Origin of the sequence: Hominimerdicola alba 8, assembly GCF_000178155.2 — a bacterium.
GTDB classification, from domain to species: Bacteria; Bacillota; Clostridia; order Oscillospirales; family Ruminococcaceae; genus Hominimerdicola; species Hominimerdicola alba_C.
Window position 1 is genome coordinate 57,672 of the sequence record NZ_ADKM02000018.1, and the last position, 115,343, is coordinate 173,014.

The 115,343-nt window shown below is 49.7% G+C and carries 98 protein-coding genes, 1 other RNA gene and 1 pseudogene (2 of these 100 cut by a window edge); 49 read left to right on the forward strand and 51 right to left on the reverse strand.

Going from position 1 to position 115,343, the window contains the following annotated elements; translation table 11 throughout:
• Positions 1–1,899, forward strand: partial view of a CotH kinase family protein gene (locus CUS_RS01040; RefSeq protein WP_002846990.1) — the 3' portion only. Its footprint begins 123 nt before the window's first position; the window shows 1,899 of its 2,022 coding nt (coding positions 124–2,022); the start codon falls outside the window, past its left edge; the stop codon is at positions 1,897–1,899.
• Between the two features lie 109 nt (positions 1,900–2,008).
• Here CUS_RS01040 and CUS_RS01045 read toward each other — a convergent pair whose 3' ends face one another.
• The 3 genes from CUS_RS01045 to CUS_RS01055 form a co-directional block, all read right to left on the reverse strand.
• Positions 2,009–3,001 carry a hypothetical protein gene (locus CUS_RS01045; protein ID WP_002847116.1) on the reverse strand — a complete coding sequence of 331 codons (993 nt, stop codon included), beginning with the start codon at positions 2,999–3,001 and terminating at the stop codon, positions 2,009–2,011.
• Positions 3,002–3,076: 75 nt separating this feature from the next.
• On the reverse strand, positions 3,077–3,358 hold the full coding sequence (locus tag CUS_RS01050) for a zinc-ribbon domain containing protein (RefSeq protein WP_002847168.1): 282 nt from the start codon (positions 3,356–3,358) through the stop codon (positions 3,077–3,079).
• A 104-nt stretch (positions 3,359–3,462) separates the two neighbouring features.
• Entirely contained in the window at positions 3,463–4,047 is a 585-nt protein-coding gene (locus CUS_RS01055) for a sigma-70 family RNA polymerase sigma factor (RefSeq protein WP_002847097.1), read from the reverse strand.
• Positions 4,048–4,399: 352 nt separating this feature from the next.
• Here CUS_RS01055 and CUS_RS01060 point away from each other — a divergent pair, with 352 nt between their 5' ends.
• Positions 4,400–6,328 (forward strand): substrate-binding and GGDEF domain-containing protein, encoded by a 1,929-nt coding sequence (locus CUS_RS01060; protein ID WP_002846978.1) that lies wholly within the window; start codon positions 4,400–4,402, stop codon positions 6,326–6,328.
• Positions 6,329–6,402: 74 nt separating this feature from the next.
• Here the strand turns inward: CUS_RS01060 and CUS_RS01065 are convergent, their stop codons facing one another.
• The 6 genes from CUS_RS01065 to CUS_RS01090 all read right to left on the reverse strand — a co-directional run bounded on the left by CUS_RS01065 (position 6,403) and on the right by CUS_RS01090 (position 14,505).
• Complete coding sequence (locus tag CUS_RS01065) at positions 6,403–7,602, reverse strand: DHHW family protein (RefSeq protein WP_002847105.1); 1,200 nt, start codon at positions 7,600–7,602, stop codon at positions 6,403–6,405.
• 2 nt (positions 7,603–7,604) lie between these two features.
• On the reverse strand, positions 7,605–8,147 hold the full coding sequence (locus CUS_RS01070) for an NUDIX domain-containing protein (protein WP_002846987.1): 543 nt from the start codon (positions 8,145–8,147) through the stop codon (positions 7,605–7,607).
• Positions 8,148–8,162: 15 nt separating this feature from the next.
• Positions 8,163–10,604 carry a YfhO family protein gene (locus tag CUS_RS01075; RefSeq protein WP_100084503.1) on the reverse strand — a complete coding sequence of 814 codons (2,442 nt, stop codon included), beginning with the start codon at positions 10,602–10,604 and terminating at the stop codon, positions 8,163–8,165.
• A 227-nt stretch (positions 10,605–10,831) separates the two neighbouring features.
• A complete protein-coding gene (locus CUS_RS20135) occupies positions 10,832–12,022 on the reverse strand; it encodes a proline-rich domain-containing protein (protein ID WP_002847078.1) in 1,191 nt (396 codons plus the stop codon).
• A gap of 90 nt (positions 12,023–12,112) precedes the next feature.
• The gene (locus tag CUS_RS01085; RefSeq protein ID WP_002846946.1) at positions 12,113–13,477 is read right to left on the reverse strand and encodes a serine/threonine protein kinase; all 1,365 of its coding nucleotides are present in this window, start codon (positions 13,475–13,477) and stop codon (positions 12,113–12,115) included.
• A gap of 2 nt (positions 13,478–13,479) precedes the next feature.
• Positions 13,480–14,505 carry a leucine-rich repeat domain-containing protein gene (locus tag CUS_RS01090; protein WP_002847014.1) on the reverse strand — a complete coding sequence of 342 codons (1,026 nt, stop codon included), beginning with the start codon at positions 14,503–14,505 and terminating at the stop codon, positions 13,480–13,482.
• Between the two features lie 418 nt (positions 14,506–14,923).
• Between CUS_RS01090 and CUS_RS01095 the strand changes: the two genes are divergently transcribed.
• Both CUS_RS01095 and CUS_RS01100 read left to right on the forward strand, forming a co-directional pair.
• Positions 14,924–15,976: a substrate-binding domain-containing protein gene (locus CUS_RS01095; protein ID WP_002847166.1), complete on the forward strand. Its 1,053-nt coding sequence runs from the start codon at positions 14,924–14,926 to the stop codon at positions 15,974–15,976.
• Positions 15,977–15,991: 15 nt separating this feature from the next.
• Positions 15,992–17,221, forward strand: a complete 1,230-nt coding sequence (locus CUS_RS01100) for a GGDEF domain-containing protein (RefSeq protein WP_002847079.1) — start codon at positions 15,992–15,994, stop codon at positions 17,219–17,221.
• A gap of 253 nt (positions 17,222–17,474) precedes the next feature.
• Here the strand turns inward: CUS_RS01100 and CUS_RS01105 are convergent, their stop codons facing one another.
• From CUS_RS01105 to CUS_RS01130, 6 genes are all read right to left on the reverse strand, one after another.
• Positions 17,475–18,380: a magnesium transporter CorA family protein gene (locus tag CUS_RS01105; RefSeq protein ID WP_002847179.1), complete on the reverse strand. Its 906-nt coding sequence runs from the start codon at positions 18,378–18,380 to the stop codon at positions 17,475–17,477.
• 12 nt (positions 18,381–18,392) lie between these two features.
• Complete coding sequence (locus tag CUS_RS01110) at positions 18,393–18,758, reverse strand: hypothetical protein (protein ID WP_002846945.1); 366 nt, start codon at positions 18,756–18,758, stop codon at positions 18,393–18,395.
• A gap of 25 nt (positions 18,759–18,783) precedes the next feature.
• Entirely contained in the window at positions 18,784–19,473 is a 690-nt protein-coding gene (locus CUS_RS01115) for a JAB domain-containing protein (RefSeq protein WP_002847102.1), read from the reverse strand.
• Positions 19,474–19,706: 233 nt separating this feature from the next.
• Positions 19,707–20,906 carry a trans-sulfuration enzyme family protein gene (locus CUS_RS01120; RefSeq protein WP_002847020.1) on the reverse strand — a complete coding sequence of 400 codons (1,200 nt, stop codon included), beginning with the start codon at positions 20,904–20,906 and terminating at the stop codon, positions 19,707–19,709.
• Between the two features lie 242 nt (positions 20,907–21,148).
• Positions 21,149–22,072: a LysR family transcriptional regulator gene (locus CUS_RS01125; RefSeq protein WP_002846964.1), complete on the reverse strand. Its 924-nt coding sequence runs from the start codon at positions 22,070–22,072 to the stop codon at positions 21,149–21,151.
• A 58-nt stretch (positions 22,073–22,130) separates the two neighbouring features.
• On the reverse strand, positions 22,131–24,791 hold the full coding sequence (locus CUS_RS01130; RefSeq protein ID WP_002847081.1) for a YfhO family protein: 2,661 nt from the start codon (positions 24,789–24,791) through the stop codon (positions 22,131–22,133).
• A 468-nt stretch (positions 24,792–25,259) separates the two neighbouring features.
• Between CUS_RS01130 and CUS_RS20750 the strand changes: the two are divergent.
• The 3 genes and pseudogenes from CUS_RS20750 to CUS_RS01140 form a co-directional block, all read left to right on the forward strand.
• A pseudogene (locus CUS_RS20750) lies at positions 25,260–25,802 on the forward strand (peptidylprolyl isomerase); the annotation flags it as partial.
• 63 nt (positions 25,803–25,865) lie between these two features.
• Positions 25,866–26,453 carry a peptidylprolyl isomerase gene (locus tag CUS_RS20755; protein WP_415753086.1) on the forward strand — a complete coding sequence of 196 codons (588 nt, stop codon included), beginning with the start codon at positions 25,866–25,868 and terminating at the stop codon, positions 26,451–26,453.
• Positions 26,454–26,686: 233 nt separating this feature from the next.
• Positions 26,687–27,445, forward strand: a complete 759-nt coding sequence (locus CUS_RS01140) for a helix-turn-helix domain-containing protein (protein ID WP_002847015.1) — start codon at positions 26,687–26,689, stop codon at positions 27,443–27,445.
• Between the two features lie 67 nt (positions 27,446–27,512).
• On the opposite strand, the gene CUS_RS01145 is transcribed toward CUS_RS01140, so the two are convergent.
• Complete coding sequence (locus CUS_RS01145; protein ID WP_002847133.1) at positions 27,513–27,917, reverse strand: bis(5'-nucleosyl)-tetraphosphatase; 405 nt, start codon at positions 27,915–27,917, stop codon at positions 27,513–27,515.
• A gap of 422 nt (positions 27,918–28,339) precedes the next feature.
• Between CUS_RS01145 and CUS_RS01150 the strand changes: the two genes are divergently transcribed.
• The 5 genes from CUS_RS01150 (at position 28,340) to CUS_RS01175 (ending at position 34,554) form a co-directional block, all read left to right on the forward strand.
• The gene (locus CUS_RS01150; protein WP_037275971.1) at positions 28,340–30,286 is read left to right on the forward strand and encodes an aconitate hydratase; all 1,947 of its coding nucleotides are present in this window, start codon (positions 28,340–28,342) and stop codon (positions 30,284–30,286) included.
• A 362-nt stretch (positions 30,287–30,648) separates the two neighbouring features.
• Positions 30,649–30,828 carry a hypothetical protein gene (locus CUS_RS01155; RefSeq protein ID WP_002847001.1) on the forward strand — a complete coding sequence of 60 codons (180 nt, stop codon included), beginning with the start codon at positions 30,649–30,651 and terminating at the stop codon, positions 30,826–30,828.
• Positions 30,829–31,130: 302 nt separating this feature from the next.
• The gene (locus tag CUS_RS01165) at positions 31,131–32,186 is read left to right on the forward strand and encodes a hypothetical protein (protein WP_002847008.1); all 1,056 of its coding nucleotides are present in this window, start codon (positions 31,131–31,133) and stop codon (positions 32,184–32,186) included.
• Positions 32,187–32,299: 113 nt separating this feature from the next.
• Positions 32,300–33,514, forward strand: coding sequence for an NADP-dependent isocitrate dehydrogenase (locus CUS_RS01170; protein WP_002847026.1), 1,215 nt, complete (start codon positions 32,300–32,302; stop codon positions 33,512–33,514).
• Positions 33,515–33,831: 317 nt separating this feature from the next.
• Positions 33,832–34,554, forward strand: a complete 723-nt coding sequence (locus CUS_RS01175; protein ID WP_002847088.1) for a hypothetical protein — start codon at positions 33,832–33,834, stop codon at positions 34,552–34,554.
• Between the two features lie 210 nt (positions 34,555–34,764).
• Here the strand turns inward: CUS_RS01175 and CUS_RS01180 are convergent, their stop codons facing one another.
• Both CUS_RS01180 and hisA read right to left on the reverse strand, forming a co-directional pair.
• A complete protein-coding gene (locus CUS_RS01180; RefSeq protein WP_157769479.1) occupies positions 34,765–35,286 on the reverse strand; it encodes a hypothetical protein in 522 nt (173 codons plus the stop codon).
• Between the two features lie 31 nt (positions 35,287–35,317).
• Positions 35,318–36,094 (reverse strand): phosphoribosylformimino-5-aminoimidazole carboxamide ribotide isomerase, encoded by a 777-nt coding sequence (hisA, locus tag CUS_RS01185; protein WP_002847066.1) that lies wholly within the window; start codon positions 36,092–36,094, stop codon positions 35,318–35,320.
• Positions 36,095–36,468: 374 nt separating this feature from the next.
• On the opposite strand from hisA, the gene CUS_RS01190 reads away from it, so the two are divergent.
• From CUS_RS01190 to CUS_RS01205, 4 genes are all read left to right on the forward strand, one after another.
• Positions 36,469–36,900 carry an acyl-CoA thioesterase gene (locus CUS_RS01190; protein WP_002846960.1) on the forward strand — a complete coding sequence of 144 codons (432 nt, stop codon included), beginning with the start codon at positions 36,469–36,471 and terminating at the stop codon, positions 36,898–36,900.
• A complete protein-coding gene (locus CUS_RS01195) occupies positions 36,897–38,240 on the forward strand; it encodes a GH25 family lysozyme (protein WP_002846963.1) in 1,344 nt (447 codons plus the stop codon). Before CUS_RS01190 ends, CUS_RS01195 begins: the two co-directional genes overlap by 4 nt.
• Entirely contained in the window at positions 38,237–39,208 is a 972-nt protein-coding gene (locus tag CUS_RS01200) for a biotin--[acetyl-CoA-carboxylase] ligase (protein ID WP_002847052.1), read from the forward strand. Before CUS_RS01195 ends, CUS_RS01200 begins: the two co-directional genes overlap by 4 nt.
• A gap of 296 nt (positions 39,209–39,504) precedes the next feature.
• A complete protein-coding gene (locus tag CUS_RS01205; protein WP_002847049.1) occupies positions 39,505–40,080 on the forward strand; it encodes a hypothetical protein in 576 nt (191 codons plus the stop codon).
• Between the two features lie 213 nt (positions 40,081–40,293).
• Here the strand turns inward: CUS_RS01205 and ispF are convergent, their stop codons facing one another.
• The 8 genes from ispF to CUS_RS01245 all read right to left on the reverse strand — a co-directional run bounded on the left by ispF (position 40,294) and on the right by CUS_RS01245 (position 46,933).
• On the reverse strand, positions 40,294–40,767 hold the full coding sequence (gene ispF / locus CUS_RS01210) for a 2-C-methyl-D-erythritol 2,4-cyclodiphosphate synthase (protein WP_002847004.1): 474 nt from the start codon (positions 40,765–40,767) through the stop codon (positions 40,294–40,296).
• Between the two features lie 3 nt (positions 40,768–40,770).
• Complete coding sequence (locus CUS_RS01215; protein WP_002847115.1) at positions 40,771–41,883, reverse strand: bifunctional chorismate mutase/prephenate dehydratase; 1,113 nt, start codon at positions 41,881–41,883, stop codon at positions 40,771–40,773.
• A 290-nt stretch (positions 41,884–42,173) separates the two neighbouring features.
• Positions 42,174–42,848, reverse strand: a complete 675-nt coding sequence (locus tag CUS_RS01220; protein WP_002846982.1) for a DNA alkylation repair protein — start codon at positions 42,846–42,848, stop codon at positions 42,174–42,176.
• 160 nt (positions 42,849–43,008) lie between these two features.
• Positions 43,009–44,031 (reverse strand): leucine-rich repeat domain-containing protein, encoded by a 1,023-nt coding sequence (locus CUS_RS01225; RefSeq protein ID WP_002847101.1) that lies wholly within the window; start codon positions 44,029–44,031, stop codon positions 43,009–43,011.
• 1 nt (position 44,032) lies between these two features.
• Positions 44,033–44,515, reverse strand: coding sequence for a hypothetical protein (locus CUS_RS01230; protein WP_002846947.1), 483 nt, complete (start codon positions 44,513–44,515; stop codon positions 44,033–44,035).
• Between the two features lie 11 nt (positions 44,516–44,526).
• Positions 44,527–45,471 (reverse strand): uridine kinase family protein, encoded by a 945-nt coding sequence (locus CUS_RS01235; protein ID WP_002847044.1) that lies wholly within the window; start codon positions 45,469–45,471, stop codon positions 44,527–44,529.
• Between the two features lie 17 nt (positions 45,472–45,488).
• A complete protein-coding gene (locus CUS_RS01240; RefSeq protein WP_002847046.1) occupies positions 45,489–45,758 on the reverse strand; it encodes an acylphosphatase in 270 nt (89 codons plus the stop codon).
• 209 nt (positions 45,759–45,967) lie between these two features.
• Entirely contained in the window at positions 45,968–46,933 is a 966-nt protein-coding gene (locus CUS_RS01245) for an RluA family pseudouridine synthase (RefSeq protein ID WP_002847131.1), read from the reverse strand.
• Between the two features lie 338 nt (positions 46,934–47,271).
• Here CUS_RS01245 and metF point away from each other — a divergent pair, with 338 nt between their 5' ends.
• A complete protein-coding gene (gene metF, locus CUS_RS01250) occupies positions 47,272–48,129 on the forward strand; it encodes a methylenetetrahydrofolate reductase [NAD(P)H] (RefSeq protein ID WP_002846996.1) in 858 nt (285 codons plus the stop codon).
• Between the two features lie 99 nt (positions 48,130–48,228).
• Here metF and CUS_RS01255 read toward each other — a convergent pair whose 3' ends face one another.
• The gene (locus tag CUS_RS01255; protein ID WP_002847010.1) at positions 48,229–49,092 is read right to left on the reverse strand and encodes a hypothetical protein; all 864 of its coding nucleotides are present in this window, start codon (positions 49,090–49,092) and stop codon (positions 48,229–48,231) included.
• Between the two features lie 491 nt (positions 49,093–49,583).
• On the opposite strand from CUS_RS01255, the gene fucO reads away from it, so the two are divergent.
• The 5 genes from fucO to CUS_RS01280 all read left to right on the forward strand — a co-directional run bounded on the left by fucO (position 49,584) and on the right by CUS_RS01280 (position 58,371).
• Complete coding sequence (gene fucO / locus CUS_RS01260; RefSeq protein WP_002847032.1) at positions 49,584–50,732, forward strand: lactaldehyde reductase; 1,149 nt, start codon at positions 49,584–49,586, stop codon at positions 50,730–50,732.
• Positions 50,733–51,048: 316 nt separating this feature from the next.
• The gene (locus CUS_RS01265) at positions 51,049–54,510 is read left to right on the forward strand and encodes a glycoside hydrolase family 2 TIM barrel-domain containing protein (RefSeq protein ID WP_002846977.1); all 3,462 of its coding nucleotides are present in this window, start codon (positions 51,049–51,051) and stop codon (positions 54,508–54,510) included.
• Positions 54,511–54,553: 43 nt separating this feature from the next.
• Positions 54,554–55,561, forward strand: a complete 1,008-nt coding sequence (locus CUS_RS01270) for a hypothetical protein (RefSeq protein WP_002847048.1) — start codon at positions 54,554–54,556, stop codon at positions 55,559–55,561.
• 359 nt (positions 55,562–55,920) lie between these two features.
• The gene (locus CUS_RS01275; protein WP_002846988.1) at positions 55,921–57,552 is read left to right on the forward strand and encodes a TerD family protein; all 1,632 of its coding nucleotides are present in this window, start codon (positions 55,921–55,923) and stop codon (positions 57,550–57,552) included.
• Between the two features lie 75 nt (positions 57,553–57,627).
• Positions 57,628–58,371, forward strand: a complete 744-nt coding sequence (locus tag CUS_RS01280) for an AIM24 family protein (protein WP_002847006.1) — start codon at positions 57,628–57,630, stop codon at positions 58,369–58,371.
• A gap of 116 nt (positions 58,372–58,487) precedes the next feature.
• Here CUS_RS01280 and CUS_RS01285 read toward each other — a convergent pair whose 3' ends face one another.
• The 4 genes from CUS_RS01285 to CUS_RS01300 form a co-directional block, all read right to left on the reverse strand.
• Entirely contained in the window at positions 58,488–60,002 is a 1,515-nt protein-coding gene (locus CUS_RS01285) for a SpaA isopeptide-forming pilin-related protein (RefSeq protein ID WP_431767926.1), read from the reverse strand.
• A gap of 3 nt (positions 60,003–60,005) precedes the next feature.
• Positions 60,006–64,010 carry an MSCRAMM family protein gene (locus CUS_RS01290; RefSeq protein WP_002846979.1) on the reverse strand — a complete coding sequence of 1,335 codons (4,005 nt, stop codon included), beginning with the start codon at positions 64,008–64,010 and terminating at the stop codon, positions 60,006–60,008.
• Positions 64,011–64,563: 553 nt separating this feature from the next.
• Positions 64,564–64,791 carry a hypothetical protein gene (locus CUS_RS01295; protein ID WP_002847103.1) on the reverse strand — a complete coding sequence of 76 codons (228 nt, stop codon included), beginning with the start codon at positions 64,789–64,791 and terminating at the stop codon, positions 64,564–64,566.
• Between the two features lie 11 nt (positions 64,792–64,802).
• Complete coding sequence (locus CUS_RS01300; protein ID WP_002847016.1) at positions 64,803–64,991, reverse strand: hypothetical protein; 189 nt, start codon at positions 64,989–64,991, stop codon at positions 64,803–64,805.
• 634 nt (positions 64,992–65,625) lie between these two features.
• Between CUS_RS01300 and smpB the strand changes: the two genes are divergently transcribed.
• The 8 genes from smpB to CUS_RS01335 all read left to right on the forward strand — a co-directional run bounded on the left by smpB (position 65,626) and on the right by CUS_RS01335 (position 71,744).
• Positions 65,626–66,099 carry an SsrA-binding protein SmpB gene (gene smpB / locus CUS_RS01305; RefSeq protein ID WP_002847121.1) on the forward strand — a complete coding sequence of 158 codons (474 nt, stop codon included), beginning with the start codon at positions 65,626–65,628 and terminating at the stop codon, positions 66,097–66,099.
• A gap of 9 nt (positions 66,100–66,108) precedes the next feature.
• A complete protein-coding gene (locus CUS_RS01310; RefSeq protein ID WP_002847037.1) occupies positions 66,109–66,612 on the forward strand; it encodes a hypothetical protein in 504 nt (167 codons plus the stop codon).
• A 66-nt stretch (positions 66,613–66,678) separates the two neighbouring features.
• Positions 66,679–67,033: a transfer-messenger RNA gene (gene ssrA, locus CUS_RS18960) on the forward strand.
• Positions 67,034–67,623: 590 nt separating this feature from the next.
• Positions 67,624–67,821, forward strand: coding sequence for a hypothetical protein (locus CUS_RS01315; RefSeq protein ID WP_002847106.1), 198 nt, complete (start codon positions 67,624–67,626; stop codon positions 67,819–67,821).
• Positions 67,822–68,296: 475 nt separating this feature from the next.
• Entirely contained in the window at positions 68,297–69,640 is a 1,344-nt protein-coding gene (locus CUS_RS01320) for a sensor histidine kinase (RefSeq protein WP_080559486.1), read from the forward strand.
• On the forward strand, positions 69,618–70,211 hold the full coding sequence (locus tag CUS_RS01325) for a response regulator (RefSeq protein ID WP_002846958.1): 594 nt from the start codon (positions 69,618–69,620) through the stop codon (positions 70,209–70,211). The genes CUS_RS01320 and CUS_RS01325 overlap by 23 nt, the downstream gene beginning before the upstream one ends.
• Positions 70,212–70,677: 466 nt before the next feature.
• Positions 70,678–71,157: a hypothetical protein gene (locus CUS_RS01330; RefSeq protein WP_037275982.1), complete on the forward strand. Its 480-nt coding sequence runs from the start codon at positions 70,678–70,680 to the stop codon at positions 71,155–71,157.
• Positions 71,154–71,744: a response regulator gene (locus CUS_RS01335; protein WP_002847127.1), complete on the forward strand. Its 591-nt coding sequence runs from the start codon at positions 71,154–71,156 to the stop codon at positions 71,742–71,744. The genes CUS_RS01330 and CUS_RS01335 overlap by 4 nt, the downstream gene beginning before the upstream one ends.
• Before the next feature lie 180 nt (positions 71,745–71,924).
• Here CUS_RS01335 and CUS_RS01340 read toward each other — a convergent pair whose 3' ends face one another.
• Entirely contained in the window at positions 71,925–73,109 is a 1,185-nt protein-coding gene (locus CUS_RS01340) for an MFS transporter (RefSeq protein ID WP_037275985.1), read from the reverse strand.
• Positions 73,110–73,232: 123 nt separating this feature from the next.
• On the reverse strand, positions 73,233–74,168 hold the full coding sequence (locus tag CUS_RS01345) for an NAD-dependent epimerase/dehydratase family protein (RefSeq protein WP_037275987.1): 936 nt from the start codon (positions 74,166–74,168) through the stop codon (positions 73,233–73,235).
• Positions 74,169–74,655: 487 nt separating this feature from the next.
• Here CUS_RS01345 and CUS_RS01350 point away from each other — a divergent pair, with 487 nt between their 5' ends.
• From CUS_RS01350 to CUS_RS01360, 3 genes are read left to right on the forward strand one after another with little or no spacing between them, the layout of a single operon-like run.
• Entirely contained in the window at positions 74,656–76,032 is a 1,377-nt protein-coding gene (locus CUS_RS01350; RefSeq protein WP_002846973.1) for a hypothetical protein, read from the forward strand.
• A gap of 34 nt (positions 76,033–76,066) precedes the next feature.
• Entirely contained in the window at positions 76,067–76,918 is an 852-nt protein-coding gene (locus tag CUS_RS01355; RefSeq protein ID WP_002847110.1) for a hypothetical protein, read from the forward strand.
• The gene (locus CUS_RS01360) at positions 76,915–77,862 is read left to right on the forward strand and encodes a TIGR01212 family radical SAM protein (protein WP_037275990.1); all 948 of its coding nucleotides are present in this window, start codon (positions 76,915–76,917) and stop codon (positions 77,860–77,862) included. Before CUS_RS01355 ends, CUS_RS01360 begins: the two co-directional genes overlap by 4 nt.
• 142 nt (positions 77,863–78,004) lie before the next feature.
• Here the strand turns inward: CUS_RS01360 and yabQ are convergent, their stop codons facing one another.
• Positions 78,005–78,292, reverse strand: a complete 288-nt coding sequence (gene yabQ, locus CUS_RS01365; protein ID WP_002847167.1) for a spore cortex biosynthesis protein YabQ — start codon at positions 78,290–78,292, stop codon at positions 78,005–78,007.
• On the reverse strand, positions 78,289–78,561 hold the full coding sequence (yabP, locus tag CUS_RS01370) for a sporulation protein YabP (protein ID WP_002846965.1): 273 nt from the start codon (positions 78,559–78,561) through the stop codon (positions 78,289–78,291). Before yabP ends, yabQ begins: the two co-directional genes overlap by 4 nt.
• 204 nt (positions 78,562–78,765) lie before the next feature.
• On the opposite strand from yabP, the gene CUS_RS01375 reads away from it, so the two are divergent.
• Together CUS_RS01375 and CUS_RS18405 are read left to right on the forward strand one after the other, a co-directional pair.
• The gene (locus CUS_RS01375) at positions 78,766–82,317 is read left to right on the forward strand and encodes a leucine-rich repeat protein (RefSeq protein WP_002847083.1); all 3,552 of its coding nucleotides are present in this window, start codon (positions 78,766–78,768) and stop codon (positions 82,315–82,317) included.
• A 278-nt stretch (positions 82,318–82,595) separates the two neighbouring features.
• Positions 82,596–84,887, forward strand: a complete 2,292-nt coding sequence (locus CUS_RS18405; protein ID WP_002846972.1) for a dockerin type I repeat-containing protein — start codon at positions 82,596–82,598, stop codon at positions 84,885–84,887.
• Positions 84,888–85,041: 154 nt separating this feature from the next.
• Here CUS_RS18405 and CUS_RS01385 read toward each other — a convergent pair whose 3' ends face one another.
• The 3 genes from CUS_RS01385 to spoVG form a co-directional block, all read right to left on the reverse strand.
• Entirely contained in the window at positions 85,042–86,811 is a 1,770-nt protein-coding gene (locus CUS_RS01385; RefSeq protein WP_002847082.1) for an ABC transporter ATP-binding protein, read from the reverse strand.
• The gene (locus CUS_RS01390) at positions 86,811–88,589 is read right to left on the reverse strand and encodes an ABC transporter ATP-binding protein (RefSeq protein WP_002846951.1); all 1,779 of its coding nucleotides are present in this window, start codon (positions 88,587–88,589) and stop codon (positions 86,811–86,813) included. The genes CUS_RS01385 and CUS_RS01390 overlap by 1 nt, the downstream gene beginning before the upstream one ends.
• A 421-nt stretch (positions 88,590–89,010) precedes the next feature.
• Positions 89,011–89,286 (reverse strand): septation regulator SpoVG, encoded by a 276-nt coding sequence (spoVG, locus tag CUS_RS01395; protein WP_002847114.1) that lies wholly within the window; start codon positions 89,284–89,286, stop codon positions 89,011–89,013.
• 243 nt (positions 89,287–89,529) lie between these two features.
• On the opposite strand from spoVG, the gene murC reads away from it, so the two are divergent.
• The 4 genes from murC to cbiB all read left to right on the forward strand — a co-directional run bounded on the left by murC (position 89,530) and on the right by cbiB (position 93,595).
• A complete protein-coding gene (gene murC, locus CUS_RS01400; protein WP_002847140.1) occupies positions 89,530–90,963 on the forward strand; it encodes a UDP-N-acetylmuramate--L-alanine ligase in 1,434 nt (477 codons plus the stop codon).
• A 12-nt stretch (positions 90,964–90,975) separates the two neighbouring features.
• Complete coding sequence (gene lexA, locus CUS_RS01405) at positions 90,976–91,560, forward strand: transcriptional repressor LexA (RefSeq protein ID WP_002847041.1); 585 nt, start codon at positions 90,976–90,978, stop codon at positions 91,558–91,560.
• 34 nt (positions 91,561–91,594) lie between these two features.
• Entirely contained in the window at positions 91,595–92,380 is a 786-nt protein-coding gene (locus tag CUS_RS01410; RefSeq protein ID WP_002846959.1) for a zinc ribbon domain-containing protein, read from the forward strand.
• Between the two features lie 225 nt (positions 92,381–92,605).
• Positions 92,606–93,595, forward strand: a complete 990-nt coding sequence (gene cbiB, locus CUS_RS01415; protein ID WP_002846974.1) for an adenosylcobinamide-phosphate synthase CbiB — start codon at positions 92,606–92,608, stop codon at positions 93,593–93,595.
• 263 nt (positions 93,596–93,858) lie between these two features.
• Here the strand turns inward: cbiB and CUS_RS01420 are convergent, their stop codons facing one another.
• From CUS_RS01420 to CUS_RS20600, 3 genes are all read right to left on the reverse strand, one after another.
• Positions 93,859–94,665 (reverse strand): putative ABC transporter permease, encoded by an 807-nt coding sequence (locus tag CUS_RS01420; protein ID WP_002847000.1) that lies wholly within the window; start codon positions 94,663–94,665, stop codon positions 93,859–93,861.
• Positions 94,666–94,811: 146 nt separating this feature from the next.
• The gene (gene guaB, locus CUS_RS01425; RefSeq protein WP_002847092.1) at positions 94,812–96,293 is read right to left on the reverse strand and encodes an IMP dehydrogenase; all 1,482 of its coding nucleotides are present in this window, start codon (positions 96,291–96,293) and stop codon (positions 94,812–94,814) included.
• A 173-nt stretch (positions 96,294–96,466) separates the two neighbouring features.
• Positions 96,467–96,598, reverse strand: coding sequence for a hypothetical protein (locus CUS_RS20600; protein WP_002847056.1), 132 nt, complete (start codon positions 96,596–96,598; stop codon positions 96,467–96,469).
• A 299-nt stretch (positions 96,599–96,897) separates the two neighbouring features.
• Here CUS_RS20600 and CUS_RS01430 point away from each other — a divergent pair, with 299 nt between their 5' ends.
• Positions 96,898–97,872, forward strand: coding sequence for a dockerin type I repeat-containing protein (locus tag CUS_RS01430; RefSeq protein WP_002847045.1), 975 nt, complete (start codon positions 96,898–96,900; stop codon positions 97,870–97,872).
• A 15-nt stretch (positions 97,873–97,887) separates the two neighbouring features.
• Positions 97,888–98,772 (forward strand): dockerin type I repeat-containing protein, encoded by an 885-nt coding sequence (locus CUS_RS01435; protein WP_002847170.1) that lies wholly within the window; start codon positions 97,888–97,890, stop codon positions 98,770–98,772.
• A gap of 48 nt (positions 98,773–98,820) precedes the next feature.
• Here CUS_RS01435 and atpC read toward each other — a convergent pair whose 3' ends face one another.
• From atpC to CUS_RS01485, 10 genes are all read right to left on the reverse strand, one after another.
• Positions 98,821–99,225, reverse strand: a complete 405-nt coding sequence (gene atpC, locus CUS_RS01440) for an ATP synthase F1 subunit epsilon (protein WP_002847120.1) — start codon at positions 99,223–99,225, stop codon at positions 98,821–98,823.
• Between the two features lie 15 nt (positions 99,226–99,240).
• A complete protein-coding gene (gene atpD / locus CUS_RS01445; protein WP_002846986.1) occupies positions 99,241–100,647 on the reverse strand; it encodes a F0F1 ATP synthase subunit beta in 1,407 nt (468 codons plus the stop codon).
• A gap of 233 nt (positions 100,648–100,880) precedes the next feature.
• Positions 100,881–101,741: an ATP synthase F1 subunit gamma gene (atpG, locus tag CUS_RS01450; RefSeq protein WP_002847034.1), complete on the reverse strand. Its 861-nt coding sequence runs from the start codon at positions 101,739–101,741 to the stop codon at positions 100,881–100,883.
• A 12-nt stretch (positions 101,742–101,753) separates the two neighbouring features.
• Entirely contained in the window at positions 101,754–103,268 is a 1,515-nt protein-coding gene (gene atpA, locus CUS_RS01455; RefSeq protein ID WP_002847162.1) for a F0F1 ATP synthase subunit alpha, read from the reverse strand.
• A gap of 39 nt (positions 103,269–103,307) precedes the next feature.
• Positions 103,308–103,856 carry an ATP synthase F1 subunit delta gene (gene atpH, locus CUS_RS01460; protein WP_002847062.1) on the reverse strand — a complete coding sequence of 183 codons (549 nt, stop codon included), beginning with the start codon at positions 103,854–103,856 and terminating at the stop codon, positions 103,308–103,310.
• Positions 103,856–104,371 (reverse strand): F0F1 ATP synthase subunit B, encoded by a 516-nt coding sequence (gene atpF / locus CUS_RS01465; protein ID WP_002846950.1) that lies wholly within the window; start codon positions 104,369–104,371, stop codon positions 103,856–103,858. Before atpF ends, atpH begins: the two co-directional genes overlap by 1 nt.
• 55 nt (positions 104,372–104,426) lie before the next feature.
• On the reverse strand, positions 104,427–104,687 hold the full coding sequence (gene atpE, locus CUS_RS01470; protein WP_002847058.1) for an ATP synthase F0 subunit C: 261 nt from the start codon (positions 104,685–104,687) through the stop codon (positions 104,427–104,429).
• A 62-nt stretch (positions 104,688–104,749) separates the two neighbouring features.
• The gene (locus tag CUS_RS01475; protein WP_157769480.1) at positions 104,750–104,968 is read right to left on the reverse strand and encodes a hypothetical protein; all 219 of its coding nucleotides are present in this window, start codon (positions 104,966–104,968) and stop codon (positions 104,750–104,752) included.
• Between the two features lie 57 nt (positions 104,969–105,025).
• Entirely contained in the window at positions 105,026–105,751 is a 726-nt protein-coding gene (locus CUS_RS01480; protein WP_002847117.1) for a F0F1 ATP synthase subunit A, read from the reverse strand.
• 6 nt (positions 105,752–105,757) lie between these two features.
• Positions 105,758–106,162, reverse strand: coding sequence for a hypothetical protein (locus tag CUS_RS01485; RefSeq protein ID WP_002847013.1), 405 nt, complete (start codon positions 106,160–106,162; stop codon positions 105,758–105,760).
• A gap of 804 nt (positions 106,163–106,966) precedes the next feature.
• Between CUS_RS01485 and CUS_RS01490 the strand changes: the two genes are divergently transcribed.
• The 8 genes from CUS_RS01490 to CUS_RS01530 all read left to right on the forward strand — a co-directional run.
• On the forward strand, positions 106,967–107,872 hold the full coding sequence (locus CUS_RS01490; RefSeq protein ID WP_002847055.1) for a glycosyltransferase: 906 nt from the start codon (positions 106,967–106,969) through the stop codon (positions 107,870–107,872).
• A gap of 210 nt (positions 107,873–108,082) precedes the next feature.
• Positions 108,083–109,759 (forward strand): glycosyl hydrolase, encoded by a 1,677-nt coding sequence (locus tag CUS_RS01495; RefSeq protein WP_002846949.1) that lies wholly within the window; start codon positions 108,083–108,085, stop codon positions 109,757–109,759.
• Between the two features lie 528 nt (positions 109,760–110,287).
• Positions 110,288–112,717: a leucine--tRNA ligase gene (gene leuS / locus CUS_RS01505; protein ID WP_002847031.1), complete on the forward strand. Its 2,430-nt coding sequence runs from the start codon at positions 110,288–110,290 to the stop codon at positions 112,715–112,717.
• 311 nt (positions 112,718–113,028) lie between these two features.
• Positions 113,029–113,202 (forward strand): 30S ribosomal protein S21, encoded by a 174-nt coding sequence (gene rpsU / locus CUS_RS01510; RefSeq protein ID WP_002847085.1) that lies wholly within the window; start codon positions 113,029–113,031, stop codon positions 113,200–113,202.
• A gap of 297 nt (positions 113,203–113,499) precedes the next feature.
• Entirely contained in the window at positions 113,500–113,991 is a 492-nt protein-coding gene (locus CUS_RS01515; RefSeq protein ID WP_002846994.1) for a YqeG family HAD IIIA-type phosphatase, read from the forward strand.
• Between the two features lie 39 nt (positions 113,992–114,030).
• The gene (locus tag CUS_RS01520; RefSeq protein ID WP_002847065.1) at positions 114,031–114,225 is read left to right on the forward strand and encodes a DUF2642 domain-containing protein; all 195 of its coding nucleotides are present in this window, start codon (positions 114,031–114,033) and stop codon (positions 114,223–114,225) included.
• Entirely contained in the window at positions 114,225–115,085 is an 861-nt protein-coding gene (locus CUS_RS01525) for a TIM barrel protein (RefSeq protein WP_002847021.1), read from the forward strand. Before CUS_RS01520 ends, CUS_RS01525 begins: the two co-directional genes overlap by 1 nt.
• Positions 115,086–115,105: 20 nt before the next feature.
• Positions 115,106–115,343, forward strand: partial view of a hypothetical protein gene (locus CUS_RS01530; RefSeq protein WP_002847108.1) — the 5' end (the start) only. The gene runs 665 nt beyond the window's last position; only the first 238 of its 903 coding nucleotides appear in the window; it begins with the start codon at positions 115,106–115,108; its stop codon lies beyond the right edge, outside the window.

A 115,343-nucleotide genomic window follows, 5' to 3' on the forward strand; every position in this document is an offset into this window, starting at 1 on the left:
AGCAGTGAGGGCGGTGAAACTTCAAACGAGGAAGAAAAGCCCGATACAGATGAAAAGCCGTCGGAAATATCAGATGAAAAGTCCGAAAAAGACGAAAAAGAGATCATACCCCCATCGGTGGAGTTCTCACAGGCAAGCGGTGTCTACCCCGCAGGTCTTGAAATTAGCCTTACAGCGGCGGAAGAGGGCGATATCTATTACACCACAGACGGCAGTGACCCCACCACCTCAGAAACGGCAGTGAAGTACGAAAACGCCATAGCCGTCAGCGACAGAAAAAACGACCCGAACGTGGTGTCGGCTGTTGACCCTCTGCTTATAGCAGGCAATTTCAACGAACCCAACAGCGAAAAGAACGGCTTTGTCAGCACTGTTTCCGCCCCCGCTGACAGCGCGGTGGATAAGTGTACTTCCATAAGGGCGGCGGTAAAGCGCGCCGACGGCAGTTTCGGCGGCATTGCGAACGCAAGCTATTTCATCGGCACGCCCGAAGAACATATCAAGGGGCTTGCCGAAAGCTGTAAAGCCGCAGGTCATGACCTTGCAGTTATCAGCCTTTCAATGGAATATGACGACCTCTTTGACAGCACCAAAGGCATCTATGTCAAGGGCGACCTCTTTGATGCTGATATGGAGAAATTCCTCAGCAGCAAGCGCAGCCGCATAAAAGATGCCGAACAAGCCCGCCAGATGGACGCAAACTACAAACAGCGCGGCAAAGAATGGGAAAGACGCGCATCTGTCAGCTTTATGGAGTTTGGCACTGACGGCGCAGAAGAAAAATTCTCGCAGGACTGCGGCATTCGCATACAGGGCAACTACTCCCGTTCAGACCTGCAAAAAGGTCTGAGGCTTTACGCCCGCAAGGAATACGGCGGCAGTAACTTCCGCTATGCAGTGTTCGGTGAGGACTACCTGAACGATGCGGGCGAGGTCATGGATAAGTTCGATACGCTGGTGCTTCGCGCAGGCGGCAACTGCGCATTCACTGCGAAGTTCAACGACACCTACTGGCAGTCGCTGGTGCATGAGTCTGCCTGCGACACAAAGCATTCCCGCCCCTGCGTGGTCTACCTCAACGGCGAATACTGGGGACTCTATGTGCTGGAAGAGGACTACTCCAACGACTTTTTTGAAGATGTACACGGCGTTGACAAATCGCAGGTGGTGGTCTACAAGGGCGATGCCGAAACTTACAAGTCGGGCTACAAGCTGGACGAGGGCGAAGTCCCCGATGGCAAGCCCGAAAACTACTATCTTGCAGACCTGAATTCATTCTTTGCCATGCACAAGGACGCTTCTTCCGATGAAGACTATGCGGCACTGTGCGAACTGGCAGACCCTCAGTCGGTGATGGATTATTTCGCCATCGAGTGCTGGATAAACAACAAGTGGGACTGGCCAGGCAAAAACTGGTCGATGTGGCGCACCATCGAAAAAGACCCTGATAACCCTTATGCAGACGGTCGTTTCCGCTTTATGCTGTACGATGTTGAGTTCGGCGGGGTCAGCGGCAAAAGCGATGCCTCCACCAATACCATCAGGGAAGACAATTACAAGCCGAAAGGTCTGCTGGACATGGGCACAAATAACCCCGCAGTGCTGTGTTTCGCCTACATGATGACCAACGAGGGCTTCAGGAACGAGTTCTATGACAGGATACAGGGACTCAGCGAGAACGAGTTTGAGAAAACGGCGGCGCTTGCAAAGTTACAGGCGTTCGAGGACGAATATTCGCCGCTGTACGACCAGTTCTTTGAAAGATACCCCGACACGGGAAGCACCGAAAATGCTGTCAGCGGCGGCTATGCCAGCATACAGTGCATCCGCGATTTCCTTGAAGAACGCGCAGACAATATCGACCGTCTGGTAAAATACTGCGAAAAGAATTTATCCTGATTTTTCCAATATTCCCAAAAACGCACCTGCGGTATCATTCGCGGGTGCGTTTGACTTTTTCGGGGAACAAAAAAGCACCCGCATCATCTGCGGGTGCGCATATTCGTTTTTACTGACCGCCGTTCGGGTCGATGGGCTTGCCCGTCATAGGGTCAAACTTGTTCTGCTGTGGCTGAACATTTATCGGCTGACCTGTCATCGGGTCAAAGTTGTTCTGCTGTGGCTGAACGTTTATCGGCTGACCTGTCATGGGGTCAAAATTGTTCTGCTGTGGCTGAACGTTTATCGGCTGACCTGTCATCGGGTCAAAGTTGTTCTGCTGCATCGGCTGAGCATACTGTACAGGTGCAGAAGCGCCTGTCAGCGCACCGAAGTCAAGCATGAGCGACTGACCTTCATTCGGAACGATTCTGTCATATACCAGCAGAGGCATAGCCATGACCAGAACGAAATTCGTATAACCGAAGAAGCCGGGCAGATAAACGTAGAAAAGTCCCAGCAGACCGCTGATTACGATGTATACCATGTAGTAAGCAGTACCTATCATACCGCCGTAAACGAACATAGCCTGATTGCCCTGACCTCTTGTTTCCTGATAACCGTACAGCACCATCACAGCGCAAAGTCCGAAGATACCTACCGATATGCTGCCGATGGGGAATATCCAGAAGATAGCCGCGATGCCCATTATGCCGTAAACAACTATCAGGTGGTTCTTCCTGCCTGCGGGTCTTATAACACCCAGATAGTAAGCGGCGATAGCAACGGTAAGTATGAACTGTACAAAATTAGAAAGCACCGAAGTCACCGGAGGATTGCCCGATGCGATGATCCTTATGAGCATTATCAGCCTTGTGACTACCAGTGAACCCGCAAACGACAGCTTGAATATCTTGTCGTGATGCTTGTTCAGCAGCAGTATCAGACCCGCGAGAACGGGCACTGTCTGATAGATGATGGTGAATATGCTGAAAAGATCGCTCCCCCACCTTATCATGTTGATGAACATTTTCAGTATGCTTGCGCCCGCATCAAAAAACAGCACGTATGCAAGCAGCTTTGCTATCAGGTTATGATCCCTGTACTTTTCCAGAACTTCCATGTTTATGACCTCCTAAAATAAACCATGAAAAGCGCCGTTGCGTTGGCAGCGGCGCATCATTTAACGTTAGTTTTATCAGAACTGCTCTTCCTTCATCTTAGCGAAGCACTCACTGCAATATACAGGTCTGTCCTCACGGGGCTTGAAAGGGATAGTAGCCTCGCCGCCGCAAGCTGCGCAAACTGCGGTGTAGGTCTGTCTTTCAGCTCTGCCCGAAGATTTTCTCGCATCTCTGCAAGCCTTGCATCTCTGAGGCTCATTGGTGAAGCCTTTCTCTGCATAGAACTCCTGCTCGCCTGCGGTGAATACGAACTCGTTACCGCATTCCTTACATACTAATGTCTTGTCCTCGTACATTTTCTCTTACCTCGATCTTAAAAATAGAATAATGGTTGTTCCGCCGCTGACGGTATCGCACCGCCCGCCTATCGGCTGCCCCTGACGGGCTTACGGCGTTATTGTCATATGAATATGCCCCGCAGCTTCCGCCTTACCCTCTGCATGGTGTTGTTTACAGATTTCTCGGTAGTGCCCAGCGCCTCAGCCGTCTGCCGATGTGACAGCCCCGCAAGGAACCTGCGCAATACCTGCCACTCCTTTTCCGAAAGCTCCTCCGCTATCCTCTTGAAAAGTTCATCATACTCCTCACGGTCAATGACCAGCCTTTCAGGGTCGGACTCAATGCTTCGGTCGGTGAGTTTCACCAGTTCCTCCTCAGGAAGTGTGCTGCCGCTGTACCTGCTGTCGTGCATAATGTATGACAGCATGCTGTGCCTTATACAGACCCCCGCATAAGTGGCAAAACCTGCCCCCCTGTCAGGACGGTAACTGTTCACCGCCTTCAAAAGAGCCATCATGCCCTCCTGCACAAGATCCTTTATCATCTGTTCACGCCCTGCCTTTGGTGCAAGACCTGCCGCGATATATTCCGTCAGACTGACATATCTCAGCAAAAGTGCAGTGAGCGCAGCCTTGTCATCGACAGCCAGCCTGACCAGCTCTTCATCACTGAGCTGTTCATGATCTCTCAAAAAACCGCTATCCACTGTACACCGCCTTAATCACTGATACACTCCAACGTAAACTTATCATAACATTTTCCAAACAATAAGTCAAGAGATTGAATTAAATTATTTGTCAATTTTTAATTTTTTGTAACAACACACATATTCACCCTGTATTTATTGGCAATTATGATTATGACTGACCCTTTGTTACCCCACCCCGACAAGCCTGCTTCTGCCGTTCAGCCGTATAACAGACAGTACATTAATTGATTTAAATTATACAACATAATTTCAGTTGACTATTTGGTAAATTTATGGTATAATGTACAGAAGGAAAGCTATAATAAGACATAATTAATTACTGACTATATAAAATTAAGGTGGTAAGTCTATGTCCAGACGAAAAACTATAGCACTGCTCAATCTTATGCCTGAAACTACTCACAGCAACAACATTGCAAGAGGTATCTTCGGTCAATGTCAGAAATACGGCTACAATGTGGCTTCCTTTGCTTCGATGACCCCGCTCTCTTTCTATTATCAGGATTATGCCGATGGCGAGCGGGCGATATACGACCTGCCGGATTACAGCGGTTTTGACGGTATCGTGATAGATGCCATCCCGCTGACCGACCAGAGCGTACCCGAATTTCCGCCGCATCTGGCAGAATTATTAAAAGACGCAAAATGCCCCGTCGTATGTATGGGTGTCGGCATCGGTGACTACAAGGTCATAACCAGCAGCAACGATTTCAATCTGCGTGAGATCGTCAGGCATGTGGTATGTTATCACGGCAAGCGCGATATCATCGTGCTGACAGGTCCGAAAGGCAAACATGAAGCTGAGGACAGACTGACGATATTCCTTGATGAACTTGAAAAGCTGGGCGTTGATGTCCCCGAAGAGAATATCGTATACGGCAATTTCTGGTATGACTGCGGCACTGCCCTTGCTGATGAGATACTTTCAGGCAAGCGCAAACTGCCCGAAGCTGTCATATCCGCCAGTGACCATATGGCACTGGGTCTGGTGGACAGACTGTCAAAAAAAGGCATAAAGATACCCGAACAAATGATAGCTGTGGGATTTGAGGCTACGCAGGAGGCTCTGCTGGGCGAAGTGTCGCTGTCCTCTTTCGAGTCTAACTTCACCAAAACTGCCGCCAATGCGGTTGACTACATACATTCGATAATAGACCCCGATGTGCCTTTACAGCCCTACGAACCGCAGGCAGATAAGATATTCCACCCCGCCATGAGCTGCGGGTGCGAACCCGATCTGCGCAGAGCGGCGCACGCTTTCAAAGATGCGCTTTATTACAGGAGCCGTAATTACACTGAGGAAGAACTTATGGACAATATAGACATCGGTCTGCTGATGGAGAACTATGTGCCTGAGATACTTACTTCTTCCGAAACGCCCGATGCCTGCATGGAAAACATCTACCATAACAGCTACCTTACACTGCCTTTTCTTAACTTCGGTCTGTGTCTGCGCGAAGACTGGCTCACTGCAAGCCAGTCCGACCTTAACGGCTTCACCGATAAGATGATACTGGCAGTTGCAAACTCAAAGGTGGGCGACCTCAATTACCACGAAGCCGAAAAACGTGTGGTATTCGACCGCAGGATAATGCACCCCGCCTTGCAGAATTACACCGAAGAACCCTGTGTTTTCTACTTTTCGGCAGTACATTACAGCAACAGGGTGCTGGGCTACACCATGCTTCAGCGTAAGCTGACCGACCGCCATATACTCAATGTTGTGTTCCGCAACTGGCTGAGGAACGTAAACAGCGCCTTGCAGATGGTGCGTACCCGCAACAGGTATGTAATGCTATCCATAAGAGACAATATGACAGGACTGTACAACAGGCGCGGCATGTACGAGCGCTTTGAGAAGATGCGTGCGGCGGCAAAGCCCGAAGACAGGCTGTTCACAGCAGTCATAGACATGGACGGTCTTAAGTATGTCAACGACACTTTCGGTCATAACGAAGGTGACTACGGCATAAATGCCGTCAGCAGAGCGGCACAGCAGTCGGCGCGGACGGAAGAATTCTGTGTGCGTGCAGGCGGTGACGAATTCTATGTGATAGGTATAGGCAGTTACGCTGATGACGAGTGCGAATACAGATGCGCCGCATATCTGGCGGCACTGGCTGATATATCCGCAAACAGCGGCAAGCCCTACCCCATAAGCGCAAGTATAGGCTGTGCGCTGGGCGATGCGGGCGACTTCGACCTTGAAGAACTCCTGCGGACGGCTGATGAAGAGATGTACCGCTTCAAAGTCATGCGCAAAAAACACCGCCAATAACACGGCAAAAACATACAAATGAAAAGACACCTCTGTTTTTTGGGAACGCAGAGGTGTCTTTTTTTATCATGCCGTCATTCAAGCCAGACAAAGTTGTTGTCTGAGTTTATGAAATCCACATTGTAAATATATATCACGCGGTCGATGCCGTGTGACTTCACATATTCCGATACCGTTTCATCTTCCATGTGGTAGTATCGCAGGTCTATCAGGCTGATGTGCTTAAACTGCGCACAGAGTTCGGGCAGTACAGCGTTCGCATAGCTGTCTTTCAGCACCAGCACCCTCTCGTCTGACGGTGCATTCGTTTCTATCTCGCACAGCGCGAAATTGCCGCCCATTATCGCCGCATACTTGTCTTTGGAAGATTTTGGTGCTTCTGCGTAAAGTCCCTGTTTCACAGGCACTCCGTCTATCTCAGCACATTCGTCGGGCGGCGTGTGATCGCCGTTTTGAGAAACATACTTCACCGTTATGTCATTCTCTTCATAGGTCACCAGCGAAACAGTATCGCTCTTCGCCAGAGCAGACGGCGCTTTCGAATACAGCGTCCCATAAAAATCGTGCAGTTCCTCGACAGTGCGCGTAAGCCCCGTCACCGCAGGCAGACCCATCGTCTGCCTCAGCTGTGAGTAGCCCAGCTGTGCGCCGTGTGCCGTCCAGTGGTGGTCGGTGCGGTAATAGCAGTCCTCCGCCTCAGCTTTAAGGGCTTCGGCAGGGAACGCAAGTTTTATCCTGTCCGATAGCATCTGCTTTATCCGCTCCACAGTTGCCATCTGGTCGCCGCATATGTTTGCAGAGGGCAGATGATCCCGCAAAACGCAGGAAGCATTCGGCACCAGCAGAAAGCTGACAGGTATGCCCTCATCAAGCGACTCCGCAAAGCTGTTAAGACAGCCGATGTTCGTATCCACCTGCGCGGTATTCTCACTGTAATTCTGTATATAGAAACCGTTCTTCGCGAAGTACACACCGTTCAGATAATTCTTTCCCAGCAGTCGGTCAGCCCCCGTCTTAAGGGTCACCAGATCGTCTTTCATGAATATCTGGTCGGACATATACTGTTCGATATCCCCCGTAAAACTGCCGTCTTTCAGCCTTTCAGCCGAAAATTCGGGTATCTGCTGAAGTGTGCGGTTCTCCATCTCCGAGAACTGACGGTCGGGGCTTATGATACCCGCCAGCGAAAAGCCGAATATCAGCGCCGCAAACACCGCCGTCGTCACGATATGCCCTGTTTTCGGGGGAGTGGGTTCTTTTCCTTTATTTGCCATATTCAGACCTCACCATGCAGTTTCAGATATGTCTTCAAGACCGCCATCTGTGTTTTGGCATCATTCAGTTCGTTCGCCATCACCATTCTGTAGACTTCTTTCAGAGGTATCTTCTTTACATCAAGGAACTCGCCGTCATCAAGGTGCTGTTCACCGAAATGCAGTCCCCTCGCCAGAAACATGTGTATTATCTCGGTGTCGTAAGCCACTGTCGGGTAAATACAGCCGAGATACTCAAAGCTGTCAGCGACAGCCCCGACCTCTTCTTTAAGTTCGCGCCTGCCGCACTGTTCGGGGTCTTCACCGAATTCCAGCTTGCCTGCGGGAACTTCCGTCAGCGCCTTGCCGAAAGGATAGCGGAACTGCTCGACCATATAGATGTTCTCGTCATCATCTACCGCCGCCACACACACACCGCCCGGATGCCTGATATATTCGCGCACAGCCCTTTCGCCGTTTTCAAGTTCTATCTCATCGCGGTAGAGTTTTACCACCACGCCGTCAAATATCTGCTCGCTCGTGAGCGCCTTTTCTTTCTGGTACATCGTCAGTCCTCCGTTTCAGACCTCTTTGCGGCTCTCGGCATTTTTCTTCTTGTTCTCCTCTTTGGTTTCCTTATCGAAGAACTTGTAGTAAGCGAGGTATACCGCCAGTCCCACAAAGCCGATGACTGTCAGCGCGATGCCCTTAGTCTGTCCTTCAGCCGAGTAGGTGAACTTTATCTCGCAGTCGCCCGCAGGCACAGGCACAGCCATCATGCCGTAGTTTACCTTTTCGACCTTAGTTTCAACACCGTTGACCGTTGCAGACCAGCCCTTTTCGTAAGGCACGCTGAAATATACCAGCTTCGGGCTTGAAAGATTTATCCTGCCTGTAAAGCCGTTGGTATCATGGCGGAAGTAATAGCAGCTCTCAGCCTTGCGGTCAGCGCAGTTCTGCACATAAGCATCGTAGGAGAAGTCCTCATCGAGGAAGCTGTAGTACCTGATATAGTCAGAATATGTTGCCGCCTGATTGTCGTTGATGACCAGCGCTTTCTCCAGCATCAGCGACCTGTTCAGTTCGCTCTCGTTCTTGATGTCGTTATCGGTGACATAGTAGTCAAAAGCGAAGCCCATCGGTATATAGTTGTTGTTCTCGTAGATGTTGAAGCCGTTCATCGTATCGAGGTAGGTGAAGCCCTGCAGCTTCGGCACCAGTTCGGGGTGAGTGACCTCTTCCTCGCCCTTGCGCTGTTTTTCGGGCAGTTCGTTGAAGTAATATCTCACCGAGTTCAGCGACCTCAGCGCATAGTAATCGGTGTCGATACGTGTAGCTACATCACGCTGCTGACCTATCTCCGCATAGAAATCCATGATAGACGGGTCAACACAGCTGTGGAAGCATCTCATACAGGGCATATCCCAGAACATTACCCAGTTGTCGATGCTGTCAGAAACATCTATGCGGTAGAAGTCCGAATCTTCGCCGCCGTAGCTGAATGCGGCATCAAGTGCGGCTGCATCAATGTTCTTGCCGCCGTTTATGCCGTGTTCGATATAATTTGCATTGTCACTTCCCTGCTTAACACCGTACCACACCTCAGATGTGTTGCAGACTATGCAGGATATCATCGTCATCACAAGCGCTGTCTTGTGGAAATCCAGCTTCTTTTTGGCGATAAAGTATATCAGTACGCCCAGCGCTATTATCATTGCAAGGGTAACGCCCACCTGTATATAGTAGAGTTCGGGGTACTGCGCCAGCTTGCCGTATACGATATCCTCGCCCTCATACTTCGGCAGAAGTCCCACAGCCAGAAAACCGATGCCTGCGGCAGCGGTAGGTATAAAGCCCTTTTTCAGCTGAGTGTGGTCTTCTTCCAGCACCTTTGCGGTCATCAGTGCGAAGAGCAGTATCGGGTGGTAGTACCATCTCGCATAGTAAGATGCGTTGAAAAGTGTGAACGCAGAGTTCAGGAAAGGCACACAAGCCATTATAACAAACACTATAACAGACCAGCTCAGCCAGTCGCGCTTCTTCCTCGTGCGCATGTAAGCGATAACGCCGCACATCGAGAACAGCGGCAGATAGCCCGCCAGCGAAGCCCATCTCGCGCTGTCAACATCAAATATGTTCACGCGGGCAGGCATGTCCGACAGCGTGAAGAACGCCTGAAATATCCTTGCGACACGCGCCTTGTCGTTGTAGAGTATATAGTCAAGACCCACCATGCGCTCATTTACACGGTAGTTGTTCATGACCATCAGCACTGACGGCAGAAGTATGATGCAGGACATAGCCAGACCGATAACAGCCTCAATGCCCAGCGAAACGAATTTCTTCACATCTATCTCGAAATCCTTGTCGATACACCTCAGGAAGAAGTATATCACCGTGAATACCACAGCCGAAACAAAGAAGAAATAGCTTATCGTCGCAGTTATGGCGACAGCTATGGCAAACGCGCCCCGCTTCTTCTCCTGTACCAGCAGTTCAAAAGCCAGCAGCAGCAGCGGGAAGAATGCCGTAGCATCGTGGAAGTGGTTGAAAAATATGTTGTAGGTCTGGAAACCCGAAAATGCGTACAGCAGACCGCCTATCGCGGCACAGTCCCTATTGGTTATGAACCTCCTGATATAGGCATACGCGCACATTGCAGCAACGCCCGTCTTTATGGCGAGCAGCCAGGGCATCAGGTAGACCGTCGAACCCACAGGGAACAGCGTGGTCAGCCAGAAAAACGGTGAACCCAGCAGGTAGAACGAGTAAGTGCCGACAAAGCCCGAACCGAGATCGGTACCCCAGTCCCAGCCGAAGTTTCCCTCTTTCACCATCTGCTGTGCGTGCTTGTAGAACATCAGCTGCTGCGAGTTGAAATCGCCGTAATACATGAAAATGCCCTTGTTGTTTATCATGTTCGGCAAAAATGCTATCATCATGCCCACAAAGGCAACGATGAACAGCAGCAGGTATCTTTCCTTGCCCTTGCCCTCAGGCGGGCTTAGCTTGCTTTTGAACATCTGCATTTGTCCTTTCTTTTTACAGTTAACGACTCTCTGCATCTTCACACAGCCCGCATGAAGATACCTGTCGTTTCCTATAGTATTGCATACGTAGATTATTATACCACAAACACAGCACCAATGCAAGGCTTTTTCAGAAATTTTCACCCCCCGCGCAGACATGTTCCCCCAACCGCAAAAAAGCCCGCAGACATAAACCGCCTGCGGACTTGTGATGTGCTTTATTACTTCTTTGCGTTCATTCTCGCGATACGCTTTTTCTCGGCAGCTGCCTTCATTGCATCGCCCTTTGCATCGCCTGCTGTTTCCTTTTCGTATTCGCTTATGATGTCGTTTGCATCATCGTCGTCATCATCAAGGAAATTACCCAGACGCTTCTTGAAAGCCGTACCCGAACTTCCGTTCTTTGTAAGGTACTCGCTCTTAAGGAACTCGCTCGCCTGCGGTGTCATGACGCTCTGTGTCGTGGTGCTGTTGTATACAGATGTTGCGGCAGTAACGCCTGTAGCCGCCTGAGGCATCTGCATGTTCTGCATCTGCTGATATGGGTTGCTGAACTCCTGACCGCCCTGCATGCCGTAGCCCTGCTGGGGGTAGCCCTGTCCCATGTAACCGCCCTGCTGGGGGTAACCCTGATTCATATAGCCGCCCTGCTGAGGATAGCCCTGATTCATGTAGCCGCCCTGCTGAGGATAGCCCTGATTCATATAGCCGCCCTGCTGGGGATAGCCCTGATTCATATAACCGCCCTGCTGAGGGTAGCCCTGTCCCATATAGCCGCCCTGCTGGGGATAGCCTTGTCCCATATAGCCGCCCTGCTGGGGATAACCCTGTCCTGCACCCTGCTGAGGCTGCTGTGCCTGAGCGCCGTTGTTTTCAAGAGAATCAGCACTTACAGATGAGCCGCTGTCATCAAACAGGAAAGAAGATGCTGCCACAGGTTCAGACGGCGCAGCTTCCTCATAGAACGGATTGCTCTTGTCAACACTGAAACCGTCAACAAACTCCGAAGGTGCAAGCCCTTCATCGCTGCTGCCCGCCAGTTCACCGAGAGGTGTTTCCCTGTTGCCGTCACAGGCAGCCACACAACGGCTGTTCGAGCCGTTCATGTCAAGAAACTTCGCTGCTGTTTCAGCATCGGGTGTCACAGTCATCTCACTGCCTATATCGAATATCAACAGCTGTGCCGCGATGGTCTTGCCTGCCGCCTTCATCGCATTCAGTGCAAAATCAGCCGCGCTGCAAACGACTATATCATCGCCCGAAACGGTTATACCTGTTATGCCGCTGTAAATAGTGCCGTCCTCTGCCGCCACAAGACATAGCTCGCTGCCCATCGGCGCATAGCTGCTTTTCTCGGTACGAATTTTCTCTGACAGTGCTGTTGCTTTGTTCTTCAAAGTTGCAATATCCATATTACCCACCGGTTCCTTTCATTTTATCAGCATTTGCAGACATATAGCCCCCGCCAATGCTCAATATCTTAGTTTATGGATCAGATCCTATTATATATGGCGCACATCGGGCTGCATCACCCTTGCGCGCGTATTGCCTATCTCTATGTGCAGACCGCTCCACACAGGCATTCCCTTGCCCTGTACGACATCATACACCTTGCCGTCGGGAAGTCTTGCACGCCACACCAGCGGTGTGCAGTTCTTTATGCCGGGCATACCTCTGTCAAGACGGTTCTCCACCACCTCACCCACGACCGTTTCGGTGTTGCCGAAAAGCGGGTCAAGTTCGCAGACATGTATCTTGTAGCCACAGTATATCGGGGCTTTTATGCTGTTATTATTGTATTCCAGCACCGCATACTCTCTGCCGCATGCGGGACACCTGCACCTGCCCGCCGCCGTCAGGTCATTCACGCAGAAAGTTTCCGCGCCGCAGATACAGCCCAGTATCTCAGCCCGCAGCCTTATGAAAAGCTGCTGCCACTCACTCTCTATCAGCCGCTTCGAGGGATCGCCCATGCCCAGCGTGAAAGACCTTATAAATGCGTCCTTCACATACTGCGGATAGAACTCCCACAGCCTGACCACATGATCCTGCCTGCCCGCAACAGGGCGGTTTGAAGCATCGTTCGGGTCAAAGATGAACACGCCGTTGTTGCCGTAAGCCATGCGCCTTGCATTCTCGGTAAGCACACCTGCGCCCAGCACCCTCGAACCCTCCAGCGGGTCAGCCCTGAACAGCATGCGGAACAGAAGTACCGCCAGCGAATATTTGTCAGTCTGCACATCGGGCACAGCCATGCCCCTGACTATCTCAGGTGCCATGTAGCCGGGTTTGCCGCTTATGCCGAAGTTACAGCCCTCAGGCGCGATATTGTCACAGTCGCACACCAGCACATCGCCCGTGTCGGTGTCGATGAAATAACCGCCGTCATTAAGATCCTGATAACTCTTGCCCACCCGATGCAGTTCCCGCATGGCACTGACGATGTTTATCGCCGCCGTAAGGTTAGCGTACAGGCTCGAAAACAGCACAGGTCTGCTGTTCAGCCTGCCCGTCAGCGGGTCACTGACCTGCCTGAAATTTGATATAACATCGGTCAGCTGTACATACTTGTCGGGCATAAGTTCCATGAGATATCCGAACTCGCCGTCCTGATTGACCTCCGTCATGAACTGCGGCCACACGAACCGTCTGTCGGGCGGACCGTCATCTATATTGTTCTCAATATTCCGCCTGAATTCCTCAGGTGAAGATATCTTGCCTATATCATACCACTTCAGCGCCATGATCTTGCCGTGAAAATCGACCCTGTACACAGTACCCTGTCCGCCGCTTCCAAGAACGCCCAGCACCCTTGCACTGCCGCCGTACTGTATGCCTATATCCTGTCCGATACTCAGTCCGACCATCGCTATCTCCTCACAAGAACATGATCTATGTCATGTTCCTCACAAAACCTCTGCGCGTAACTGCCCGCCGCACAACTCACCGAGAGCATGCCGCAGTATGAGAACGCAGTCGGGTCGATATACCTTATCTCCTGCGGGAGATTTACCTTTTCCAGCTTCTCACAGCCCGAAAATGCGCCCGCGCCTATCATGCAGACCGATGATGGTATATCCACCTCGCTCAGCGTGACACAGCCGCCGAAAAGTTCATCGTCTATCTCGCACAGACCTCGCGGCAGTTTCACCGTCCTCAGCCTTTCACAGCCCGAAAACGCCCCCTGCTTTATTACCTTTACCGAGTCGGGCAGCTCAATGCTCGCAAGATGCACACACTCAGCAAAAGCATACCTGCCTATCACCAGCATGGTAGACGGCAGCTTTACCGTCTTAAGACGTAAATAACCGTGATATACCGAGTCGTTTATCTTCACATAGCCCTCAGGCACTATGATGTTGCGCGACAGCTTCGAGCGCACCGCATCTGCCGCAGTCAGCACCGCAGCACGTTCCGCGAAAGCAGGCGCTTCATCAGCCCCGTCATCATTCCTTATTATCCGACTTTCCTCATGCTCTTCCACCCTGTATGCCGACTGATACGGCAGACCCAGCAGATACGTGAAACACGCCAGCACAAAATCACAGGCGTTCTCAGCCAAAAAAGCCTCGCCCAGCAGATAGCGCTTCGCCTTCGTCACCGCTATCTCAGGTTCACCCCTGCCCTTTATAAGTGTACCGAGCACCCCCGCCCTGATGGCACGCACCAGCAGCCTGCGCTCTTTATCAAGGTCAGGCAGATGATCCATCACCAGCGATATGAAACGCCTGCTGCCTATGACCTCCGCACCGTAAAGTTCAGTCATGCTGTGCAGCCTGCGCTGTATCACAGCAGTGTTCGCAAAGCCCTTGATGTTCTGCAAAACGGGCGCCCCGCATTCGTCACACACGATGCTTCCCGCTCTTATCTCGCTCCGACATCGCTCGCAGCGCATTACACCAACTCCCGTTAAACTCTATGCGTCTATAAAATGCTGAAATAGACAAAATTTATAACAATTGCACTTAAATTTAGGATAAAGTAAATCAAAAATCTACATTCATATTTTAACACCTTTCAGTCAATTTGTCAAGAGATACTTTCCGTTCATTTGCTTAACAGTGCAAGTTGTACAGCAGGTTATATATAACTAATTATGCGGATATACGCGCAAAAGTTTAGCTAAAAATCCATAATTGTGAAAAGTAACTAAATTATTTTAAAAAAATTGTTAGATGTCATTGTCCAACAAACTTGAAATTTATAATGAAATATGATAGAATGTAAATGCGTAAAGATTTCATTTATCTCACAATTTAACGGACGGTCTGCCGACAGGCTGCCGACCGATCTTTAGAGGAGGTTAGGGGCAAATGAATAAAAATAAAAGGATATTCAGCCGCACAGCGATATGCGCTATGGCGTTCTCGCTGGTGTTCGCATCAGGCTGCGGCTCGAAAACGGAAGAAGCGGATAACGGCAAGATCACTGTTATCGTCAAGTCACAGGACCCTTACTGGGACGCTGTTAAAAACGGTGCTACCGAAGCTGCGTCCGAGTTGGGCTATACCATCGACTGGCAGGCACCCGAAAATGAGGACGTTGCACAGGGTTCTTTCGTTGAGGACGCTGTAAAGGGCGGTTCAAAGGCTATACTTATCGCACCGTCTGTTGCTGACGGTCTTGAAGACAGCTTCAAGGTCGCTGCTGACAAGGAGATACCTATACTCGCAGTCGATACAGATATAAAGTCTGATTATAAACTTAGCTGCCTTGCTACCAATCAGGACGCTGCGGGCGGCATCGCCGCAAGACAGACCGAAGCACTGGTACCTGAGGGCGGCGAGATAGCAGTCATGGGTCACATGCAGGATTCGCCTACAGCTATAGGACGTTTCGGCGGCTATTTCAAAAACCTGCCCCATACCACAGACTGCCGTATCCCCAATGGTTATGCCGATGACAATGAACTGGCTCCCAATACCATCAAGGCAAGGCAGACAGGCGGTCAGCCCGTCTTCACACTGGTAGATGTCAAGTTCTGCAACAATGATGCAGATCTGGCTTTAGAGGGCACTCTCGAACTGATAAACAACCACCCCGATCTTAAGGTCATCTACTGCACCAACCAGACTTCGACAATAGGTGTCGGCAGAGCGATCGATCAGCTGGGTCTTAAGGATCAGGTGCAGGTTGTCGGCTTCGACTCCTCAGATGAAGAGATAAAGTTCGTTAAAGAGGGCGTGCTGGACGGCATCGTTGTACAGAGCCCTTACAACATGGGCTATCTGGGCGTAAGATATGCGGTCAAGAGCATCAATGACTATTCCATACCTTCAGCTATCGATACAGGTGCGACATTCGTTACACAGGAAAATCTGAACAACGAAGAGGTCCAGATGCTCCTGCACCCTGAGAATTACTGATGGAGGTACTGAATAATGGCTGCTAATAATAAAAAAGAAAACGGCAAGTCCGCTAACGTGTTCCTTATCGCGGGCATTGCACTGGTAGTATTCGTTGCCTACAGTATGTTTCTGGGTTACAGACTGTATACCCAGCTGACAGGCACATATAACAACATTCAGCGTTCACTGGTCGATGTTTCGACCATCAAGGATAACCTGCTGATGGTAAACCGTGATGTTCTGCTGATAATCGCAGACCCCAACAGCAACGCGGTAGATAACGTTCACGAGATAACCAACTGCTTCAATGACATCGACAGATGTATGAAGGATTACGAGCAGGTCGAAGACCGTGAGGAAAAAGAGTTCAGGCGTTACAATCAGGCTAAGACCTTCATCAACGCCTACCACAAGAAGATACTGTCATTCCAGGAAATGTACATGAGCGGCGCAGAAAACAGCGAGTCGCTCAGACTCGATGCCGACCGCGCAAAGCTGCTCTACACTCAGGAGCTTCAGCCTTTGCAGGTAACCGCACTGGAAATGTTCGATGCGGCTAAGGATATCGGTCAGTCAAACTCCGAATCGCAGATAGCTATGGTATACAGAACTCTTGATATATTCATGGGTCTGATGCTGGTAGCACTGGTCGGCGGCGAGGCTGCTATAATCATCATCGCGAGAATGGCTAAGGCACAGAGCGCTAAGCTGGACAAGCGTGAGAAGGAGCTGGAGGCTTTCGACTCAAAGCTGAAGGTATCAAAGAGAAAGATGAACGAGATGGCGGTAATGAACATACTTACAGGTATGAAGAACCGCTATGCGCTCGATGAAGACATCAGTGGCAGACTGGAAACAGATAACATGTGCGTAACTCTGCTGGATATCGATAACTTCCGCCAGATAAACGACATCTACGGCTACGATTTCGGTGATGAGTTCTTAGGCATGGTTTCCGATAAGCTGAAAGAAGAATTCAGCGAACATGCCGAACTCTATAACATTCAGGGTAACCAGTTCTGTCTGGTATTCAAGGACAGCGTTGCAGGCTCGCAGGCTATGAGGCTCTCCGAGCAGGCTATACAGGTAATGAACAACGTTTATACCATTTCAAACATCGGCTTGCAGCTGAGTGCTACAGGCAGCTTCTACAACTACCACGCACGCGAGTGTGCAAACCTCAGTGCGCTGCTGGTAAAGATGATATCGGGCATTCGTCAGGGCAAGGCTCGCGGCGGCAATGTGCTGATAACTGTTATGTAAATAATAATTATCCCGCTGACGGCATATCGCTGTCAGCGGGATCTTTTTATTATATGGTTATCCCGCTGATACACCACAAAAAAACAGCGATCTAGCAGAACTTAAAGTGGTTGGCGGATATCTTTCCCCCGCCGCAGGCGGGGGAAAGATATCCTGCAATCAATTATCCTTTTGTTTACCACATTTTCAGCCGGTGTGCTAAAGGAATAGTCATATTTTATTATGACTGCATTTTTGTGACCGTTATATCCTCCTACAGCCACTTTTTCTTCTTGAAAAACCACAGACACCCCACCACTATCGCGGCACTTATAAGTATGACTATCGGGTAAGATGCCTTCCATGCCAGTTCGGGCATGTGTACAAAGTTCATGCCGTACCAGCCCGTTATCAGCGTCAGCGGAGTGAATACGGTGGTGACTATGGTCAGCACCGCCATTATGTGGTTCTGCCTTACATCAAGCTGTGACTGATAGAGGTCGCGCACCTGTATCGTGTAGTCGCGCAGCGATGCCGCAATGTCGTGCAGAAGTTCCATGCGCTGGTTGAAAAGATGGAAGTACCGCAGATTATCCTGCTTGAAGAAGTTGTTCTCGTTCTCTTCCAACTCCTGCCCCAGATCCATCAGCTGTTCATAGTGTATCCGCAGGTCACGCAGATCACTTCGTATCTCGTTGATGCGTCTGGGATAGCTGTCGTTCATGTCCGTCATTATGGCGTGTTCTATCTCGTCCAGTTCAGCCTCATACCGCTCCATCACCTGCTGGTCACTGTGGACTATCTGCTCTAAAAAGTCGTATATGAACCGCTCCAGACAAGGCACTTTCCAGCGCTTTGCGGCGGCTATGGCTTCGATAAGTTTCAGCACCGTACCGCTGTCATCTATGAAAACTATGCCCTTTTCGTCCAGCGCAAAGGCAAAACGCCCGTCAGGTGCCGCTATGTTGTCGCGGTCGGGTATCGAAAATGTCCCTGTCAGCGAGTCATAGTTGACCTCCGCTTTGGTGCTGTTGACATTGGCGGCGCTTACTTCCAGTTCTATGCCCATATCAAAACTCGCGCTCTCCTCTATCCACTCAGCACCCGTCAGCACCGCCACATACGGCGAAGCGGGGCGGCTGTCGGTCTTTTCGAGGGTGGTGGCTATCCTGTAGTACATCTGTGTGCCCTCCTATATTTCGTAAAGCAAATATCTGTCATATCCGCATATCTGCATTATGTATCTTCGGTCATCATCGCTCAGTTCCTTTTCGGGAAAGAATGCTGTCAGCGAACAAAGATATCGGTACTCAGGCGAATTTCGGTATGAAAATCTCTCTCTGCCATAAATGCCCTGCACCGCATCAAAATTCCGCTGTAACTCAGAAACGGTGCGACATTCGGCAAATCTCTCCGCCGCCGCAAGGTCAGCCTTGTCAGCGTTGTCTATCATCGCCCTCGCAGTGTTCACCACCACAAACAGCCATTCTTCAGTATCACTGAGCGTTTTCGGCTTGCCGACCAGCTTTGCCTTTATTCGTTCAAATGTTTCTGTCATGCCGCCCTCCCATGATACTTGCAGTTCAGTCGGCGGCTTTCAATATGCCCATCATGCGCATCGAACATACCTTGTCCGCACCAACTATGACATGATCCATCAGACTTATCCTGCCCGCCAGCATAGCCTGTATCTGCCTTGTCATCATGATGTCTTCATCTGACGGATCGCCGCGCCCGAAAGGGTGATTGTGCGACAGCACCAGCGCATCAGCATGATTGTAGAGCAAAAATCGCTCCAGTTCCTCCACATTGAAGCACACCTTGTCGGATATCCCCACCGACAGCACCGAACAGCCCGATATCCTGCCCGACTTGTTCACGCTGAAAGCGCAAAGCCTTTCTGTGCGGTCACCATAAAAGAAATTGCGCAGATAGACGCACAGTTCATTGTAATCGTCAGCCTGCACCGTCAGGAAACTCTCCCTCTCAGCACGCCTGAACACCTGTCCTAGAAAATTCAGCTGTTCCGCACATTTAACGCCCACACCCTGCACCTGACACAGGTCGGTCACAGGTGCCGTCAGGACAGTCCTTATATTGCCGAACTTTTTCAGCAGGCGGTGGGCTATCTCATTGGTGTTCACACGCGGGAGTATACCAAACAACAGCATCTCCAGCACCTCATGTTCAGCGAAACCTTCAAGGTCATTCTGCGTTCTCAGCCTTGCGCGCATGCGCTCACGGTGACCGCTGTGCAGACTGTTATCGGGCATTTGAGTTCCTCCTGTTCATCATTATAGCAATCCAACTTTTTAAATTCACAAAATCCAGTCGCAAAAGCTGGGATTTATGGGTTTTGTGACTGGATTTTGTCTGAATTTTAAGGCGGATTGCTATATCTCCGTCATCGTGTAATGACGCTTACAAAAAAGCCCCGCGAGTCACAGCAAGCGGCACATGATATCCATGCCGTTTGCTGTAAATGCTCATACGGGGCATCTTAGCATCAATCTACAGTTTCAAGACCCTCTGCCTTGAATGCCTGCCTCAGGTCGTTGATAAGGTCGTTCTTGTCCTCTATGCCGATGGCTACACGGTAGAAACCGCCGTGGAACTCTTCGGGGTACAGGTACATTCTCTCATCGTCCTCACCTAAGAATACGATAAGACTGCCTGTGTTGCCCAGCGATACGGCTGAGGTGAATATGTTCAGATGTGTTACAACTCTGTTGAACAGGTCGTGCTCGCCCTTCAGACCAAAGCTGAGTACGCCGCCGAAGCCGTTCTTCATCTGCTTCTTTGCCAGTTCATGACCCTTGAAACTCTTAAGACCCGGATAAGCCACAAAGCTGACACAAGGCTGCTTCTCCAGCCACTCAGCCACAGCGAGAGCGTTGTCGTTGTGTACCTGCATCCTCAGCGGGAATGTTGCCGCGCCGCGCTGTATCAGCCATGCGTTGAACGGGCTTATACAGCCGCCGATGTTTACCTGTGCCTGATAGCGTATAGCCTCACAGGTCTTGTGGTCAGCGATTATCGCGCCGCCCATCGAGTCACCGTGACCGTTGATGTATTTGGTCAGGCTCTCAACAACATAGTCAACGCCGTATTCAAGGGGTCTTGTGTTGTATGGCGAAGAGAATGTGTTGTCAACGGAAACTTCTATGTTATGCTCATGCGCCAGCTTTACGATAGCCTCAATGTCGCAGATACAGCAGGTGGGGTTGCCGGGAGTTTCAAAGTGTATCAGCTTTGTGTTGGGGCGTATAGCCGCCTTTATCTTCTCAACATCTGTGCAGTCAACGATGCTTGTTTCGATGCCCCACTTGTCGCACCAGAGTTCGTTGAATATGCGGTATGTAGCCACATATGTAACGGTCGAGAATATAACATGGTCGCCCTTTTTCAGCTTTGTGAAGAACAGACCCGACAGCGCCGCAACGCCGCTCGCCAGTACCACGCAGTCCTCGCCGCCGTGAAGATTTGCCACCTTTCTCTCCAGCATGCCCTGATTTACGCCGCCGTTTCTGGTGTAGATGTTAGCCTCAGATGCCGACCAGTTCATGGTAGAAGGGTCATAAGGCAGCTGGAAGCTGTTCGCCATATATATCGAAGGCTCGATAGCACCGCTGGCAGGGTCGGGGTCAGCGCCTACATGTATGGCGCGGGTAGTAAAACTCAGTTCATCGTAGTTCTTGTTGCTCATTATTATACTTCCTTTCAGAAAAACTACCGTTATCTATCGGTACGCCGCTGTCTTACCACACGCAGGCATATCTGCGTGAAAAAAGACAGCCGCATACTGACTTGACCTAATCAACAGCCGCTTCACAAACGGCTCGCTCTGCCCGCCGCCCCGTCATACAGGAAAAAATCATCGGGCAAAGAAAATACCAAAATCTATTATATCATATTAAAGCACTGAATTTGTAAATTTTATATGAATTTTCAGCTGATTATCTCAAATCCATAGCCCGCGACCACCTGTTCCAGCATGTCGATGTATCTCCGCGCCGCCGCCGAAAGACCTGTGCGGGTGTTCTCTATCCAGCCTATCAGCATGTCTTCATCGGTCACCAGCGGAACAGCCGTTATGCTCCCGCTGTTGATATCTCCCCCAAGCACACCGCTCGAAATGGTGTAACCGTTCAGCCCCTCCAGCAGGTTGAACAGCGTTGCGCGGTCGCTGACATGTATCTGCTTTTTGTAGCTGTAGGTACTGCATATCTCCTCCGAAAAATAGAAAGAGTTCAGCTGACCCTGTTCAAAGCAGACAAAAGGGTATTCCTCCAGCTGTTCCAGCTTGACCGACTTCTCCCCCGCCAGCGGATGGCTCCTGCTGAGAAAAACATGCGGTTCAGCCCGAAAAAGCGGGTGGAACACCAAACCGTTCTCTTTCAGCAGTTTAAGTATGACTTTGCGGTTGAAGTCGTTTATGTACAGCACCCCGACCTCGCTGTGCAGGTTGCGCACATCATCGATTATCTCGCCCGTCCTCGTTTCCCGCAGAGTGTATTCGTAGCTGTCGCGGTCAAGTTCACTCAGCATCTTCACGAAGGCTTCCACCGCAAAGGCGTAGTGCTGTGTCGATATCGAACATATCCGCTTCACCTTGCTTGACCCCGAATAATGCTCTTCCAGCAGGTCAGCCTGTTCGACGACCTGTCGGGCGTAGCTTAAAAACTCGCTTCCCTCCGCCGAAAGTGTTATACCTCTCGGCGTGCGGCGGAATATCTCTATGCCAAGTTCCTTTTCAAGTTCCTTTATGGCGTTTGAAAGACTCGGCTGTGAGATGAAAAGCTGTTTCGCGCCCTCGCTTATCGAGCCGTAGGTCACTACCGCTATCACATATTTAAGCTGTTGAAGTGTCATCGTGAGTACCTCTGTTTCTATATATCACATTCGGCAGGGTCGGACCGCCCGCACCGCATCATTCCTTGTAGGTGAGGTTCAGCCACACGGGCAGTACATACACCGCGATAAATACCGCGCCGCCTGCCGCAGTCACCGCCCACATCACTGCTTTTGCAGGCTTTTCGGCTATCTTCAGCTTCTTCCCGAATAAATGCCATGCCGCACAAAGCGCCAGCCCCGCAAGGCTTATCACCAGCCCCGCGCCAAAGCCCTTCGCTGTTGCCGTGACGGTGATGCTGTTCTCGCCGTCCTGCAATTCCACCGCCGTCAGACCGCCCAGCGCCATCTCACAGGGAACGTTCCTGCCGTTTATCTTAACTCTGATGTCATCGGTGTATGGCACGTTTATCAGGCATTTCTGCCCCGCCTTTGCACTGACCGTACCGCTGAGTTTCCCGCCTTTCTGCGCAAAGTCCACCGTCTGAGCGTTTTCAGCCGCCGCATACAGCTTGTCAAGGTCGATGGTCACCGCCCCCATCGAACGCAGTGTCAGGTCGCGCTTTGCATTCACTGTCACAGTTATCTTCTCGTTCTCGAACTCGCCCAGTTTCAGCAGACCGTTGAAGTCACCGTTGGGGTATTCGCTCTTTATCATATTTCCGTTGACCAGCACATCGAAACTCTTGTCGATGTCAGTACCCAGTGCGACAACAGGCTTGTCAAAGCCGTCAAAGTACACCGACTGTCTGCCTTTTATATCCAGTTCCAGCACATAGCTTTCGCCCGCTGTCACCTTGTAGCCGTCCGCATACTGCGTGCCGTCAAACTCGTAAAGTGCGACCGCATCAGCACCGCCGTACTGTGCCAGCGTGTGGTCATACAGGATCTTCTGCACCTCACCTCTTGTGACATCGCCCGGCTCACAGTAAGCAATGCTGTCAAGCACCAGTCCCGACGGCAGCCATTCTTCCATCGGCACTATCGAATAATCACCGTTTGAGTAGACCGCATCTTCCGCACTGCCGCGCACTATCCTGTATTTTATCGACATCAGCAGGTCGGTCAGTTCAGTGCCGCCGTAACTTCCAACGTCCATCCAGTTTGATGAATAGCCGTACCTCTTCATCATGAACATGTAGTCCTGACTGTTCAGTGAGGTATAGTGGCTTATCGAACCGTACCCCAGCGTTCCCACCAGATTTACATAGAACAGCTTTCCGTCAGTCTTTACGCGGAACATGTCCGTGTCGGGCAACCTGTCCGCCAGATCGTAGACCTTGTTCTGGTCAGCGGCGCGTTCGGGGTAACTGTATACAGGCATGGTCAGGTAGATGCGTGTGTTGTTGTAGGCTTCACAGGCTATCAGCGCGGCGCAAAGCACGCCCAGCATAAGTCTGCTGAGCAGACCTTTTTTATACAGCACTATCATCAGCGAAGACAGCGCCGCACCCACCGCAAAGAACATCACGCAAATTTGCAGTGAACCGCCGTTGCCCCAGAGTGTTTTGGCGTATTCGCCCGCCTTGTCGCGGTGTGCCGCGAGGTAGTCCATCATCTTCTGAGAGGCGATATAGATCACAAAAAGCAGTGCCGCCAGCAGGAAATAGTTGTCTGTGTGCTTGCATTCATCGGGCTTGCGGAAGCCTTCTTTATCTTCCAGAAATGCGGCGGTGCAGGTCACCAGCATGAATTCGGTGATAAAGCCGAACCTTGACGGGAAAGACATGTAGTTCCCTGTATGCCACATAAGGTTTATCGGCTCGACTATCAGCGGTATCAGCGTCAGCACAGTCAGCAGAAGATAGTTGTTCAGCCGCCTTGAACGCTTTCTGCCGTCAGATGAGAATACAGCCACAGCCGCAAGCACAAAAGCCGAACACAGCACTGTCGGCAGAACTGTTTCATAATTTGTCAGGAAGCCCGCAGTTTTTACCGAACTGAAAAATTCTTCCTTGACGCGCCCGCTTTTTGTGTACTGCAAAAGGCTCGGCAGCCACACAACGGCAGTCAGCATAGCCGCCATAGCCGACCCGATGACGAACCGCACCGCGATATCGCCGCCTGTTTTCTCTTTCCTCACCGACATCAGCGCAAGTGCGATGAACAGCATTATGAAGATTACGACCATGTAGCCGATGTAGTAGTTGACCGTCATCATAGCCGCCAGCACCGCCGTGTAAGGCAGTACACGCTTTTTATCGCAAAGCGCTTCCAGCGAGAGCAGCAGCAGCGGGAAGAGGTACATCATATCCAGCCAGATGATGTTCTGATAGTAGAGCATACCGTAGCCTGAAAGCCCGTACAGCGTGCCGAGAGCGCCTGCCCAGATGTTGTCGAGCGTCTTGTAGTTCTTTCTGAGGTAAAAAGCCGCTGTGCCGCCGCAGAGCATCAGTTTCAGCATTACGAGAATGTTCGCGAAATGCAGCATGTCGGTCTTTTCGACAAAAGCAGCGAGGAACGAGAACGGGCTTGCCATAAAGAAGAATATGACCGCCCACATATTCATGCCCGCCGCGTTGTGGAAGTTCAGAAAAACGCCGTCCTTGCCTGCTAAGATATCCTTGAAGTCGATAAGCAGCGGCACGACCTGCTGTACCATATCACACCACGCGACCGTCCCCTCCCCGAAAGGATAAGCGCCGTCCTGCTTATAAGCCAGCAGTATTATTATCATTACAGCGACAGGTGCAGAAAGCACCGTCAGCATCGGTACGAGGTATTTTTTAGCTTTGGTCATGGGATCTCCTTTTGTCTGTTGTTCTATGTTTGTCCATGCGGCAACGGTTACATGGGCGAGGGGGAAACGGCGGGGGCTTGCCCTCACCTTATCATGCTTGGGGGATTGTGGGCGATAGTTTGATGTGCTATCATGGGGGACTGTGCCGCGACCGCCGAAAACGCTTGGTTGGCGGCTTGGCTTGCGCTCCTTTTTGCTAAAACGGCATTCTCCAACGCATGCCAATAATTATGAATTATGAATTATGAATTTTATTATACCCCCCGTCAGGTCAAAAGTCAATCTCTCTAAGTCAAAATGATGAAATTTCGGTGAAATGTACAGCAGGTTATTGATTTTTAAGCAAATAGGTGCTATAATTTAAAGACTGAGTTGTTACGAACTCCGAAAAAATAACGAAAGGGAATGAAAATTTTGAGAATAACAAAATTCAGTAAACTCCTGAAAATGCTGGCGCTGACTACCGCTATGGCTATCACCTGCGGTTCTTTCGCCGCTTGCGGCAATAACCACGAAAAGTCGGAGAGTTCAGCAGAAAAAAATGAAACTGCCTCAACAGCTGCCCCCGCAGCCGAAACTTCTCCCGAAGAGGATATCGCCCAGACTAATGAGGATATCCCCGAAAACAGCTTCATAATCACCCTGCGTGAGGATAAAGCCCCCATCAGCTGTGAGAACTTTGAAAAGCTTGTAAGTTCGGGCTTCTATGACGGTCTGACTTTCCACCGCGTAGTCAAAGGCTTCATGGCACAGGGCGGTGACCCCGAAGGTACAGGCGCAGGCGGTTCGGACGAGAATATCAAGGGCGAATTCAGCGCCAACGGCGTTGAAAATGACCTCAGCCACCAGCGCGGTGTCGTTTCTATGGCAAGGTCACAGGATAATGACAGCGCTTCCAGCCAGTTCTTTATCTGCTATGATGACGCATCTTTCCTTGACGGCAACTATGCCGCTTTCGGTCAGGTCACTCAGGGCATGGAAGTAGTTGATAAGTTCCTCAACTGCGACAGAGAGCTTAATTCAAACTATGAGCTTGCTGTTCCCGTCAAGCCCATAACTATCACTAAGGCTTCAATGATGGACCCCGATGCTGACGGTCACAAGCGCGCACTGTTCACCGTTGAGTTCACCGAGCATGAGTTCAAGGAGGGTGAATTCACCATCACTCTCTACGCCGATAAAGCCCCCATCACCTGCGAGAATTTTGAAGAACTGGTTTCTTCGGGCTTCTATGACGGTCTTACCTTCCACCGCGTGATCGATGACTTCATGGCACAGGGCGGCGACCCCGAAGGTACAGGCATGGGCGGTTCTGAAAAGACCATCAAGGGCGAATTCAGTTCCAACGGTGTCGAGAACGACCTCAAGCACACTAAGGGCACAGTTTCTATGGCAAGGTCTAACGACCCCGACAGTGCTTCCAGCCAGTTCTTCATCTGCTATGATACCTGCGATTTCCTTGACGGCAATTACGCCGCATTCGGTGAAGTAACTGAGGGCATGGACGTTGTGGACGGCTTCACCACCGTTACCCGCGACTATACACAGTCCCAGAGCCCCGAACTTTCTGTACCCGGCACACCTATCACCATCGAAAAAGCCGAGATGATAGATGACGATGCCAACGGCAACCACAGGGCAAAGTTCACAGTTAAATACTAATGTGATAACGAAAAGAGCTGTCCCCGCAGGGCGGCTCTTTTTTCACGCACAAAGCGTTCGGCAACGTAAATAGTGAATAAAATTCTCCCCGAAAGCACTGAAAAATTCTGCGCACCATACATTGACAAGTCCGATGTAATGTGCTAAAATGTACATATAGAATAATTCAAGGCAAGGACGCTGTAATTTCATTATTACGGCGTCTTTGTCTTTTTTTGCGGAGGTGAGGGGAAATGAATGCCCCGATAAATGTTCTTATAGCCGAAAGTGACCCCAAAAAGCTGAAAAAATATGCTTCTCTTTCTCTCTGGAAAGAACTGGGTTTCAGCGTGATAAAGACCGTTTCAAATACCCGCGATGCCCTCTGTGCCATCGCAGAAAACAGCTGTAGTCTGCTCATCACCGTCAGCAGACCGCCCGAAGTCGATGCACGCGCTATACTCAAAGCACGCGGCGATGCGGCGGCAATAGTCATCGTCCCCCGAAAAGAGGGCGAGAGCGTTGGCAGATATTTCGCACTGGGCGCATGCGATGTCATAGCCGAACCACCCTCCCGCACAAGGCTTCGTCAGGCACTCATGAAAGCCCACCGCATCGTCAGCCGCGGTACTTCCAGCGATGAATACCGCCGCGCCGCCGAAAAAGCCTTAGCTTCTCTCAACGTCACCAGCGAGAGTTTCGCACTCAAACTACGCGACTTTATCGCCAAAAGCGAGGGTGAAACTGCCACCACAGGTTCAGCCGCCGAGTTTTTCAGCTTCAACCGCGATTACTTCGGCAAACTCTTCAAGCAGGAAACAGGCATGACCTTCAACAGCTTCTATAACGGCTTCCGCATCGAGTACGCCAAAGAACTCCTCAGCGCAGGCGGTCTGCGCGTCCGCGAGATAAGCGAGGTGCTGGGTTTCTCCTCCGTTGACCACTTCACAGCCCTCTTCCGCCGCCATACAGGCGTTACACCCTCCAAATACCGCACAGATGCCCCAAAATAAAGGGCGGCATAAGTTATATACAAAACCCAAAGCGGGACTGCCCACCAAAGCAGTCCCGCCCTTTTTGTCAGATAATGAATTTCTTCGCCTTGTTTACTATGCTTCGGTCGTTCTCGTAGGCAAGCACCTGACCGCATCGGTCTATCTCGACCCAGCGTATCTCCGCTATCTCGTCCTCCTGCGGACGGTAGTCGGTGTTCTTCGCCTTGCCGATGAAGTAGACAACTATCTTCTGTGTATCCTTGCGCGGCGAGTATGAAACTATCTCGCGGAAAGTGGTGTCAAGGTTGACCTCAATGCCCGTTTCTTCCAATATCTCGCGCTTGGCAGTTTCTTCTTCGGTCTCATCGCCCTCAACATGCCCCTTCGGAAAAGACCAGTGTCCGCTGTTGATGTGTTTTATCAGCAGTATTTCCGTATTGCCGTGATACTTGCGGTAAACAATAGCGCCGCAGGATTTTTCATGCAGCATCGTTATAAGCATCCTTCCTATTAGTAAGATATATCAAGTTTATTATAGCACATCTGTGCTGATTTGTCCAGTACTTTTTATTTCATAATGTGGTCATCCCGCTGACACACTGCAAAAAAAGCGGCTACACAGGACTTATAGCAATCCGCCTTAAAATTCAGACAAAATCCAGTCACAAAACCCATAGATCCCAGCTTTTGCGACTGGATTTTGTGAATTTAAATAGTTGGATTGCTATAGCACCATGATCTGTCATCGCTGCGCTTATGCGTATTTCTGAATCCACCCAAAATTGATTTCCGTGGAATTAACATTCTCACGCTTGACAGAAACGTGGTTTTAGTATATAATAGATGATGTATGATTATGTAAAAAACAGGGGCATTCCGCCCTGCATCAAAACAAGGAAGGAATTGATTTACATGGGACTTACACTGACTGAAAAGATCCTTAAAGCGCATCTGGTTGACGGCGAGTTCGTCAAGGGACAGGAGATCGGTATACGCATCGACCAGACCCTTACTCAGGACGCTACGGGCACTATGGCTTATCTCGAATATGAGGCTATGGGCGTGCCCAGAGTAAAGACTGAGAAGAGTGTGGCTTATATCGACCACAACACCCTCCAGTCGGGCTTTGAGAACGCTGATGACCACAGGTTCATCGGTTCGGTCTGCAAAAAACACGGCATCTATTTCTCGCGTCCCGGCAACGGTATCTGCCATCAGGTACATCTGGAGCGCTTCGGCATTCCCGGCAAGACCCTGATAGGTTCTGACAGCCATACCCCCACAGGCGGCGGCATCGGCATGATAGCTATCGGCGCGGGCGGACTTGATGTTGCAGTCGCTATGGGCGGCGGTGCTTACTACATAACCTACCCCAACATCGTAAAGGTGAACCTGACAGGCAAGCTGTCACCTTGGGTCTCCGCAAAGGATGTTATCCTCGAAGTTCTGAGAAGAATGTCCGTAAAGGGCGGTGTCGGCAAGGTCATAGAGTACTGCGGCGAGGGCGTAAAGACTCTGTCTGTACCTGAGAGAGCTACCATCACGAACATGGGCGCTGAGCTGGGTGCTACAACATCTATATTCCCCTCTGATGAGATAACACTTTCCTTCCTTAAGGCACAGGAAAGGGCTGAGGTATGGACTGAACTTAAGGCTGACGATGACGCAGTTTACGATGAGGTCATCGACATCGATCTCGGTGCGCTTGTACCGATGGCTGCATGTCCGCACAGCCCCGACAATATCAAGACTGTTGAAGAACTGGGCGGCATGAAGATCGATCAGGTCTGCATCGGTTCCTGCACAAACTCTTCTTATGTTGACATGATGAAAGTCGCTCACATACTTAAGGGCAAGACCGTTCACCCCGATGTTTCGCTGGCTATCGCTCCCGGTTCAAAGCAGGTGCTCAATATGATCGCTGAGAACGGCGCTCTGGCTGATATGATCGCGGCAGGCGCAAGAATACTGGAGAGCGCATGCGGTCCCTGCATCGGTATGGGTCAGGCTCCTAACTCAAAGGGTATCTCCCTGAGAACTTTCAACAGAAACTTCCTCGGCAGATCGGGAACTAAGGACGGTCAGATCTATCTGGTATCGCCCGAACTGGCTGCTGCATCGGCAGTTGCAGGCGTGCTGACCGACCCCAGAACTCTGGGTGAGATGCCTGAGATAAAAGTACCCGAACACTTCAAGATAAACGATAACATGGTAGTTCCTCCCGTTGCTGAGGCTGACATGGACAGCGTTGAGGTGCTGAGAGGTCCCAACATCAAGCCTTACCCCGAAACCGCTCCGCTGGTGGAGAACATCAGCTGTCAGGTATCGCTGAAAGTAGGCGACAACATCACTACCGACCACATCATGCCCGCAGGCGCTAAGATACTGCCTCTGAGATCGAATATCCCTGCTATCTCACAGCACTGCTTCACTGTATGCGATGAAGATTTCCCCAGAAGAGCAAAGAATATGGAGAAGTCCATCATCGTCGGCGGTTCCAACTACGGTCAGGGTTCTTCGAGAGAACATGCGGCGCTCGCACCTCTGTATCTGGGCATAAAGGCAGTTCTGGTGAAGAGTTTTGCGCGTATCCACAGGGCTAACCTGATAAACGCAGGCATTCTCCCGCTGACATTTGTTAACGAAGCTGACTACGAAAAGATAGGTCAGGGCGACGAGATCGAGATCGCAAATGTACGCGCTGATATCGAAGCAGGCAAGACTCAGCTGACTGTTGTAAACAAGTCCACAGGTGCCGAGATACCTGTTCTCTGTGAACTGACAGGCAGAACTAAGGATATTATCCTCGCAGGCGGTCTGCTTGACTACACACGCGAACAGCTTTCTGCTAATTCATAATTCATAATTCATAATTGTTGGCATAGTCGATGGTTCTGTGTATTTGAGGCGGGGGAGTTTCCTTGCTTGCGGAGTACACGATCATTGGCTTTGCTGATAGGGTTGTGTATTTACAGCGGGCGGGGAGTGTCCCCGTCCTGCTGTGATATCACGTTTTGTGGCGGGCGTTCGACCGTTTGAGCGCCTGTCAGAGTGCGTGAAGAGAAAGATAAAAAATATCCCAATTTGGTTTTGTATCATCAGCAACACACATCAAAATTGGGAGTAAAAAAAATATATCCCGTGCAGGGCGTGTACGGTGTTTTGTATCATCAGCTATACGTAATGCGGGCGGGAGAAAAATAAGGAGAAACAAAATTAGCATGAGATCAAGAAATCCCGTGACTATCATCGGGGCACTGGTGCTGTGCGGCGTGATATTCGTGGCGCTGAAATTATTATTTCCCGGCAGGAGCAGCAGGTGGTACATGAACAGGATAAAGCTGACAGCGGGAATAGTACTGTTTATCACGGCGCTGATACTGTTTTTCACGAGGCAGTGACATGCAGAAAGATAAACTTCCTTTGCCGCTTATTCTATAGCAATCCAACTTTTTAAATTCACAAAATCCAGTCGCAAAAGCTGGGATTTATGGGTTTTGTGACTGGATTTTGTCTGAATTTTAAGGCGGATTGCTATAGTCATATCCATCGCCTGCTGTGCGGTGTACTTCTTTTTGAGATACCTGTTCCCGAACAGGAGCAGGAGTTGGTATAACAACATGCTGAAAGTGGTCGGCATGTCAGTTATCATCATAGCCGTGATGATATATTTCGTTACAACACATCAATGAGGTGGTAATCTGTGGCTGATGACAAGAGAATAAACCGCCGTCAGAGCATGGACGCTCTTTTTGGCGCAGATGCGGGCGAACTCAGCGAGGAGTTTTTTGAGGAAAAACTCAAAGAGATGGGCGATGCCCCGAAAGTCACAAAAGGCATGGCGCTCAAACACCAAAAACTCACCGAAGACCCCGTTTCACTGGTGGAAAGCGCCGAAAAAGGCAGGGTGGTGCGCGATGATAAAATGTCCGCACTGTTCGGTGCTGATGATATCGTACCCGATGAGAACGAGTTTGAACAAAAGCTGAAAGCCCTCGAAGAAAAGCAGGAAACTGCTCCCGAAAAACAGCTGACCGAGTATGAGCGGTGGCTGGAAGAGGGTCTGAAAAATGATAAGGGCTACGGTGCGAAAGTCGCCTATACAGGCGAGGTGACCGAAGAGCCCGACAGCTACGCAGGCTCTACTCACGAAAGCTATGATAAGTGGCAGGCTGAGACACAGGAGCTTATCCGCAACCTTAAAAGACGCGATGCAAGGATAAAAGCCCGCGATGACAATATCCACGATGCGCTCTACCTCACATCAGTGATGAAAGGCGGCGCGGGCATGGAGCATTCGGGCGACGGCGCACGCTTTATGGATATCATAATATCACTGGCATGGTATGTGCTTTTCGCCTTTACGTTCGTGGGACTTTTCAAAGTAGCAGGCGGCGAGGGCATGGACCTCTGGGCAGGCGGAGGGATAGGCGGCGTTGTGGGCGCTGTCGTGCGCTACAACGGCAGGCAGGATTATCCTCTGTGGCAGGCTTTGCAGAAAGGCGCGGTGGAAGTCGCGCTGTGCATAGCATTCATACTTTGCTGGATATTGAACTGTTTTGCGAGTATGAATTTCGCGGCTGTCATGTTCATAGGCGGCGTATTCGCATGCTTCGGCTTGTACCTGCGCGAAAGGCTGTTTGAAGCCCGCCCCGCTAAGGAGGCGTTCTACAGGTGTCTGCCGATATTTATCGGGACAGTGGCGCTGATAGTGCTGGTGGTTTTGGTCGTGGTGATGTATCGCGAGGCCGGCTTATGACGGCGCATTCCACATGAAAGAACGTTTTTCGGTGTATGCCGATGAACATAGAACCAAATTACCGCAGGAATGTTTACTATAACGTTCCTGATAATAAGAAGGAGGAAACCCCAATGGCAAAGATCCAAATGAAAACACCATTAGTCGAGATGGACGGCGATGAGATGACCAGAATAATCTGGCAGGAGATAAAGGACATACTGATAACCCCATATGTCGATCTCAAAACAGATTATTATGATCTCGGACTTGTCCACAGAAACGAAACAAACGATCAGGTAACTGTTGACTCTGCCAATGCTACCAAGAAGTACGGCGTTGCTGTAAAGTGCGCTACCATCACCCCTAATGCGGCAAGAATGCCCGAATATAACCTCAAAGAGATGTGGAAGTCCCCCAACGGCACTATTCGTGCAATGCTGGACGGCACCGTTTTCAGAACACCTATACTGGTAAAGGGCATCACCCCCTATATCCCCACATGGACAAAGCCTATCACTATCGCACGTCACGCATACGGCGATGTTTACAAGAACGTTGAGATGAAATGCCCCGCAGGTGCAAAGGCTGAACTGGTATGCACCGACAAGGACGGCAACGAGAGCCGCGAAACTATCTACAACTTCGAGTGCGACGGCGTTATACAGGGCATGCACAACAAGTCCACCTCCATCGCATCTTTCGCAAGGAGCGTTTTCAACTTTGCCCTTGACACCAAGCAGGACGTTTGGTTCGCTACAAAGGACACCATCTCCAAGAAGTACGACCACACTTTCAAGGATATATTCTCCGAGATATTCGAGAACGAGTACAAGGCTAAGTTTGAAGCCGCAGGCATAGAGTATTTCTACACACTGATAGATGATGCCGTTGCAAGAGTTATCCGTTCCAACGGCGGCTACATCTGGGCTTGCAAGAACTATGACGGCGATGTTATGTCCGATATGGTGGCTACTGCTTACGGTTCGCTGGCTATGATGACTTCTGTACTGGTATCGCCCGACGGTGTTTACGAGTATGAAGCCGCACACGGCACAGTTCAGCGCCACTACTACAAGCACCTTAAGGGTGAGGAAACTTCCACCAACTCTGTTGCAACACTGTTCGCATGGACAGGCGCATTCCGCAAGAGAGGTGAACTGGACGAACTGCCCGAACTGGTGAACTTCGCTGACTGCCTTGAAAAGGCTACCATACAGACCATCGAAGACGGCATAATGACAGGCGACCTTTATCTGCTCTCCAAGCTGGAGAACAAGCAGAAAGTCAACACTGAGGACTTCCTCAAAGCCGTTGACGAAAGGCTGAAAAAGTTACTTAACGTATAATATCCGCATAAAAGTTCAGCCCCTGAGCCTTTAAAAGCGCTCAGGGGCATTTTTTATTATGACTATCCCTTTAGCACACCAACTAAAAATGCGGTAAACAAAAGGATAATTCTGCGGAGTAAATATCACCTTTCAGTGAACCAATATCGCATCGCTCATTTGTATCCGTTCTTTCGGTCATTGATCCGAAATTGCATTTCACGCATACCTGATCGCAGCTTACGCATATTCCTGTTGACATTTGATTATATCTACTGTATAATACAGACATACCGAATAGATGTACTGAAAAAAATCATCAATGGAGGAGATACAAAATGAAACAGTTAAACCAAGGACTTACCGCAGAAAGAAAAAAGCAGCTTGACCATGATATTATTGCGATAGGTATTATAACATGTATAGTGCTTACACTTATTTTGGCGGTATTCGGCAAACAGTTCAACGGCTTTATTTACGACAGGACAAGTCCCGTACTACCGAGAGTTGCTCTTGCAGCTGTGTGCGGACAGTTCGCACTTGCAGGACTCGGCATTACCGCAGTCTGCATATACAGAAAAGAGAAGTTCACAAATTTCGGGCTTACAAAAAAGAATCTCGTCCCGGCGTTGCTTTTAAGCCTTGCCTGCTGTGTACCCGACTTCATCTATAATCTTGTAATGGGCAATGTTCATCCCTGGTGTCCGTTCATAGACGTATTCACCACAAAGGAACTGCTTTCATCATCATTACCCGTAAAGGCGTTGGGATTTGAACTTACAGCAATAGCGTGGGGATTTTTTGAGGGATTCAACTATGTTGTGATAAGAGATAAGCTGAGTGAGCGTTATCATTCCGATCACAGATTCTGGGATACGGGAGCATTTGTCTGCGCTGTTATGTGCATACTTATACACGGTGTTATAGGAGTTACTCCCGACGCATTTATGAATATGCTCGTGACTATGTTTCTTATTTATGGTATGCTGATCGTAAGAAAAGAAACCGGAAATGCGTGGGGCTGTGTGCTGATATTCTTCGTGTACTGGAACGCTCTGTGATCCCCGGAGGGAACGGTGTAAATGCGATTATGACTATCCCTTTAGCACACCACTGCAAAATACCTTTATCAATGAGGAAAATCTGAGTTGATGTTATCTTTCCCCCGCCGCAGGCGGGGGAAAAATATACAACAAGAACCTTAAGTTCTGTATAGCCGCTGTTTTTGTGGTGTGTCAGCGGGATAACCACATTTTTTATTCAGCCGATGGTCACATGTGGGCTGAAATATGTTCGTATGAGGGGAACATGCTTTCCAGTATCAGCACGACAGCGATTATCACGGCGGCAAAAAACGATGTGACGATCAGCTGAGATCGCTTTGCTGTTTGTTGTTTTTCTCTATCTGTGACCAGCGCTATGACAGCGGCTATCAGGCAATTGACGGAAAGTATCACTATAAGGAAAAAACCTGTAAAATTACCGCCTGCCGTTTCTCTGCCGTAATTGGGGAAGATCAGGTTCAGTGCCCTGACAGAGTAATCTGCTGAAATAAAATATTGCAGTACAAGGCGCGAGATGGGTATGGAAAGCCCCCATTTCACCAGCCATTCTATTTTGTCATCACTTATCAGCGCAAGACCGTACAGCGCTGATATAAACAATATATAGATAAATGCGGCGGCAAGACCGAACGCATCGGTGATTATTTTGCTGAGAAAAACAGAAGATACATAGAATACCGATATTTCAGCCGCAAGAAGAACATCTTTTGCTATTTTCTTTCCGCTCATATCTGTCCGCTCCGTGATCCTGCCCGCAGGCTCATTTTTTTCCAAAATCGCAGACTTCCTCAAAGCGCATGTGACCGCCGAATATATCCAGCGCACTGCCGATGGTGAAATCTACTTTGCCGCGCCCCAGTTCTTTGAGTTTGGCGAGGTCATCAAAGGACGCTATGCCGCCCGCATATGTGGCAGGCATGCCGTCGATACCGCCCAGCATGGCGGCGACTTCTTCTTCTATGCCGTGAGCCTTGCCCTCCACATCGACTGCGTGTATCAGGAATTCGTCACAGCTGTCGCGCAGGCGTTCTATGGTTTCACGGCAGAGTTTTGTATCGGTGAACTTCTGCCAGCGGTCGGTGACGATATAGTAGCCGTCCCCGCGCCTGCGGCAGGAGAGGTCGAGAACAAGGCGTTCCTTGCCGACTGCGCGTTTCATAAGTGACAGGTTGTGTTCATCTATCTCGCCGTTGCGGAAAACAAAGCTGGTCACTATGACATGGCTCGCGCCCTTGTCAAGGAAATTTTTGGCATTCTCGTTATTGATGCCGCCGCCTATCTGCAAGCCGCCCTCAAAAGCGGCGAGGGCTTTGTGCGCCTGTTCGACATCTGCATTATAGTACTGACTTCCTGCGGGGTTGAGGATAATGATATGTCCCCCCGTAAGCCCGCGCTTTTTATAGAGTTCGCCGTAATAGCCGCCGTCCTGCTGTGAAACGAAGTTATCCTCAGCCATATCGCCCTTATCCGAAAGGCTCCCGCCGACTATCTGCTTGACCGAGCCGTTGTGTATATCTATACATGGTCTGAATTTCATACTGTACCTCCAACTATGATATGCTGAAATGATTATACCACAGCGGTAGAGGGTTTGTCAATCGGGGGGCGCGAGCGACAGTGTCGGCATGACCCCTGCTGCAATGGTTTGCCATTCTTATCCTTTGGACTGCTGACCGAACGGCAGGAGTCACGCCGACACTGTCGCGTGTGCCCCCGCCATACACTATTGACTTGCTTATCATCGGGAGCGATGGACGAACGGCGGGAGTCACGCCGACACTGTCGCGTGTGCCCCTGCCAATAATTATGAATTGTGAATTATGAATTATGAATTGTTTTGCTCGGCTTGCAAATTAAGCCCAAATATGTTACAATATAAATAGTATATCTATCGAAAGAAGGAACCAAAAAATGAATGAATATAAACCCTATCGCCGTAAGGCTTATTATTATGAAACCGATCGTATGGATATCGTCCATCACTCAAATTATGTCCGCTGGCTCGAAGAAGCCCGCGTCGATATGATGGAACAGCTTGGCTGTCCGTTCGATTTCACCGAGAAACATGGCATTGTGTCCCCTGTTCTGAGCGTGTCCTGCGAATATAAATACCCCGTCCGCTTCGGTGATGAGTTTGAGGTCAACTGCCATCTTCTGAGTTTCAACGGCTGTAAGTTTGAACTGGAATATGAGGTCACTAACCTGACGACAGGTCAGCTGTCACTTATCGCCAAAACTTCCCACTGCTTCACAGGCACCGACCTGCGCCCTATCCGCATGCAGAAGAAATTTCCGCAGCTGTACGATAACCTGCTGAAAGCACTGGAGGATAAGGGCGAATGAAAAAAGCACTGATATTCGCCGCTTCTGCCCTTATGCTGACTTCCTGCGGCAAGGAGATAGAACAGCAGTCTGCCCCCCGCGTGACAACGGTCAATACCACCACCGCCGAGCAAGATGCTGTCCCTGACGAAATGACCCCCGCCGAAACCGAAGAATCCCCCGCTGTCACCACGACCGCCACAACAAAAAAGGAAGAACCTTCAAAAGCTGAAACTACCGCAAAAGCCCCCAAAAAAGCAGAGCCCGCCCCCATCAGCGCGGTCTGCATGGATACGGTCGAGGTATACCATAAGGTAAAACTCAGCGAGTTTGTGACGGAAAGCAGTGCAGTCCTTGCCAACGGCGATGACATACTTGATACCGAAACTCTCGGTGAACACGAAGTTACATTGAAGTTTGAGCAGGACGGCGCTTCTGTCGAGAAAAAGGTGACCTATACCGTCATCGACAGCACTGCCCCCGTCATACTTCTGGGCGATACCATGAGCGTTTCAGTCGGTGAATGGTTCGACCCCGCCGACTATATCAGCTACGCCGACAACTTCGACCGCGCCCCGTCTTTTGACTGGTCGGGCACAGTCGATACCTCAGCGGCAGGCGTTTACCCCATAACCGTCTATATCTCCGACCATAACGGAAATACTCTGACACAGGATATCGATGTCACCGTTTCCGACTACGTTACCGACCCATACTATGATGACAGCGTGATATATTTCAGCGACTTCAGACAGCAGTACGCCGCCGATGGCAGAGAATTCGGCATAGATGTTTCAAGGTGGCAGGGCAGTATAGATTTTGACGCTGTCGCATCTGAGGGCTGTTCATTTGCCATCGTGCGCATGGGCTACGGCGAATTTGGCGGCGCTGACCTCGATGCTTATTACTATGACAACATAGCAGGCGCTAAAAACGCAGGTCTTAAAGTCGGCGTGTATTTCTATTCCACCGACACCACCACCGAAGGCGCAAGGGCAACAGCCCGCCGCATGGTCGAAGTGCTGGGCGGTCAGTCCCTTGATATGCCCATCGCCTTTGACTGGGAGGAATTTCAGCATTTCCAGAACTACGGCATCAGCCTGCACGACCTCAGCGAGGTGTTTGAAGCCTTCGCTGATGAACTCAGACAGAACGGCTATGATACCATGCTTTACAGCAGTAAGAATTTTATGGAACGCTTCTGGGAAAACAAGAACGACCACCCCGTATGGGTGGCACAGTATTATGACGAACTGACCTACAGCGGCGACTGGTACATCTGGCAGAGGTGCGGCACAGGCCGCATCTCAGGCATAGACGGCGCTGTTGACCTGAATGTTATGCAGGAGGTAGCAAGATGACTGTAAAGGACGAACTTATACGGCTTTTTGAGCGCAACAGAGGTACATTCCTTTCGGGTGCCGATATTGCCGACAAGCTGGGCTGTACTCGCGGCGCTGTCTGGAAAGCGGTCAAAAGCCTGCAAACTGAGGGCTATAATATAAGCGCAGTCACCAATCGCGGCTACTGCCTTGACGGTGCAGATGTGCTTTCGGCGGCGGGTATCGAGAAATATCTCACCCCCGAATGCGGCGCAAAACTGACCGTCTATAAGGAAACCGACTCTACCAACACCCGCCTGCGCGAACTGGCGGCAAACGGTGCGGCTGAGGGTACAACAGTCGTTGCAGGCATGCAGACCAACGGCAGGGGCAGGCTGGGCAGAAGTTTTTTCTCGCCCTCTGATACAGGGCTGTATCTCAGCATACTGCTAAGACCCGAAATGACCGCCGCTGACGCAGTGCGCATCACCACCGCCGCCGCAGTCGCAGTAGCCGAAGCCGCCGAAGAAGTCAGCGGCAGACAGGCTGATATAAAGTGGGTCAACGATGTCTATATGGATTCCCGCAAGATATGCGGCATACTCACCGAAGCCTCTTTCAGCCTTGAAAGCGGCGGACTTGACTACGCAGTCTGCGGCATCGGCATAAACGTGTATGAGCCCGAAGGCGGCTTCCCCGAAGAGATACGCGATATCGCGGGCGCAGTCCTCACCGCCCGCGTTGAAGATGCCCGCAACCGCATGGCGGGGCTGGTCATATCAAAATTCCTGCGCTACTACCGCGAACTTTCAGAGGACACTTTCCTTGAAGGCTACCGCTCACGCCTTATCTGGCGCGGCGAAGAGATAAACCTCATACGCGGCAGTGAGATCACTCCCGCAAAGCTGATAGATGTTGACGAACGCTGCCGCCTGCTGGTCGAACGGCATGACGGCACCCGCGACTGCATTTCCAGCGGCGAGATAAGCATTCGCCGCAGAGAATAACCATACCTATAGCGATCCGCCTTATAATTCAGACAAAATCCAGTCACAAAACCCATAGATCCCAGCTTTTGCGACTGGATTTTGTGAATTTAAAATGTGGTTATCCCGCTGACACACCACAAAAACAGCGGCTATACAGAACTTAAGGTTTTTGGCGTATGGCGCTCAATTATCCTTTTGTTCACCGCTTTTTTAGTTGGTGTGCTAAAGGGATAGTCATAATTTAAAAAGTTGGATCGCTATAAAAGTAATGAACACTCTGCCCCACGCATAAAATGTATGCAGGGGGTATTATTATGTTCCGTGTATATATCAGGCGGGTGCGGCTGGGCGTGAGTTTCAGCTTCCCCGCAGTCATAGCCCTTGTTTTGCTGACAGGCGGTGCAGATACGAACGAACTGCTGACCGCTCTTGTCTGCTGTGCTCTGCACGAATGCGGGCATCTGTTTTTCATGCTTGTCTTCCGCCGCCGCCCCGAAGCTGTCACCCTCTACGGCGGCGGGATAAAAATAACTCCCCCGCGCGGCAGGATAGACAGCCTCCCACGCGACATAGCTGTGCTTGCAGGCGGCTGTCTGGTCAATTTCCTGCTGGCGGCGGCAGGTGCGTTATTCGGCGCAGGCGATTTTTTCATCGCCGCAAACCTGCTTCTCGCCCTCTTCAACCTCCTGCCATTTGATTACTTTGACGGCGGACGTATACTGGCACTCCTCCTTGACGGCAAAGACCTCCGACCATTCCGCGCCGCCGTCATTCTGCTGACCGCCTGCCTTATCGCCGCTATGACACTGCGCGGCACAGTCAGCCCCAGTCTGCCCGTGACTTTCCTCTTCGTTGCCGCCGCAGAACTCTTCGATAACGCCAAAGACTGAAAAAGGCACTCCCGCCCGCAAGCGGAGTGCCTTGAATTTATTTATGTGGTTATCCCGCTGACACACCAAAATAAACGATGTTATATTGGGAACTGAATATAGTTGGCGGTTATCTTTCCCCCGCCGTAGGCGGGGGGAAAGATAATATCAACACTGTGGTGTTGTATTAAAAGGATAACCATAATTTTATCTGCCGCGCCTTATATCATCACGTCAGACCTGTTCCAGCAGTACCACAGCCGTTGCCGAGATGCCCAGCCCTTCACCCGTGAAGCCCAGCCTTTCTTCGGTCGTGGCTTTCACCGATATCTGCCCGATGTCACAGCCGATAGTTTCCGCGATGTTCTTTCGCATCTCCAGAATGTACGGCGCTAATTTCGGGCTCTGACAGCAGATGGTCATGTCCGCATTTGAGAACACATAGTCGCTCTCATCTATCATCTCGCTGACCCTGTCCAGCAGTTTAAGACTGTCCGCACCCTTGTATTCAGGGTCGCTGTCAGGGAAATGCTTACCGATATCGCCCAGCGCCAGCGCACCCAGCATCGCGTCCATAAGCGCATGTACCAGCACATCAGCGTCCGAATGTCCGTCAAGCCCCTTTTCATAGGGTATCTCCACACCGCCGAGTATCAGCTTCCTGCCCTCGACCAGCCTGTGTACATCGTAACCGTGACCTATCCGCATATTTCAGACCTCCTCGTAGTTTCCTAAAAATTTGAAATAACTCAATTCCTGTTCAAGTTCACTGAGCAGTTTTGCCACCTCAGGGGTGTCTATCGCACCGTGAAAATCCAGATAGAACACAACATCAAAGTCGGTGTTCGCTATGGGCATACTCTCTATCATCGAAAGGTTCAGCCCAGCCACCGAGAACTTTGTCAGCAGTCTGTACAGCGATGATGACTGGTGCGGCAGTGCCAGACAAACCGATATTGTGTTGGCATTTTCGGATTTCAGCGTTTCTTTCGATATCAGTATGAACTTTGTGTAGTTATCAGTTGCATTCTGTATGTTCTTTCGCAGTATATCCAGCCCGAACTGTTCCGCCGCATTCTCCGAACAGATGGCGGCATACGGCTTCTCGCTATCCTTTATGAACTTTGCCGCCAGCGATGTGTTGGCATAGCGGTGTGTCTTGAAATTATTCTCTCTTATGAAATCCGAGCACTGCTGTAACCCCTGTTCATGTGAGTATACACTTTCTATCTCATCAAACTTCACCCCGCGCTTTACCGCCAGACAGTGGGATATCCTCAGCTTCGTACCCGCGCATATCTTGAAGTCGTACTCTTTCATCAGTTCATAGGTCTGCGCCACCGAACCCGCTGTCGAATTGACTATCGGCAGTATCCCGAACTCAGCTTCGCCCTCACTTACAGCCCTGAAGATATCCTCAAAGTCCTCATGGAATATCGGCTCAAAATCATCAAACAGATTTGAGCACGCGATGTGGTTGTAAGAACCGTTGGTTCCCGGCACTGCCACCGTATGCCTGCCCTTGAGTATCAGCGGCTTATACGGCACGCTGTCAGCATTAGCAAAGAACTGCTGGTATTGCAGGCACTTGGATATGTCCATCATCGTCTGGAAATATACCCGTGTCGCCCCTTTCAGGTCATCGGGCGCATCGTTCGTCACCCTGTTGATTATCTCCTTCTCCCTGTCTTTGTGAAAAACAGGCAGGTCGTTGGCTATCTTGTATTCAGCCACCTGAAAGCAAAGCCGCATGCGCTTTGTAAAAAGTTCCTGCATCTGCTTGTCAACATCATTTATCTGAAGTCTGAGTTCGTTAAGATCCATAAATATCTCCCTAAAGCTATGATTTGCACACCCGATCAACACCACACTATAGCGATCCAACTTTTTAAATTCACAAAATCCGGTCGCAAAAGCTGGGATCTATGGGTTTTGTGACTGAATTTTAAGGCGGATTGCTATAAACAGCATTTCGGCATAGTATGCCGACCTTTTCCGTGATGTACCAAAGGGATAGCTATATTATATTTTACCACATTTCGGCAGATTTTGCAATAGCCAAAAATCAGTGGTATCTCCCAAACAAAAAAGCGCAGGGATATCCCCCCGCGCCTTTACCGCCTTAACTCTTTAAGATATCTCTTGCGCTCATCGGGTATTTTCAGACTCTCCCGCGCTTTCTGTATCGCCTTGTTGTGTACCCACTTCTCAAGCCGACTTCCCTCTATATACCCGACAGCTTCTTCGTACCTGACCGCCAGCGCCTCCGCAAAGAACCACGCCTGCATCATTCTCACATAGTATTCCTCAGACTTAACCGCCGCCGCAATTTCCAGATACCTGCCCTCAAAGCAGTCCCCCAGAAAATGAAGCATCAGCATCTCCAGCCCGAAACGTACCTTGTAACACTCCCCGCTGTCCAGCCATTCTTCTATCTTCGGCAGAAGTTCAGCCTGCCTGCCCTTGAAAGCCGCAGGTCTTAGCTGGTCACAGGTCGCCCAGTTGTTCACATATGGCAGAAATCTCTCCGTTTCAGCCAAAGCATCGTCAAACCCCTTTAGCTGACTTATCACCAGCGCATGAAGCTGATATTCGTCAAACAACTCATGGGGCAGAACAGCCGTAAACTCAGCCGCCGTCCCCTCTTTTATCAGACGCTTCGCCAGCTTCCTTATTTCGGGCGTGCGCACCCCCAGAAATTTCTCCTTTTCAAGTTCGGGTATCAGCCCCGCCTGAAAATCGCGGTACTTTTCATCTGCAAGAACCAATAATTCAGCACGTATATCCATCAAACGCCCCCGCATTCGGCAAAAGCCGCCATTTTTTCAGCCGTCAAACAGCCACACTTCCGCACAGCTATAGCAATCCAACTATTTAAATTCACAAAATCCGGTCGCAAAAGCTAGGATCTATGGATTTTGTCTGAATTTTAAGGCGGATCGCTATAGATCAGTAGTCCTTCACCAGCCCGCAGACTTCACAAGTCTTCCTGAAGACCCCCTTGAAATGCCCGCCGCAGTGTCGGCAAAGCCCCTTTTTCATCAGGTATTCTTCCAGCCACGGAGTAGTCGCGAAAACGTCCATAAAATTCACAGGCAGTTTTCCCAGATTTATCTTTCTCAGCTGACTGCACCCCGCAAATGTCCTCACACCCGCACCGTCATTCTCAAAAGTTTCTATGGAGGCAGGCACAGTTATCACCGCAAGATTGCGGCAGTCAGCAAAAGCAGATGCCCCCAGCGATATGACCGTACCGGGCAGAAGAAGTTCGCTCAGCCCGAAACAGCCCGCAAAAGCATACGCCCCGATGGTCTTCACACCCGGAGGTATGGTCAGCGCACGCAAAGCATGGCAGTTCTCAAAAGCATGGTCGCCTATCGTCTTTATGTTGCCGTTCAGACGTATCTCGGTCAGCGATACACAGCCCTTGAATATGTCGTTTGAAAGTTCCCTCAGACCCTTCGGCAGCTTGACCAGACCCAGTTCGGCGCACCCGCTGAATGCCCCCGCACCTATCTGGTTCACATCATCGGGTATCTTCACATTCGTCAGTTTTTTACAGCCGTTGAAAGCGTTCGAGCCTATCCGCCTCAGCGATTTCGGCAGTGCGATGCTCTCCAGTGCCGAACAGCCGAAAAATGCGCCCCACATGCCGTCACCCGAACCCTGTATCTCGGTTATGCCCTCAGGCAGTACCACACGGTGAACATTGTCGCAGTCCTTAAAAGCCTGACCGCCTATCGCCATCACGCCATCGGGAACAGTCACCACAGGTTCACTGCCGTTGTACCTTTCAAGCACCCCCGAACGTATGGTAAACGGCGGAAGGTCATTCTTAGGCATCTCATGCTCAGGGCGCATCACAGGCACAGCAAAAGCCGCACCGCAGCTCTGGCAGTAAGCCGAAGCAAGTCCGCTGTCAACGCGGTTTATATCCCCGCAGATGGGGCAGGCTACATCTATCTCGGTCATATCATCTCTCCTCCGCAAGCATTATGGGGAAGCCGTGTATATACTTTTTCACAGCATAAGGGTGTTCATCAGCATACGCGAATATCTGCGGCGCAAGTTCTTTCGCCACCGCCTGTATATCGCACAGCGGTCTTTTCTGCACCGTAGGACATACAAGCGAAAGCACTATCACCCGCGTGCCGTACAAGTCCATTATGCGAAAAGGCCATATTCGGCAGTCGAACGGTTTTTCGGTGCCCATTATACAGCCCCGCTCATGGTCGAGCATCGGGCAGTAGTACAGGTCTTCATTCGGCTCCCTGTCCATTTTCATCAGGTAGTGGTCATCAAGTTCAAGAAACTTCTGGTCGGGCTTGAACTCTTCCAATATGCGCTCATGACATTCCTGCGTTATCACAGGCGTTTCCCAGAGGTCGTAGCTGTCAAAGCAGCAGCAGTACCTGCACTTTGCACATTCTTCTCTTGAAAGCAGTTTCGTTATCATCGGTCATCGCCTCAGTCAGTGTACCTGCTTCCGCCCAGAAATTCGCGCACCAGCGAATCTTCGCCTATCAGACTTGTATCGATGGGGTCTACCTCTTCCAGCAGACGCAGTATGCTCTCATACTTGTCAAAATCCTTGTAAGTCTTGCTGACTTCTCTCATCTTATCCAGCAGAAGCCCCTTGTAAGCGGCAGGCTCATAAGCGATATAGGTGTCCAGCGAGAACTCCTTCTCCTCCTCGGCGCGGTACTTGAACGGCAGTATGTACTGCTCTTCACCACGCGAAACGTTCCTGAACATATCGAAAGTTTCCGCAGGTCCTCTTCCGCGTGAACGCTCATCGCGTATCAGTCGGCGCATCAGCCTTATCATGGAGGGGTGTACCAGCGTGCCGTCATTCAGTTCGATACGTGTTCTCACACTGACGTACATGCACCTTGCAAATTCGCCCGCACCGCCCGTAACAAGCGGGTTGAGCGCATGTATGCCCTCAAATACTATTATGTCGTCCTTGCCGCGCTTGAACAGAAAGCCGTCCGAACTTGACTGCTCGGCAAAGTTGAACTTCGGTATCATGACTTCCTCACAGCGGGATATCTTCTCCATATGCTCGTTCAGCTTGTTTATGTCTATGCGCATGGGCGACTCATAATCGGGCGTGCCGTCCTCGTTGACGATGTGCTCAAAAAAGCCCTTTGGCAGAAAGTAATCGTCCATAGAGATAGTGTGCGTGTGTATGCCCATGCCGTCCAGCATATCGTCTATTTTCAGCGCAGATGTGGTCTTGCCCGAACCCGATGGACCTGCCAGCAGTATGATGGGTCTTTCGCGGTGTTCATCAGCTATCCTTTCGGCGGCGCGGCGGAGTTTTTTCTCATACTTCGCGTTGCTCTCCTCAATGAACAGACCTTGTTCAGCTACCTTGCTGTTAAGTTTATTGATGTTAATTTTCTTCATACCGAATTTTCTCCCTTTCATCTTATATTGAATACAGCATCGCCTTTCAGCGGTATCTCGCTTATGTCCATGCTGTCTATCTCGATAAATCTGCCGCGCTTTATGGCGGCTATCATCATGTCGATATCTGCCTGCGTGCCTTCTGCCTCAGCTTCAACAGTGCCGTCGTACAGATTTCTTACCCAGCCCGTCACCCCGACGCTCTGCGCCGCGTAATAAGCCGTATACCGAAATCCCACGCCCTGCACAGTGCCGTGAAATATTATATGCTTCCTGACCTTTTCCATTGAACACGCCGCCTTTGACAGATAAGTTTTCTATATTATAACATTTTGCGCGTGATATGTCAATTCATTGAGAAATATGACCGTACATTCGGCAGAACGCTTGATAAGGCGTGGGAACGAACACCTCTCGATATGTACCTTGTTATACCTTTATTATTAGCGGTGTAAAAAAGTGAGCCTGCAAACTTTCCGCAAGCCCACTTTTTATCCTACAACTCAAAGAATTTCTCCCTGAACCAAACTTTTTTCACCTCAAAACTCTTACCATTGAGATGTTCAAGACAGCCGCTCTCGGTGGTGAACCTGAAAGTCAGCTTGTAGGCGCAGAGTGCCTGCGTCTTCACGCCGAATTCGCGGTTTATGCGGTTGATGCCGTACTTGCCGTCACCCAGCAGAGGACAGCCGATGTGCGCGAGGTGCGCCCTTATCTGGTGAGTCCTGCCTGTTACAAGGTCAACTTCCAGCAGTGCCAGCCCCGACTGCTTGTTCTCTTCAAGGACTTTATAGCGCGTTATCATCGTCTTACAGCCGTCAAAGGGCTTGTCTGCCACCTTGACGGTCTTTGTCTGCTCGTTGCGGCGGTGGTAGGCTTTCAGTTCGGCAGACTTTGCTTTCGGCACACCTACCGTCACGCAAAGATACTTCTTTTCAAGTTCGCGGTCTTTGACTTTTTGGTTGAGAATGCGCAGGCTCTCGGCATTTTTGGCGCATATCACTATGCCTGCTGTGTTGCGGTCGATGCGGTTGCACAGCGCGGGCGTGAAACTCAGTTCGCTGTCGGGATCGTACTCGCCCTTATCGTAAAGATAGTGCAGTATCCTGTCGATGAGGGTATCGCTCTCGCCGCTCTCGTCCTCATGCACCACAAGACCACAGGGCTTGTTGCAGAGGATAACATCATCGTCCTCATAGACCACTTCGATATCTTTCGGCGCATTGAGGAAACGGTGCGCCGCATCGCGCTTTTCCGGGAAAAACTCATCGTTTATATAAAGCTGAACGATGTCGCCGTCTTTAAGGCGGGTGCTTATCTCACAGCGCTTGCCGTTGAGTTTTATGCGCTTAAGTCTGATATACTTGTACAGCAGATTTTTCGGCAGTGCGGGCACAGCCTTAGTCAGGAACTTGTCCATGCGCTGGTCTGCATCGTTTTTGCTTATGGTAAATTCTCTCATGCTAACACCTTTTTCGGTCATTTTTTATGTCATCACACCGCGCTGAAAAAGTTCTCATCAGCTGAGTGATGTGATATTGTCCTGTTAATTATATCAGAAAACTCACCGACTTTCAAGGGGGGGCTTTTCATTTTGGCAAGTGAATATTCAGTGGTCATTCTTTACTGCTTTTTAAATGGTACGCAAGCGGGGAGTTCGGGGCAACTTAGATATAGTTTAAAACTATACATTATTATAACAATTTAGTACTTGACTATATCGAAAAAATGTGGTATAATTCATATCGACTTGCGGGGTATTTAGTAATATAAAGCATTGAAACGAGAGGAAGAATATATATGAAGACCTGCGATATTTTCAAGCAGAAGACCACATTGTCCTTTGAGGTGTTCCCGCCGAAGAGCGACACACCGATAGACAGCATATACTCGACCATTGACGGACTTGCGCCGCTTAAGCCCGATTTCATCAGCGTGACCTACGGTGCAGGCGGAAGCGGAAGCAACGCCACCATCGGGATATGCGAGATGATAAAGGAAAAATACGGCATTGAACCTGTGGCGCACCTTGCCTGCATAAATCTGACTAGGGAAAAGGTACTGTTTGAACTGGCGCAGATGCGTGCGGCGGGCATTGAGAACATTCTGGCGCTGAGGGGCGACATCAACCCGAACGTACCTCCCCATGAGGATTTCAGATATGCGGCTGAACTTATCGAACTTATCAAAGAAAGCGGCGATTTCAACATACTTGGTGCTTGCTACCCCGAGGGTCACCCCGAAGCACCCAACATGGTAGAGGATATCAGACACCTGAAAGAAAAGGTAGATGCGGGCTGTTCACAGCTTATCTCACAGCTTTTCTTTGACAACGAAGATTTCTACGCATTCCGTGAAAAGGCGGCTATCGCGGGCATCGATGTGCCTATCGAGGCGGGCATAATGCCTGTGACAAACCCGAAGACCATCGCGAGAATGGCGACACTCTGCCACGCAAAACTGCCGAAAAAGTTCCTGACGATAATGTCGAAATATGAGAACGACCCGATCGCGATGCGCGATGCGGGCATAGCTTATGCGGTATCGCAGATAGTTGACCTTATAGCCAACGATGTTGACGGCATACATCTTTACACGATGAACAACCCCTACATAGCCACAAAGATCTGTTCGGCTGTGCAGTCGCTATTCAAATAAGAAGCAGGAAAGGGCATCACGCGAAAAGGTGATGCCCTTTTATTCTATCTGTCACAAGAAAAACTTTCCTGACGGGACAGTAATCATCACATCAAATGGTCAATTTATAATGAGGTTACCATCTACTTCGGGGGACTGCTGTGCGCGGAAAAGTGCATCGGAGAGGTCGAACTGTCTGTCACAGAGGGTATCGCCTGTTTCCCTGTCGGTGAACTTTATGTTGAAAGTGTAGCCGCTGACATAATCAACGGTGAAATCGACTTCGCCGGCATCTTTCAGCAGTCTGCCGTCATCAAGTTCGGTATCACCCAGAACTGTGCCGACATCGACTTTCTCTACCCTGTCGCCAAATATGTACATATAGGCTACATGCGGGAATCTTTCGGAATATGCGCCGTAGGTGATGAATGACATTATCTGACCGTCATCGAGGGCAACATGAGTGCCGACACCACTCGGTTCGTCATAGAACTGACCCTCCTGCCAGCTTGCGCCGCCGTCTGCGGTGGTATATACCTTATAATACTTATGGCCTGCGCCGCCGTCGGACGGTACGACTGCGTATGCGCCGTCCTGCATAAATGCGTTTGCAAGACCCATATCGTGCAGTTCAGTGAAAGTCATGCCGCTTTCGCCAACGACAGAAGCGCCGTCGATGGTGCTGAGGTTCAGTTCGTTATTGGAAAGTTCGGGGGCGGAGCTTTCAGCCTCTTTAGCGGAAGAGGTGGTCACTTCGGGCGCTGACTCGGGCGCTTCGGTGACGGTGGTAACTTCGGGTGTTTCCTCTTCGGGGGTGGGGGTGGGTTCTTCTTCTGCGGGAGCTTCGCTCTCCTCTGCGGCGGCTGATGTTTCAGCGGCGGGAGCAGTTTCCTCTTTGGCGGCAGGTTCTTCGACCTGACCGCAGGCTGTCAGTGCCGCGCAGAGCATTGCTGTGAATATCAGCATAGATGTAAGTTTTTTCATTTTTGTTTCCTCCTGAGATATATAATTGCGTTAAATTAGGGATGATCAATTTAATATGTGGTTATCCCGCTGATACACCAAAATAAACGATGTTATATCGGGAATTGAATACAGTTGGCGGTTATCTTTCCCCCGCCTGCGGCGGGGGAAAGATAACATCACCTCAGTTTTTACTCATTGATAAAGGTATTTTGCAGTGATGTGCTAAAGGGATAGTCATATTGCGAAAAGTTCGGGATCGTCCATTTAATATTTTTACATATCTTATTGTAGCACCATTTTGTGGTCAAGTCAATGACAATTTAATGTCAATTTATACAATTTTGTATGGAAAGTTTGTGCGAAAAAATAATAGCAAATTTACATAATCTATTGAATTTTAAGTCAAAATATTGTATACTATAAATAATAGATTTGACTGTACGAAAAGCGGCGGGAAAATCTGTTTGTAACCGATGTAACAATTTGAAATCGAAAGGCGGTAAAAAATCATGGCTAACAGAATGGTACTCAACGAAACTTCGTACTTCGGCGCGGGGGCTATCAAGGAGATAGTGGGCGAACTGGACAAGCGGGGATTCAAAAAGACGCTGGTCGTTACCGACCCCGACCTGGTAAAATTCGGTGTGACGAAGAAAGTCACCGACCTGCTGGACGCGGCGGGCAAGGCATACGAAGTTTATTCGGAGGTAAAAGCCAATCCTACCATAGCAAATGTAAACAAGGGCGTTGCAACGTTCAAGGCGGCGGGCGCTGACTCCATCGTGGCGGTGGGCGGCGGTTCTGCTATGGACACGGCAAAAGCTATAGGCATAATATCCGCCAATCCCGATTTTGCAGATGTGGTATCGCTGGAGGGTGTGGCTGACACGAAAAATCCATCTGTGCCGATAATAGCTGTTCCCACAACGGCGGGCACTGCGGCTGAGGTCACGATAAACTACGTTATCACCGATGAGGAGAAGAAGCGCAAGTTTGTATGCGTTGACCCTCACGACATACCTGTTGTGGCTGTGGTAGACAGCGACATGATGTCATCTATGCCTAAAGGACTTACAGCATCTACGGGCATGGACGCGCTGACACATGCCATTGAGGGCTACACCACTCTTGCGGCGTGGGAACTGACCGATGCACTGCACCTGAAAGCCATCGAGATAATAGGGCGTTCGCTGAGGGCGGCATGTGACAACGACCCTAAGGGCAGAGAGGACATGGCGCTGGGTCAGTATGTGGCAGGCATGGGTTTCTCGAACGTGGGACTGGGCGTAGTACACGGCATGGCGCACCCTCTGGGGGCTTTTTACGACACGCCTCACGGCATTGCGAATGCGGTGCTTCTGCCATATGTGATGGAGTACAATGCTGAATGCACAGGCGACAAGTTCAAACACATAGCGGAGGCTATGGGTGTTGACACCGCAGGCATGTCGCAGGAGGAATACCGCGCGGCGGCTGTAAATGCAGTAAAACGGCTTTCAAAGGACGTTGGCATACCCGAAAAACTCCACGAGATAGGCGTTAAGGAAGAAGATCTCCCCGCGCTGGCTGAGGCGGCTATGGCAGATGTCTGCACAGGCGGCAACCCTCGCCCATGCACTGTTGAGTCGATACTTGAGATATACAAAAAGGCTTTTTAATTCATAATTCATAATTCATAATTCATAATTGTTGGCAGGCATTCGGGGTTTGAGTGTCCTGATAAGGTGGTCGTGCGGACGGAAGTAATGGGGTTCGGGCGATAACAAATAGATGGTGGTTTTCTTTCTCACTCCGCGGGAGTGGGAAAGGAAACATCACGATGAATGTTCCTGATGTATCGTCTTTTTGGGGCGGTGTATGGGAGTTTTGGATTTTGGCAGGCATTCGGGGCTTGAGTGTCTGCTGATGGGGACATTGTAAATATGATAGGGCGGAAAAGCCGATTTTTCCGCCCTTTTTTAGGGAGTGAAGGATATGAAAAAGATACTTTTCTGTGACGGCTGGGAGTTCTCGAAGAACCCTCTCGGCACTGAGTACGCTGATGCGGCGGGGTGGGCGAAAGTCGATGTGCCGCACGACTGGCTGATATACAACACACGCGGCCTCTACGAGGATTCAACGGGGTGGTACCGCAAAAAGCTGAACTATACGCCCGACGGTATGCGCCGCTCGCTGAGATTTGAAGGCGTGTATATGAATTCAAAGGTATATGTCAACGGAATGCCTGCGGGTGAATGGAAGTACGGCTACACGACCTTTGAATTTGACATCACCGACCTGCTGAAAGAGGGGGTCAACGAGGTGACTGTAAGGGTCGACCATCAGGCACCGAACTCGCGCTGGTATTCGGGCGCGGGCATTTTCCGCAAGGTGTGGCTGAACGAATATGCGCCCTGCCATATCATGGCTGACGGCGTTTACATATCTGCGGACATTGACGGCAATGTGACGATAACGGCGGAAGTGGAGCGCCCCGAAGACGAAACAGTTGACAGTCTGTCGCTGAAAGCGGTGGTATACGAAGACGGTGTCGGCGGGCGCAAGGCGCTGGCTGAAACGCTCTATTCATGCACTGCGGTGGACAGGTCTGTGATGCCGCAGACGGTGATACGCGAGGGGTGCAGGTACTCGGTGAACACGCTGAAACTGAAGATAGACTCTCCCCTGCTGTGGGATATCACCGACCCGAACTTATACCACTATGCGGTGGCGCTGTTCAAGGGGGAAGAGATGATCGACACGGCTGAGGGAAAATTCGGTTTCAGGAAAGCCGAGATGACCGTTGACAGGGGATTTTTCCTGAACGAGCGGCATGTGAAACTGCATGGCGCCTGCATGCACCACGACTTGGGTGCGCTGGGTTCGGCGGTGAACAGGTATGCTGTAAGGCGGCAGATAGAAAAGCTGAAAGAGATGGGTGTCAACGCCATACGCACCAGTCACAACCCGCCGTCGGTGGAACTGCTGGAACTGGCTGACGAGATGGGCATGATGATACTCGATGAAGCCTTTGACATGTGGGAACTCTCGAAGACCAACTATGACTACGGCAGGTTTTTCAGCGAATGGTGCGGGAAAGATGTGGCATCGTGGGTGCGCCGCGACCGCAATCACCCTTGTGTCATCGGCTGGAGCATCGGCAACGAGATATACGACACCCATGCGAGTGAGCGCGGACAGGAGATAACCTCTAAACTGCTGGCGCTCACACGGCTGCACGACCCGCGCGGCAACGGTTTTGTGACCATCGGCTCGAACTACATGGCGAGCGAGAACGCTCAGAAATGCGCGGATATACTGAAAATACCGGGCTACAACTACGCGGAGCGGCTATATGAAGAGCATCACGCCGCTCACCCCGACTGGGCGATATACGGCAGTGAAACTTCATCGGTGGTGCAGAGCAGGGGCATATATCACTTCCCGCGTGCGCAGTCGATAGTCAGTGAGGACGATGAACAGGCATCTTCCATCGGCAACAGCGCACCGGGCTGGGCGGCAAGGAGCTGGGAAGCCTGCATAATCCCCGACCGCGATGCCGAATACTGCGCGGGGCAGTTCATATGGACGGGCTTCGACTACATCGGTGAGCCGACACCTTATGCGACGAAAAACAGCTATTTCGGGCAGTATGACACGGCGGGCTTTGCTAAGGACAGCGCTTATGTTTTCCGTTCGGCGTGGACAAAGTGGAAAACTGCGCCGTTTGTACACATCTTCCCGCACTGGGACTTCAACGAGGGCGAGATGATAGATATCCGCGCGGCATCGAATGCGCCGAGAGTGGAACTTTACTTTAACGGCGAACTTATTGCCGCGCAGGACTTTGACAGGAAGACCTGCAAACAGCTGACGCTGGATGCAAGACTTCCCTACCGCAAGGGCGAACTGCTGGCGGTGGCTTATGACGACAAGGGGAATGAGCTTTGCCGCGATGTGCAGAGGAGTTTCGGTGACACGGCGCAGATAGTGCTCACGCCCGACAAGACCGAACTGAAAGCTGACGGCAGAGATATAATATTTGTGGAGATATCGGCACTGGACGAGAACGGCACGTTTGTGGCGAACGCCAATGACCGCGTGAAAGTAGAGGTCAGCGGGGCAGGCAGGCTGGTGGGTCTTGACAACGGCGACTCTACCGACTACGACCAATACAAGGGCGTTTCACGCAGGCTGTTCAGCGGAAAACTGCTGGCTATGGTGGCGGCTAAGAACGTGGGCGGCGAGATAAAAGTGCGGGTGACTTCGGCGGGTCTGCCCGATGCTGAACTTACGCTGAACGCGGTGGAGATAAGCCCTGAGGAATTTATCTCACCCGGCTATCCTTTCGGGGAAGAGTGCGAACCATGCGAGAACGACTTCGGACTGCCCGATGATGAAAAGCCGATACGCAAGATAGAACTGACGGGTGCGGAAAAGAGTTTCACGCCCGAAAGACGCGAGATAACTTTCGGGGTGAAGATACTGCCCGAAAATGCCACTCTGCGGGATATGGTATTCAGGCTGACCACTGTGACGGGCATAGACTCAAATCTCGGAAGGATAAAGTGCTTTGACGAAAACAGCGTGACGGTAGAATGCTTCGGGGACGGCGAGATGTACCTGAGAGCGCAGGCGAAAAACGGCACTGACAAGTTCCACATAATATCTTCTGTGCGGCTGACGGCTGAGGGGCTGGGCAGTGCCCACAATGACCCCTACAAGATGGTCATGGGCGGTCTGTATTCGCTGGAGAGAGGACGGGTCACACACGGCATACAGAAAGGCGTGAACCTGCGTGACGGTGCGTGGTGCGCCTTTGAGAACGTTGATTTCGGTGAGATAGGCGCTGACACTGTGACACTGCCTATATTCGCGAACTACTCGACCCCTGTGAGGATACAGCTTTGGGACGGAACGCCCGAAAACGGCGAACTTCTTGGGGATTTTGAATACTTCAAAGAACCGATATGGCTGGTATACCAGAACGAAACTTACAAGCTGGACAGGGTGCTGAGGGGGATACACACCATCGGCATAACAACAGAGTACAACCTTGATGTACAGGGCTTTGTATTTGAGCGCCGCGCTAAGGAATGGTCTGAACTGGCGGCGGCAAGTGCCGAAAACATCTACGGCGACAAGTTCAACAAAGAGGACGAAGCTGTTACGGGCATCGGCAACAATGTGAACCTGTTCTACGGCGGGTTTGATTTCAGTGAGAAAGCGCCCGAAAAGGTCATCATCAAGGGGCGCTCGAAGCTGGCTGTCAACAGCATACACCTGCTGTTCAAGAGTGAAGACGGCACTGAGAAGCGCATACTCGCGGAGTTTGAGGGTGCTGAGGACTACACTGAGAGAGGATTTGCCGTTGATGGCATAAGCGGCAGGGGTACAGTGGAATTCGTATTCCTGCCGGGAAGTGAGTTTGACTTCCGCTCTTTCAGATTTGAATAATACAGCACTTTTGGATAGTGTGCCAAAGAGAAAGGAGAAACATATGGAATACAAGAATCTGCTTGAACTGATAGCTAACAGCGTGACGGAAGAGGGTGAACTGCCGCAGGATTTCGTTCTGCCTGCCGAAGATGACTCGCCTGTGCGCTTTGCGGACGGTGCTAAGGACGGGATATCGCTTTACCACACAAGACCCTCTGAGATGAGCGATGAGGCTTACGGGCTGATGAAGGCGGGCTTTGAGGCGGGCACTGACTGGGCGGCGGCTTTTGAAGCGTTCGATGAACTGTTTAAGAAGATATCTCCCATCTCAGCCATAGACCATATACAGAACTACATATGTGAGAACGCACTTCCCGGCGACAAGGTATCGGCGCTTTCGATACAGGGCATGTTAGCGAAAAAGACAGACCGCGTAAAGCTGGGGCTGATGATACGCGAACTCTTTGGTGAACCATCTGAGGACGGCAAGGACTTTTTCAGGGTGCTGGGGCTGTGCAATGAGTTCACGATATTCTGCATATACAACATGAAGCGCTGGAAAAATGCCAACGAAGAGATATTTGAACTGGCGAAGCACACTCACGGCTGGGGGCGCGTACACGCGGTAAGGTATCTTGAAGCTGACACCGATGAGATAAGGGAGTGGCTGCTGCATGAGGGCTGCCGCAACGATGTGATGCCGCAGTATTCGGCGCTGACGGTATACCGCAAACTCGACCTGCCCGACATGTTTGACGAAGAACTGAGCGAAGATGAGTTCGATGACATATCGTTCATCATGGCAAATCTGATAGATGAAGGACCTGTGGCGGGAATTTCTGCGGTGGAGAACGCGATGGAAGTCATCGGGAGTTACCTGACGCTGGCGGAGAACCGTCCGCTGACCGCAGAGGTGTGCCACACCGTATATGGGATATTCGGCATTGAACCCTTTGCTGACAGGGCGAAAAAGATATTACAGACAGAGGAATGCCGAAATATCATCGCAGAAGAGGTGAAGAGGGGCATAAAGTCCTCGCTGGCGGAATATCTTGGGATAGAAGGATAACAGACCATCAAAGCAGACCTTTTCGGGAGAGAGGGTCTGCTTTTTGCGCACTTCACTGCGGGTCACATCATTGGCAGAAAATAGTCATGGAAATCAATTTTGATAAAATACACTTATAGCAATCCAACTATTTAAATTCACAAAATCCGGTCGCAAAAGCTCGGATCTATGGATTTTGTCTGAATTTTAAGGCGGATCGCTATAGCACCATCATTTATCATCGTTACGCTTATGCGTATCTCTGCATTTCCCGAAAATTGAATTCTGTGGAAAATAGCGCAAACATCTTTACTTTTGGGGAACAATGTGCTATAATGAATGTGTATAAATAAAACCCCGATACAAAAGGAGGCAGCATTATGGGTCTTATGGTTCCTATGATAACAAGAGGCGCACTGGGCAGGAACGACCTGCTCAACAACTACGGCACAACGAATTTCGTTCAGCCGCCTATCAATGACCTGACAAGTCTTATGATGCGAGGCAGTATGGGCGGCGGCATGATGGGCGGACTCGGCGGCGCGATGATGGGCGGCATGGCTGATCCTGTCGGCGGCATCATGGGCGCGGCGGCTAACCCTGTCGGCGCTGTGATGGGCGGCATGGGCAGTCCTGTCGGAGGAATGGGCGGCTCGATGATAAATCAGAGTTCTGTCGGCGGATTTGTCGCAGGTGCGGCTGTGGGTGCAGTGGCAATGAATGCCATGCAGAACGGCGGTCTTAACGGCGCAAACTCCATCGACCACCCGAACAGAGGAAATCAGCCGCAGAATAACTACAACAACGGCAGCGGGTACAACAATCAGCCGCAGAACAACTACAACAACGGCGGAGGGTACAACAATCAGCCGCAGAATAACTATAACAACGGCGGCGGGTACAACAATCAGCCGCAGAACAACTACAACAACGGCGGGGGGGACAACAATCAGCCGCAGAACAACTACAACAACGGCGGCGGGTACAATAATCAGCCGCAGAACAACTATAACAACGGCGGCGGGTACAATAATCAGCCGCAGAACAACTATAACAACGGCGGCGGGTACAATAATCAGCCGCAGAATAGCTACAACAACGGCAGCGGGTACAATAATCAGCCGCAGAATAACTACAACAACGGCGGCGGGTACAACAATCAGCCGCAGAACAGCTACAACAACGGCGGCGGGTACAACAATCAGCCGCAGAGAAACAGCGACCCGCTGGGAGATATTTTCAACCAGCCATCTCAGCCGCAGAGGAATGTACAGCCGAACCCCTCACAGATGGGGCAGAACGCTTTGGAGCCTGTACGCAATTCACCAAATTCGGGCAACACGAATTTCGGGGTACAGCACCCTGTCAGCACTGCGCCTGCGGCTTACGCATCAAATCCCCAGCAGGCTCAGCCTGTTGTCAGGAGAAACCGCGTAGAACCTACGGGCGACCGACTGGCTAAGGGTCAGAAATACTCAATAAAAGACCGCGATGGCAGACCTGCCACTCAGCTTAAGATATGTCTTGGCTGGGATATCAAAGACGGCAGATGTGAACTTGATGCTTCGGCTTTCATGCTGGCAGACAACGGCAAGGTAGTGGGCGATGAATGGTTCATCTTCTATGGTCAGCCTGACAGTCCCGACAACGGCGTACACTACAAGGTCTATAAAGATGACCCAAATTCCCCCGATGATGCGGCGATAGTGCTTGACCTGACCCGCGTTGACCAGAGGGTGCAGAAGATAGCCCTTGCGGTGACCATCTACGAGGCTTCACAGCATGCACTGAACTTCGGCATGGTGCAGAACCTTTATGCACGCATACTTGACAGCCGCACGAACCGTGAGATAGCATGTTTCCGCATGGACGAATGCTATTCCAGCGTTACGGCTATGGTGCTGGGCGAACTTTACCGCTACAAGGGCGAGTGGAAGTTCAACGCTGTGGGTTCGGGCGTAAATCAGGATCTCGCACAGTTCTGCGGAATGTACGGCGTGGCGCTCGAATAGAGAAAGCATATCTGACGGCATTTATATTGCTGAACGAAAGTTTTGATGCCGTTTACTATAAAGGAGATAAATACTATGGTAATGTTTGAAACTGTTAATGAGCTTTGCCTCAAAATAACCTGTCGCGGCGGCGGTGACCTGATATACACAAAAGCAGGTTCATTCATCGGCGGCGAATGCGTAGGTCAGAAGAACTATACGTTCACAAAAGTTATGCTGGGTCCGCAGGAGGGCTTCGGACAGGCTTTGCTGGGTCAGTTGGCAAGGCGTGTCACAGGCGAGAACCTGCCGCTGATGAAAGTTGAGTTCAACGGCGACAGCGTGACATATTACGCCAACGACCAGCAGCATGTGGTGGTATACAAGCTGGAACCCAACGAAACCATATCCATCGAGAGCGAGAACATACTGGCTTTCTCACGCGAATGCAAGTACGGCGTGCGTTTTCTCGGACAAGGCGTTATCTCACAGAAAGGTCTTGCGACCTCGACACTGACGGGACAGGGCAACGACTCTTACGTGGCTATACTGGTTGACGGCAACCCGCTGGTGCTTAGCAATTACCAGTCCGGCGCGACCATTGAGGCTGACCCCGATGCGACTGTCTGCTGGATAGGTTCTGACCCGACCATGCGCACAGATATCTCTTGGAGGAACTTCATCGGTCAGAGTTCGGGCGAATCCTACATGTTTGAGTGGCCTGCGCAGGCACCTGCAACGGTCATAATACAGCCTGAAGAGAGAACTTCGGGCGTTGATGTTTCGATGGACGGCAGAGCGTCAGGCTCGCGCCCCTCGACCCAGAGAAGACTTTACTGATAACATAAACGGCCCGCAGTGCTTTGCGCATTGCGGGTCATTTTTTATGGGAAGATCATCACAACATAAAAGAGCCGCCCATCGCTGAGCGGCTCTCATTATTTTCGGGTCAGTTATTACTGATCGTCATTGTTGTTCTTCTTGCGTCTTACAGCGAAGAAGCACAGACCAACTGCTGCTGCGAACTCTGCCGCATTCACCAGTACTCTTGCACCTGTGTTGGGGTTGCTTGTATTGGTGGTGGTAGAAGTTGTGGTAGTAGCCTTGCTGCTTGTCGAAGTGCTTGAAGTGCTGCTTGCAGAACTGCTTGTGCTGCTGCTTGCACTGTCATCGGTCGCGGAAGACTCATCGGTGTCAGCCTTGCTGCTGTCAGCGGTGGTGTCACCCTCAGGAACAGAGCTGTCCATGTCAGGACCGGGTCTGCTGCTGTCTTCGTTGTCCTTCTGCTCTTCGGAACTGCTGTCGTCAACGACATCAGTCTTGGAAGACTCATCACCATCGACCACAGTCTTCTTCTTAGCATCGCAAACGGTTATTTCGTCTGCTTCGTTGCCGTTTGTTACAACTACGTAACCCTCAGTGGAATCCTTATCAAAAGTATCCTTGACCAGCTTTTCGGTGGTTACGGTTACCTTGCCGTCCTCAACGGTGAACTTGATCTCGGAAGTGATTATCTCAAATTCCTCGCCTGCTTCGTTGGTCACGGTATCGCCTGTTTCGGTCAGTGTGTAGGTGCCGTCTTCAAGTTCGATTTCAAACTTCTCGCCCTTCTTGGAAGTCCAGCTTTCGCCTACGGTCTTGCCGTCAGAATCGGTCACAGTCAGGATTGCACCGTCAAGTTCTTCCTCGCCTGTGATGTCGGTCTTGTTGATGATGACCTTTGTCTTTTTCTTCTTAGCGTCGCAAACGGTGATCTCGTCTGCATCGTTGCCGTTGGCAACTACTACGTAACCCTCAGTGGAATCCTTGTCGAAATCGTCCTTGACCAGCTTTTCGGTGGTTACGGTTACCTTGCCGTCCTCAACGGTGAACTTGATCTCGGAAGTGATTATCTCAAATTCCTCGCCTGCTTCGTTGGTTACGGTATCGCCTGTTTCGGTCAGTGTGTAGGTGCCGTCTTCAAGTTCGATCTCAAACTTCTCGCCCTTCTTGGAAGTCCAGCTTTCGCCTACTGTCTTGCCGTCGGAATCGGTCACAGTCAGGATTGCACCGTCAAGTTCTTCCTCGCCTGTGATGTCGGTCTTGTTGATGATGACCTTTGTCTTTTTCTTCTTAGCGTCGCAAACGGTTATCTCATCTGCTTCGTTGCCGTTGGTAACTACTACGTAACCCTCAGTGGAATCCTTGTCAAAAGTATCCTTGACCAGCTTCTCGGTGGTTACGGTTACCTTGCCGTCCTCAACGGTGAACTTGATCTCGGAAGTGATTATCTCAAATTCCTCGCCTGCTTCGTTGGTTACGGTATCGCCTGTTTCGGTCAGTGTGTAGGTGCCGTCTTCAAGTTCGATCTCAAATTTCTCGCCCTTCTTGGAAGTCCAGCTTTCACCTACTGTCTTGCCGTCAGAATCGGTCACTGTCAGGATAGCACCGTCAAGTTCTTCCTCGCCTGTGATGTCGGTCTTGTTGATGATGACTTATGTGGTCTTTACCACCTTTTCTGCATCGCAGATGGTGATCTTGCCTGTAGCCTTGTCAACTACAGCATAGCTGTCCTCAGACTCAGCATTGAAATCATTGTACAGTGCCTTGCCTGCAACTGCGGAAGTGATCTTGCCGTTCTTGACAGTGAATGTTACAACAGAGTCGATTATTTTGAAATCGCCGCCTGCAACAGCTGCATCAACAGCAGTTTCTTCCAGTGTGTAAGTGCCGTTTGTCAAAGCGGAAACAATGTGATCCTTGCCGTTGGAATCCCACTGGTCAACGATCCTGCCGCTTGCGTCCTTGATGACCAGATGTGCGCCGATGACCTCTTTCTCACCTGTGATATCCTTCTTGGATACGGTGATGACAGTTCTCGAAGCATCACATATGGTTATGGTGTCGCCCTTGCCGACTGCATAGCCCTTGTCGCTCTCCTCAGCATTAGCTGCGGGCTTTGTTTCGGAGATAACAGTTACCTTGCCGTCAGCATCGATAGTGAAACCGATCTTCGAGTCGATAACTTCATAGATATCACCGTCATACTCAAAAGGCTTGCCTGTTTCGGTCAGTGTATAGCTGCCCTCAGTCAGACCCCAGAGTACTACAGGTGACTGGTCGTCAGATGTCCAGCTAAGACCTATTACCTTGCCGTTCTGAGTTACCTTTTCAAGACCTGCATTTGCAGCAACGATCTCAGTCCAGTCAACATCAGTGCTTGTTACCTGAAGCTGAGCGCCCTTGATCTCCTTCTCGCCGGTGATGTCGGTCTTGCTGATGGTGACATCGGTGGTCTTAACGATTATCTTCTTGGCATCGCAGATGTATATCTCGTTTACGCCGTTGTTTGCTACAACATAGCTGTCTGTAGTTTCATCGGTGGCGTTGGGGTTTGCCCTGCCTGCGATGTCAGTCTGCTTGTTGTCGATATTAGCTACCTTGCCGTCAACTATATCAAATGATATCGAAGATGGGATAACTTCGTACTCAGTTTCGCCGTCCTTAGCGACAGCAGTTTCAGTCAGCACATAGCCTGTGCCATCTCTCAGGGTAACGTTCCACTCAGCACCCTTTTCGGATACCCACTGAAGACCTGTTACCTTGCCTGTCTTATCGGTGATGTACTGGGAATCGGGATTGAACTCTGCCAGTCTTGCCCAGTCGATACCCTCGCCTGTGAGTGTGAGCTGTGCGCCCTCCACCTCGTTCTGACCTGTGATATCGAACTTGTTGATAGTTACATCGCCCTGCTTTATCTCAGCATCGCAAATGCTGATGGTGTTGTTGCGTCCTGCCACATAGTATTCCTCAGCAGGTGCGGAAGAAGGAGTCGAGGGATATATCTCAACCTTGTTGGAAGAAGTGTTCCATACACTGCCGTCCCTTACGCTGAAAGTGAGAGTATCCTTGATGACCTTGTAGTACTTGCCTGTGGTCATATCAAATATCTCGCCGCTCTCGTCATCAGCTTCTTCGGTAAGTGTGTAATCGCCGTCTGCCAGACCTGTGAGCACTTCAGCCTTGCCCTTTACGGATACCCAGCTGTACTCATAGTCCTCAACGCCCGCAGAGATGCCCTTTACGGTCAGTCTTGCGCCCTCGACCTCGTTCTTGCCTGTCAGGTCGAACTTGTTGATGGAAACGGTGGTGTTGCGGTTATCTGTCATGATGACAGTACCGCTAGTAGCCTTGCCGTTAACGCTTGTTACGGTAACGTTGCCATAATAAACATCGAATGTGATATCGGTCGTTACCTGATAGCCGTTAGGTGCAGCGACCTCGTGGAAAGTGTAGGAACCGTTCGGCAGACCAACTACCTCAACGGGAGTTCTGCTCGATGTCCACGAAATAACGTTCTTTGCAATAGAACCGTCTGTTACCGACGACTCGTCAGCGAACCTTACGTTCTCAAATGAGAGTGCCCTGCCGTTAGCGTCAACACCCTTGAGTGTCAGCTTGGCATTTGGTATCTCATCACCGCCTGTGCTCTGCTTGCTCAGCTTTACGTTAGTTCTCTTTGCATCGCAGATGTTGATGACTTCTGCCTTGTCAGCATTTGTGCCAACGGTGAAGTAGCCATCGTAAGCATTCTTATTGAAGCCGTCCTTGCTGATATCAGCGCCGTTGTCGGTCTTGACATCGGTCACTTTGCCGTTCTTAACGGTGAAGTTCAGCGAAGAGGGTATAACATCGAACACGCCGTCATCGGTGACGATGACATCGCCTGTTTCGGAAAGTGTGTACACACCGTCGTCCAGCGAGATGTTCCATGTTTCGTTCTCTTTTGAAGTCCAGTCCATAGATACAGCCTCGCCTGCATCGGTGGTGCCTGTGATGGTGAGTTTAGCGCCTGCTATCTCGTTCTCGCCTGTCAGGTCGAACTTGTTGATAACGAGGTCAGCAGGACCGCTTACGATATCCTCAGCAACAGCATTGCACACGAAGAGTTTGCCGTCATAGCCTGTCTTCTGTACATTCTCGGCGGTGTAGTAGCTGCCGTCGATCTGTACGCCGTACATGCTCAGTTCGGTACTTCTCACATCGGTCAGCTGACCTTCCTTGACAGTAAATCTCAGGGAGGACTCAACTACCTGATACTTCTTGCCGTCAAGGGTAACGTTGCCGTCAGCATCAGCGCCCGACTCGTCCAGATAATAGGTGCCGTCAGGCAGACCCTTGATGATCCTGGGTTCTGTGCCTGAGAGCCATGTGATGCCTGTGGGAGCGGAAGTTGTGCCGCCTACAGGTCTTACGCCATCGTTCGCGGCGATGACCTTGTTCCAGTCAACATCGTTATTGCCGCTTGCGGCAGTTACCGACAGTCTTGCACCGGGAAGTTCTTTCTGACCGCCGACAGCCATCTTGCTTATCTCGATATTATTGTGATCCTTGACAGCCAGCTGTCTGAAACCGTTCTGGTGTATCTCACAGCCGTTGTTCTCAACATAGAAGCCCATTACAGAACCGTTATGGGTCTGATAGATATAGACTTCCTGAGTTGGTGCGAGGATAACGCCCTGGTTGAGTTTGGTGAAATAATACTGGTCACCGTCTTCGCCCAGCATGTTGAACAGCACCTTGCCTGCCTGAGGACCGTAAAGGCTGTCAGCATCATCGATCTTTATCTCACGGTCAAAGTGGTCGCCGTCATTAAGACCTGTGACATTGATTATCAGCGAGTAATCGCTGACACCGTCTTTTGCCTTGACATTCAGTCTGGAATCCTTGATATCCTGCGCATCAAGAGTGACAACGTTGCCGCCCTCTGCACACTCGATATCGATGACCCAGTTGTTCTGGTCAGAATTTTCCTTATCGGGGAGAGTGACCTCAGTCACATCGGAAGTATCCTGCTTTGCCCAGTACTCCTGATACTCGTCAAGGGCTGTCAGCGCATCTATAAAGTCGATATTGTAAGTTACCTCACTTACATGGTAGATCTTCTTTGCGAGATCTTTTTCGCTGTTGAAGACACCGCTCTGGTAGCCGTTCACGTCTTCAAGCTGTACGCCCTGACCGTTATTGGCAGTCCTGTTGATGGTGATAGTATCGGGCAGTATCATATCCCAGAGCATATCATCGTTGATGCCGTTTGTCTGGTGTACCTGCTCGATAACATTGAGTTCAGCGTCACCGCCGCCGATGTTCTCACCGATGTAGATATGGTTCTCTTTGGAGTCAACATAGTTCACAACGTTGTTTGTAGTACCGAAAGCATCACCATATGGGTGGTAGTTATTGCACGCGAAGATACCTTCCATATGATTTGCCTGAGTGTAGGTATAAGCGAACGCTGCGTACTTGTTAGCACTGCCGAGTTCTTTCTGGGTAGCGTATTTGAAAGTACCCAGATCGACAAGATCACCTGCCGCAGAAGCAACGGAAGCAGGCAGCGCACCGACTATGGAAGATGCTGCCAGCAGACCCGCAGTCAGCCCCGAAACAAGGCGTTTTCTACCGCTGATCTTTCTGCCATGTTTAAAAGGGTTTCTTATCATACTTTTCTTTCACTCCTTAAATTTTAATGATCGTTTATCGCTGACCGTTTCGCAGTTTGCCCAAATCGTGCAAGCTCATTATCTCCCCATTATCGAGATATAGATTTTTGGACATACTGAAAACTTCGGGGTAAAATATCCAAATCCCCCCACAAGGTCAGTTCAAAACGGGCGAACGGCTGTTCAGCCGTCCAACAGACAGTCCCGTCAAAGAAAACATTGCGCATTATACTGTTACATATTATAATAGTATACGTATACCTGAGCTATTTGTCAGATGTTGGCACAATTATCCAATTTAAACTATCTGTTATATAATTTAATTATACACAATTAGATTACAAATGTCAAGATTTTTCCACTTGTTTTCTTTATATTAGGAATAAAATTTACTTGATTTATTAATCGTTTTCTTAGTGAATAATGAATAGTTTTAAGTTCCACAATTATCCACTTCGTCCATATGACGGTAATATGGCAGTATTTAACACATAATATTCGGCACTTATGCCAAATGTCAGCATAAGCGCCAAAAATCCATATCAGATAAAAATCACTTCGCATCCGCAGCCCTGTGTGCTGCAAAGCCGCCCTCGACAAAGAACCTCACTACCTCGAAAATGAACGAGTAAATGATGAAGCCCAGCACGAAAGCCGATGCAAAAGTCAGGTAATCAAATTTAGTGAAAACAGCGCCGCTGAACCATCTGCCTGTTTCGACTGCCTTGCAGATGACACCCGCGATACCTGTGCTGATGACGAACCACATAAGCATGTACATGGTCTTCTCTCTCACATCATTGAAGCTGCCACGCCTGTGACAGCCCTGTATATCGCTGAGGCAGCCATCGGTATCACGAACCATTCAGCGAGCATAAGCATGTGAACGCCCGCAAAGCTGCCCAGAAACAGGTCAGTCAGGGAAAAAAGCGCCCAACCCACGACATTCATTATCAATGTGAACACGAACATAGCTGCCATAGTCAAACTTCCTTTCTTATTTTGGTCAATGTGAATATTGTTGTACGAAAGTGACACAAAATTCACTTCGTTAAGTTTACAAACCAATTATAGCACATTTCACAAAAGTTTTCAAGAATAAAATTATATAGTTTCAAAATTTCTTTTTCAATAACCTTTGTGCATATTATTCAATTGTCTGAAAAGCTGACAAAACTTTCACAAACCGCCGAGATTTAGGCGTTTCAGAGCAGTGCGTTTTCAGATGTTACTTTTGCGCCCACCAAAGCGCGGCACATGTTACCGTTTTAGGAATTTTATCATCTATAAGAATATGTTTGTTAAAATTATAAACTTAGTTCACATATATATCGATATGAGCATTCTTACAGTCGAAAGGAAGTATCCCGTCAAAACGCAATTGACAAAATTATCCATCAGATCACACCGAGCGACATACTTCGCAGAAAAATCTATAGATATACCCTTTGACAAAACTGATAATATGTGCTATACTATATAGGCAGCAGGGGGTGTTCCCCCTATATCAATCCAAATTTTAAATTCACAAAATCCGGTCGCAAAAGCTGGGATTTATGGATTTTGTCTGAATTTTAAGGCGGATCGCTATAGTATATGATGGGAGGTCAAGCCTGTGGCTATCGACAAAAAAGGCACTAAACAAATAGCCGACAACCGCAAGGCGCGGCATGACTATTTTATACTTGAAACCATCGAATGCGGCATTGAACTGGTGGGCACTGAGGTCAAGTCTATCCGTCAGGGGGGCGTTAACCTCAAGGACAGCTGGTGCAGTGTCGATGACGGTGAGATGTGGATAAAAGGCATGCACATAAGTCCTTACGACCACGGCAACATTTTCAACAAAGACCCGCGCCGCGTGCGCAAGCTGTTACTGCACAAGCGCGAGATAATGCGCCTGTTCGGGCAGGTACAGCAGGAGGGTCTGGCGCTGATACCGCTCTCTCTTTATTTCAAAGGCAGCAGGGTCAAGGTGGCGCTGGGGCTGTGCAAGGGTAAAAAACTGCACGACAAGCGCGATGACATGGCGAAAAAAGCCGCTAACCGCGAGATCGAGCGCACACTCAAAGACAGGCAGAACTACTGACGGAGCGTTATGGAAAATAAGACAAAGAAGATATCTTTTGCTTATGCGTTCCCCATTGCGCTGATAGCGGCGGGTCTGCTGTGTGCGGCGGTTTTTATCGTGATAGCGATGATAGGGTATGATGTTCGTATAAAATTGTATAATGACATCGGCGCACTTCCGTGGAAAGACCCTGAGATAAACATCTCGGCGGAAAAGTCGGAGAGGTACACCGATGACGAGATACAGCTGGCGATAGATGCCGCCATAAAAACATACAAGCGCGACTGGCACACCTACAACGGCGTATACATGCTTGAACTGTACTATGATGACGCTTTCAGCGAAAATCACCGCAATGATAATGTCGGTGACTGGATATATCTTAAGTCGGTGGTCTACACGGGCTATGCCGACACGGTAGATGAAAAATTCCGCGGCAAGCTGCATTCTGAGGCTTACTGGGCGGTAGAACAGCTATCTGACGGTTCATGGATATGTCACGGGTGCGGCGAACTTGAAAAAGATGAATAGAAAGGAATGTGACAGCAGGATATTTTCCCTGTGACTATCCGTTAAACATTACAACTGCGAAAACAGGGGGATGTAAAGGTTTCGACGGGGGTCTTGAAGGGCGATAAGCGAGTGGAGGAGCGCACTCTCCTTAAACGGCGTACGTTTTAAAATTAGACGACAACGATAATTTTGCAATGGCAGCCTAAGGGCAGCCCGTCTTGCCTGAGAGTACCACGGCTTGGGTAAAGGCGTCGACTAGTGGTGAACGTCGGCAGGCGATGACTGTGACCTGTCGGTGTATTGCAGTCTACCAAAGCGAGGGGCGTGTCTGTTTGCCCGTGCGGAGGGAAACGGCGCAAGCCGAAATAACCGACTAGACTCGTAGAAATTCGCGTGAATGGGCTTTCGGACAGGAGTTCGATTCTCCTCATCTCCACCAGATATTTGACCGCGTACTTGCGTATTATCGCGCAGGTACGCGGTTTTCTTATATTTTCGGCTGTTATAAAATATCATCAAATTCGATGAAATATGACACGAAGCGCTTTTGCAGGTTTCTGCCTGTAAGTTCTGCCGCTTTTGGTGATGACAGTCAATTTCTTGGACCGCATAAGTGTGCATTCATCGAGCCTTTAATAATCAGCGCTGTGTCAAAAGTCATTTTTTGTAGGAAATCACAATACTCTCTGTCGCAGCTTGTAGATAGTCAACAAATTTAGTTTTTCACCAAACAGGTGAATGACAAACTGCACAATTTGTGTTATTATTTACTAAAGAGATTTATGATATAAACATAAATCCCAGACAAGCACTACTATTCCCAATTCATTGCTTGAACAACTTAGACCGATCGGGAGGTGACGGCTGTAATATAGCTTGACATCGACGGGCAGATCGGCTGCGGCAGCGCAGTGCCGAAAGGCAGCTGCCGCAAGGGATCCCCCCAAAAACGACTATTTTCCGGCAGAATGAAGCGTTATCAGCATCATTTCTGACAAGGTATACATAAAAACACAGGAGGAAACAACTATGGCAGAAAACAAAAGCGGTGTGCCCGACAAAAATGATAATGTCACAGCCTATTGCAGGCAGTGCGGCAAAAAGCTGCAATATCACGGTCAGGCGAGGATAGAGGGCGGCAACACAGGCGTTTTCAGCTGCACTAACCGCAACTGTTCGCAGTACACGAAGAAGAAGTACAACACTCAGGTTGACTTTAAAAAGTAAAACAAGCTCCCAAATTTACAGCAGGCGACATTATAGCGATCCGCCTTAAAATTCAGACAAAATCCCATACGCGCCTTTTTAAGCGGCAATAATAGCAGGAAGCTGCTTTCTTTGCTGCGGCGGTGTGCTATTTTTGTCGCTTACTATCATTTTATTTTTTCCTTACAAGTGGTTTGGCGCTGCCGTCCTCGTTTTTGGCTTGGACGCAGCGCCAAAACTTTTTCACCGCCTGTCCGAAGCAGCCTTCTTCGGACAGGCGGCGGGAGGCTGTCGAGGTCGGGGGAATACGCGAGATACGGGCGAGGGCTGCGGAGGGCGATTTCCGCAGCCGATTTTTTTATGACTATCCGGCTTTTCAGATACACAAAAGCCGTTCGCAAAAACTTTGATATATGGGCTTTATGAACGAACTTTGTCTGACTTTTACGGGAAATCGCTATAATGCTTGATTTCAGTCGATAATTGTGTTATAATAATGAATAATATTTGTTATTTCCATGTAAAGGACGGTGTGCTGATGATCGCTGAATATATCAATGAAAACTACATGACCTTTATGATACTGTTCTCGCTTATCGCCGCCATGATAGTCAACAAAGATGTGGAGATACCCGCATCAAAGCTGTTCATAACGGGTATAACGATGCTTATAGTGATATCACTCAACGACCTGCTGTACCTGTACCAGCAGGAGATGTTCGCACGCCCTGACATGCGCTCAACGGCGCTGACCATACGTACATGGGGTGATACGATATCTTTCATACTGCGCCCTGTGCTGATAATGATAGAGATTTTCATGGTGGTACCCGAACAAAAGCTGCGCAAGCTGTGCGCTGTGCCTGCCATACTGAACGGTCTGGTGTTCAGCACAGCAGTATTCGGCAGCAAGACGGCTTTCTGGATAGACAGCCAAAACTCATTCATCGGCGGACCGATGCACTTCACCATCTACATGACACAGATAGTCTACATAATGCTGCTGCTGGTGTTCTCGGTGATAAACTTCAAGCAAAGCAACAGGGGCAAGAGCATAATGCTGATAACCATGTTCTTACAGGCGGTATTTGTGGCTATACGCGAATATCTGTACATATCTCCCAGTTTCACCAACGCTGTGACGGCACTGTGCATGCTGGACTACTACATATACCTCGCGACCATAGAGCGGCAGACGATAAGCGACTCGCTGCTGCAAAAGGAGCTTGACCTGACAAAGAGCGAACTGATGGTGCTGAGAAATCAGATACAGCCCCATTTCATATACAATGTGCTCAGCATGATACGTTCACTTACCCGCACCGACACAGAAAAAGCGGTGCAGGCGATAAACAATTTCTCAAAGTACCTGAAAACACACATAAAGGCGATACAGAACGAGGATATGATACCTTTTGAGGAGGAACTGAAAAATGTGCGGGTATATGTTGACCTTGCACAGACAGATTATCCGGGCGAGATAGAACTTGTCTGCGACTTTGAGGAAACTGATTTCACGATACCTGCCCTGAGCCTTGAACCGATAGTCGAAAACGCCATACAACACGGCATCAGCCGCAGAGGCGGCAAGATAACCATAACCACACGCCGCAGCGACGGCACGATGACCATAAGCATATCCGACAACGGCACAGCCAAAAAGGACATCACCCCGAAATTCACCGAAAGGCTGGGAGTCGGGCTTGAAAACACCCGCCGACGGCTTGCAGTGCAGTGCGGAGGTCATATGGAAACGCAGCTGACCGAAAGCGGCTGTACAGTCACCATATCAATACCATGTGCAAGGAGAGATAACGATGAAGATACTGGCAGCAGATGACCATCAGCTGATAGTTGACGACCTGCTTTACTCGATAAAACAGCTTATGCCCGATGCCGAATGCACAGGCACAAGTGACCCCGACCTGATAATCCCGCTGTTCAAAAAGCACCGTTTTGATGTGGTCTTCCTCGATATCGAGATGGACGATGTCAACGGCATAGCCTTAGCGCAGAAGCTACAGAAGATAGCACCCCGCACCAACATAATCTACATAACGGGCTACGAAAAATACGCGCTGGAAAGCTACAAGACTTATGCAAGCGGATTTCTTGTGAAGCCCATTGACGAAGACATGCTTAAAGATGCCCTCGACCACCTGCGATTTCCTGTTTCAAACATCACCGATGACATGCTGATACGACAGAGTCAGGGCGAAGCAGTGATAGGCAGAAAGATACAGAAATACCGCGAAGAGCGCGGGCTGACACGCAATGAGTTCGCGGAGATGCTGGGCTGTGTGATGCCCACCATACAGCGTTGGGAGAGCGGCACCAGAGTACCCGATGTGACCATGCTGATGCACATAGCAAAGGTTCTGGGCGTCGGGGTCGAAGACCTTATAGGCTGACTATTATCTTATCCATTTACCGGCAGACCTTTTCACTTGCCGCAAGTTCCCGCATGGCAGGCAGTTCAGCCATAGTGACCTTTCGCAGAACGACTCCCCCGTCAGAAAGAACTCGCAAGTCATTATTATGTTGATACACATATTATAACCTTTCCTATGGCGGCTGTTGATTTCCGCTTTGGAAACCCCGTTTCATTCGCATGAAGCGCCTTTATTTTGTAGATATTTCACAATATGAGCATGCGTATCGCTTATCTATTTCAAAAAAACAACATTTGGTTTTAACGGCAATACACATCATGTGGCAGATATTGCATATCGGAGGGGGCATTTTACGTCACGGGGCGTTTGCATTGATGATAAAAATGTGCTAAAATATAGTAAACGGCATGAATACAGAAATAAATACGCCGTTTACCAAAGATAAACTGAACGCGCAGGGTCATCAGATGCAGGGGGACGGGGTATGAAAATAAAACTGAACAATGAGATATCGGTGGAATACCCCGAAAGTTTTGCAGAGATGACAGGCGCAGAACTGAAGAAGTCATTCGGTTCGGCGGTCAGGCGTTCGGGGGCGAAAAACGATGCAAAGCAGTTTTTTATATCTGTCAGCTGGACAGACCGTGTCAGCCTGCCGACAAGCCTTTTTGTGAACGAGAAAAGCTGTCTTAACAAAGCCGCCGCAAGATGCAGGCGCACCCTCAGCGAACACCGCGATGACGGTCATATCACAAGAGAACACCCTACAGGCAAAGTGACAGGCTTTGAATACAGCTACACGCAGGACGGCACGCCTTATCACGGTGCCGCCGCCGCGATAAAGCTGTGCGGGCGCATTTATGTCGTTGAATATCGGACTTCCAGCTTTGACAGAATGTTTTGCAGTATGGCATTCAATATGGTGATAACTTCGCTAAGACCCATAAGAGGTGACAAAAGATGAAGATACTCGTCCTTGACGACCACAAAAGCATAGTCGATGACCTGATATATGAACTGAAAGAGATAATGCCCGATGCCGAATGTACAGGTATTTCCGAGCCTGCTGAGGCGCTGGCGCTGATAAAAGATCACAGCTACCACATAGCATTCCTTGACATTGAGATGCCCGAACTTAACGGCATAGAGTTCGCAAAAAAGATACTTGCCAAAGACCCGCGAACGAATATAATCTACATCACCGCGCACAGCGGCTATGCAGTCGAATGCTTCAAGACTTACGCCAGCGCTTTTCTGGAAAAGCCCATCGACCGCGATGAACTGGTCGATGCGCTGGGACATCTGCGCTTCCCTGTATCGAACATCACCGATGAGATGGTGATGCAGGAATTTTCTGGAAACAGCATGATAGGCAAGCGCATAGTGCGCCTGCGGGAAGAAAGCGGAATGTCAAGGCAGGATTTCATCAAGGCGATGGGTGTAAGCGCACAGACTGTCTACCGCTGGGAGAACGGCGAACGCATACCCAGCATGGCGACCTACATGAAGATAATGCAGGTATTGGGCGTTGATATCGACAAAATGCTCTGACAGGAGATGCGGGCGGGATATTACCTACATATCTATAGCAATCCGCCTTAAAATTCAGACAAAATCCAGTCACAAAACCCATAGATCCCAGCTTTTGCGACTGGATCTTGTGAATTTAAATAGTTGGATCGCTATAAACGGAAACACTCCCGTAAATGCAGCTATAGAAGACCGCCCTCGTCAGAGAGCGGTTTTTTCATGCTGCTGCCTGCGTCTGCGGGAAGTCAGGGTCATCAGCGCCATGCCCAGCGGGAAAACTGCCGCCGCCAGCACGCCTGTTTTCATACTGCTGTGGTCTGCGACCAGCCCGACCAGTGTCGGTCCGCCCGAACAGCCGATATCGCCTGCCAGTGCCAGCAGTGAGAACATCAGTGTACCGCCGCACCGCATTGCGGCAGAAGCCTTGCTGAAAGTCCCCGGCCACATTATGCCCACCGAAAGCCCGCAGATGCCACAGCCTATCAGGTTGATGACGGGGCTTTCAGCCAGACTTATCATAAGGTAGGCGCAGACACACAGCACAGCGCTCGCCGCCATGAATCCGTCAAGGTCGAGAGTTTCGCCTTTTTTGCCGTAATACGCCCTCGCGCCGCCCATGAACGCGGCGAACATCATCGGTCCTGCAAGGTCACCCGCAGTCTTGCTGATGCCAAGACCTTTTTCGGCAAAAAAACTTGCCCACTGGCTGACAGCGAGTTCGCTCGCCCCTGCGCATACCATCATCGCGAACAGCTTAAGGAAAGTGCGGCTTTTAATCAGTTCGCCCGCACCCATGCGTTTCTCGTCCTCAGGCACAAGGGGCGCTATGGGGACTTTTGCGAACAGCACACCGTTCACTGCGGGTATCACCGACCAGATAAGCGCCAGTATTTTCCACCGTGATGTGCCAAAAATGCTGAAAAACACCGTTGACAAGAGTACAACTCCCACCTGTCCCCAGCAGTAGAATGAATGAAGCAGGCTCATGGCAGTTTCTTTGTTGTCGGTAGGACAGCTTTCCATTATGGGGCTTACCAGCACCTCAAGCAGACCGCCGCCCACTGCATAGACCACCACCGAAGTCATTATGCCCGCGTAAGGCGGCACGACTTCGGGCAGCACCGTCAGCAGGATAAAGCCTGCCGCCGCCATGACATGGGCTGTCACTATGCTGACGCGGAAGCCTGCTCTGTCTGCGAAGAAAGCGCTGAGCAGATCGACTGTAAGCTGGACGCAGAAATTCACCGTTATCAGCAGTGTTATCTGTGAAAGCGGCAGGCGGTACTGCCCCTGTAAGGTCAGAAATATCAGCGGCAGAAAATTGTTCACCGCCGCCTGCACCACATAGCCCGCGAAACAGCAGTTTATCGTATTTTTAAATGTCATAGAATTTCCCACGGATTTCACCTGTTTATCAGAATAATGGCTTATAATAACTGTGTATGTATGTGTAAAGTATCTTAGTGACAAATAAATATCCCCCGCAGACTCAGCCACAGGGGAAAATGTCTACTTTGTGTTGGTGAGGTTCCATCTCATCGGCGCGATGCGCTTTGCACGAGTGTTGTCATAATTCCAGTTGTGGAATGTCAGCGTCGGGTCGAAGTAACGGTAGTCGTTCTTCATCTTGCCCTTGTTGTAAAGCATGGTCTTCTCACTGCCCGGCGCACGCTGTATGACTGCACCGATGCGGTGTCTGTCCTTTTCGTACTCGATTATATCCTTTGCAGTGGTTATCTTTGAGTCGCAGACATTGTAAACGCCTCCATACCTGCCCTGCGGCACATTTATTATACCGTTGAGGAAGTCGATGAGATTGAACACACAGCAGAATGAGAAACCGTAGTCACCCTCACCAAAAATGTAGCCTACATTGTCTTTCGAGTCGTAGACATGCGCGTGAAGGTTATCGGTGTGTTCAGCATCATAGATGGGTGCGACCCTTGCGATGACGGGTATGCAGTCAGTCTTCCTGAAAGCCTTATCCATCAGCTTTTCGCTGGTCATCTTGATATCTGCATAATTGGTGATGCCTTTTTCAGCGATAGTTTCCCTTATAGGTTCACGACCCTTTTGTATGCCGTAAACGTCGGTGGTCGAAAGCAGTATCACGCACTTGACCCCAGCCTTTACAGCCGCAGAATAGATATACTTGTCGGTGACCTTGCTGCGCTTTGCCTCAGCATCGGTTATCAGCGGGTCGATATCATTATCCACCGAATTTGCCAGATGCACCAAAACATCTATCTGATTGTTCTCGATGATAGGCACTATCTTTGCCTTATCTGTGATGTCGCACTGTGTAAACTTGTAGTTTTCATCAGTGCCCACGAAATCATTTGTCTTTGAATCAACAGCAAAGACCTTGTGCTTTTTGTGCAGCAGACTTGAAGTCAAATACTGACCTATCATGCCGCTGGCACCTGTAATAAATATAGAGGACATTCCTTGCTCTCCTTCCCAAAAACGCGCCTACGATCTTTACAACAGACGGTCACAGCTCACCTGTGCGAAACACCTGACGCGGCCACGAAAAACAGCGGCAGACACAGATGACCACATCGTCCATTAATTACCACGAAGATCCCTTTCTCTCTTAGACCCGCTCCTGCGGGCTGACAGGCGCAATATCACATAACTTTCCGTTTTTATTATAACACACTTTTCTCCTTTTGCAAATACTTTTTTCTAAAATCAAAAAAATTTAGATTTTCTTGATAAATTCGCTTGCTTAATTTTGTGAAGTGTGCTAAAATATTATATCAGAGATAAACTTGTGTTAACGAAAATGTCAAATAAAGACGAAAGAACTGTAAAAAGCACTTCTTTTATTACCGCGATACCTCATTCAACTGTGCGAATTGCGGTACAGAAAACCGGAAAATATCTGTAGTTCAGCAAGACTGAACTGCTTTATATAAGGAGAATTACATTGACCTATACCGACCTGATCTTTTTATTCGGGCTTTTCCCCGTATCAGCGGTGCTTTCGCTGCTGGACAGAAGCCCTGAGTACAAGAACATGATACTGATAATCACCTCGCTGCTGTTTTTCAGCTGGGGCAGACCCTTTGCGGTATGCCTTATCTTCCTTTCGCTGTTTGCCGACTGGGGGATAGGTCTTGCGGTGGGCAGCCTGAGGGATAAGAACCGTCTTGCTGCCATAGCCCTGACAGCTGCCGACGGCATCATAGCTTTGGCGATAATGCTGATATTCGGGCACAACTACCTATTCAGCGAAACTAAACTTGCACTTGATGCGGTGCTGCTGCCTGTAGGCATGGGGTACTATGCGCTGAGGGGGGGTTCCTACGTATATGATGTATACAAAGGCAAGATACGGGCAGAGAAAAACGTATTCTGTCTTATGACATACGAAGTGTCATTCCACCTTATGTGTGCGGGACCTGTGGTGCGCTACGGCGATATCGAAGGTCAGATACGCAGGCGTGAGGTCAACACTGATAAACTGAACGCAGGTCTTAACCGCATGATATGGGGGCTAGGCAAGATAACTGTTTTGTCGGAGGCTTTCGCAAAGATACATGCGGCGGGCATGAACGGCAATGAGATAACGACGCTGGGCTGCTGGCTGGGCATGCTGGCATTTTTTGCGCAGTACTATTTTATGTTCACGGGGCTTTGTGATATGAGCCGCGGGCTGAGTCTGGTGGGTGGATTTGTGCTGCCCGAAAACTACCGCGACATCGAGCCTGATGAACTTTTCACAGGGCTGGTCAAGTCATACAACACCACTGTTATAGGCTTTTTTGCTGACCTTACAGGCACGAGCGAAAGCAGATCAAAGCTGCGCACTGCCATCGGTGCAGTCATCTGCGGCGGACTGGTGGGGCTGTGGTATCAGGTCAGCGTGAGCGCTTTGCTGGTGGGTCTGGCAGCGGGTCTGCTGGTGGCGCTGGAACAGCTTTTCCTGAAAGATATACTTGCCAAACTGCCGACCGTTGTAAAGTACATCTACCTTGTGGCAGCGGCACTGCTGATATTCGGCGGCGCAGAGTTCAGGAGTTTCAGCGGTTATCACAGATGGCTGCTGGGTTTGGCGGGGATCGGCACTAAGTACACACTCAGCGTGGCGGTAAAGGAGAACGTGCTTCAGAACATCACGCTGATAATAATAGCTTTCTGCGTGATATGCACACCTGTGCGCAGAATGATAACAGGCGGCGCAGACAGGCTCTCCGCAAAAAGCAGGCGGCATTACGGCGCTGTCAGGGCGGCAAAGACCATCGGCACTGCCGCAGTATTCATCGTCAGCGTGCTGACCCTTGCGGCAGCGGCAAGCGTATAACGGTCCGGACTGTCTATCTCGGTGAGGTGAGAACATGGAAAACGAATTCAACAGACTAAAGGCGGAAGCCGATAAATTCCCGATGCCCGAAGAGTGCGAGGAGAACGACCGCGCGGTAAGATTTCTTGCACTGGAAACAGGGGTGGGGCATTTCGATAATCTGAACCTGCTGATAATGTCGGCGCTGTTCATTTTTGTGTCAGTGGCATTTCTCGCAGTCAACAGCGGTAAGATAATCAACAACGACGAAGAACTGACTTTAAACAGAAAGTCTTTCCTCAGCGGTGAGTTCACCCAAAAGCTGGAGGAACGGTATCTGCGTGACCTGCCCATACCCGAAGAGATGAAGACCGCCCGCGAATACGCGGCTCTGCTCTACGGTATAGGCAACAAGGTCACTGAAAAGAACAGCGGCAACTACAACACACGTTCCGACAGTCAGCCCGACTACGAGCACAACGCTTTCGAGTCTGATGACGATGACAACGGTGTGAGTGAGAACAAAGTCACCACAAAGGCGGCAAAGACCGACAAGAACGGCAACACCGTGACCGAGCCTGAGGAGGCTGAAACTGCACCCGGCGGCGGCACAACTGCCGTAAGCAGACCATCTTCGACTGTAAGCACATTCTCTTACACCACCGAACCCGAAGAGGAGAACACTGTCACCCTCAACAACGATGCGCCCTCAGTGACCACCACGACTACCGTCATATCAAAGCGCACAGTGACCACCTCTGAAAGCACTGATTACACCGAAACACAGCCCACTGAGTCTGACATTACCGACAGTTCGGTGAGTGATACCGACCCGCCTGACACAGAAACTTCCGAAACTGAGCCTGTCATCACAGAGCCGCCTGTTACGGACGTTCCCGCAGAATGATGAACGAGTTTCCGTATTCCGACGACAACAAGCGCTATCACAGCTACAGCTACTATTTAAAAAAGCGCTTTGGCAGAAAGGTCTACAAAGTTCCGCTGAACTTAGATCTGGGCTGTCCAAACCGTGACGGGAGCAAGGGCGTGGGCGGGTGCAAGTTCTGTTCTGCTAAACTCAGCGGGAATTTTGCGGGCGACCCGAAAGACACCATCGAAGCACAGTACGCTGAGGTTCGGGCTGTGATGGAAAAGAAATGGCGGAACGGCTCCTGCATACCGTATTTTCAGGCAGGAAGCAGTACATATGCAGATGTGGGCTATCTCAGGGAGATGTTCACGGCAGCGATGTCACTGGAGAATGCTGTGGGACTCAGCATAGCCACCCGCGCTGACTGTATCGACAGAGAAAAAGCCGCCATGCTGGGCGGTCTGGCAAAGCAGACCTATCTTACGGTCGAACTGGGTCTGCAAACCGTATATGACGAAACTGCCCTTGCCATGAACCGCTGTCACACATACGCGGATTTTCTGAGGGGGTACGAACTTCTTCGGGAGAACGGCGTGAATGTATGTGTACACCTTATAGACGGTCTGCCGAATGAGAGCCGCGAGATGATGCTGCAGTCGGCAAGGCAGGTCGGTCAGCTGGATATACATGCAGTGAAACTGCATCTTCTGCATGTGCTGAAAGGCACAGCCCTTGCGGATATGTACGCACGCGGCGAATTCAGGGCGCTTGAGCGCGATGAATACATATCGCTGATATGCGACCAGCTGGAACTTCTGCCGCCCCACATTATTATAGAGCGGCTGACAGGTGACGGCGACAAGTCGGAGCTTATCGCACCCATGTGGAGCTGTGACAAGCGAAAAGTCCTGAACGGCATCGACATGGAAATGGCGCGGAGAGGGTCTTACCAAGGCGTTAATTTAATTCATAATTCATAATTATTGGCATGGTTTATTGCTTTGTGTTTTTGGCTTTTTGGGAGTGCATATACCATGCCCTGTAGGGCGGGGGCTTGCTCCCGCCTTTGACGATGATGGTGATATCTTAAAACGTTTTGCCCGCATTCTTTGGGAATGCGGGCTATTTTTTTCTTTTTACGGCATAAAGTATCCCCCGCACAGCGCAGAAGCCCAGCGCCGCACCGCAGAATGTCGGGTAGCGCAGGTGACCCTCTATGCCCACACCGAGCATGAATATGCAAAAAGCGCAGAACAGCGTCAGGAACATATCGCCTGTGAATGTCAGCCATTTCGGGCGTTTAAGCCGCCTTTCCAGACTCACTGCCGCCGAAAGCGCACCTAGCCCAAGACCAAGCAGAGTCCCTGACGGGAACACACCCAGCTGTGCCGCCGCATCAAAAATGCTCATCGCAGAAGTTTCCCGAAAAAGCCCAGCTTGCTCACCGCATCGCGCTGACCGTATATCAGTGCGGATATCTCGCCGTCGATGTTCAGTTCGCCGCTTTCAAGGCTCATTTCGCTTATGTGGAGTTTTTCGCCCTTTATGGTCAGTTCGCCCAGCTGGGTATACAGCACCACCGCATTTTCATCGAACCTCTCAACATCGTTCACGCCTGTCAGCATCAGCTTGCTGCGGTTCTCCATTATGGCGTTATGCCGTCCCTGAATGTCTGTCATGTTTACCGCCTCCCTGTTAAGATGATATGCGCGTAAACTGTTATATATGCCAATTAAAACAGTCTGCGGGTCTGAAATGTTTATTGCCGTACCTATTGCAAAATTGTAAAATATGTGTTATAATTACTCTGTACAGTTATAACCGTTTATAGGGAACGGTATTGACTAAAAATAACGAACAAGATCTCTAAGGAGGAAAAACAAATGAAAAAGAAGATCATGGCGAGTGTTGCCGCACTGCTGATGACAGCTTCCTGCGTACCTGCAAATACGGTATTCAACTTCTCGCCCGCAGCTACGATCACTGCATCTGCTGCTACCAAAGAAACCATCGACGATGTTGTTGTTTCCATCGAGAACGACGGCACCATCACACTGACACCAAAGAACCTTTTCACATATCTGGGTCTTAACGAAAGTGCTACAGACCTGAGGATAGATATGAGCGGGCTGAGAGATCAGCTGACAAGTCTGGCAGGCAATCTGGGCGGCAGAAAGATAGTACTGAACGCAGGTTCCGAAAAGGCGCTCAGAACTTACCCCAACCTTTCGCACATCTACTTTGAGGACGACCTCGTTACTGCGGTAGGCAGCAACTTCGCATCAAGCTGCCCTCATCTTCAGACCGTTTCGCTGGGCTCGACCATCACTGAGATAGGCAGCGGCGCATTCAGCGGCTGCTCCATACTTCAGGGTACCAATGAAACAACAATGGATATCTCCAACATCGTCACCATAGGCGACAACGCTTTCTCAAGCTGCAAGGAGATAAACTCCTACACTATGGGCAATTCGCTGGAAAGCATCGGCAAGAACGCTTTCAGCGGCAACATCACACTGGTAAATGTTGACCTGCCCGCATCTGTATCCACTATAAACGACAATGCGTTCTCAGGCTGTACTTCGCTGGAAACTGTAGAGTTCGAGTCAAATGACGGGCTGACACTGCTGGGCAACTCTGCTTTTGTTAACTGCGAAAAGCTGGTAAGAGTTTCGGTAAAGGGTCTTAACTACAACACCCTGCCCGCAGGAAATATGACACTTAAGATCGGCACAAACGGCATGTTCAACAACTGTAAGTCACTGCAGAACTTCACATGGCCGGATCTCGGTGCATGGATACCTGCAAACTGCTTCAGCGGCTGTTCTTCGCTGACCACTTTCAACTTCGGTTCAAGCCCTGCAAATTCCCACTGCGAGAACATCATGTCAGGCGCATTCTTAAACTGCGTTTCACTGGTATCTGTTGAACTGCCTGATGCCAACGACAAGATAGGCAGCAGCGCGTTCGCAGGATGCAGCAAGCTGGAGAAAGTCGTAGTTTCCGATACTCTTGAAGAGGTCGGCACTGCCGCATTCAAGAACGACATCGTGCTCTCGCTGTACCCAAGGTCTGATACAGCTAAGTTGAAGAACAAGGTAGTTCTGCCCTCGACATGGACCGAACTTGCCTCTGAAACTTTCCGCAACTGCGTAGGTCTGACCCATGCAGACATCAGCCCTCTTACCAAAATGGGCGAGTACACTTTTGAGAACGACTATTCTCTGCTGGATATCACTGTACCTGATGCGATAACCGCTATACCGAAATACACTTTCCAGAAGTGTACTTCACTTAAAGATGTAGTGGTTTCCAAAGATCTGGGTACTATCTATGACTACGCATTCAACGAGTGTACCGCACTTGAAACACTGACACCTTCCAACACAAGCAAGCTGGCGTACACATTCCAGTTCCCTGCTTCGCTCGGCGGCGTACAGCAGTGCGGTTTCCAGAAGTGCTCTGCATTCAAGTACATAAACTTTACCGATGACTCGCAGTTCGCCGTTGTGGGCAAGAACTCTTTCAGCGACTGCACAAACCTGCTGGGTTCAAACGTAGGCGGCAACGCAAACAACACCATATCTATGCCGAAGGGCGTTAAGGTAATACAGAACAGTGCATTCAAGAACGACACATCACTTGATAAGATAACATTCCTCGGTGAAGTTACCACCGTTGATACATCTGCTTTTGAGAAGTGTACCAACCTTGAAGAAGTTATCATGAACGACACCATCACTCAGGTGGGTTCTTCCGCATTCAAGGGATGCACATCGCTCAAGCACATGCCTACCACTCCTTCGGGCAAGACTGCATTCTCAAACATCACCATAATCCAGAGCTCTACTTTTGAAGAATGCTCGGCACTGGAAGATGCTTTCATACCACGCAACGTTGCACAGATAGGTTCAAACGCTTTCCACAAGTGTACTTCTATGAAAGCAGTCAAGTGGGAAGACAATTCCTCGCTCTCCGAGATAGGTTCAAGCGCATTTGCTAACTGCACCGCACTTGAAAGATTTTCTTCTACAGACAGCGGCGATGTTACAACATTCCCCGGCAGCCTGCTGAGGATAAAGTCCAGCGCATTCGCGGAGGACGCACTCAAGAATGTCGTTATAGGCACACCCGATGACGGTTCTGCCATATTCATCGACTCAAATGCCTTCTACAAGAACAAGGTACTCGAAACTGCTGATTTCTCGTCTTCAAACATAATCGAGATACCTGAAAGCTGTTTCAGCGAGTGTGTGACACTTAAGACCTGCTACCTGCCTAAGGACACTCTGGTAAAGCTGGGCAAGAGCGCATTCAACAACTGCTACTACCTGCACACACTTGGCGCTAAGGACGCTGATGACGGCGAATACACCATTCCTGAGAGCCTGACTCTCATCGGCAGCACTGTTTTCAAGAACAACTACTGCATGCAGACCATCAACTTCCCTGCATCTGCTACATCTCTCGACCTCTCGATGTTCAACATCTACATCAAGGAGGAAGAAGTGACTGAAAAGGGTTACACACCTCTGGCAGCTATAAATGTTGATGAGAACAACCCCAACTACAAGAGCGTTGACGGTATCCTCTACAACAAGGATATGTCCGAACTGCTGGCAAGACCTGTACGCAAGCAGGGCGACAGCTATACTCTGCCCGACAGCGTTACCACCATGTCTTCTTACTCCTGCGCAGCAAACATATTCCTTAAGAACGCAATACTGACAGACAATGTAAAGAAGATAGAGGACAATACTTTCCACGACTGCCACCACCTTGAATATGTTGATTTCGGTACCAACGGCACAGTTGAACTGGGCAAGAATGTCTTCAACAGTTCCAACGGCAAGATAACACTCTACGGCACAGAGGGTTCTACTGCACAGGCATACGCTGAAAACAACAAGAGCTATGTCATCTTCGTTGACAACTCTAAGGTCGCAGCAGCACTCAGCTTCCAGAACGACAGCGGTATCGACCTCAAAAACAAGGTGACCATCGCCAAGAAGATAGGCAGCTACCAGCTGGTTTGCAAGCAGACCACCGCTGACGGCAGTGAAGCGGCTGACACTCTTAAGTGGTCGGTAGATAAGCCTGAGATAGCTACCATCAACAACGACGGCAAGCTGTCTATAAAGGATATGGGTACTGTAGTAGTAACTGTACGCAATGCAAACGGCACTGCTACCAACTCCATCACCATCGTCATCAACGAAACAGGCATCTCCGATGATATCGGTATGATGGGCGATGTAAACGGCGACGGCAAGGTAAATGTTACCGATGTTTCAAAGGTTGCGGCTCACGTTAAGGGCATCAAAAAGCTCGATGCAAACTTCGCAGCTGCGGCTGATGTAAACTTAGACGGCAAGGTAAACGTAACTGATGTTTCCAAGATAGCCGCTCAGGTAAAGGGCATCAAGAAACTCTGATAACAGTTTATTACAGCTGAACAGATGATATCCATAAACGGGACGACATTTAACGGTCGCCCCGTTTTTTTGCATGTGAACGTTTACAGGGTATAAGAATTTTCTCTTTCTGTACAAATTTGATATATTCCTCAAAGCCAATAAATATTTAATGAAAATTGCTAAAAACTCTTGACATTTAAGTATTAATGATGTATAATGATGCTATCGGAATTTGGGTGTGATACTAAATTCTGAACGCGATATGGATACGGAATTTTTAAAGGAGGAATTTTGAAATGAGATTTAAGAAATTTTTCGCCGGCATGACAGCAGCTGCTCTGGCAGCAAGCATGATGGTAGTACTGCCTGTATCGGCAGCAGATGCCGCTGATCTTAAGATGGGCGATACTCTTCTCAAGGAGGACGGCTCACCTGTTATAGCTAAGGCTGCTTTCGCATCAGGCGACTGGGGCGCTCAGGACTGGTCTTCTTCTATAGAAGTTAAGAGAGGTACAAACACACTGCGCATAACCCCTAAGGACAACGAAGGCAACGGTGTTGAGGTAAAGGGCAAGGGCGCTTCTGTATTCTGCATCGATATGGAGGGTATCTACGAGCAGTACCCCAATATGAACATAAGCGTTTCAAAGGTAACTCTGGTCACCAAGAAATATAAGGATGACGGCACCCTCGATACTAAGGAGGACGGCACCCCTAAGGTAAAGAACACCGTACTTAAGGCTCCTAACCTCGAAAAGCCCGAAAAGGACGCTGCTACTACACTCGATTATGCAAAGATCGTTACAGGCGACCCTGAGGGCAAGGGCAACTGGAGGATCGAACTTTACAACTCCTTCGGTTCAACTAAGGAAGATGGCGTTAATCCTTTCAAGGGCATCGAGAACATGGAGTATGACTATATAGATGTAACTTTCAGCGTATGGGACGACACCACTCTCGAAAAGAATGTTTACAGCGACTTCGTTATAGATGCTTCTGCTGAGTATTTTGACGGCTACTATGAGGCTCCCGCTTCTGAGGACTCAAAGGCAAGGGCTTACAGGAACTTCATCTATCTCTGCGGTGAGTTTGAAGATGTCAACAAGCCCTCAAAGGATCTCAACTGCTGGGATCTCTCCACCGTAACAGGCGTTACTTTCTTCATCAAGGGCAATGAAGAACTGCTGGCTAAGCGCGACTGGTCGGGCTTCGGCATCGGCTTCTCCTGCGATTCAGCTAACTGGTATCAGGTAGAGTCCACCAACATGACTTATCAGCTGGACGATGCAGGCAACTACACCGACGCTGACGGCGACGGCTATGCTGATCTCATCAAGCCCGGTTCTCTGGTAAAGGTCAAGGACGGTCTGTATGCTATAACCGTTGTAAAGCAGCCCGGTGACTACGGCGCAAATGATACTCTGCCCGGTTTCTTCGCTGATACAGATACCAACGCAAGGATCTGGCTGAACGACTGGAACAACGACGAGAGCGGTGAGGCTGTATTCCAGCTTGACCACGTTGTACTGAACCCCTCACCTGAGAATGTTTACTTACAGGATAAGATAAAGGTCGCTGACGGAACTCACGAAAAGCAGACCTATACCGCTCCCAAGTGGGACGACTTCAACACTGCGGCTGAGCCTTCCGAACCTTCCGAGCCTTCCGATGACCAGCCTACCGACGGCGAAACACTGATCGGTGATGTAAACGGTGACGGCAAGATAAACGTTACCGACGTTTCTAAGGCTGCTGCTCACGTTAAGGGCGTTAAGGCGCTGACTACTGACAAACAGAAGGAAGCTGCTGACGCTAACTTCGATACCAAGATCAACGTTACCGATGTTTCCAAGATAGCTGCTCACGTTAAGGGCATCAAGAAGCTGGATGCTAAGCCTGCTGACGAACCTCAGGATCCCGATAACGATCCTACTTCTGCTGAGGTAGAGAACCTGCCTTACGACGCATTCCTGATGTTCACCAACTCTTCATGGGGCTGGGGCAACTGGAACGGTCACAGCACATCTGCGGCTGACAAGGGCGCTTACGGCGTTGATGCTATACTCAACGGCGACGGCGAGTACACTGTTTCCATCACCCCTGAGTCGCTGGAAACTCCCGACCCTGCTGTTGAGGCTGATGCTGAACTGGGTATACACGATGCAGGCATCTACCGCGATGAAGCAACAGGCGAGATAATCCCCAGTGAGGGCGCTACAGTATTCTGCGTTGACATCACAGGTATCTGCGACGGCACAATGACATGGGACGGCGAAGCTACCAAGAAGGGCACTCAGAAGAAGTTCACCGATGCTGACCCCACCACTGATATCATGGGCAAGGGCAGATACACAGGTCAGGAATTGACTGTTAAGGTAACTTCCATCAAGGCTGACGGCGTTGAGCTTGACTTTGATGAGTCCAAGTTCGTTTATGGCAACATCGAGGACAACAATAACCGCTACAGAATTGAGATCTACAACGAGTACGGCAGCACTAAGGACGATCCCGGCATCGACTTTGCTAACCTCAAGTTCAGCAAGGAACTGTCTGTTACCTTCACTATCGAGGGTCTGACAAAGGGTTAATACCTGCGATACTGCTGACACAAGCTGAATAATGAAGCCTCTGCATCTTCGGGTGCGGAGGCTTTTTATATGCGAAAAACACCGCCTCAGCGCAAGCCGAAGCGGTGTTGTGTTATTGAGGTATTTGCCGTATGCAGGGAGTACGGCGGAATGGTCATGCTGACTGTGCAGTGTACAGCTTGTAATAAGCGCCGCGCTTTTCCATCAGTTCATCGTGACTACCGCTTTCGAGAATGCCTTTCTCGTCAATATACATTATGCGGTCGCAGTTGCGTATGGTCGAGAGCCTGTGGGCAATTATGAAAGATGTCCTGCCCTTTAGCAGGCGGTTTATTCCCTGCTGTAAGAGGGCTTCTGTTTTAGCATCAATGGAGGAAGTCGCTTCGTCAAGCACCAGTATCTTCGGGTCGCTCAGCAGAGTCCTTGCAAAGCTGATAAGCTGTTTCTCGCCGCCCGACAGCTTACTGCCGCGCTCGTTGACTTCGGTATCGTAGCCCTGTTCCATCTGCCTGATAAATTCATCTGCGCAGACAGTCTTTGCCGCCGCACGTACCTCTTCATCGGTAGCGTCCAGCTTGCTGTAACGAATGTTGTCGAGTATCGTGCCGCTGAAAATGAAGCTGTCCTGAAGCATTATGCCCATCTGACTTCTCAGCGACTTCAGCGTTACATCTGATATAGGCACGCCGTCAACAGTTATGCGCCCATGTTCGATATCGTAAAAGCGCGATATCAGCGAAACTATGGTGGATTTGCCTGCACCTGTCGGTCCTACCAGCGCAACGCTCTCCCCTGCCTTGACATCAAAGGAGATATGTTCCAGCACGTTGATACCCTTTTCGTAGCCGAAAGTAACGTCCTCAAAGCTGACCTGACCTGTTATCTCGCCCAGTTCCTCTGCGCCCTCTTTATCGGTGATGGTCACAGGTTCGTCCAGCGTTTCAAAGATACGTTCGAGGTAAGCTATGTTGTTGATGAAGTTGTTCATTATGTTTGAGATGTTCATTATAGGCTGCCAGAAACGGCTCGCATAGCCTGTCATAGCCGCCAGCACACCCAGCGATACCGCGCCCTGCGGCATCACCAGCAGACCTATCACGAACAGTGCCGCCCTTATCAGCGTTGAGATGTTATCGGTGGCAGGCCACACAAGGTTCGAGAACTTTACCGCCCGCATCCACGCCTTGCGGTACTTGCCGTTCAGCTGGTCGTATATCTCGGCGTTCTCTTCCTCGCGGGTGAACACCTGCGTTATCCTTGCGCCAACGATATTCTCCTGCAAATAGGCGTTCATGTTCGAGGACTTGTTTGAAACATCCTGCCATGCGCGGCGCTGTTGTTTCTTTATGGCGAACATCACCAGCATGAATATCGGCAGACCCGACAGTGCCACCAGTGTCAGCTTAGGGCTTACCATCAGCATGAACACCAGTATGAACACCATGTTCAGTATCTCCATGACGAAGTTTATTATGCCGTTTGAAAGCATATCCGACACCGAGTTCACGTAGTTTATGACACGTATCAGTATCTTGCCGTGAGGTCTGTCATCGTAATAGGTGAAAGGCAGTTTTTGCAGGTGTGCGAAGAGGTCTTCGCGTATATCGAAGATTATGTTCTGCCCCACGACGGTCATTATCCTGCCGCGTATGTTGCCGAGTATCGTAGCCGCCAGATTGAACCCCAGCAGACCGAAGCCCAGCAGCATCAGTTCTTTCACGTTCTTTTCGGGAATGGTCTTGTCCAGCGCCCGCTGTGTCAGCAGAGGTCCCACCAGCCCGAAAACTGCCGCCGCCATGCTAAGCACCAGCGAAAGCACCATCTTGCCCTGATACTTCTTTATGTACACGTAGGAACGCTTAAGGTGCGTAAAGTCGAAGGGCGCTTCAAGCTGTTCGTCCTCATCGTATTTATTTCTTGCCATTATGCCCCCACCCCGCTTTCAGCCTTGCAGTTTATGCCGCTTTGAAGTTCGTATATCTGTTTGTAGTAGCCTTCGCGCCTTATCAGTTCATCATGTGTGCCCATGTCGGCTATTTTGCCGTCTTGCAGAATGATTATCTTATCCGCGTTCTTTGAGGAAGATATCCTCTGGGCGATGATTATTTTAGTGCATTCAAAATCAAGACCGCCGCCAAGACTCTGCTGTATGTAATGCTCGGTTTCCATATCCACTGCCGAAGTGGTATCATCGAGTATCAGCACTTTCGGCTTGATGGCTATTGCCCTTGCCAGCGATATCCTCTGTTTCTGACCGCCCGAAAGACCCACGCCGCGCTCACCGACTATGGTATCGTACTTCATCGGCAGTTTCTCGATGAAATCGCTTGCCGCCGCCAGTTCAGCGCACCTGCGGACATACTCCTCTTCCAGTTCGCTGTCGCCGTAGGCTATGTTGGAGTCGATAGTATCCGAGTACAGCAGAACGTCCTGTGTGGCTATGCCTATACTGCTTCTCAGCGTGTGAAGTTTGTGCATGCGCACATTCAGACCGTCAACCAGCACTTCGCCCTTGTCGCAGTCGAAAAATCTGGGTATAAGGTTTATCAGCGAAGTCTTGCCGCTTCCCGTTTCGCCCATGATGACCACAGTTTCACCCGGCTTGATGTGGAAGCTGATATTATCAAGTATCTTCTTGTCACCGATGGAGAATGTAACATTTTTAAACTCCACCTCGCCCCTCAGCTTTTCTTCGGTGTCCTCAGCGTCCACGCGGTCAACTATGCGGGGCGCTTCATAGTATATCTCGATGACCTTGCTTGCCGATGCCATAAAGCGGTGGAAGTCATTGACATAGTTGCCCATGTTCCTCATGGGGTTGCTGACCGCCCAGAGAAGTCCCGAAATAGCCACATACTGACCCATAGTGAGGTGCTGCTGTATCATGAAATATCCGCCGCACAGCAGCAGTATCACACTGAGCGCACCTGCCGCAACATCGATTATCGGGTGATATTTCAGCCACACCATAGCCGCCTTTATGTTTGAAGAGCGGTATTCTTCATCGCGCATGCGGAATTTCTCTATCTCGTAGTCCTCTTTTGCGAACGCCTTTACCACGCGGTTGCCTGAGATATTTTCCTGCGCCGCAGTGTTCAGCGCCGATGAAGTTTCCCTGACCTTGCGGTAAGCAGGTCCCGCATGGCGCGAGAACAGCCTTGTCACGAAGAAAATGACAGGAGTCATCGCCAGTATGCACAGCGCAGTGCGCCAGTCGATGGTGAAAAAGTATATCATGCTCGCCAGAAACAGCGCTATGCTCTCGACACAGCCCTTTATTACCCAAGATACCATGTGCCGCACCATGTCGAGGTCACCTGTCAGCCTTGTCATAAGGTCGCCTGTGCGGTAGCGGTCGTAGAAATCCATATCCTGATTTTCTATCTTGCGGAAAAGGTGAGTCCTTATCTTGTAGACCATGCCCTGCGATGCCTTCTCATAGTACATGTTGCAGGCATACTGCATGCAGGTACGCAGAAAAGTGAAGCCTATCATGCCTGCTATCAGCCATATCAGCAGATCACGATGATCTCGCAGATTAGCCGCCGCGTTCTCGTTCGAGATGAATGTATCTATTATCCTTGACTGGAAATAGGGTGCTGTTATGTAAAGTCCGTTGCAGGCTATCGAAAGCACCAGTGCCGCTATGTATGCCGCGCGGCTCTCTTTCATGTTAACCCACAGCCATTTCAGCTGGAACATATTCTTCCTCCTTTACGATAATACCGTTTGTATCATGTTATTCAGCTGTCTTTCGGGCACACCGCTTATAGCGATACGACTTTTTAAATTCACAGTATAAGGTCGCAGTTCCTTTGGTATATGGGTCTTGTGACCAGATCTTGTCTGAATTTTAAGGAATATCGCTATTATCCCCCATACGGTGGGATACTCCCCTGAAATACTATCAATGCCTGTTATATACAGCGATGTGTCCGACAGCCGAGATTTGAAATCCTATTAATTATAGCACAAGTGATTATTATTTGAATAGTAAAAACTATACTTTTCTTAACAAATCCCATTATTAAAAGAATGGTAACGTTTTCGCAAAGCAAAGAAGCATCAGTCTTTCAGCCGAGCCGCTGTCTGACTGACTTTCGGGGCGATATACGCTTTCTATTTACTGCACTTTACCGCGCCTGAGCTGTTCCTCCATAAATGCGTCAAGCACCTGCGTTTCTATCTTCTCACGCGCAGATGGTGTGATAGGGTGTACGATATCGCGAAAAACGCCGTTTTCATCGCGTCTGCTGGGCATGGCAACGAACAGCCTGTGTTCGCCCTGCACTATTTTAATATCATGCACTGCGAACACATCATCAAAAGTCACGCTGACTATCCCACGCAAACGCCCATGTTCAAGTACTTTCCTTATCTTTACGCCTGTTATCTCCATAAATTTTCCCTCTTCTCTGTCTGTCCGTAAAGTCGGCAGGACAAGCGGGCAGTCATACTGAGTTTACGCTGACCGCCTGCCCCGCTCACACTACGGGCGGGCAGATGATTTTTGTCTGCAAAAATATTTTTGCCGCAAAATCGAAAAAATATTCTGAAAAGGTCTTTATTTTTCTGAAAAAATGTAGTATAATAAAATAGAATAAGTATTTTGATATCAACATGAAGAGAGGAGAGCATCTCAATGAGTTCTGTTCTTACAGAAGAGGTTCTTGATAAAATAAAACGTGTACATTTTATAGGTATCGGCGGTTCGGGCATGTACCCGCTGGCGCAGATATTCCATTCAAAGGGATACGAGATAACGGGTTCTGACAACAATGAAACAGAAACGCTCGATGCTGTGCGCAAGATGGGCATAAAGGTATTCTTAGGACAGAAGGCTGAGAATATCGAGGGCGCTGAACTTATCATATACACAGCCGCTATAATGGCTGATAATCCCGAACTTATCGCCGCAAAAGCAAGCGATGCCATAGTCTGTGAGCGTGCGGAGATACTGGGTGTCATAACAGGCTGGTACTCAAATGCACTGTGCGTCTGCGGCACTCACGGCAAGACCACCACTTCCTCGATGCTGACTGAGATATTTGTCGATGCGGGCGAGGATATAAGCTGTGTCATCGGCGGTAAACTGCCGAGTATAGGCGGTTCGGGCAGAGCGGGCAAGTCCGATAGCATGGTGTGTGAAGCCTGCGAGTATCAGGATCATTTCCTGAAACTTTTCCCTGATGTGGCTATAATACTCAATGTTGATGCAGACCATCTGGAATATTTCAAGAATATCGAAAATATCATAAAGAGTTTTCATACATTTGCTGATATGGCGACAAAAGCTGTCATATTCAACGGCGATGATGCCAACACCCGCAAATCGCTGGAGGGCATTTCGGGCAAGGAACTTATCAGTTTCGGCTGGGACAGAAAGAATGACTATTCTGCCGAGATAATAAGCAAGCAGGGGCTTGTGACAAAGTTCAGGGTGTTCTTTAAGGGCGAACCTGCCGCCGAGATGGAGATAAATGTTCCCGGTGACCACAATGTGGTGAATGCTCTTGCCGCCATAGCCGCCGCAAGGTATTCGGGTCTTAGCTTTGAGGACGCGGCAAAAGGTCTTGCCGCTTTTCACGGCGCTATAAGACGCTTCCAGCTGATAGACAAGGTGGGCGGCATAACGATAGTCGATGACTATGCGCATCACCCCGCTGAGATAGCTGTTACGCTCAAAGCCGCTAAGGGGCTGGACTTCAACAGAGTGTGGGCAGTTTTCCAGCCTTTCACCTATTCGCGCACAGAGATACTGATGGACGATTTCGCACGAGCGCTGGAAATAGCTGATATCTCGGTCATCACCGATATCATGGGCAGCCGCGAAAAGAACGAACACGGCATCTATACCGAGATGCTGGGCGCTAAAACAAAGAACGCAGTATGGTTCAACACTCCGCATCATGTGGTCGATAAGCAGACCGCTGAACAGAAGGAAAAGAATTTCGATGAATGTATCGACTATATCATAAAAAACAAACAGCAGGGCGATATCGTCATCACCTTAGGATGCGGCGATGTTTACAAACTTGCAAAGAAACTGGCAAAAAGGCTGAATTCCGCCGATTAAGGAGGGATACCAATGAAAGTCACCGAGAACGAGCGCAAGGTCTTTGAATTTATCAAATCGAGGGTCGAAGAGGGTTATCCTCCGACGGTGCGCGAGGTGTGCAACTATTTCGGGTTCAAATCCACATCGACCGCACACAGGTACATCAAAAGCCTGACTGACAAGGGCTTTCTTGAAAAGGGCGATAACCAGAACCGCGCCATCAGGCTGGTGGGCGGCAGCGGCATGCTTATACCGCTGGTAGGCACTGTTACAGCAGGCACACCCATAACCGCTATCGAGTATGTCAGCGAATATATCAGCTTTCAGCCTGCAAGGAATTACAGTTCTCCCCTGTTCGCGCTTAAAGTCAGGGGCGAGTCGATGATAAATGCGGCTATACTTGACGGAGATTTGGTAGTTGTCGAACAGACACCCGTTGCATCAAACGGCGAGATAGTCGTGGCTATGGTAGACGGTCAGGACGCTACGGTGAAGACTTTTTACAAAGAGGACGGACATTTCAGGCTGCAGCCCGAAAATGACCACATGGAACCCATAATCGTTGACAGCGTGGATATCCTCGGAAAAGTCGTTGGCGTTATCAGATATATCTGACCCTGCTGCAAAGGAAAGGTAAGGTAGTATATAAATGAATATAAAATGCAGATTTTGCGGCGCAAGCGTTGAGAGCACAGCAAAAATTTGCCCCGGCTGCGGCAAAGTCATGCCCGCTTACAGAGGTTCTGAACTGAAAAATCAGAGCAGTTTCACAAATGCAAACAATAATGACGGTCTGACAGGCAGCCGTATACGCACACAGACTCCTTATGCCGCCAACCGTTCGGGCAGACAGATGGACAAACTCGACCCGAATTACGGCACAGCAAAGGCAAGGCGGGAACATCTGCCAGAAAACTACGACCCCAGAAAAGACAGAAACAAGCAGCCGTTCCAGACAGTTGCAGGCAGCGGCAAGCAGAAAAACCGCAGTCTGGTAGGTCACGGACTCGCATCTGTTATAAAGTTCGTCATCATCATAGCGATAGGTCTGGTGCTTTACGCGGTGGGCAGAGTTTTCATAACTTCACACTCAAACTACGATTTCAAGCTGGATAAAGACATCAAGCTGGAAAGCAAGAGTTACAGTGAGGCTTTCGACAACTATTTCGAGAAGACCAAATGGTGGTTCGACTTCAGCACCAACAAGGTCACTTTCACAGGCACTACCGCTGACGGTGAAGAGTATGAGATGGTCTTCGGCAGAGCGCCTGACGGTCAGACAGCTGTCACCAAACTTTACATAGACGGCGAAAAGATAATGAACGAAGATAACAATATCATGAACAATTATATACTCGGCACTTTCATGGCAGAAGGCGAGATAAAACACGCATCTGCACTGGGCAAGGGCGCTGAGAATGTCAATGACCAGTAAATCTATAAGAATGAGCCGCAGCATTGGACGCTGCGGCTTTTTTATTTCTCTGCGGGCATCTGTCGGGCAGCCGTTTTTTCAACATCGATGACCGCAAAAAGTTGAAAACTTCGCCCCGCAGCGGCAGCTTTTTGACTTATATCGCCCTAAAGGGCTTGAAATCGGGAGAAAAATATGCTATAATAATGTGTAAAGCTATTTTTGTACTAACAGGAGAACAAGCCTATGATGATAATGAATTCCCTGTGCGCACTGGCGCTGGGCTTTGCACTGGATATGATGCTTGGCGATGCAGGCGGCTCGATGAACCCCGTCAATATGGTCAAACGCCTTGTGGCAAAGCTGGAAAATATACTCAAAAACGCTTATCTCGAATCACCTGAAGCCCAGAATATGGCGGGCATAATGCTGGTGGCTATGACACTGCTGATATGTATGGGCATAAGCGTGGCGCTGCTGCTGCTTTGCTATAAGCTGAATGTAGTTGTCGGCATCATCATGGAGGGTCTGCTTTGCTGGTTCTCGATATCGGGCAGAGATATGCGCCGCAGTCTGCTGGGCGTTTATCGCGGTGTCAGGACTGATAATATCAGCAGCACCCGCCGCTATCTCAAAAAGCTGACAGACCGCGATATCGATGACCTGAGCACCGCCGAATGCGCAAAATGTGCAGTAGAGGCAGCTTCCGAAAACGTGGTGGATATCGTGGTAGCACCGATGTTCTGGGCATGTATTTTCGGCGGACTGGGCGCAGTTTTTTGCAGAGTTGTCAATATAATGGATAACACGGTCGGATTCAAGGACAAAGAACACCTGTACTTTGGCAGAGTCGCCGCGAAGCTGGACGATGTAGTGATGTTCCTGCCTGCAAGACTTGCAGCAGCTTTCATGCGTGCAGATGCGGCTTTCCTCAGACTGGACAGGAAAAACGCAGCCGAGATATACGCCCGCGACAAGCGACATTCGCCTAGCCCAAATTCGGGCTGCACTATGGCAGTGGCAGCAGGCGCACTTGACATTCAGCTGGGCGGCAATGAAAGCAGGAATGGTCATGTCACACGCCGCCAGCGCATCGGTGATGACCTGCACCCCATCAGCTGCAACGAAGTTTTCTGGATAAGCCAGCTTCTCACAGGCACATCGGCTTTCGCGATGGTATTTGCGGCATTCATACGTACCGCAGCGTATCTGATAACGATACAGATAATAAAGTAAAAAAAGTGCGTGGCGGAAAATTTCCGAACACGCACTTTTCATTTGCAACGCCGCAAAAAACTCCTGTCCCGCGTGAGGACAGGAGTTTTATCTATTATTTTTATGTCTATCCCTTTAGCACACCAGCTTAAAATGCTGTAAACAAAAGGATAATTGAGCGTTGTATATCTTTCCCCCGCCGCAGGCGGGGGAAAGATATACGCAAGCCACCTTAAGTTCTGTAAAACCGCCGTTTTTGTGGTGTGTCAGCGGGATAACCACGATTATTTTTTCTTTATCTTGTCGATATTCTTGTTGATGTTTTCTCTGATATTCTCGACTTTCAGATTTTCGCGCAGCGCACCCACCGAGAAATTCTCGCGGAACTCACGGTATCTTTCAAGGCTGTTGTGCAGTGTATCGGAAAATCTCAGCGGGACGAAGAAATGTGAAACGCCTTTCGTCTTTTCGCGGAAAGATTCTATCTGCGCCCTCAGTTCGTCTATCTTGACGATTATGTTATGTTCGCGGGCGAACTCTGCAATATTGACGATGTTGTTGATGGATATTGCAAGGTCGATAAAGAACACACCGTAGTAAAGCCCCACAAAAAACGTGAACTGCAAGTTGTCTGTCAGATATTTCACGGTGCTTGTGATGGGCGGGTCAAGCACAAATACATAGCCAACGCTCAGCACCAGCCAGAAAAAGCTGTACATCGGGCAGATGATGCCCTTGATATTCCCCCAAAACTGCGTATAATCCCACAGCATTATTTTCAGCTTGAGAATGAATATCAGCCCCGTGAAGTATTCCAGCGCCGTTATGCAAGCCGCCATTATCAGGAACAGCACCAGCTTGCGCAGCCGCCCGTCATTTATCGGCAGAATGTTCTCCAGCCGCCGCAGCCAGAACAGCAGCAGCAGTGCAAAACCGTAAAGCGGCAGATACGGTCCTGTCAGAAATCCCGGATTGAGCCACTTGCGCTCAACATTCACAGGGTCAAAAAACTTTCGGTAGAAAAATTCCAGCACCCAGCCTATCATGCTTCCCAAAGCAAACAGATAGGCAGTCTGAATAAATGGCAGCATATGTCAACTCCTTCCGTCTTTTTCTCTATACTATTTTAACCTATTTTTACTCTTATGTCAATAAAGATCTCACATTTTGTATAAAACGCAACGTAATATGCAAAAAAAGGCAGAGCCAAAACTCTGCCTTGTAGATCTCTGTTAAATTACAGACCCGAAGTTGCCGAATAGTTGGGCGCTTCCTTAGTGATGTAGATGTCGTGTGGGTGGCTTTCCTTAAGACCTGCGCCTGTGATGCGTACAAACTTTGCCTTTTCGCCCAGTTCGGGGATAGTATGGCAGCCGCAGTAACCCATCCCTGCTCTGATACCGCCTACCAGCTGGAAGATTGTGTCTGAAACAGGGCCCTTATAAGCAACACGACCCTCAACGCCCTCAGGTACCAGCTTCTTGGAGTTGGTCTGGAAGTATCTGTCCTTAGAACCCTTAGCCATAGCAGCCATAGAGCCCATGCCGCGATATACCTTGAACTGTCTTCCCTGATATATCTCTGTTTCACCGGGAGCCTCTTCACAGCCTGCCAGCAGTGAACCCAGCATTACCAGATTTGCGCCTGCCGCCAGAGCCTTTACGATATCGCCCGAATACTTGATGCCTCCGTCAGCGATAACAGGTATGCCATACTCAGCAGCAGCACATGCAGCGTCATATACAGCAGTTATCTGAGGTACGCCGATACCTGCCACAACTCTTGTAGTGCAGATAGATCCTGGTCCGATGCCGACCTTTATAGCGTCAGCGCCAGCCTCGCACAACGCCCTTGCAGCCTCAGCAGTTGCAACGTTGCCTGCGATAACGGGTACGTTCGGGAAGTTGGATTTCAGCTTCTTCAGGCACTCGATAACGTTCTTTGAATGACCGTGTGCCGAGTCAAGAGCCAGTATATCAGCCTGTGCATCTATCAGTGCGCCCGCTCTTTCAAGAATATCCTGTGTCATGCCGACGGTAGCACCGCAGAGCAGTCTGCCCTTCTGATCCCTTGCAGAATTGGGGTACTGAACAGCCTTTTCAATGTCCTTTATGGTGATAAGACCCTTAAGAACGCCGTCACCGTCTACCAGCGGCAGCTTCTCGATCTTGTGCTGCATAAGTATCTTCTTGGCACCGTCAAGATCGGTATCAACAGGGGCAGTAACAAGGTTCTCCCTTGTCATTACCTTGCCTATCTTTATGGAGAAATCAGTGATGAAACGCAGATCTCTGTTGGTCAGTATACCTTCCAGCTTGCCGTTCTCATCAACTATCGGCACGCCCGATATCTTATACTTGCCCATCAGCTTGTCCGCTTCCTCGACAGTCCTGTCGGCGGTCAGCGAGAATGGGTTGACTATAACGCCGTTCTCCGAACGCTTTACCTTATCTACTTCCTCAGCCTGCTGTGCAATGGTCATATTCTTGTGAATGATGCCTATACCGCCCTCACGCGCTATTGCTATAGCCATCTTGGACTCTGTAACAGTATCCATCGCAGAGGTCATGATAGGTGTGTTCAAAACGATATCCTTAGTAAGATGTGTGTGGATATCGACCATATCGGGTGTGCAGTCACTTTCACCGGGAATAAGGAGCACATCGTCAAAGGTAAGACCTTCTTTTCCGAACTTGCTGTTTGCGTTAGTATCGAGCATAACATTACCTCCCACAAAGTCATAAAATATACTTATAATATCATATAATGATACACGATTTTAATGGATTTGTCAACGGAGATATTGCAAATTAAATATTAATTTTTTCACCTGTATTCTGCTGACTTTTACACGCTGAAACACCGCACCGTGACCTGAAACATTTTGCCGCCTTACGCAGAGATCTTCTGACAAAGCGCGGCGTTATACCTGTACGATACCCCGATGCTGCGGCACTGTAAAGTGCGCTTGATGATATTATCTTCCACCGCCATGACTGTGCCGAAAACTGCTGTGGTTGACAACCGCACACCTTTGTAGTATAATTATTAATATAGTGCATCTTTGCAGTGTCTAAATTGAAAATACAGTCTTTCCGCTGACCCGTCAGCGGAACAGTATTGGCAAAAAAAATATGGTTATCCCTTTAACACATCACACAAAAATGCCTATATATCGCGGAAACAATGAGTTGATGTTATCCTTCCCCCCGCCGTAGGCGGGGGGGGGGAAGGATAACCGCCAACTATTTCAAGTTCCAATATAACATCGTTTATTGTGGTGTCAGCGGGATAACCACACAAAAATAACGGAGGTCTTACCTATGAATAAAACAGCAGCATTCATCACCGCAGCCGCACTGATGCTGACAGGCACAGTCAGCGCAGCAGCAGCTAAAAATATCAGGGGCGATGTAAACGGTGACGGCAGCGTAAATGTCACCGATATAGCTAAGACGGCAGCCCATGTAAAGACGGTAAAAATGCTTGACAAGGAGAGCATTGCGGCAGCAGATGTCAACAGTGACGGCAAAGTGAATGTCACCGATGTATCGCTGATAGCCGCATACGTAAAGGGCGTAAAGCAGCTGCCTGCCGACCCAAACAATGCTGACGAAACTTTTGAGGGATATAATGCTTTCCTGATGTTTGCCGACAAGGATATGAACTGGGGCAACTGGAACGGTCAGGGATATCTCGGTCAGCCGTCTTTCGGCGTTGATGCAGATGTCACTGCTGACGGCACATACACAGTCAGCATCACACGAAACAGCATACAGGCGCGTGATGACGCGGGACTGAACGAGAGTTTGCAGTTTGAAGAATACTGGGACGGTTCAAAGTATCTCAAGGGTGCTGAGGGTGCGACCATGCTGTGCGTAGATATCACAGGACTGCTGGACGGCACTCTGTCGGCTGACGGCAACGAGCTGGAGGGTTTCCTTGAAGACGGCGAAAATGCGGGCATCAACAAGAAAATCAAGGGCAGATATCACGGTGATGAGATAAATGTTGAGCTGGTCAGCATTGAAGCTGACGGCTGGGAAGTCGATTTTGACCCCGCTAAGGTGAGGTACGGCAACCTTGATGAAGAAGACAACTGTTACCGCATCGAGATAGCGAACCTGATGCTGAACGATGCCGATGATGCCGCCATAGATGTGAACGAACTCAGTTTCTATGATTCGCTGAGCGTGACATTCAGAATAACGGGCATCGGCAGTGTTTCCTACGATGACACCCCCGATGACGGCGGCGAAGCATGGGACTGGTCGGAACTTGGGAACGCAAATAATTAAAACGAGGTTTTGGATTTGAGAAAAAGAAAAATTGCAGTATTTCTGACATCGGTAGTTATGGCGCTTTCAATGGCGATACCTGCGAATGCGGGTAAACTTGATCCCGCCCACATAACAGACGGTCTGGATGTCGGAAAGTACGGTGATGTCAACCTTGACGGCAAGATCAATGTGAGTGACACTGTTATGGCAAGCGCATATCTGGAAGGCAAACGCAAGTTATTCGGTGAGAATTTAGCGCGTACCGATATCAATAATAACTTTATAATAAATGTGTCTGATGTGGTCAAGATAGCGGCGCATGTCAAGGGCATAAAAAAGCTGGGAACAATGGTTTACGGAACGTATAACTGGGTATTCCACAGATCTTTGGCAGACATGGGCGGATATGCCATTCAGACCGTGACTCAGAATGACGATGGGAGCAAGACATTTACGCAGTATATGCGCTACGGAAATGACTACCGTATGGACATCGCAAATTATATTGAAAATGTGCGAACTGTATCCTATATGTCATATGTGCTGTACAACGGAAAATTCTACACCATAGACAGGCTGAAAGATACATACAGTGTCGCACCTGCGAAGTCTGCAACAGTCGATATACAGGGCAAGATAGATGTTCTTCTCGGAAAAGGTCTGAAATACAAGGGCGAACGGTGGACGCTGGCAGGCAGTAAGATAACTTTATCAGATGACATAACTTCATATGAGGTATATGAGAGCAATACGGGTGATAACAGTTTTTATGTCTACAATTACTTCATTGAAAGTCTGTCAAGTATCGACCATTATGACAAGAACGGCAATGTTAAAAGCGTAGAGATCACCGATATACACGAGATCGACAGTCAATGGCTGGGTGAACTGCGCAAAGAAGGCGTAAAATTTGAATGACCTTAATAATGATAAAAGCCGATGCACTGCGCATCGGCTTTTGTATTGCTATTTTTTGCCCGCAACAGATAGACGGTTGACTGCCCTTTTGAGCTGTCTTTCCGCAAGGTCGAACTCTGTGCGGCTGGTCTGCGCTTTGAGCTGTTTCTCAGCCCTCTCTTTGGAGCGCTGGGCGCGGGCTACATCTATCTCATCAGACCATTCCACCGCTGAGGTAAGCACCGTTACACTACCGTCCTCAGATACCTTTACAACGCCGTCAGAGATCGCCGCCGAACGGAATGCACCATCGATCTTTATCTTCATCTCAGCAGGCACAAGGCTTGCCACATACGGCGAATGATTTGCCAGTATACCCACATATCCTGTGGTCGTCTTCGCCACCAGCTGTTCGGTATCGTCCTGAAAGAATACCTTTTCGGGGGTCAGCACCTTTAACTTGAAAACTGCCATAGCCGCCGCCTTTCGTTATTCTTCTTCGGCGGACTTCTTCGCCTTCTCCACAGCTTCGTCTATTGTGCCCACAAACAGGAACGCCGACTCAGGCAGGTCATCGTGCTTGCCCTCGATTATCTCCTTGAAGCCGCGTATGGTTTCCTTAAGAGGAACATACTTGCCCTGATAGCCTGTGAACTGTTCTGCCACAAAGAAAGGCTGTGACAGGAAACGCTGTATCTTTCTCGCTCTCGATACTGTCAGCTTATCTTCATCGGAAAGTTCGTCCATACCCATGATGGCGATGATGTCCTGAAGTTCAACATATCTCTGAAGTATCGACTGCACCTGTCTTGCCACCTGATAGTGTTCATTGCCCACTATTTCGGGGGTCAGTATGCGCGAGGTGGACTCCAGCGGGTCAACTGCGGGGAATATACCCAGCGAAGCTATGCTTCTCGAAAGTACCGTAGTAGCGTCCAGATGTGCGAATGTGGTAGCAGGTGCGGGGTCAGTCAGGTCGTCCGCAGGCACGTAAACTGCCTGTACCGAAGTGATAGAACCCTTGTTGGTGGAGGTTATCCTCTCCTGCAAAGCACCCATCTCGGTCGCCAGTGTGGGCTGATAGCCAACGGCAGATGGCATACGTCCCAGCAGAGCCGAAACCTCAGAACCTGCCTGTGTAAATCTGAATATGTTATCAATGAAGAGCAGTACGTCCTGACCTTCCACATCACGGAAATACTCCGCCATCGTCAGACCAGACAGACCAACTCTCATTCTCGCTCCGGGCGGTTCGTTCATCTGACCGTACACCAGAACGGTCTTGTCGATAACGCCCGACTCTTTCATCTCCCAGTAAAGGTCGTTGCCCTCACGGGTACGCTCACCAACGCCTGTGAATACCGAGATACCGCCATGCTGGTTAGCAACGTTGTTGATAAGTTCCTGTATCAGCACCGTCTTGCCAACGCCCGCACCGCCGAACAGACCTATCTTACCGCCCTTAAGATACGGTGCTATCAGGTCGATGACCTTGATGCCTGTTTCCAGTATCTCGTTGGCAGCAGTCTGCTCTTCGTATGTGGGAGGCTCACGGTGTATCTCCCAGCGCTCCGCATTTTCGGGCGCAGGCAGATTGTCAACAGGCTCACCCAGCAGGTTGAACATTCTCGAAAGGGTCGCCCTGCCCACAGGTACGGATATAGCCTTGCCTGTATCAACAGCGTCAACGCCCCTTACCAGCCCGTCAGTCGAGGACATAGCGATGCACCTTACCACATCATCACCGATGTGCTGTGCCACCTCGACCACCAGCTTAGTGCCGTTATTGTCTATTTCAAGCGCATTCAGAAGGTTCGGCATATGTTCTTTGTCAAAGCGCACATCAACGACCGCTCCGACTATCTGCACGACCTTGCCTATATTTGTGCTTTCCATCAGCTTTCTTCCTTTCCTATCCATGCCGCGCCCAAAACGCCGCACAGACCACGAATTGTGAATTATCAAGCTCTGCCGCAACAGCAAAGCATCATCTCAAACCATATCATCAGCCCTATTTTATCTTCCGCCCACATCTCTCTCGTTTTCGTAAACGACCTGCCGCCCCGCCTGTGACAGCGAGCGACCGGAGGGAGCGTAAGCGGCCGATATCGGCCCGTCCGGCCGAGGACTTATGAATTATCATTAAGGCTTGCCGAGCTTATCTCGGTTATCTCCTGAGTTATCTGTGCCTGTCTTGCGCGGTTGTAGAGCAGTGACAGCTTGTCGATCATCTCGCTTGCGTTGTCGCTGGCAGACTCCATCGCCGTTCTTCTGGCAGCCTGCTCACTGGCGAAGCTGTCAACTATGGCAGAATAGAGCATGCCGCCCATATATTCGGGTATCAGGCTGTCAAACACAGCTTCGGGCGAGGGATCGTATATGGTCATCGGGTGCTTTTTGCCCAGATATTCCAGATTTTCAACAGGCAGTATCCTGAGATGCTGAGGTTCCTGCGTCATCACCGAAACAAATGTGGTGTAGACCAGTTCAACCGCGTCAAAGTCGCCCAGCCTGAACCTTTCCACGACCTTATTGGCGATCATCATCGCGTCGATAAGTTCGATGCCCTCAGCTATCTGCGGGAAACCGTCTATCAGCTTGTATTCGCGCTTCTCAAAGAACTCAACAGCCTTTTTGCCTATTGCCATTATAACAGCCTCACCGCCGCTTGCCTGTATCTCATCAGCCTTAGCCTTAGCCAGCTTGAGCACATTCGAGTTGAAGCCGCCCGCCAGACCTCTGTCACCTGCAATGACGATCAGCAGTACCGAGTTCTTGAACTTCTTCTTGGTGAACACCGAAGTAAATTCGTGGTCGCGGGAGATATCCGCCATCACCTGAAATATGCCCTCAAAAAACGGGTGTACCGCCTCAGCACGCTCTTTGGCTTTCCTCATCTTCGAGGACGCCACCAGCTGCATCGCTTTGGTGATCTGCATGGTGCTTTCCACGCTCTTTATACGGCGCTTAACGTCCTTCATGTTAGCCATAAGCCGCTCTCCTTACCTCTGCTTTAGAAACTTCTCCGCGAAATCTTTCAGCACTTGCTTCAGCGCCTTTTCGTTCTCTGCGGTAAGTTCTTTGGTGTCCCTTATGGAAGCCAGTATATCGGGGTGAGCCTCATCAAGGTGTATGAACAGATCCTTCTCGTACTCACGTATATCCTCAACAGGTATGCTCTTGAGATAGTTGTTTACAACAGCGTAGATTATAACTACCTGCTTCTCAACATCAACAGGGGAGTTCTTCGACTGTTTGAGTACCTCAACTATACGTTCGCCCTGTGCCAGTCTGTCTTTGGTATCCTGGTCGAGGTCTGAACCGAACTGCGAGAAACTCTGCAATTCTCTGTACTGCGAATAGAGCAGTTTCAGCGGACCCGAAACCTTCTTCATAGCCTTTATCTGCGCCGAACCGCCGACACGCGACACCGAGATACCGGGGTTTACCGCAGGTCTTACACCTGAGAAGAACAACTCAGTTTCAAGGAATATCTGACCATCGGTGATGGAGATGACGTTTGTAGGTATGTAAGCCGAAACATCGCCCGCCTGAGTTTCTATTATGGGCAGTGCGGTTATCGAACCGCCGCCGTTCTCTTCATTCAGACAGCAGGCTCTTTCAAGCAGTCTTGAATGCAGGTAGAATACATCGCCGGGATAAGCCTCTCTTCCTGTTGGTCTTTTCAGCAGGAGTGACATTGTTCTGTATGCCACCGCATGCTTTGAGAGGTCATCATAAACGCAAAGCACATCCTTGCCCTGAAGCATGAAGTACTCAGCCATAGCAACGCCCGCATAAGGCGCTATGTACTGCAAAGGCGCCATCTCGGAAGCCGTTGCCGAAACTACGATGGAGTAGTCCATAGCATCGTTCTTTGTCAGTGTATCAACGATGTTTGCGACCGTCGATATCTTCTGACCGATGGCAACATATATACAGATGACGTTCTTGCCCTTCTGGTTTATTATGGTATCCAGCGCGATAGTGGTCTTTCCTGTCTGTCTGTCGCCTATAATAAGTTCACGCTGACCTCTGCCGACGGGTATCATCGAGTCGATAGCCTTGATGCCTGTTTGCAGTGGTCTGCTTACTGATTTTCTTGTGATTATGCCGAAAGCGGGGCTTTCAACCGGTCTTGTTTCGTTTGTGAGTATCGCACCCTTGCCATCGATGGGCGCACCCAGCGCATTAACGACTCTGCCCAGCATAGCATCGCCCACAGGCACCGAAACTATCCTGCCTGTACGCTTAACGTTCGAGCCTTCTCTGATGCCCTCCTCAGTACCCAGCAGAACACAGCCCACGAAGTCCTGTTCGAGGTTCATCGCCATGCCGTAGGTGCCGTTATCAAACTCCAGCAGTTCGCCCGACATGCACTTTTCCAGACCGTTTACTCTGGAAATACCGTCGCCCACTGTGCAGACAGTGCCGACATCGTCCAGCACCAGCTTGGTGCGGTAATTCTTGATCTGTGATTTTATCAGACCTGTTATTTCATCAGGACGTAAATTCATATTTTTCCGTTCCCTTCTGTACGTTTAAATAAAATAGCACTACGCGATAGTGTTTGTGATCTGTGCTTTCAGCTTGTCAAGCCTTGTCCTCACGCTGGAGTCAAGCTCTGTATTGCCGTAGCGCACCACGATGCCGCCTATTATCGACTTATCGACCTCTTCGGTCAGCACAATGCTCCTGCCTGTGGACTTTGACAGCTTATCAGTCAGGCGCTTTCTCAGTTCAGCCGACAGCGGTGATGCGGTTATGGCAGTTACTTCGAGTATGTTCTTCTTGTCGTTGTACATCTGCCTGAACTCGGCATATATCTCGCCCAGCCTGTCTGCCCTGCCCTTTTCAGCCACAAGGCACAGGAAATCCAGCAGCAGACCTTCCAGCCTGCCGCCGAAAACAGTGTTAAGGCTCTCAGCCTTCTCCCTGCCCGCGATAAGGGGCGATGACAGGAACTTTATGTAATCGGCGCAGTCGTCAGTCCGCATAAGTTCATCAAAATCGGTGAACCCGCCGAAAACGCTCTCCAGCTTATCCTGTTCAGTACACAGTTCAAACAGCGCGGTGCTGTAAACCTTGCCTACCGTTTCAGCCATCAGTTCTCACCCACATTGTCGATGAATTGACCGATCAGCCTCTCATTATCGGCACTGGAAAGATCCTTCTCGATAACAGCCTGCGCTGCCTGAAATGCGATATCTGTGATATCGTCCTTGATCTTGTTCACAGCGATCTTCTTCTCGCGCTCTATCTCGTTTCTCGCCTGCTCGGTGATGCCCTTAGCCTCGACCTTTGCATCAGCGATTATCTCATCACTTCTCTGCTGCGCCTTGCGGGTAGCCGCCTGTATTATCTGCGCAGACTCTTCCTTTGCGCCGCTTATGCGCTGCTCGTACTCCTTTTCAAGCTGCTTGGCATGTTCTTCCGCCTCGCCGGCTTTCTTGTAAGTTTCCGCGACCTCGTTCTTCCTGTCTTCCATGACCTTGTTCACTTTATCGAACAGGAAGTGTTTGAGCACCAGAAACAGTATGAGCAGGTTGAGCCATGTGGCGATAATGGTAGTGAGATTTATCGACAGAAAATCCGTCACATCTCCTGCTGACATTATCATCTGCAAAACCTCCCTTTATCTGTATGCAAAACCGTTATAACAATATTATGCTATATTACAGCTTGCCGATGAAGGGGTTGCCGAACATCAGTATCAGTGCAACAACGAAAGAGTAGATACCTGTAGACTCTGCCATAGCGACACCGATGAACATTGTTCTGGTGCAGTCGCCCTGTGCTTCGGGCTGTCTTGCGATGGACTCGATGGTCTTACCGACAGCGTAGCCCTCACCGATACCCGGTCCGATACCCGCTATCATAGCCAGACCTGCGCCTACTGCGGAACAACCTAATACAAATGCCTTGTCACTCAACATAATAAAATCCTCCAAAGTTTTGTTAACAATATTTTTTCGCAGAAAATTTCTGCGCATCTTACTTATTTTTCTTCCGACACACGCGGGTGTTCAAAGCCTTTATAGCCCACCGCCCGCAAAATGTCATCGCCGTTTTCAAGCCTTACTTCACCGACATCATCGCGCCTGCAAAGTTCCCCGAAAACATATCCTGCCACCCTTGCCGCACAGGAAGGTCTGTGCAGGTCAAGCACAGCATCCGCGCCGCAGAAAGTGCAGTTAACGGCTTCTATATTCGGCACGCCCACAGGTACTCTCTGCCGCCGACAGAAAGTTCCCTCAGTTTCGGGCTTTTCATATCATTCCTCTGCCGCCGAAGCAACGTTTACCATCGTCAGCGTAGAGAATATGTATGCCTGTATACAGCCTGAGAACAGGTCGAAATATACCGACAGCACCGCAGGTATACCTACCTGCAACACACTGAATGCCCAGGAAGCAAACTCAAAATGCAGATGCAGTGCCTCAGAAGCCGCGCCCAGTGCGGAATACAGCAGTCCTGTTATTACCATGCCGCCCGCAACGTTACCGAAAAGACGGAACGCCATCGAAGCGGGAGTAGCTATCTCACTGATAAGGTTCAGCGGCAGTATGAAAGCTACAGGCTGTGCAAAACCTTTGAGGTAGCCCAGAAAACCGTTCGCCTTTATCTTGTGGAACGTTATCAGTGCGAATGTGACTATCGCCCACGCCGCTGTAACGTTGATATCCGCCGTCATCGAACGCAGACCCACCATGCTTATCAGTGCGCCCAGCACCGCCGATATCAGCAGTGTGCCGATGTACGGGGCGTAATACATCATCTTCTCGCCCATCGATGTCCTGACCATGTTGTTTACAAAGCCCACGAACATCTCAGCCACTATCTGCTTTTTGCTTTCGGGCTTCTTTTTGAGGTCTTTGGTCAGCCACAGACAAAGCAGTGTGACCACAACAATTATCATCCAGCCCATTACCACCGTTTCGGTGAATATAAGCGGACCTATCGTAAAGACGATCTTGGGACCGTCACCTAATCCTTCCATAAACGCCTATCCTTTCCTGCCGATGAAGTGATCGGCTGTTAGTATCATTCGCGGGAAAAGCTGAGGTATCAGCACGCCCGTAAAGTTTGCAATACCTGTATATGCGGCGGCACAGCTTATCAGCACCAGCGCCGACATCCTCAGCGCATAGCAGGTGCGCATCTTCCTGACGGCGGCTTTTCTGTCCAGTGTGACAGCGATCTCACAGCACCGTCCGAAATAATGATACTGCCCGCACATGAAAGCGTACCCGATGCCGAAGCCGAGAAGCTGAGAGAACTTAAAGCCCCACAACAGCGTCACCGCAAAGCAGACCGCCGTCATTACAGCGCCCCACTTACATATCATCGACAACAGCGGTCTTATCACCGAACTGCCGCCCGAAAGTGCCGTATCTTCTTTGTTTTCCAAGTCTGATCTCCGCCTTTCGGTAACAGCACATAAAATTACTCGCACATACAAATTTATTATATCATCTTCTGCTAATTTTTTAAAGGGGTTTTCAAGTTATCTCCTGATATTTTACAAATTATTAACAAAATTTTCTGCCATATCCCAATTTTGATGTGTATTGTTCCCCATTCTGTATCATCAGCAATACACATCAAAATTGGGAGTCTGCTATTTTGAGTAAAATATGTGCTGATTTACTGACTGTTGGTCATTTATATGCATTATTATACCATTTGGCTCAAATGTTGTCAATTGACAAAATGACCAATGGTCATTAACTGCCGCCTGTCCGTATTGTGACGTGTGACAGCCCTCATCGGCAGGGAAGCCCCATGTTCTCCGTAATCACAGCCCTCTATGCCAAATATTATAAGGGACGGCACTGTGTCAGCCGCATCTGTGCCTGCGCTGTCCGCGCACGCAGTTCAATTTTGAAAAATATGACTATCCCTTTATCAATGAGGAAAAACTGAGTTGATGTTATCTTTCCCACGCCGGTATTCAATTCCAGATATATCATCGTTTATTTTGGTGTATCAGCGGAATGATCACATTGAAAAAACGCCTGTTTTTTTCTCGCCGCAGCAGGGAAGCGCAGAACCGATCCCGTGTTATTCATATTTTAGGCTTGACATTGTCAGGCGTATATGCTAAAATTAAACTACATATAACATTTATGGTATACACTATGTAAATTTTTACCTGTCCGCAGTCCTGTACTGCGGCGGATCGCTATATCTTGCGGGAAAGGAGGTCTTTCGCATGGCGCGGCACACAGGCAAAAAGCGCGTAAAAGACAGCGTTGCGGGCTATAAACTGCCGAAATACAGCGTGCTTATGTCGGTCTATGACCAGGAATTGCCCGAAAATCTCAACCAGAGCCTTGAATCTATGCTTAAACAGACCTATCCTCCCTCGGATTTCGTGCTGGTCTGTGACGGCAAGCTGACAAACGAACTCGATGTTATCGTAAAATCTTTCCAGAACGAATACAAGAAGATATTTCACATAGTGCGCATAGACGAAAATGTGGGTGCGGGCAAAGCGGTCAACAAGGGCATAAAAGCCTGTCGATGTGAGTACATAGTGCGCATGGACAGCGATGATGTTTCAAAGCCCGACAGGTGCATGAAAGAGATGCTTCTGTTTGCGGTCATGCCCGAACTTGACATCGTGGGCAGTTTCGTCGAAGAATTCGACGACTTCACCGACAAGACCATCTCACTGAAAAAAGTGCCGCTGGTGCAGAAAGATATACTCAGCTATTCAAAGCGCCGCAACCCTTTCAACAGGCAGACGGTGGCTTTCCGCAAAAGCAAGGCTATGGAAGTCGGCGGGTACAGCGACCTCAAGCTGTGCGAGGACTACGAGTTTGCTGTGAGAATGCTGGCAAACGGTGCTGTGGGGCAGAATATCCCCGAAGTGCTGGTGCGCTACCGCGTGAGTGAAAGCACACCCGAGATACGCCGCAGCTGGCGGCTGACAAAAGGCTTCATCGCGGTACGCTGGAAGCTGTTCATGGAGGGATATATAGGTTTCAGGGATTTCTTCCCGCCATGCTTTTTACAGCTGATGCTTTTTGTACTGCCCATGCGCTTTACAAGATGGTTTTACAGGAAATTTCTGCGCGACACGAAGATAACTCCGCCCACTGCGGATAATGTATGAGAGAAGAAAAAGGATAAAAAGGGTATTTCAAACGGCATCATATGACGGGAATGCCGTTTGCTATATAGCAATCCGCCTTAAAATTCAGACAAAATCCAGTCACAAAATCCATAGATCCGAGCTTTTGCGACTGGATTTTGTGAATTTAAATAGTTGGATTGATATAGGATAATGGTAAGAGAGTTTCATAAGGAAACGGGGGTATTAAAAATGAAGGGTAATATCAAAAAAATGCTGGCGATGACACTTGCACTGACTATAAGCGCGGGACTTTTCGGCTGTGGTGAAGACGGCGGCAAGAAAAATGACAGCAAGGCGGAAAACAGTTCTGCGGCAGAAAGCAGTGAGGTCAAGGAAAAAGAACCTGTGGTGGAAACTATAGGCGATTTTGACCTTTCCGACCTGACATCTGAATACGATGTGCCTGCCGATTTTGAACTGACCATCGAGGGCGAGAGCGGCGAGATGGTCAACCAGTCGTTCGTGATGGACAAAGCGTTCGCGGGCGATTTTTCGGGCGAGGGCTATGTGGCTGTACCCGAACAGGGCGATGAAGTCACCTTTGAGGTGGAACTTCCCGCAAAAGGCAGTTACGACATCATAATGACGCTGGCGACCGACAACAAGGGTTCGATGAACCTTATAACCGTTGACGGCAATGCGGCAGTCAAGTTCAGGGCAGAAGACCCGAAGTTCGCTGAGGTCAAGGCTGAAAGCGTGCTGATAGAGGGCGGCAAGCACACGCTGGGCGTGCGGGGCGACACGGGACATATCTACCTGGACAGCCTGAAGATAGTGCCTGCACCTGCGGTGGATATCTCAAAGTTCGAGGTCACACCCGAACTCTGCAACCCCAACGCCAGCGACAACGCGAAAAGGCTTTACAGCTTCATGCGGGCGTGCTACGGCAAGTACACCATATCGGGTCAGTATTCGGGCGACAACGAGGGCAAGGACAGCCGCGAGTTCAAGGAGATAGACAAGCGCACAGGCAAGTCTCCCGCCATACTGGGTCTTGATGTGGGAAATCTGGGCATATCCACCATGATAGACCATCAGGCGGGCGGCGGCGACATGGTGCCGCTCTATGCGATGGACTGGTACAACAACAATAACGGCATCGTTACCATGTGCTGGCACTGGCATGCACCATCAAAGTATCTGGAAGTCAACGACCAGCCCTGGTGGAGAGGCTTCTACACCGACAGCACCAGCTTCGATCTTGGCAAAGCCATGAGCGGTGAGGACAAAGAGGGCTATGACGCCATAGTTGCCGAACTTGACAATATGGCACAACAGCTGAAACCTCTGGCTGACGCTGATGTGCCGATACTCTGGCGACCTCTGCATGAAGCGGCGGGCGACCCGAAATATCCCGGCAAGGCATGGTTCTGGTGGGGCGCATCGGGCAAGAAAGCCTACCTCGAACTCTACAAGCTGATGTACGACAAGTTCGTTAACGAGTATCAGCTGAACAACCTGATATGGGTCTGGAATGCGCAGAACAAGGACTGGTATCCCGGTGACGAGTATGTTGACATAGTTGGATACGACTGCTACCCCGCCGAGAAAGACAGTTCTTCGCAGAAGGAGTATTACGAATTTCTGGCAGAATGCTCGCCTACAGGGAGCAAGATAATAGCCGAGACCGAGAACGGCTCGATGTTCGACCCAGATGCCGCTTTCAATGAAGGCACAAGATGGTCGTACTTCGCCACATGGAACGGCGAATTCACCATAAAGGACAAACAGCTGTCAGAGCAGTATACCACCTTTGATATGTGGGATAAGATATACGCAAGCGAAAGGGTGCTGACCCTCGATGAACTGCCCGACCTCAAAAGCTGGCCCATCGACCTTGACACTTATCTTGCAGAGAACAAGTAAATATTATAAAACATGGTTATTCCGCTGACACGCCACAAAAACATTGGTTCTGCGGGATCTATAGCAATCCGCCTTAAAATTCAGACAAAATCCGGTCACAAAATCCATAGATCCCAGCTTTTGCGACTGGATTTTGTGAATTTAAACAGTTGGATTGCTATAAGATATTGTGCGCTCAATTATCCTTATATTTACCGCATTTCAATCGATGTGCTAAAGGGATAACCATAAAATCCCAATTTGGTTGTGTATTGTTCCCCCGCCGAAGGCGGGGGAACAATACGAAAGAACAGCCATTTTGTATCATCAGCAATACACATAAAAATTGGGAGAAAATAAAATGTGCGCGGCTGATATCATCGGCGGCGCACTTTTGTCTGCAAGGGCGGATGGTATACCGCAGATTTATGCGAAACAGGCTTTGCAGGGTATTGCAAAGCGCAGAAAAATATGTTATAATAAATGTTGGAATTTTTTTCGCCCGAAAGAACGGGCATATCATAACATTGCAAAAGGTGATGAATTTTAATGAAGAATTACGATTACAGCGCCATTGAAAAAAAATGGCAGAAGTATTGGGAGGAGCATGAAACTTTCAAGACAGATGTCTGGGATTTCAGCAAGCCTAAGTTCTATGCGCTTGACATGTTCCCCTATCCATCAGGCGTGGGTCTGCATGCAGGTCACCCCGAAGGCTATACCGCCAGCGATATAGTTTCCAGAATGAAGAGAATGCAGGGCTACAACGTTCTGCACCCGATGGGCTATGACTCTTTCGGTCTGCCTGCCGAACAGTATGCGGTAACAACAGGCAACCACCCCAACGGCTTCACTCAGGAGAATATCAAGACTTTCTCCAAACAGCTGAAAGAACTAGGCTTTGACTACGACTGGTCGAAGATGATAGCTACCTCCGACCCTGAGTACTACAAGTGGACACAGTGGATATTCAAACAGCTCTACCTCGACGGCTACGCAAAATACATCGACATGCCCGTAAACTGGTGCGAAGAGCTGGGCACTGTGCTTTCAAACGATGAGGTCATCGACGGCAAGTCCGAGCGCGGCGGCTACCCTGTTGTAAGAAAGAACATGAAGCAGTGGGTCATCGACCAGCCTGCTTTCGCAGAAAAACTGCTGGAGGGTCTTGACGAGATAGACTGGCCTGAGTCAACAAAATCAATGCAGCGCAACTGGATAGGCAAGTCAACAGGCGTTGAGGTGGAATTCGATATAGTGGGCGGAGGAGAGTTCTCAATCTTCACCACTTGTATCGAAACTATCTACGGCATCACTTTCATGGTGCTCGCCCCCGACGGCGCTATCACCGAGAGCCTGCTCGACAGGGTGCAGAACCGCGAGGAAGTTCAGGCTTATATCGATGAAACAAAGAAGAAAAACGATATGGACCGCACTGAACTGAACAAGACAAAGTCGGGCTGTGAACTTAAGGGCGTTACCTGCATAAACCCCGTAAACGGTAAGGAAGTGCGCATGTTCATCGGTGACTTCGTGCTGGCAAGCTACGGCACAGGCGCGGTAATGGCTGTACCGAGCCACGACCAGCGTGACTTCGAGTACGCTGTTGCTCACAATATCGACATGATACAGGTCATCGACGGCAAGGACGGTCACATCGACGTTACCGATGCCGCTATGGAAAAGACCGAGTATCTGGGTAAGGGCTATAAGCTGATAAATTCTGAGGAATTCACAGGTATGACCGTTGAGGAGGCTAAGGAAGCCATCACCGTCAAGCTGGAGAAGATGGGCAGAGCAAAGCGCACTGTCAACTATCACTTCCGTGAGTGGATATTCGCACGCCAGAGATACTGGGGCGAACCTGTGCCTGTGGTACATACCGAGAACGGCATACATGTACTCGATGATGAAGAACTGCCCCTTATCCTGCCCGAACTGGACGACTATAAGGGTAAGAACGGCAAAGCGCCTCTTGAGAACGCGACCGAATGGAAACAGTACGACAGGAACGGCATAAAGGGCGTTCGCGAAACTTCCACAATGCCGGGCAGTGCAGGTTCAAGCTGGTATTTCCTGAGATATATCGACCCGCACAACGACAAGGAGTTCGCAAATCAGGAACTGCTGAAACACTGGATGCCTGTTGACCTCTACATCGGCGGACCCGAACACGCGGTTGGTCATCTGATGTATTCGCGTATCTGGAACAGATACCTGTACGACAAGGGTCTTGCACCTACCAAAGAGCCTTTCAAGAAGCTGGTACATCAGGGCATGATACTGGGCGAGAACGGCGTAAAGATGGGCAAGCGCTTCCCGAAGTACGTTGTGAACCCATCTGATATAATCAGAGATTTCGGCGCAGATACCCTCAGACTCTATGAGATGTTCATGGGACCTCTGGAAGTTTCAAAGCCCTGGAGCCAGAGCGGTGTTGAGGGCGCAAAGCGCTTCCTGAACAGAGTGTGGAACTTCTTCACAGAAGAAAGCAATATCACCGAAGATAACAACGGTGCGCTGACTAAGGTATACCACCAGACTGTAAAGAAGGTCACAGATGACTACGAACAGCTGGCATTCAACACAGCGATCGCACAGATGATGATATTCGTGAACGCAGTTTACAAGAACGGCAGCTGCCCGAGAGAGTATGCTGAGGGTCTTATCAAGATGCTGTCCTGCATCTCGCCGCATATCGGTGAAGAGATATGGAGCATTCTGGGTCACGATGACACCATCGCTTACGAAAGCTGGCCGACCTACGATGAAGCTGAACTGGTAGAAGACACTGTCGAGATCGCTGTACAGGTCAACGGCAAGGTAAAGGCAAAGCTGAATATCGCTAAGGACGAAGCTAAGGACAAGGTGCTGGCTGATGCAAAGGCTGAGGAGAGCATTGCAAAGCTAATTGACGGCAAAACTGTTGTCAAGGAGATATATGTTCCCAACAAGCTGGTAAACATCGTTGTAAAGTAACATTGGCAGTTTTCTTTACCACGCCGCCCGATGTCGTTTTTTGTATGTTATTGTCAAAATAGCCAAAATATGAACGAAAATATTTGCAGATAAATTTTAAAAATATTTTCAAGGCTATTGACTTTTCGGGTGAAATATAGTATAATGAATTTGTAATTTATTCGACTGTCATGTTTCCGCAGATCTTAGACAGAGAATGACGTTTTTGCGTTACAAGTTTGCACAAAGCAGACCTTCACTATCACCCTTGTGGTGTGCGGGAGCGGTTGAATGATTACCTCTGTCACAGGTGGCAAAGGGAGGGAAACATTTTGGCAGAAATCCGTGTTGGCAAGAACGAAACTCTGGATACCGCTCTTAAGCGTTTTAAGAGATCATGCGCAAGAGATGGCGTTATCGCTGAGGTTCGTAAGAGAGAACACTACGAAAAGCCTTCGGTAAAGCGCAAGAAGAAGTCCGAAGCTGCTCGTAAGCGCAAGTATTGATAAGTTGATAAAGAGAGGGTATCTTTTGATATCCTCTTTTTTATTTTGTCACGGAGCTCGGTTTTTGTGTATTTCTGAATTCACCGAAAATTGATTTGCGTGTTATTTTGTATAAAAGACTTTACTTTGAGAGCATTTTATGTTATAATGAATGTGAACATTATCTAAATAAAGACAGGTATAATATGGTCAAACGGTTTGTCTGCTCTATCATATTGTCGCTGTTTATGTGTGTCCGGTGCCGGTTGACCTGACGATGTATGCTGTATATAAATTAAGAAAAAGGAAAGTTAAAGAATGATATTTTTTTTCAAGCCCACCTACGTGTTCGACAAGGTGGTGGATATAACCCCCGAATTTCTTCGTAAAAAGCAGATAAAAGGGCTTCTGCTCGACCTTGACAACACCCTCACGACACACAACAACCCCGTTGTGCCGCAGTCAAGCCTTGACTGGATAAAGAAAATGAAGTCGGCAGGCATAAGCCTGATGATAGTTTCAAACAACCACGCACCGAGAGTCACACCGTTTGCAGAACAGCTGGGACTTGATTTCGAGTGCGAGGGCGCTAAACCGCTGACTTTCGGGTACAGCAGGGCTATAAAGCGCATGGGGCTGAAAAAACGCGAGGTCGCGGCAGTAGGCGACCAGATATTTACAGATGTGATGGGCTCAAATCTCAAAGGGATACGCTCGATATTCGTTTTCCCCATAAAGCCCGAAGAAAGCCTGCCTTTTCGCTTCAAAAGGGCTTGCGAGAAGCCTTTTCTGCCGAAGCTGAGTAAATAACGGCGAAACGCCGAAATATATAAAACGGAGGTCATTGACATGAGTGATTTTTTCAGAGAACTGATAGGAGTTAAGTGCAACATTTCTACCACTGACGGCGAGTACCGCAACTATGTGCTGAGAGATATCTCCAACGACTGGATAGTTATCGAGAAAGCCGCTGAGTCCACCTACCTCAATCTGGCGCACATCATTTCAATAAAGGTGGCGGCAGACGTCAAGGACGAAGGCTGATGCAGGCAAAGTTCGGACCTGCGGGCAGCAGTGACAGATTTTCGGCTGAATGCAAGTCGTCGTTACAGCTGCCCGGCTGGGTCAGCCGAATGGGGCTTGACCACTTTGAATATCAGTGCGGCAGAGGTGTCAGAGTCAGCGATAAGCTGGCGGCTTCACTCAGGGCAAAGGCAGAGGAACATGGCGTGACCGTTTCACTGCATGCGCCCTATTTTATTTCACTTTCAAGCACTGAGTCAGAAAAGCGCGATAAAAGCATCGACTATATCTTGCAGTCGGCAGATGCGGCAAAGCGCATGGGGGCTGAACGGATAGTGATACACAGCGGTTCATGTGCAAAAATGACCCGCGCACAAGCCCTCGAACTGGCAAAAGATACCCTAATGCGGGCTAGGAAAGCGGCTGTTGAACAGGGGCTTGGCGATATCATCTTCTGCCCCGAAACTATGGGCAAGGTAAATCAGCTGGGCGACCTGAACGAAGTGCTGGAACTCTGTGTGCTTGACGACAGCTTCCTGCCTTGTATCGACTTCGGTCACTTAAATGCAAGGGAATTTGGTTGGATAAAAGGCAAGGCGGAATACGCGCAGATACTCGATGCTATCGGCAATAAACTGGGCGAGGACAGGCTGAAAGTTTTCCATGCGCATTTTTCTAAGATAGAGTTCACTGTGCCCGGCGGTGAAAAACGCCACCTGACTTTTGCAAAGAACAACGGCTTTGGTCCCGATTTCGAGCCGCTGATGGAACTTGTGGCTGAAAAAGGTCTTGCGCCAACATTCATTTGCGAGAGCGCAGGCACGCAGGACGATGATGCACTGACCATGAAGCAGTGCTACCTTAAAGCGCTGGAAAACTGACTTACATCAGGGGGTAAAAAATGAGCGAATATGAAGTTGCGCTGGAATTGGACAGCAAAAGCACAGCAAAACTGATGATGATGATGTGCGGCAGTGCCATGATAGAAAAAGGCATAAGACCGCGCGTAAGCCTTATTAAGTTCCTTGCAGGCAATGAGGAAGCCGCTAAAGAACTGTTTGACAAGACCGCATTTTCGCAGGAACTTATCGAGGTCTTGTTCGACTCGACCACGACCGAGCGCTATGATGACGAAAACA

What these genes read in the sequence shown, in the direction of transcription:
- CUS_RS01045 (WP_002847116.1), bottom strand. Translation starts at nt 3,001, where the DNA reads ATGGAAGTTCTGGAAAAGTACAGGGATCATAACCTGATAGCAAAGCTG.
- CUS_RS01050 (WP_002847168.1), bottom strand. Translation starts at nt 3,358, where the DNA reads ATGTACGAGGACAAGACATTAGTATGTAAGGAATGCGGTAACGAGTTC.
- CUS_RS01060 (WP_002846978.1), top strand. Translation starts at nt 4,400, where the DNA reads ATGTCCAGACGAAAAACTATAGCACTGCTCAATCTTATGCCTGAAACT.
- CUS_RS01065 (WP_002847105.1), bottom strand. Translation starts at nt 7,602, where the DNA reads ATGGCAAATAAAGGAAAAGAACCCACTCCCCCGAAAACAGGGCATATC.
- CUS_RS01070 (WP_002846987.1), bottom strand. Translation starts at nt 8,147, where the DNA reads ATGTACCAGAAAGAAAAGGCGCTCACGAGCGAGCAGATATTTGACGGC.
- CUS_RS01075 (WP_100084503.1), bottom strand. Translation starts at nt 10,604, where the DNA reads ATGTTCAAAAGCAAGCTAAGCCCGCCTGAGGGCAAGGGCAAGGAAAGA.
- CUS_RS20135 (WP_002847078.1), bottom strand. Translation starts at nt 12,022, where the DNA reads ATGGATATTGCAACTTTGAAGAACAAAGCAACAGCACTGTCAGAGAAA.
- CUS_RS01085 (WP_002846946.1), bottom strand. Translation starts at nt 13,477, where the DNA reads ATGGTCGGACTGAGTATCGGACAGGATATAGGCATACAGTACGGCGGC.
- CUS_RS01090 (WP_002847014.1), bottom strand. Translation starts at nt 14,505, where the DNA reads ATGCGCTGCGAGCGATGTCGGAGCGAGATAAGAGCGGGAAGCATCGTG.
- CUS_RS01095 (WP_002847166.1), top strand. Translation starts at nt 14,924, where the DNA reads ATGAATAAAAATAAAAGGATATTCAGCCGCACAGCGATATGCGCTATG.
- CUS_RS01100 (WP_002847079.1), top strand. Translation starts at nt 15,992, where the DNA reads ATGGCTGCTAATAATAAAAAAGAAAACGGCAAGTCCGCTAACGTGTTC.
- CUS_RS01105 (WP_002847179.1), bottom strand. Translation starts at nt 18,380, where the DNA reads ATGTACTACAGGATAGCCACCACCCTCGAAAAGACCGACAGCCGCCCC.
- CUS_RS01110 (WP_002846945.1), bottom strand. Translation starts at nt 18,758, where the DNA reads ATGACAGAAACATTTGAACGAATAAAGGCAAAGCTGGTCGGCAAGCCG.
- CUS_RS01115 (WP_002847102.1), bottom strand. Translation starts at nt 19,473, where the DNA reads ATGCCCGATAACAGTCTGCACAGCGGTCACCGTGAGCGCATGCGCGCA.
- CUS_RS01120 (WP_002847020.1), bottom strand. Translation starts at nt 20,906, where the DNA reads ATGAGCAACAAGAACTACGATGAACTGAGTTTTACTACCCGCGCCATA.
- CUS_RS01125 (WP_002846964.1), bottom strand. Translation starts at nt 22,072, where the DNA reads ATGACACTTCAACAGCTTAAATATGTGATAGCGGTAGTGACCTACGGC.
- CUS_RS01130 (WP_002847081.1), bottom strand. Translation starts at nt 24,791, where the DNA reads ATGACCAAAGCTAAAAAATACCTCGTACCGATGCTGACGGTGCTTTCT.
- CUS_RS20755 (WP_415753086.1), top strand. Translation starts at nt 25,866, where the DNA reads ATGATGGACCCCGATGCTGACGGTCACAAGCGCGCACTGTTCACCGTT.
- CUS_RS01140 (WP_002847015.1), top strand. Translation starts at nt 26,687, where the DNA reads ATGAATGCCCCGATAAATGTTCTTATAGCCGAAAGTGACCCCAAAAAG.
- CUS_RS01145 (WP_002847133.1), bottom strand. Translation starts at nt 27,917, where the DNA reads ATGCTGCATGAAAAATCCTGCGGCGCTATTGTTTACCGCAAGTATCAC.
- CUS_RS01150 (WP_037275971.1), top strand. Translation starts at nt 28,340, where the DNA reads ATGGGACTTACACTGACTGAAAAGATCCTTAAAGCGCATCTGGTTGAC.
- CUS_RS01155 (WP_002847001.1), top strand. Translation starts at nt 30,649, where the DNA reads ATGAGATCAAGAAATCCCGTGACTATCATCGGGGCACTGGTGCTGTGC.
- CUS_RS01170 (WP_002847026.1), top strand. Translation starts at nt 32,300, where the DNA reads ATGGCAAAGATCCAAATGAAAACACCATTAGTCGAGATGGACGGCGAT.
- CUS_RS01175 (WP_002847088.1), top strand. Translation starts at nt 33,832, where the DNA reads ATGAAACAGTTAAACCAAGGACTTACCGCAGAAAGAAAAAAGCAGCTT.
- CUS_RS01180 (WP_157769479.1), bottom strand. Translation starts at nt 35,286, where the DNA reads ATGAGCGGAAAGAAAATAGCAAAAGATGTTCTTCTTGCGGCTGAAATA.
- hisA (WP_002847066.1), bottom strand. Translation starts at nt 36,094, where the DNA reads ATGAAATTCAGACCATGTATAGATATACACAACGGCTCGGTCAAGCAG.
- CUS_RS01190 (WP_002846960.1), top strand. Translation starts at nt 36,469, where the DNA reads ATGAATGAATATAAACCCTATCGCCGTAAGGCTTATTATTATGAAACC.
- CUS_RS01195 (WP_002846963.1), top strand. Translation starts at nt 36,897, where the DNA reads ATGAAAAAAGCACTGATATTCGCCGCTTCTGCCCTTATGCTGACTTCC.
- CUS_RS01200 (WP_002847052.1), top strand. Translation starts at nt 38,237, where the DNA reads ATGACTGTAAAGGACGAACTTATACGGCTTTTTGAGCGCAACAGAGGT.
- CUS_RS01205 (WP_002847049.1), top strand. Translation starts at nt 39,505, where the DNA reads ATGTTCCGTGTATATATCAGGCGGGTGCGGCTGGGCGTGAGTTTCAGC.
- ispF (WP_002847004.1), bottom strand. Translation starts at nt 40,767, where the DNA reads ATGCGGATAGGTCACGGTTACGATGTACACAGGCTGGTCGAGGGCAGG.
- CUS_RS01215 (WP_002847115.1), bottom strand. Translation starts at nt 41,883, where the DNA reads ATGGATCTTAACGAACTCAGACTTCAGATAAATGATGTTGACAAGCAG.
- CUS_RS01220 (WP_002846982.1), bottom strand. Translation starts at nt 42,848, where the DNA reads ATGGATATACGTGCTGAATTATTGGTTCTTGCAGATGAAAAGTACCGC.
- CUS_RS01225 (WP_002847101.1), bottom strand. Translation starts at nt 44,031, where the DNA reads ATGACCGAGATAGATGTAGCCTGCCCCATCTGCGGGGATATAAACCGC.
- CUS_RS01230 (WP_002846947.1), bottom strand. Translation starts at nt 44,515, where the DNA reads ATGATAACGAAACTGCTTTCAAGAGAAGAATGTGCAAAGTGCAGGTAC.
- CUS_RS01235 (WP_002847044.1), bottom strand. Translation starts at nt 45,471, where the DNA reads ATGAAGAAAATTAACATCAATAAACTTAACAGCAAGGTAGCTGAACAA.
- CUS_RS01240 (WP_002847046.1), bottom strand. Translation starts at nt 45,758, where the DNA reads ATGGAAAAGGTCAGGAAGCATATAATATTTCACGGCACTGTGCAGGGC.
- CUS_RS01245 (WP_002847131.1), bottom strand. Translation starts at nt 46,933, where the DNA reads ATGAGAGAATTTACCATAAGCAAAAACGATGCAGACCAGCGCATGGAC.
- metF (WP_002846996.1), top strand. Translation starts at nt 47,272, where the DNA reads ATGAAGACCTGCGATATTTTCAAGCAGAAGACCACATTGTCCTTTGAG.
- CUS_RS01255 (WP_002847010.1), bottom strand. Translation starts at nt 49,092, where the DNA reads ATGAAAAAACTTACATCTATGCTGATATTCACAGCAATGCTCTGCGCG.
- fucO (WP_002847032.1), top strand. Translation starts at nt 49,584, where the DNA reads ATGGCTAACAGAATGGTACTCAACGAAACTTCGTACTTCGGCGCGGGG.
- CUS_RS01265 (WP_002846977.1), top strand. Translation starts at nt 51,049, where the DNA reads ATGAAAAAGATACTTTTCTGTGACGGCTGGGAGTTCTCGAAGAACCCT.
- CUS_RS01270 (WP_002847048.1), top strand. Translation starts at nt 54,554, where the DNA reads ATGGAATACAAGAATCTGCTTGAACTGATAGCTAACAGCGTGACGGAA.
- CUS_RS01275 (WP_002846988.1), top strand. Translation starts at nt 55,921, where the DNA reads ATGGGTCTTATGGTTCCTATGATAACAAGAGGCGCACTGGGCAGGAAC.
- CUS_RS01280 (WP_002847006.1), top strand. Translation starts at nt 57,628, where the DNA reads ATGGTAATGTTTGAAACTGTTAATGAGCTTTGCCTCAAAATAACCTGT.
- CUS_RS01290 (WP_002846979.1), bottom strand. Translation starts at nt 64,010, where the DNA reads ATGATAAGAAACCCTTTTAAACATGGCAGAAAGATCAGCGGTAGAAAA.
- CUS_RS01295 (WP_002847103.1), bottom strand. Translation starts at nt 64,791, where the DNA reads ATGTACATGCTTATGTGGTTCGTCATCAGCACAGGTATCGCGGGTGTC.
- CUS_RS01300 (WP_002847016.1), bottom strand. Translation starts at nt 64,991, where the DNA reads ATGGCAGCTATGTTCGTGTTCACATTGATAATGAATGTCGTGGGTTGG.
- CUS_RS01310 (WP_002847037.1), top strand. Translation starts at nt 66,109, where the DNA reads ATGGAAAATAAGACAAAGAAGATATCTTTTGCTTATGCGTTCCCCATT.
- CUS_RS01315 (WP_002847106.1), top strand. Translation starts at nt 67,624, where the DNA reads ATGGCAGAAAACAAAAGCGGTGTGCCCGACAAAAATGATAATGTCACA.
- CUS_RS01320 (WP_080559486.1), top strand. Translation starts at nt 68,297, where the DNA reads ATGAATAATATTTGTTATTTCCATGTAAAGGACGGTGTGCTGATGATC.
- CUS_RS01325 (WP_002846958.1), top strand. Translation starts at nt 69,618, where the DNA reads ATGAAGATACTGGCAGCAGATGACCATCAGCTGATAGTTGACGACCTG.
- CUS_RS01330 (WP_037275982.1), top strand. Translation starts at nt 70,678, where the DNA reads ATGAAAATAAAACTGAACAATGAGATATCGGTGGAATACCCCGAAAGT.
- CUS_RS01335 (WP_002847127.1), top strand. Translation starts at nt 71,154, where the DNA reads ATGAAGATACTCGTCCTTGACGACCACAAAAGCATAGTCGATGACCTG.
- CUS_RS01340 (WP_037275985.1), bottom strand. Translation starts at nt 73,109, where the DNA reads ATGACATTTAAAAATACGATAAACTGCTGTTTCGCGGGCTATGTGGTG.
- CUS_RS01345 (WP_037275987.1), bottom strand. Translation starts at nt 74,168, where the DNA reads ATGTCCTCTATATTTATTACAGGTGCCAGCGGCATGATAGGTCAGTAT.
- CUS_RS01355 (WP_002847110.1), top strand. Translation starts at nt 76,067, where the DNA reads ATGGAAAACGAATTCAACAGACTAAAGGCGGAAGCCGATAAATTCCCG.
- CUS_RS01360 (WP_037275990.1), top strand. Translation starts at nt 76,915, where the DNA reads ATGATGAACGAGTTTCCGTATTCCGACGACAACAAGCGCTATCACAGC.
- yabQ (WP_002847167.1), bottom strand. Translation starts at nt 78,292, where the DNA reads ATGAGCATTTTTGATGCGGCGGCACAGCTGGGTGTGTTCCCGTCAGGG.
- yabP (WP_002846965.1), bottom strand. Translation starts at nt 78,561, where the DNA reads ATGACAGACATTCAGGGACGGCATAACGCCATAATGGAGAACCGCAGC.
- CUS_RS01375 (WP_002847083.1), top strand. Translation starts at nt 78,766, where the DNA reads ATGAAAAAGAAGATCATGGCGAGTGTTGCCGCACTGCTGATGACAGCT.
- CUS_RS18405 (WP_002846972.1), top strand. Translation starts at nt 82,596, where the DNA reads ATGAGATTTAAGAAATTTTTCGCCGGCATGACAGCAGCTGCTCTGGCA.
- CUS_RS01385 (WP_002847082.1), bottom strand. Translation starts at nt 86,811, where the DNA reads ATGGCAAGAAATAAATACGATGAGGACGAACAGCTTGAAGCGCCCTTC.
- CUS_RS01390 (WP_002846951.1), bottom strand. Translation starts at nt 88,589, where the DNA reads ATGTTCCAGCTGAAATGGCTGTGGGTTAACATGAAAGAGAGCCGCGCG.
- spoVG (WP_002847114.1), bottom strand. Translation starts at nt 89,286, where the DNA reads ATGGAGATAACAGGCGTAAAGATAAGGAAAGTACTTGAACATGGGCGT.
- murC (WP_002847140.1), top strand. Translation starts at nt 89,530, where the DNA reads ATGAGTTCTGTTCTTACAGAAGAGGTTCTTGATAAAATAAAACGTGTA.
- lexA (WP_002847041.1), top strand. Translation starts at nt 90,976, where the DNA reads ATGAAAGTCACCGAGAACGAGCGCAAGGTCTTTGAATTTATCAAATCG.
- CUS_RS01410 (WP_002846959.1), top strand. Translation starts at nt 91,595, where the DNA reads ATGAATATAAAATGCAGATTTTGCGGCGCAAGCGTTGAGAGCACAGCA.
- cbiB (WP_002846974.1), top strand. Translation starts at nt 92,606, where the DNA reads ATGATGATAATGAATTCCCTGTGCGCACTGGCGCTGGGCTTTGCACTG.
- CUS_RS01420 (WP_002847000.1), bottom strand. Translation starts at nt 94,665, where the DNA reads ATGCTGCCATTTATTCAGACTGCCTATCTGTTTGCTTTGGGAAGCATG.
- guaB (WP_002847092.1), bottom strand. Translation starts at nt 96,293, where the DNA reads ATGCTCGATACTAACGCAAACAGCAAGTTCGGAAAAGAAGGTCTTACC.
- CUS_RS01430 (WP_002847045.1), top strand. Translation starts at nt 96,898, where the DNA reads ATGAATAAAACAGCAGCATTCATCACCGCAGCCGCACTGATGCTGACA.
- atpC (WP_002847120.1), bottom strand. Translation starts at nt 99,225, where the DNA reads ATGGCAGTTTTCAAGTTAAAGGTGCTGACCCCCGAAAAGGTATTCTTT.
- atpD (WP_002846986.1), bottom strand. Translation starts at nt 100,647, where the DNA reads ATGGAAAGCACAAATATAGGCAAGGTCGTGCAGATAGTCGGAGCGGTC.
- atpG (WP_002847034.1), bottom strand. Translation starts at nt 101,741, where the DNA reads ATGGCTAACATGAAGGACGTTAAGCGCCGTATAAAGAGCGTGGAAAGC.
- atpA (WP_002847162.1), bottom strand. Translation starts at nt 103,268, where the DNA reads ATGAATTTACGTCCTGATGAAATAACAGGTCTGATAAAATCACAGATC.
- atpH (WP_002847062.1), bottom strand. Translation starts at nt 103,856, where the DNA reads ATGGCTGAAACGGTAGGCAAGGTTTACAGCACCGCGCTGTTTGAACTG.
- atpF (WP_002846950.1), bottom strand. Translation starts at nt 104,371, where the DNA reads ATGATAATGTCAGCAGGAGATGTGACGGATTTTCTGTCGATAAATCTC.
- atpE (WP_002847058.1), bottom strand. Translation starts at nt 104,687, where the DNA reads ATGTTGAGTGACAAGGCATTTGTATTAGGTTGTTCCGCAGTAGGCGCA.
- CUS_RS01480 (WP_002847117.1), bottom strand. Translation starts at nt 105,751, where the DNA reads ATGGAAGGATTAGGTGACGGTCCCAAGATCGTCTTTACGATAGGTCCG.
- CUS_RS01490 (WP_002847055.1), top strand. Translation starts at nt 106,967, where the DNA reads ATGGCGCGGCACACAGGCAAAAAGCGCGTAAAAGACAGCGTTGCGGGC.
- CUS_RS01495 (WP_002846949.1), top strand. Translation starts at nt 108,083, where the DNA reads ATGAAGGGTAATATCAAAAAAATGCTGGCGATGACACTTGCACTGACT.
- leuS (WP_002847031.1), top strand. Translation starts at nt 110,288, where the DNA reads ATGAAGAATTACGATTACAGCGCCATTGAAAAAAAATGGCAGAAGTAT.
- CUS_RS01515 (WP_002846994.1), top strand. Translation starts at nt 113,500, where the DNA reads ATGATATTTTTTTTCAAGCCCACCTACGTGTTCGACAAGGTGGTGGAT.
- CUS_RS01520 (WP_002847065.1), top strand. Translation starts at nt 114,031, where the DNA reads ATGAGTGATTTTTTCAGAGAACTGATAGGAGTTAAGTGCAACATTTCT.
- CUS_RS01525 (WP_002847021.1), top strand. Translation starts at nt 114,225, where the DNA reads ATGCAGGCAAAGTTCGGACCTGCGGGCAGCAGTGACAGATTTTCGGCT.